We start from the raw sequence: 115343 nt of genomic DNA, 5'->3' as shown, positions 1-115343 counted from the left end.
AGCCACGCTTGACAACATCTTCAAGCAAGGTGCTGCCCAAGGTCAGGCCTTCTTCGCTGCCTCTGGCGACTCGGGCGCCTACGACTGCGATAACAACAGCCTGGCGGTAGACTCACCTGCCGATGATCCTTATGTGGTGGGCGTCGGTGGTACCCATCTGGTCACCGGCAGCGGCGGTACCTACAGCAGTGAGTCAGCCTGGTCGAACCCCAGCGATACCCAGCGTAGCCCACATGGCTCGGGCGGCGGTGGTGGTATCAGCTCCTACTTTGCCCGCCCTTCCTATCAGACCGGACCCAACTTGACAAATGCCAATCGCATGGTGCCCGATGTCTCGGCTGATGCCGACCCGGCTACCGGTTACTCGGTCTATTGTACTGTCGCTGCGTCTGGCTGCTCTAGCTCAGGCTGGCTGACTGTCGGCGGCACAAGCGCGGCAGCTCCGCTGTGGGCTGGCGTAGCGGCTGATGTCAACCAGTACCTGGCCTCGCAAGGCAAGGCTACCCTTGGCTCGGCCAGCGCTACCATCTACCGCCTCTATAATACAACTCAGACCTATAGCGCCTATCACGACATCACCAGTGGCAATAACCTCTACTACTCAGCCACCACGGGCTACGATCTGGCGACCGGCATCGGCTCGCCCGACGTCTGGAACTTCGCCCGCGACGTCGCTGGTACCTCCGGCGGCGGTGGTGGCGGCGGTGGCGGTGGCGGCGGTGGCACTACCACCCAGCTACTCAGCAATGCTGGCTTTGAGAGCGGCAGCTCCTCCTGGCAGGAATCTTCCTCTGGAGGATACGAGATCGTTGACTCCACAAACCCGCATACGGGTAGCTACAGCGCCTACCTTTGCGGCTATAACAACTGCAATGATCAGATCTGGCAAACGGTCACTCTGCCCAGCACCACGACTAAGGTCGTTCTAAGCTACTGGCTCTATATCAGCACCCAGGAGTCGGGCAGCACCTGCTACGACTACTTCTACGTGCGTATTCGTAGTTCCAGTGGCTCAACGATCACAACTGTGCAAACCAGGTGTAACGCCAATGCCTCTGGTTGGACACAGTACACCTTTGATCTGACCTCGGCGCTGAGCAGCTACTACGGGAAGCAGATTCAGGTCTACTTCCAGGGGACGACCGATTCGTCGCTGGTCACCAACTTCTTCGTGGATGACGTGGCCTTGAACGATACACACTCCTGAGCGAGCCTCCTGATCGTACTAGCTCCTCGTGGATCTGCCTCCGACAGAGTGAGGGCGGAGCAATGGCGCTCCGCCCTCACTCTGTTCTTCTGCCGTGGAAGTAGCCTCGACTGGCTCGGGCCGAACCAAGAGTTCCCACCAGGCAGGGGCTAGCTGCCCTGCCGCGTCTCTCGCTTTGGGCGAGCGCTATACTGGCTATAAAACCCGCTCACCGGATACGCCAGCGGCCTATGTTGTGTTGATATGGTGACTGCTGGCCTACCCGCGGCGGTGCGGCTACTGTAGACTTATCATTGGAGCCAGGAGACATGGCAAAGTCGTATCTGCCCCGCAGAGGCTGGCCCTGGCTGCCTCCTCTTCTCTGCGTATTATTGCTGGCGCTCTACCTCCTTGCCGGGCTGGCCTGGCTGCCAACAGCAGCGGTTCTGGCAGCGCAGCGACCTCCAGCTCAGCAGCGCCTTGCCCGATCCCTGCCAGTTGCGACCACTCCTAACCCAGGCGTCACCGGGGTTCAGGTCTTTGTTGAGCCGGAGGCCGGCGAGAGCGCCATTCTAGCGGCTATTGCCAATGCCCGGCACACGCTTGCCATAGAAATCTACCTGCTCACCGACTATCGCATCATTCAGGCTCTAGAAGAGGCGGCAAGACGGGGACTGACCGTGCGTGTGATGCTAGAGCCTCATCCCTACGGCGGCGGCTCGCCCGAGCGTACTATAGAGCAGCTCCGTAGCGCCGGCGTTCTGGCCCGTTACACGAATCCCGCTTTTCCTCTCACCCATGCCAAACTGATGATCGTGGATGATCAGCGCGCCTATATCATGACCGGTAACTTTAGCCGCGCAGCTCTCGGAGGCAACCGTAGCGGCGCCAACCGCGAGTACGGGATTATCGATCCCCGGCCCGAGGATGTGAGCAGCCTGCGCGCACTCTTCGAAGCCGACTGGCAGCGCGCGACCACTGGCCCTCTACTCAATAATGCTCACCTGGTCATTAGTCCGGGCAATGCGCGCACGGTTCTCCAGGGGCTGATCTCGGAAGCGCAGCACACCCTACTGATTGAGGAGGAGGAGATGAAAGATCACCAAATCGAAGCTGCGCTCATCGCTGCGCAAAGGCGAGGGGTCAGAGTGCAGGTCATCTTGCCCCTGCCGCGCCAGGGAGAAGATCCCAACGCGGACGGCGTTGCAGCACTACTGCAGGGTGGAGTAGCGGTACGCGAAGATGGTCAGCTCTATATGCATGCCAAAATGCTGGTGGTTGACGGGCAGGAGGCCTTTATCGGCTCAGAGAATTGCTCGCCGCCGGGCCTGGACAGCAATCGGGAAGTGGGCATCCTGGTCGCCGATACAAAGGTGCTGACGACGCTTCAGGCGACCTTTGAGACTGACTGGGAGGCCTCACAGACCGTGGCGCAAGCGATCGAGACCGATCGTCCGGCTAACCAGACAGGCAATCCCCTCGTAAGGACCGGCTCGCTGCCAGTCGGCCTCGGAATAGGTGAGATGAGGTAGACAAACAAGAACGGAGGTAGAACGGAAGCCCCAAGCCTCCGTCCTGCCTCCCTTTCGCTGCTGGGAGCAGAGCACCTGCTCCCAGGAAGAGGGCGCCTGTCTGTCTATCTACTTGCCTGCCGGCTGCGGCGCTGCGCTGCGAAGAGCACTAGAGCCGGGCGATGCCGAGGGACTCGCAGACGAGTATCGACCGTCGCCGGGAGATGAAGCGCAACCAGGCAGTAGAGAGGAAGGCAGAAAGGTCGCCCCTACCTACCTACCTGCCTGCCTGATAAAAGCTACCAGCGGCGTCCACCGCGGCGCTCGCGTCCGCGACCGTGACCACCCTCGTAGCTGCCCGAGTAGCTATAGCTCCGACTCTCATCGCGGCGCCCACCGCGGGACGAACGAACCTCCTGGTAACAATCGCTGCAGTAGACAGGGCGATCATCGCGGGGGAGGAAAGGAACGGTGGTTTGCCGTCCACAGTTAGAGCAGACGGCCTCGTACTGCTCTCGCGAAGAACGGGGCGAAGATTGACCACGGGAGCCATTGCGGCGGGCGGCGCGGCAGTCAGGGCAGCGCGCCGGGGGATTGGTTAGCCCCTTGCTGGCGAAGAAAGCCTGCTCGCCGGCAGAGAAGACAAAGTCCTGACCACAATCACGGCAGGTAAGAACGCGATCCTGATAATCCTCGTAAGACATCATGGGTAAAAAAACCTCTTCTGTACTCTGTGTTCGCTCCTCTGAACACACTGGGCTGAATGAACCGACTGTTACGGTCCGGCTGCAGTTAGTATTCGCCTGGTTCCCGCCAGAAGGTCTGCCTGTGGTGATCTCTTATGGGGAAGTCCTGAGCGGCAGGTGAGGAGCACCTGAACTGCTACTGAAGGATTGTCAGATCCCCGATCACACTGACATTATACCACGCCCATCCTAAAATACAATCAGCTAAGGCGTTAACTTTGCGTGAATTTCGCGGGCCTTTCCCGTTTACCCCCCTGCTCTACCCGGCTGGCAGGAAGCAAAACCAACACAACAGCGGACCACGCCCATCTCAGTGGCTCGTTGGCTCTCCTCTCTGCGCTCAACTCAAAAGAGGCCGCCCATGCACGCCCAGATCTGGCTAGCCCGGCCTTAGAAGAAGCTTTACACGTACAAAATACTGAGCCTTTACAGGAAATTTTTCCCTGGTACTGATTTCCTGAAGAAACCAGGAGCATGGTTAAGATTTCTTAACTCCATACCGGTACTTTTTTATTAGCTTCCAATTGGTAGATGCGCATAGATCATATCACCTGCAGTATCCTTGTATAGGGCTGGCTGAACAGGAACCAGCCTATGTCGTAGTGCTCGCTGGCGGGTCGGGGTTGGGGGCGCAGCAGAGGAGGGGCGGATGTAGAGACAGCGGGGGAGTAGCAGAGTGAGCGAGAGGCGGAGATTGTTTTCATTCTTCTTCAGGCTCTTATGCTGTTGTATTTCCATAACCAGTAGTCTGGCAAGACACTGGCGATGTCCGCTAAGGCGCGGCATCATCCTCTGAGAAGGAAAGGTAACCAGACACTATGTCCCGGAAGCACGCACCGCTATCAATGTACGACAGTTCACGGAGAGCGCGTCGCCGCTGGCCGATCCTGGTGGGGGTGAGCATTCCTTTACTGCTGCTGCTGATCGCGGCGGGGGTTGTGGTGCTGCCTCACCTGACCTCGCGAGCGGCTGACGACAATACCGATTGTTCGCTCATCGTACCACCTAACCCCCTCAGCGCCCAGGGACTGGCGACGCCCTATCAACTGGTTGCGACCAATCCGGCCAATGGGCCTTGTCATGAAGCCAATCCGGCGCAGGCGGCTTTTGTCCAGGGGGCCATACTTGATCCCCGCACAGGGCAGATCTCTATTTATAACCCGTTAGTTATTGATCAGGGCACGCAGCCAGCGATCCAGCCTACACCGCCTAAGTTGCCGCAAGGGGCTATAGTCGCGCTCTGGTTTGGCTTCAATGGCGACAATCTGACTCTGGTTGACAACAACGGCAGTCTCAGGCAGGGGCGCTGCGTGAACGGAGTCAACGGCAGTATCTTTGGTCAATTTGCCTACTGCAATGCCCCGGCCTTCTTCGCGGCGGCCAATTATGCTATCCGCAGTGGGCGGCTGAAGGTTCCCCCGATCGGTACGGCCAAAGATGGCCAGCCCTGCCCGACAACGCGCGATTTCAGCCTGGTTGACCAGGATCAGAGTGACAATGTGGTGACCGAGTATTTGGTGACCGCCGATGGGCGCATTGCTCAAATGACAGCGGCCAATGCGGCGGCTCTGCAAGGGGCCCAGGTGCAGACCAATGGCAGCGATGAGCGCCTGCTGTCGATCGGCCTCGATAGCGCCCTCGGTTGCACGCCCTGGATGGCACCCGATCTGGCTGATCCCGGTCATATGGTTGCTGCTTTGCCGCTCAACGAGCTGCAAGCGGCTCTCTATCAGAAGCAGCCTGTGGCTCTAGTACCTGCTGGCGATCCGATGGTTTTGAACAATGGCCAGCCTGATCTGCGGAAACTGAATGCCTATCGCGTGGGGGTTGATCAGGCTCCTGTGGCCTCGTTGAATCAGGCCAGCACGGCAACCTATTGTCAGAATCTGGTCAATATTGCGCCGGCCCGCCTCAAGCTCGACCAGCAGTTCACCCAGGCTAGCCCGTCGCCTGACGCGGGGGCGGCTAACTCGCTCTTTACCTTCCTGGCTCAGCGCTTTGTGACAACCTATCAGGAGTTGAACTGTCAAGCGCTGATTAATTTGCCCGATCCAATTACTGTGACGACCGATGCCAATGGTGTGGCTATTGACGCGACCATTAATGTCCCGAACGGCGGCGGTAACGGTGGGGGGAATGGTGGTCAGGGGACGACGGTGAATTGCTCGGTCAATGGGCGTGTCATTCAGGGCTGCTCCGGTACGGTGACGATCAATGGGGCGCCCTGTACGTTCACGCTGGATCAGGCCAATCATCAGGTCGTCATCCAATGTACGCGCCGGGGCACGGTTCAGCCCCAACAGGGTTGAGCCAGGGCCTGCGTGCGCTGAGCAGATTCTACGAGCCATAGCAGGCAGACCGCCTTGGGGGCGGAGACCGTTTCAGTCTGGGACTGCAGAGTGTGGCCGGGCCTGAGCTGCAGCTCTGCTCTCAAGCAGATAGTTTCATCCCTTCCCTTAACGGAATTTCCCGGCGGTCTGCCTCCCTCTCCACTGCCGGGGTAGAAGAGCGCTCACATCCCACCGTGAGCCTTCTGCCCCGGCCTTTCAAGCAGGCCTCTTTTCTCTTCTCTATCTGATCAGCTTCTCGCCGTGCATTTCTTAAGCTAGCTGCCGATCAATAGCTTACCAATATGTTTGGTTCACTTGCGCCCTGGCGCCTGAACGTGTTAAGCTTAGTTAGAACAAAAGTTAAAGGTGTTTGGACCCTCAATTCTCGCCAATGAGCAGCGAGAAGACTGATGACTATGGCTCGTGCTGAGGGTGCTGTCAGCAATCTTGAGGCGGCAACGCTCCGCTCGCAAAGGCAAGAAGATGAGTATCTTTTTGGATGGAATCCCACGCCAGGCATTGTCTCGGTCTGGGCTAATCGCAGTGGCGAGGCTGTGGTCTGGCGGCGCGAGGGGGAGCGCGTACTGTGCGTACAAGAGCGCTTTTGGCCGTGGGTGCTGACAACCTCTCTTGTGGATCTGGAGTATATGGGCAAGCGTCTGCGCCCTGTGGAGAGCTTGCCTCCTCCTCTCCCGGCTTCGCCCCCGGGGCTGATCTACTATCGCGAGTTGGATGGCCCGGAGGGGACCTATCGTTTTCTGCTGTTCTGCGATGATCTCAACCGTCTGGAGCGGGCGCTGCTCCAGGGGGCCAGGCGTCGTTTGGGGCGGCGGTTGGCCTCGCTGGCTGAGCTAGAGCATTACTATGCGGTCGGACCGGTGGAGCAGTATTTGATGCAGAGCGGTCAGGTCTATTTTCGGGGCCTGGCTTATGAGCATCTGCATCGCTTGCAGCTTGATCTGGAAACGACGGCGCTTGATCCCCATCGGGGGCGCATTTTTCTGGCCGCGGTGCGCGATAATCGTGGCCTGGCGACAACATTAGAGGCGCCCCATGAAGAGGACGAGCCGCGCCTGATTCGTGAGTTGTGTGACTTGATCTGCCAGCGCGACCCTGATGTGATTGAGAATCATAATCTGTTTGGCTTTGATCTGCCGTTTCTGGAAGAGCGGGCGCGCGTGCTCGGGGTGCCGTTAGTGCTGGGGCGCCAGGGGGCGCCGGAAGCGGCACGGCGGCTGCATCGCTATCAGGAGACGCTGGTGATCGGGCCGGAGGCGCGCCGGCGCGTGCGCTATAGTGTGGCCGGTCGTGAGCTGGTCGATACGCTTGATGCGGTACGCCGTCACGATTTTGTGGTGCGCGATATGCCGAGCTATGCGTTGAAGGATGTGGCGCGCTACTTTGGGATCGCTTCGGCGGAGCGCACCTATATTGCGGGGATGGATATAGTCGAGACCTATCGACGCGATCCTGAGCGGGTGCGTCGCTACGCCTTAGATGATGTTGAGGAGGTGGATGGGCTGTCGCGTCGCTTGCTCGGAGCCCCGTTTGCTTTGGCGAGCATGGCGCCGCGCCGCTATGAGCGCCTGGTCTCGGCAGGGCCAGCGATGGGCGTGCTGGAGCCGATTCTGGTGCGCAGCTATTTGCGCGCCGGGGCGGCCTTGCCATCTCCTTCCCGAGAGGAGGCCCAAAGCGATGGCCTGTACGAGGGGGGGGCGGTCCATCTCTTTGCCACCGGTGTGGCTGAGCATGTGGTCAAGGCGGATGTGGCTTCGCTCTACCCGTCGTTGATGCGTACTTTTGCTATCGGCCCGCGCTGTGATCGCTTGGGGGTGCTTTTGAGCATCTTGGGACGTCTGACGGATCTGCGTCTGCAGCATAAGGAGGCGGCCCGCCAGGCTCCTCCTGGCTCGATTGAGGCCAATCATCATACAGCGACTCAGGCGGCGATGAAGATTTTGATCAATGCTGCCTACGGCTATATGGGAGCGGGGAAAATGGCCCTTTTCGCCGATGCTCAGGCCGCGGCTGAGGTGACGCGCCGTGGTCGCGCGATTCTAGATCAGGTAGTGGAGGCGCTGCGCGCGCGGGGGCTGGCTTTGATTGAGGCCGATACCGATGGCGTCTATTTTGCGGTCCCACCTGAGTGGGGTGAGGAGCAGGAGCGGGCCTTAGTAGCTGAGATCGGGGCCAGCTTGCCGCCAGGCATCCGCCTGGAGTATGAGGGACGCTATCGGGCCATGTTCAGCCATGAAGTCAAAAATTATGCTTTGCTGACCTATGATGGCCGCTTGATTGTCCACGGAGTGGCCTTGCGCTCCAGCCGTGCCGAGCCGTTCGGTGAGCGCTTTTTACGCCGCGCTCTGCTGGCGACAATGTTGGGAAAGGTGGATGAGGTGCGGGCAGCGTATTTGGAGACGGTCGAGGCTTTGCGCTCGCGAGCCTTGCCGGCGGCGGATGTGGCGACCCAGGTGCGGCTGACGAAGACGCCCGAGGCCTATTTTGCTTCGCGTCAGACGCATCAGGAGCCGGCCTATGAGGCGCTGATCAGAGCTGGTCGCCGCCACTGGTTCCCCGGCGAGCGAGTGCGTTTTTATCGTACTGCCGAGAGACAGTATGTGTGGCTGCCGGATGAGCATACGGAGGAGGTGCCTGCCGGCCAGGAGTGGCTGACGCTGGCGTCTACCTCGGCTGAGGAAGAGACGCCGCTAGTGACGATGGAGCGCGCGCGCCAGAGTAGTAAGGAGCTGGCGGAGCGCCGTGACTATGATGTTGAGTACTATATTCGCTTGCTGACAAGCTCTTACGCGGCGCGCCTGCGCAAGGCCTTCGCTCCCGAGGATTTTGAGGCCTTGTTTCGGGAGGATCGTCAGCTCTCGCTCTTCGCTGAGGCGAGGCCTCTGGAGCAGATTCAGCCGCGTTGGATTCGCTGTCAACTGCCGCAGGGCGCTCAGGGAGGGGCCAGGACGCCAGACGAGTCAGAGGTAAAGGCAGACGGCCCTTAGCCCGGTTCTGGTGATCCTGGCCTCCCTGCCGGGCCTGATTGCCTGGTCGGCTCGGTGGGCTCACTGGGGAGCTTCGCTTTGGGCCTGTCGGAGAGCTTCTAGAAGCTCCTGACGAAAAGCGCGTACGCTTGCCAGGTCATTATAGCCTGCACGCTCTATTTCATGCAGCAGCTCGTAGCCTTTGGTTAAGCGGTGAGGGGATTGCCAGCCGGTGACCGCCTGCAGAAAGGCGCGCGCCTCGGCGAGGCTGGCCTCGACTTCGCGCAGGCGCAAGAGCGCCTGGGCCCGGTAGAGATGGAGACGGTAGTCAAGCCAGAGGTTTCTATCAAGGGAGATTTGGCGGCATAGCTCCTCATATCTCTCCAGGACTTTCTGCGGCTGATTCGTATAGAGGTAGCCGCGGCAGCGCAAAAGGAAGAGGCCACTGAGTTTATGAAAGACGAAGTCGCTCCCGTCTCCGTAGGCGCCTTTGAGAGGTTCAGCCAGGGCGATAGCATGCTCAATGGTGCGCTCGAAACGCAGGGCATCTCCAGCGATGGCATACATCTGGCTAAGATAGGCGCTGGTAAAGGCCGCCAGCGGTTTGCTCACCTTGAAGGCCAGCTCTCGCGCTTCTTCCAGAGCGTGGATGGCCTCGTGGTGTCGTCCAATGCGCTTTAGCTCCACTCCCAGCTTTTGGAGGGCGTGAGCGGTCAGTATTGGGTCCTCTGCCGCCCGTGCAGCGTTCAGCATCTCTTGAAAAGTGCTGCGTGCGCGATCGTAGCGGCGATGCTCATAGTGCATAAGGCCAACGAGGCTGTGATACTGGATGTGAAGCGTCTGTAGACGTCTTTCCAGGCGGAGGGGCGGAGGAAGCTCGCTGCGGCAGGCCGCCAGAAAGCTTCCCAGGCGCTCTACCTGTTGCTCTATTTCGGGAAGGGGCGCCAGGCGTCGCATGGCTAGTGTTTGCCGGAGGAGAGCCTCTGCGACCGTAAGGGTCTCTTCAAAGAGATGGTTTTTGGTAGGCTGGGGAGCCTGGGGATGAAAAGGGTCGTAAGAGGAAAGTCCGAATTCCCACGGAGGGATCTCCAATAGCTCGCAAAGGCGGCGCAGGGTGCTCGGATCAGCGATGCGCTTCTTGCCATATTCGATAGCCTGGACGTAGCGCCAGTCAACGCCTGTTCCCCCGCGCGCCCGGGGCCAGTGCTCCGCTAGTTCTTGCTGCGTCAGGCCGCGCCGCTCGCGGTACTTCCTGATGATCTTCCCATAATGATAGCCACCCGCGCTCATGGTGACCTCCTTTCTGCCGCTCGTCGAAGACACGCTATGATGGGCGTCTGCTCCCCCAGGGACGTCGTCCCGCATACTAACTAGTCTGTTTGTATGCAAAGATGCAAAGAGATTCTATGCTTTTAAATAGAAACGATCGCATGCTCCGATGAGGATTGTAGCATAGTTGGCAACGTGAGAAAAGATTACGCTTTCTGTGAGCATCTTGTGTAACAGGAGGCAGAAGCATGCATGAGAGCGAGATCGCACGGCTGAGAAAGCGCCTGGAGGACGAATATGAAGCCGCTCGCCGGGGCCTGACGGGGCTGGCCACAGGCGCAGCTCAGCATCGGTTTATTACGGCCCGTATTCGCAATATGGAGCGCTGCCATAAGCGCTTGGCCCGCCTGGTTGGCGAGGAGCGTGCGACTGCTATCGCTCTAGAGGTCTGGCGAGCCAGGTAGCCGGCTAAGGAACCCCTTTCGACAGACGCTCTTATGGTTCATTTCCCCTATTCACCTATTTCAGGATCATCGCCAGATCCAGCGACGATCGGCGCACGGAGGGGATCGCCTGTCTCCCAGGGCTCACCAGCGGAGCAGAGGCTGCGGCTGCGAGTCGGGCGCTCCTGGTGATCCCCACCTGCCCCCCTGCCTCCCTGCGCATTGTCTTCCTGCTCGCTACCTGGGAACTATCTACTGACTGGCCGTTGGCAGTTGCTCCGCCCGGCTGCCTGCTGCCGCCGAGCAGGGGTGCTGAAGTTGGGCAGAGAAGGCATCACCAGAAAATTTATTCAGACACTGTGAATTGACATAGAAGTTTTTTATGCTATCCTCTACTAAGAATAAGGAGTAGTATTATAAGCCGGGCAGACAGTCTTTCTATCGATTACTGCCAGACTGAGAGGCAAGGCGAGATGCGAGACGACAGGAGGGCCAGATAATGACAGGGCTATGGCTTGTTGTCTTCCTCGTACAATGGCTCCTCTTAATCGTGCTCTACTGCATCGTCTTTGCTATCCTGCGTTATCTTGGTGTCCTCCAGAGCCGTTTAGGTCAGGCTAGCGTTCGGGTGACCCGTTTCGAGGCTGGCGACAAAGTCAGCGATTTTACGCTGGCCGATCTGGCTGGTCAAGCGCTCTCTCTGGGGCAGCTTCTCCAACGTGGGCGCAAGGTCCTCTTGCTGCTACTCTCGGCCTCCTGCACTACCTGTCGGGCTATCGTGGCTCAGCTCGATGAGCTGGCCAGCCGTCCTGGTGGGCTATCGGCGCTGGGTTGGATGGTTATCGCTGTGATTTATGGCCAGCCGGCTGAGGTGCGACTAATGGCGGGCACGTTGCTAGAGCGCGAAGGCATAACAGTACTCGTTGATGCTCAGGCTCTGGTGGCACGGAGCTATCTGGTGGCTTCCATTCCAGTGGGCCTGGCACTGGATGAGAATGGGCACGTGCTGGATCAATCGCGCAATCCTGGACCAAACTGGCTCTACTTGACCTTGCGCGTAGCTCCACCGGATCATTCGCTGCTTCCACGGATACCTATAGCACAGATCCAGTGAGTGAAGAGAGAGGGCCAGGCGAAAGGAGGCCTCGGCATGACTGAGGAGAGGCAAGCGCACCGCACGAGTCGAAGCCTCAATGACCGTCTGATCGAGGGGCTGATGAGGCAGTCGCGGCGGGGCTTTTTGGGGGGACTGTCTCGTCTTGGGCTTGTACTCCTGGGTGCGCTTCTTGGTCTTGAGCTTGAACTGCTGCAACCGGCCTCAGCCACCGCGGCGCTGGCTTATGCTCAACCCGGAGCGGTAACGCCAGATCTCGGCTGCCCCGAATGTACAGGTACCTGTGACCCGTGCTTCTCTGCTTGTTGCTGTCCCTGCGATACGGGCTGCGTCTGCACCTGTCTGGCGGGTTGCGATGCCTGCATTCCAGTCGCTTTTCGTTCGCATCTGCTGTGGATTCTTGGCTACATTCCGAACTGTGTCTGTGAGGCCTGCTAGAAAGACAGGCTATCACGCTAGACGATCAGGAATGAAGGAGAAAAAGCCTCCGCGTTGGGAGCAACCACCCAGGTGCCGCAGGCGCACTTGCGCGGTCTGCCTGACCCTGCCGGTGCTATCACCTGGCGGGCTGCGGGCTGGTAAGGCTCACGAGCAAGCGGGATGAAAGGAGAGAGCGGTATGTCCAATCAGCAACAGCCCGAGTCGCAGGGACCACGACCAACGGCCTATCTTGCACGTGGCCACGATCTCTTTCGCGGCCTGGAAGGAAAACCGATCATCGGCAGCACTCCTAATCAGCGTTACCTGGGGCGCATTGTGCTTGAGGTTTGGGAGCCGCTCCGAGCCGGCAAGCATCCTGAGGAGATGGCCTATATCATTAGCCCGGCCCGAGGAGTCTCCAGCGATGAGCTGTTTCTGCGCGCAACGCGGGCCATGAATACAGAGCTGGAGCGCCGTCGCAAGAAGTAAGGGAACCCCTCCCAACCAACGGGCGACATGGCTGCCTGCAGCGCAGACAGCCCTGGCAAGGTGAACGGCTATGGGCCGGTCAAGGAAGAAGTCAAGGCCAGGGTGAGCATGATGCTGGCAATTGCTGAGCTGCGTCTCTTTTGGCGCCTGGTCATCGGGGTCCTGCTACTGCTGACCGGCGCCCAGAAGCTGAAAGATTTGTCTGCCTTTCGTGAAGGCCTGCGGGCCTATCGGGTGCTGCCTGCCTGGCTGGAAGCGAATGAGTGCTTGATGGGGCTACTGGCGTTGACCATCGCTCTGCTGGAATGCTGCCTTGCTCTCCTATTGCTCGCGGGCGCCTGGTGCATGCCAGCAGCCTTCTGTTCCACTGGTCTACTCCTCCTCTTTAGCCTCGCTATATCGATCAATCTCTTCCGAGGACGCCGTGATCTCAGTTGCCACTGTGGCGGTCCTCTAGGCGATGAGCCTCTTTCCTGGTTATTAATTGCACGCAATCTGTTTCTGACGTTCTTCCTTCTCTTCCTGGCGCTCACACCTGCCGATCCCTTTAGCCTGGATAGGCTGCTGACAGGCAAGGCGCTGGCAGAGGGCCAGCTCTGGAGGGACGGCGCCCTCCCCATCGCTCTCTTAGCGCTGAGCCTGGTCATCATGGGCACCCTGGTTAGCACCACGCGGACCGTGCTCAAGCGACTGCGCGGGCCTGCCTGACCGCCTGACAGGCAGCGTACCTGCGTTTGACGACACTAGCAAGCTCTCTGGTCTCACTGCCGGCCCGGCCAGCGTTGGCCGGCGGTCTTGGGCCGCGCTTCGCTCCCCCTCTAGCGCGGCAATGATGACAGCCAGGCTTGAAGCCGGTTGGCGGGAAGAGGCTATAATTTGAGCAGGCAAAGAAATACGCGGCCATGCAAAGGAGACCCCCAGATGGCTCAACCTGTGACGCAGATAGTCACGTTCCCCTCGGAAGGGAGGCAGCTCACCGCCTTTCTGGCACTGCCGACCGCAAGCGGTGAACAAAGAGAGGGAGGGAAAGGTCCCTACCCTGGCGTAGTCGTGATTCACGAGATCTATGGCCTCAACGACAACATCAAAGATATCGCGCTGCGTCTAGCTGCCGAGGGCTACGTAGCCCTGGCCGTTGACCTCTTCTCAAGCGGGAACCGTACCGTTTGCATGTTCCGTATGATGAGCGGTCTCATCTTCAACTCGCTCAATCATCGGGGCGTGCGTGACCTCCGCCATGCCCTCGATTTTCTGGCACAGCAGCCGGCGGTCGACGGTCAGCGACTCGGGGCCATTGGCTTCTGCATGGGCGGCAGCCTGGCGATCGCCTGGGCCTGCACCGACAGACGTTTACGAGCGATCGCCCCTTTCTACGGTATGAATCCGCGGCCGCTAGAGGCCGTCAGGCGCGCCTGTCCAGTGGTTGGCTCCTACCCTGAGCAAGACTTCACCGCAGCGGCAGGGCGCAAACTCGACGAAGCCCTTGACCATTACCAGGTCCCGCACGATATCAAGATCTATCCGGGAGCGAAGCACTCCTTCTTTAACGATCGTGGCCCCAACTATCACCCCGAAGCTGCGCAAGACTCCTGGGAGCGCGTGCTGTCCTTCTTCCGTGAACATGTCCTGGCGCCGCAAGCCCAGGCGCTCTAAGGGCTGATCAGATCAGAATCGAAGCACGCGCCTGCAGATGCGAGGGGTCTGCTATTAGTTGTTCCGTTCCCCGACGAAGGAGAGCAAACGATGGATTTCACCTATTCCGAGAGAGTCAATGAGCTGCGGCAGCGTCTCCTTGACTTCATGGAGCGCTATATTTATCCCAACCAGGAGACCTATCGGCGCCAGATAGAGGCCTCGGGTAATCCCCATCACCACGCTGAAATCGTTGACGAACTCAAGCAGAAAGCGAAAGCCGCAGGCCTCTGGAATCTCTTCATGACCGATCCGCGCTATGGGCCGGGCCTGAGCAACCTCGAATATGCCCCTCTGGCCGAAATCATGGGGCGCGTCAGTTGGGCCTCAGAAGTTTTCAACTGTGCGGCGCCCGACACTGGCAACATGGAGATCCTGGCGGAGTTCGGCACACCGGAGCAGAAAGAGCAATGGCTCAAACCCCTCCTTGAGGGAGAGATCCGCTCAGCCTTTGCCATGACAGAGCCAGACGTAGCCAGCTCGGACGCCACCAACATCCAATTGACCATTGAGCGTCAGGGCGACGAATATGTCCTTAATGGGCGCAAATGGTGGATCTCGGGAGCGGCGCGCCCACGCTGTAAAATCTTCATCGTCATGGGGAAGACCGATCCCCACCATCCCGACCGTCACCGTCAACAGAGCATGATCCTGGTGCCGCGCGACACCCCGGGCGTCACCATTGTGCGCAGCCTGCCAGTAATGGGCTATCTAGATAACGAAAGCCACTGTGAGATTCGCTTCGACAATGTGCGCGTGCCAGTGAGCAACCTGCTAGGGGAAGAAGGGAGCGGCTTCGCTATCGCTCAGGCACGCCTGGGACCGGGGCGCATTCATCACTGTATGCGGGCCATCGGAGCGGCCCAATATGCGCTAGAGCTGATGTGTCGTCGGGCACAAGAGCGTGTAGCCTTTGGCAAACCGTTAGCAGAGCAGGGCGTTATCCAGGAATGGATCGCCCAATCGCATCTTGAGATTGAGCAGGCGCGCCTGCTAACCCTCAAAGCCGCCTGGATGATGGACACCCTGGGCAAGAAAGCGGCGCAGAAGGAAATCGCCATGATCAAGATAGTCGCGCCTACAGTGCTCACCAACGTCGTCAACCGAGCGATTCAGGTCTTCGGCGCGGCGGGCCTCTGCGACGATTTCCCCCTGGCCTCGATGTGGGCCCACGGGCGTACCCTGCACATTGTCGACGGCCCCGATGAAGTTCATAAGCGCTCGCTAGCGCGCCTGCTCCTGCGTGAGCAGCGCCTGCCGCAGGCATAGTCAGCTACAGACGCCTGGAGCCTGCCGCCAGCTCTCCCGATATCTCTGCTCCGGCTGCTGCTGGTTGCTACCGGCGCCGCTTGCGGCCAGACTCAGCTTGCCTGGCCGCTGGGGTGGGCGGTGCTAGCGCTGGTGCTGGCGCTGACAGCGGAGACAGAGGACGAGCCGGCGGCTCCGACGCTGAGCAGGTCCTGTAGCTCATTCCAGGCATAGGCCAGAGGAGCCTGACGATAGCCAGGCTCGCCGCGTCCCACCTGGATGCTGAGGCCGCCAATAGTCGCTTTCCAGGTACGCCGTCCCGTCCGGCGCACCAGCCGCCGGCGCGCGGCGTACTTGAGGTAATAGCGGGCGAGCCGGCGCACGCTACGAGCCTTAAGCAGACGTCGGTCGACATGCCTGCCGGCACGCTTCAATTGCAGCGCCTGACGATTAATAGCTGTAACCAACTCATCCAGAGTGAAGAAAGGTCGCCCTTCCTTGCTGCGTTGGACAAGGAAGCCGCTGGCGAGCTGGGTGCAAGTAAAGTGCGCACTCAGTAACCAGGCGCGGCGAATCCGGTCGTACAGCTCGCGTTGCGGAAGCTGAGGCGCGCGCTCAATGCTCGGCGCCAGACTGACAAAGACCCGCTTGCGGCGGCGCACTGTCATGAAATCGTACATGATGGCAATGGGAACAACGCGCGTCTCTGGTGGCCCTCCGCGCAAAAGGCGGTGAGGGGCGGCAGTGAGCGGGCCGACGCGGCCATCGGGCGAGAGCTGACCCTCTGGCGCCCCCCAGAGTGAGCCACCGCGGGCGAGCCAGGCCGAAAGTGTGCTGAGCTGCTGCCTCAATTCCTCTAGCACCTGGTTCTTGACGCGCCAATATACCTCTGGCTGGAAGATCTCGGCCCCGCTGAGTCGGCGCAGAATGTTGCGATAATGCCAGGAAAGCAGACGCGATAAAGGAACGGTGGCCAAACGCTGGAGCTGTTCGCCGGTGTTGCGCGCCCATTGCTGGAGGAAAGCCGGGCTGAGAATCTCGCCCGCTGGGCGATCGCCCTCGCTCTGGAGGGCGTTACGTAGCCATAGCTCGATGGGACGCAGGTGGATGTTTTCAATTGGGCGCAGGCCAATGAAGCGCAGAAACCCCCCCAGCGATAGGAACCCGATGAGGCGTGAGAACCAGGCCGGCTCGGGGACAATGCGGCTGAGGAAGCGCGGCGCAAAGGCATCGCTGCGAATGGCAAAGAGCACGTCTCGGGTGACGGCTCGCCAGTTCCAGCGGGCCAGAATCGTGGGCACCTCGATCATGGGGTCGACGTCGCGTTTATGGGCCATCGCAAAGTAGACAGGCCCTCGCGCGGGCAGGTGCTCCAGACCGTGAAATTCGATCTTGTGAAAAAGCCGAACGCCTATCCAGAGGATACCTGCGATCAGAACCCGGCTGCAGGCGGCAAGCACTGCTGCAAGATGTCTCATGATGGCTCCTTGCTTCTCTAGCTAGCTAGCTAGCTGGCTGGCGGAGATAGATCGCTTCGTAGGGTCAGGTGCTGCTTGGATATGTTGCCTTGTGGCGGTTGGCTGCAAGGCGCCAGGCCGGGTGCCTGCGGAGATCAGGCATTTACGCGCTTTCAGGCGCTGCTTCTTTCAGGATAGCAGACCGAGACGAGCAGCGTCAACCTTGCTGGCAGGTAGGCCGGCACTGCTGCGATGATCAGGGGAAGCATAGACGGTATGCTATGCTGCGGAGAACCCCGGCATAGAGGCCTCAGCGAGCGCTCGACAGGCTGAGGTGCAGAAGCGGGTCGGGCAACGGAAAGCGGGCAGAGCCGCCGGCAAGCGGCAGATGCGCACGCCAGGTCGGTGGGCAGGCGCCATCATCGGCAAAGGCGCCTGCCTGCTGGTGACGCTGCTGAGGGTTTAAGACATGACGCCACCGCCGTCGATGTTAATAGCCTGGCCGTTAATGCCCTTGCTGCTGTCCAGTGCCAGGAAGACGGCTATCGCTGCTACCTCTTCTGGCTCGATAAGACGATTTTGCGGGCTGCTGCGCGCCAGAGCCTGACGAGCTTGCTCCTCGCTCATGCCGGTATGCGCCATAATGTTGCTGACACTGGCGTCTGTCATTGGTGTATTGACGTAGCTGGGACAAATAGCGTTAACGGTGATGTTGTAGGGGAGCAACTCGACAGCCAGGGCGCGGGTCAAACCAAGAACCCCATGCTTAGAGGCCGTGTAGGCAGCGATGTAGCGCCCACCGACGCGCGAGGCAATCGAGGCGATATTGATAATCCGCCCGTAGCGCTGCTCGACAAGCGTTGGCACGAAGGCCTTGCAGACATAGTAGACGCCTGTCAGGTTAACAGCTAGCAGCCGATGCCAGAGTTCATCGGGGTGATTCAGGAATTTATGGCTGCCGGCGATGCCTGCATTGTTGACAAGAATGTGAATGCCTCCCAGGCCGCTGCGCAATTCGTTGGCCATGCGCTCGACCTGAGCGGGATCGGTCACATCGCAGGTGGTGAAAACACAGCGCCGGCCTTTAGCTTCAATCTCAGCCGCCAGCGCTTCCAGCTCGCTGGTGCTCCGGGCACAAATGCCTACATCGGCGCCGGCCTCAGCAAGCGCCAGAGCAATGGCGCGGCCAATGCCTTTGCTGGCTCCTGTGACCACGGCTCGCTTGCCGGCCAGTGGATGCTGTTGTAGTAACTCAGTCATCGTTGGCTGATCCTCTCCTGTCCAATGAAATGCGCAATCGCTGGGATATGCCTCTGAAGAGACAATCGCCTGAGCTGACCCAAGCCAGCCCGTTTGTCCGCTCCGTTAGGGCAGTCAAGCCGAGGAAGCGTACAGGCACAGAGAAGGAAGGGATGGGAAGCCACCTGCACTGCGCCGCGGGCCTTGCAGACCGCCCGTCTGGGCTAGGGGAGAAGAGGTCGCGATCGCTTGCTGCCTCCTCGCTGGCGATGGATGCTCGCGGTTGCTCCTTCTTTGGAGTATGCCACAGGGGCCGCTGCTTTTCCAGTCGGCGTCTGGCGGCCCTGTAACCCTGTGCCGCTTGGCCTGCTCTGCGCCGATGTTTTATACTAGCCACAAAGGAAGCCGGAGCACCAGGCACGTGCCTCTCAAAGAAATTCATGCATGCCAGCAATGGTCTTGTCTTGTCGGCGATCACTGTCAGAGAGGAGGAAAGCAACGATGCCAGTTTCCCTGACTGGCGCGCGCCGCATCTATGAGGCCCTCAAGGCTTGTGATATTAAGCTGGTTTCTGCCTTACCTGAGACCTGGCTTGTGCCCTTACTCCATTTGATTGAAGCCGACCAAGAGATGCGCCTTGTGCAAGTGGCCAGAGAGGAGGAAGCGATCGGCATTGCGGCAGGGGCCTACCTGGCGGGCGTGCCCTCGGTGCACATCATGCAGAATCACGGCTTTCTGGCTGCCATCAATCCTCTCGTCTCGCTGGCCATGCTCTACAAGATCCCTGTCCTCCTGCTGATCAGCTATCGTGGCCACTGGGGTGAAAAGGACCCCTGGCAGACGCAGGGTGGGCTGCTCACAGAGCCAGTGCTGCGCGCGCTCACGATCCCCTACTACTGCTTGCGTCGGGAAGATGATGAGATCCGGCGTCTCAAGGAAGCCCAAGCGTTAGCCCTCTCGGCCCTGCATCCGGTGGCTATCCTGCTGACCCGTGAAGTGCTCTGGGAAGATGAGGAGGGCTAAGGTCATCATCTCCTTCAACCAGACCTGCATCAAGAGCCAGTTTCTTGCCAGGCAGTCGGAAGCAAAGCCTATGAATATGCATGTCAAGAGGAGCGAAAGGCATGTTACGCGCGGATGCCCTGCGTGAGGTTTATCCCGAGCTAGAACGGCGCATTGTCGTCACCATTATGGGGGCAGTTGCTGCTGAACTGTACGCGCTTGGTCACCGCCCCAACTTTTTCTATCTGGAGCATTCGATGGGATTGGCCTCGTCATTGGGCCTGGGCCTGGCCCTCTCGCTGCCGGAGCAGCAAGTGATTGTCCTTGATGGCGATGGCTCCCTGCTGATGAATCTTGGCACACTCACGACCCTGGCCCGTTATCGGCCGTCCAATTTACTCCACATTGTCTTTGACAATGGCAGCCTGGTTTCGGTAGGAGGCTTTCCGACAGCGACCGCCAGCGGCACCGACCTGGCAGCAATGGCGCGAGGGGCTGGCATACCGCTGGTGATGGAAGCGGAGACCCTGGCCCAGTTTCGGGAAGCAGTCACCCAGGCTCTAACGCGCCAGGTGATGACGACTCTGGTGGCCAGGGTCGAGGCGAGTGGCCCGGCTTCGTATCGGCTCGATCTAGACCTGCTGGAGAACCGTTTTCAATTCAAACGCTATCTCGACGCGCTCCCCCGTCCTTCCTGATCCTTTTCTCCATCAGAAACAGCTCCTATAGCCTGTTGTTGTCTGCCAGACGGCTGATAACTAAAATCCAGCTCGCACACCTGCCGTCTGGCTTCTCTGTCTCTATCTCTTTTCTCAAAAGAAGCCATGCAAGATAACGGCGGATGCTGTTATCTACCAGCCATCTTGATCGTCTCCCATAAATAGGAAGATAGACATACTTCTCTTTGAAGGACTAATCTGAGAACCATCATCAACTGAACGCCGGGAGCAAAGATGAAAAAATCAACTCTCCGTACTCTCTGCTTGACCAGTTTGGCACTGCTAATTATCGGAGTGCTGCTGTTGCTGGTGTCGCTCTTTGTCGTACTTGCCAACCCGCAGGCAAGTGGAGGAGGATTCTTGCCGCTGGGCACCCTCGCGCTGATCCTTCTGATCGCGGGAGCCATTCTCTTCCTGATCGCGTGGATTGGCGCGCTGATCCTGACGGCGCGACTTGGCCGCTGGGGATGGTTCGCCGCTATCTTCTTCTTCACTCTGATCGGCCTACTGGCCTACAGCCTTGTGGGACCGGAGACGCCGGCGTCGTCACCGCAGTCTCTCCAAAGTTAAAAGCTGGCTGGAGCAGATAGGCTAAAGTAGCGGAACGGAGGGGCTAGACTAGTCGAACTGCCCAGAGCAAGAGAGGCAAGCTCTCGGGCAGCGACCGCCAGAGTCACTGAGCACCCGTCTCACCTCTCCTGCTCGTGCTTCTGCCCGCTCACCCGCACTCTTTCCCCTTCAATTCAAGCAGAGAGCGAGGTGTAGGCGGGCTGGGAGCGGCAGCCTGCTCGCTCAACTGCGGGAGGAGCCTGCCGCCTGCAGAGCGCGCCAGATCTTTTCTGGAGTCAGCGGCATATCGATCTCCTTGATGCCGAAGGGAGCCAGAGCATCGAGAACCGCGTTGACAATAGCCGGTGGGGCGCCGATCGTGCCTGATTCGCCAATTCCCTTTGCCCCCAGTGGATTATTAGGAGAAGGCGACTCCACAAAATCGCTGGTAAAAGGAGGCACCATTGTCGCCAGCGGCAGGGCATAGTCCTGCAGGGTGCCACTGATGAGCTGGCCATGCTCATCGTAGAGCACCTGCTCATAGAGGGCCTGACCGATTCCCTGAGCCAGACCGCCGTGGAGCTGGCCCTCGGCCAACGTATGATTAAGGATGCGACCGGCATCGTCGACAGCCACGTAGCTCAAGGGGTGTACCTCGCCGGTCTCGCTGTCGACCTCAACGACGGCCATATGTGCGCCAAAGGAGAAGGTGGGGCCTGAAGCGAAATCACGGCGCGCAGCCAGCCCGACGATCGGCTGACCGCTAAGCGGGTCAGGGGGTTCTGGCTCCAGCAGAGAAGGCTCTTCCTCGGCCAGGCGAGCCAATTCCCCAAGAGTCACCGAGCGCGTTGGCGCTCCCTGGACCAAGACGCGCCCATGCTGCAAGACCAGATCATCAGGGGCGGCTTCCAGAGCATGCGCCGCCAGACGCAGGACCTTCTCGCGCACCGCCTGGGCAGCCAGTAACACAACCGAGCCGCCCATCTGGGTTACGCGACTGGCAAAGGTACCGATGCTAAAAGCGGGCAGATGGCTATCGTTCAAATGAACTTCGACGTGCTCGGGAGGAACCTGCAAGACCTCAGCCGCGATTTGCGTGAAAGCTGTCACATGGCCCTGACCGGTCGAAGAAACGCCGCTTTCGACTACTACGGTGCCGTCGCGGCGGATACGTACCGTCGCCGCCTCACGTGGCTGGGCTCCCTCATCGCCAGAGATCTCCGTAAAGGTTGCCAGTCCGATGCCAAGCAGGCGCGGATCGCCAGAAGCCCGGCGCTCGCGCTGGCGGGCCCGCCAGCCCTCGTAGTCGGCCAGTTCCAGCAGGCGGGCGAAGGCGGCCTGATAGTTACCGCTATCGTAGCGCTGACCAGTGACGGTCTCGTAGGGGAAGGATTCGGGCGGGATCATGTTGCGCCGCCGTACCTCGACAGGATCAAGGCCCAGCTCGGCGGCGATGCGGTCAATGACGCGCTCAATGATATAGGTCGCCTCGGGACGGCCTGCGCCACGGTAGGCCATCGTCGGAACCTTGTTGGTGAAGACGCCGATGACCGTGCTCTCAACGGCCTCGACCTGATAAGCGCCGCAGACCAGACGCGGCGTACGGATGGGAACGAGGGCCGTGATGCCCAGGAGAAAGGCTCCCAGATCAGCGATGTTGCGCAGACGTAGGGCCAGCAGACGCCCATCATCTTGATAGGCAGCTTCCACGTAGTTGATCTGACCGCGCCCATGCGTCTGGGCCTGGAGATTCTCGCGTCGCGTCTCGATCCATTTCACCGGACGGCCCAGGCGATAGGCGAGGGCGGCACAGACCAGCTCTTCACCGCCGAGGCGTGTCTTGGCGCCGAAGCCGCCGCCGCTCATGGCGTTGTAGACATGCACACGGCGCTGATCTAGACCCAGGGCCTCCGCCAGGACCTGATGAGCCTGATAGACGGCCTGTGACGAAAGCCAGGCGCTAAGCTGGCCTGTCTCGGGATCATAATCGAAGAGACAGGCGCGATTCTCAAGCGAAGAGGGGGCAAGGCGCTGATTCTCCAGGCGCAGACGTATGACATGGCTGGCGCGCTCAAAAGCCTCCTCAACATTACCGGCCTTCAGCGGCATCTCGAAAGCCACGTTACTGCCAAACTCGGGATACAGCAGCGGAGCATCGGGAGCCAGCGCGGCCTCGGGGTCGCTGACCGCCGGCAGTGGCTCGTAGTCGACCTCGACCAGGTCAAGGGCATCGATGGCAACGGCCAGGCTCTCAGCGACAATAACCGCTACTGGCTCGCCAACGTAGCGCACTCGCTCCCGGGCCAGAGGCCGTTTCTCCGGGCGCTTGACCCCGGGCACGGGCACGGCAAAGATGGGCGGTAGCTCCGCCAGATCAGCAGCGCTGAAAGCGGCTACCACGCCCGGCAGGCTGCGCGCTTCGTCAAGACGGATACCCTCGATGGTGGCGTGCGCGTAGGGACTGCGCACGAAAACCGCGTGCAGTATGGGCGGGCGTCCGTTCAGCCTGATGTCATCCACAAAGCGCGCGCGCCCGGTAATCAGGTCGTAGTCCTCTACGCGGCGTCGGATTTCTGCCGGCTGCTTCATGGTCGTGCTCATGCAAACAATCCTTCTGCGTGATGTTTCTCTGGCCAGAGGTGGAATCCATCCAGGGGCTGTAGTCTATTATAAGACATCGATCTGCCCTTTTCCTGGCAGCCGCGGAGCTGCTTGCCTCCTCGCTCTATTGGCTGATACGGAAGCGCTGGCTGATAAGGGCCAGGCGGGGGCATCTTGAAACGTATGATATGATCGAACTGATACACGGGAAGAACAGGAAAACTGACTGATCTCCCCGTCCTTGCCACGTGTCAACATAGGGGACGTCTTGCCGCTGTGCCGCCAGGGGGAAGGGCAAGGCGGCTGCCGTCCCGCCCGTGACCGGCCTGCGGTGTGCGGCTGAGGACTGCCGCAAAACCTGCTTGCTCACTCACTGACTGACTAACTCACTCACACTTTTCCCTATCACGTTGAAGATAAGCCAGAAAAGAAAGAAGGAGCATAGGAAGCGTGAAAGGTGCCGGATCGAGAGATAGCCTGGCCGAGCCAACAGTACTGGCCATCGATGTAGGAACCTCTTCTGTGCGAGCCATGCTGATTGATGCGCGAGGCGAAGCCGTACCAGGAACACTCACGCAGCATCGTTATCAGCTCAGCACCTCAGCCGAGGGAGAAGCCAGCATCGACGGCGACAGACTGGTTGAGCTGGTGGCGAGAACAATCGATGGTGTGTTAGAGGCGGCGGGCGCCATTGCCCACACCATCACCGCTGTAGCGACCGACACCTTCTGGCACAGCTTGATTGCAGTCGATGCCCAGGGGCAGGCTCTCCTGCCGCTGATCACCTGGGAAGATACGCGCGCTCATGCCGCAGCGCGTGAGCTGCGAGCCGCCCTTGACGAGCGAGCTATTCATCGCCGTACGGGGGCGCCATTGCAGAACAGCTACTGGCCAGCGCGGTTGCGCTGGCTGGCGCAGGTACAGCCGGCGCTCCTCAAGCAGAGTGTGCAGTGGCTTTCGTTCGGCGAGTTCCTGCACAGGCGTCTACTCGGACGGGCGGTCTGTAGTCTCTCAATGGCCTCGGGCACAGGCCTGCTGAATCTCCGTAGCCTAAACTGGGACGAAGAGCTGCTAGAGGCCCTGGCCGTTCGCCCCGAGCAGTTCCCCCCACTTGGTGACTTGCGTGACGCCCTGCAGGGATTGCGTCCTATGTATGCCCAGCGTTGGCCATTGCTGAAAGACGTGCTCTGGTTCCCCGCCGTTGGAGATGGAGCCGCGGCGAACGTCGGTTCAGGCTGTGTGGTGAGTGCGCGCTATGCGCTGACCATTGGTACCTCCAGCGCGCTGCGGGTAACGGTACCGGCGGGGAACATAGAACCGCCGCCGGGCCTCTGGCTCTACCTGCTCGATGCCCGTCGGGCTTTGCTGGGGGGCGCATTGAGCGAAGGGGGCAATCTGCTCTCCTGGCTGACAGAGCTGCTACGTCTCCCCCCGCTGGACGAAGTAGAGCCGTTGGTCTCGGCTGTGCCGCCTGATAGTCACGGTCTGACGATCCTGCCGTTTCTGGCGGGCGAGCGCAGCCCTGGCTGGCATGCCGAAGCGCGCATGACTATCTCCGGTCTGCATCTGAAGCTGCGTCCTATCGATGTGCTGCGGGCCGTCATGGAGGCCCTGGCCTATCGCCTGGCCATTGTCTACGAGCGCCTCAATACCCAACCGCAGTTACGCGAGGGAGGAACACAAATTATCGGCAGTGGAGGCGCGTTGCTGCGCTCTCCAACGCTGCAGCAGATTATTGCTGATGTCCTGGGTGAGCCACTCTATCCACTGCGCGTGCGCGAGGCTGCCGTACGAGGAGTAGCTTTGCTGGCCCTGGAATCGCTGGGACTGCTGCCCGATGTGGCTCAGATCTCTCCGCCCCTGGCCGCGCCCGTCCTGCCCGACCGCGCGCGCGGTGAGCGCTATCGTCAGGCCATTGCTCGCCAGCAGCAGCTTTATGAGCTGCTCCTGACCGAGAGCGACAGCGCATAGGCCGTCGCTAGGGCAGTGGAGCTTTGAAAGGAGAAGGCGGCGATGTCGCAGGAAAACCTGATCATTCGGCTCAAGCGTGTCTATGAAGAGCCTGCGGAAAGCGATGGCACGCGGGTACTGGTCGAGCGACTCTGGCCACGCGGCCTCTCTCGCGAGCGGGCGCATATCGATCTCTGGCTCAAAGATGTTGCTCCCAGCGATGCGCTGCGCCGCTGGTTCGCCCATGATCCCCAAAAATTCGCCGAATTTCGCCGGCGCTATGAGCAGGAACTGCGCGGTCAAGCAGCAGCTCGGGCAGCTCTGACCCGCCTCCGGGAGCTGGCCCAGCAGGGACCGCTCACCCTGGTCTACTCGGCGCGCGATAGCGAGCATAATAATGCGGTTGTCTTACGCGATATCCTGGAGCGCGACGCGTCTGCTGAGGGCTAGACGTGGGAAGAGGACGGACCAGGGCCGCGCCGGTCTGATCCTCTGAGGCCTGATCTTTCTCGGCCCGAGCGCTAGACTGCTCTGTCTTCCTGCTGGCCTGGCCCGTCTGCCGCCGGCCCGGCTCATTGCGGCTCTCCGCGATCGCTTTCTTCCCGCTATCTCGGTCACTCTGCCAAGGCCCTGCCTCTTGCGCATCCTCTCATGCGGGCGGCGCTACCCTTTCCTCCGTCGGTCTCCTATCAGTTCGCTGGTAGCAGCGTCCTTCTCAAAGGGGAGTAGTACTGTTCTCCCTCTGACCGGTCAAATGTTGGATTCTGGAAATTCTCTCGGTAGACTCACGAGTGGCGCCAGAGAGAATGTGGTTGATGCACTGGTGAAGCTACAGAACGAAAGGGAGAAAAATATGAAGATCCAGCAATTCAAGTACCTCCACTGCTCAGAGGATCATGAAGAAGGCATTATTCTAGTTGATCCAGAGACCGAGTCGATTCCGGTCACTGATGAGCGTGGGAACGTACTCTATTATTGCATGGGAGGTCAGCACGTATTTTCTTCCGACATGAATGGCCTGATCATGCAGAGCCTGCTGGATGATGAGTGAGTAGTAGATAGTCTACCTGGCCGTAGTGTAAGGGCGGAAAAGGCCCATCTCTCACCTATCACAGGCGCCACACCACACCCACTTCTGGCCACACAGCCGACGCGCAAGACTGAGCGCCCAGTCTTGCGCGTCTCTTCTTTTCGATGGCGTCTATGGAGCACCGAGGCGCTAGTGGGCAGTCAACGACGTATAGCGTGCGGACTAAGTAGACGGTGGTGCTGAGCGAGCACGAACGCTGGCTAGTCAATGCTCAGTAGCCAGCGGAGGCGCTCGCGATTACGGCGCAGGCGGTCAATCAAGTTATGGTTGAGGCGGTAGATTTCCTTGATATCGTTGAACTCGTCGGCGCAGCGCAGCACGATCTCGCGGGGCTTAAGGCCACAATAGTACAGCAAGTAAGCAAGGCGCCGTTCGCGCTCATGGGGCAGCAGACTCAAGATCGATTCCCAGGTATAGTTAGTTTCCTCGTCGTCAAAGGCCTCCTCTCCAGTGTGGAGCAGAGAAGTCTCCGGTTGGGGGAGGGTAATCTCCTGGCGACGTTGATAGCTGCGCAGTACGTCTATGATGACGCCGTTCAGGGTGGCGTGCAGATAGCTTAGTACGGCTTTCAGGCTTGGGAATTCGGGGGGATGTTCCTGGACTGCCTGCCAGAAGCGGCTGAAGGTTAGAGCAATGTAGTTTTCTTCTGAATCATGTTGGAGGGCCTGGCTGGTGCCAGGATGAGTGCGCAGCCAGAGGCGAACGGTCTCGCTCAGGCATTGCTGTAGGAGCGTCCAGGCCTGATCAGTTTGTTGCTCAATGGCGCGGCGAAATAGCTCCAGACAGTAGCCGGCGTCTGCTGACTCGTGCCGGCGCGCGCGCTGCAGTTCGAGGGTGCAGTAGCTGGCCAGTACTGTCAGGTTGAGTTCACTGAGTAGTTCTTCCATTTTGCTGTCCCCGCTGTTCTCGCTCAGCGGCCCTCCAGTGCAATACGCTTCCGCAGCCAGCCGTCCCTGCCTGGCCTGTTGAGTATGAGGACCTGGGCATACAACAACAATACAAAGATGTTTATCTATAGATCTATGGCTGTAGAAGACCCATTCGGGGACGACGACTTATGAGTTGCGGGCATAATGGCGCTCACCCCAGGTTTGGAGAAAGATGATATGAGATGCCGATTCCGACCCGGCTCTTCTCTTCTTCTGCCAGTCAGAAACAGAGCTTTCTTCGAGAATAACTGAATGCGCAAGAGCTTGTCAAGCACGAGTCTGTCACTCCAAATGCTACTTTTGCCCTCATTGCCTCTCCTGAGAGAGCGAATCTGGCGAAGATATTGTACTTTAGCAGTATTTTGTGAGAAAATTGTATTAGGTTGGAAGTGAGAGACGCTCTCAAGGCCAGGGCCAGGGAGCGTCGAGGCTATCTGAGTCTAAGGAAGGAAGGATGGATGAATGGATGGAAAGAGTGATGCGACGGTGGAGCGTCTATCTTTTCCTACTTTATGGAGTGGTGGCTCTTGTCCTCTTATTAAGTGGTTGTGGTGGTACAGGGCTGTCGGCTGAGCGGGGATCTGGGGGAGGAAATGCTCCGGCGGGTTCGGGGGTGAGGCCAAAGGTTGTGGCCTCGGCGCCCGCGGGAGGAGAGACGGCCACAGCGACTGCGGCCCCTGTTTCTGCTCCTCTGGCCTCGCCGACGGTTACGGTGGTGCCGACCAGGCCGGCGCAGGCTGCGATTATTGGGGTGGCGCTGAGCTTCTATAGCGCTGTTCAGGCTCAAAACTATACCCGGGCTTATGGTTATCTGGCGAATGATGTGACCATTAATCCCACGGGGGATCGTCCTCGGCCTTTGACCCGCGATCTTTTTGTCCAGACGGCTCGCTCTCTTGACGAGACGATGGGCAAGGTCACGGCTTTTTCCGCTGAAGTCGATGCCAACAGCCCGATGGTCATCATCATGACGATTTCGCGCAGCAATCTAGCGGCCTATCACTCGCATTTAGTATTCAAGGACCTGGGGGGGAGCTGGAAGATTGCCTCACTTGATAGAATCTAAGCCGGGATAGCGCCGCTGGTGATGTCCAGGCTGTACCGGTCCGGTCGGGGGAATAGCCTGCGTGAAGCTTGCTGACTGGGCTGACTGGGCTAGCTGGTTGGTTAGTAGTGCGCTAACCCGGATTCTAGCAGGGAAAGGAGCCAGCAGGTCTTGTTTCGACCGGTTTTAGCAACGCTCGGCTATATTCTATCGCCGGATCGCCAGCGGGTGCTGATGATCCAGCGCAACAAGCGTCCTGATGATCTCCACTTTGGCAAGTACAATGGCCTTGGCGGGCGGCTGGAGCCGCATGAAGATGTAGTTACTGGTATGCGGCGGGAGATCCGCGAGGAGTCTGGTCTAGAGGCGGAGGAGCTGGTCTTGCGGGGGACCATTTCCTGGCCGGGCTTTGGGAAGAATGGTGAGGATTGGTTTGGCTTTATTTTCCGCGTTGAGCGCTGGTCTGGGGAACCGCATGCTGGCAACCATGAAGGGACGCTGGTGTGGGTCCCGTTGGCCGAGCTAGAGAGGCTGCCGCTCTGGCCTGGTGATCGCTACTTTCTGCCACTCGTCTTCGACGATGATCCGCGCCCTTTTCACGGCTGTATGCCTTATCGCCAAGGTCAGCCCCAGGGGTGGTCATACGTGCGTGTTTAGCTAGCTAGTTAGCAAGGGGCGGCAGGCCTGGGCCGGGTTGGCCCAGCCTGGAGGCAAGTGCGGCCTGCGGCCCGTGGAGGTGGAAGCTGAGGGGCAAGACGAACAGAAGGCTGCTCACCTTCCCCATCGGTTCGGCGGGGGGCCGAACGCGAGGTGAGCAGCCTTCTGCCTCGGGTCGTCGGGGGAGAAGGGAGAAGTATCTGCTAGCTAAGAGGGTGGCGGCGCAGTGCTGCCTGCCGTCCTCTTCTCTCCCCGCGGACCAGCGGCTCTGGCCTCTGGCTGGCTTTCAGGCAACCGTACTTGAAGCCGGTGCCGGGGCCGCTTTGAGAATATAGCCAGTCTCCAGGATAGAGACGATGTTAATGCCGAAGATGCGCAGCTTGATCCGCACACGCGAAAGCACATTGCGGATAGGGCGCGTGGCCTGCTCCCAGGTGCCGTCTTCGAGAGCTTTGAGCAGGCTGGTGCGGCAGCGCTCGATGGTGCGCTCGGTGACTTCTCCGTGGTAGAAGTGGGCGAAGAGCACCTCGTAAGGACAGTAGTAGGGATAGGAGTCCAGCAGGGGGCGAAGGACGTTCATCTCGTTGTTCGTAAACTGCTGCTGGAGCACCAGCGCTGGTTGCTTGTCGAGATAAGTAAGACAGGAGAGGGTGCCGAAGGTCGTATTGAGGGCCAGTACATACCCTTCTGGGAGCACGCCATGCAGCGTATAATGTGTAATGTGCTCGCGATCGTGGACAAGTTTGCGTGCGACGCGGGCTTCTTCTCGGCAGGCGATCATTTGCATGGCGATTCTCCTTGTTTGTTGCTTCATATACGGCGACGATACTCCCTGACCGGTCGACGCGTGGGTCGTGGCGTTGCATCGCTGGAGCCGCGACGGCGATCCCTCGCGCTGGTGACTGACCGAACGCTGATTGGGCCACGGCTGGTGGCCATGATGCTAAAGCGATGCGTTTCGTTTCCAGCTCTGCTGGCCGGCTAGCGAGCTGGTGCGCTACGCTATAATCGAGCTAATAAGTAAGCCAGCATACGGGCAGGAAAGAAAAGAAGAGCACGCAGGGGGCGAGGTCAATGGTAGGGTCCCTGGGGTGAGACGCGCCGTGGTCCTGCGGCGGGTGGCATTGGCCTCACCTGGCGGCGGGCGCCCCGTCCCTGAAAGGGCGTCCACCGTTTCCCTACGTGTTCTTTACTTTATTATGCCGAGTGACCATGTACATCAGAAAGTACTTATGTTATCATTTTCCTAGACATCTTTATCATTTCGAGGGGTTCTCTTCTTTTGGGCGTCGGGGGAGGCCTGCCCATGAGCAGCAACCGATCGGTCGAAGAGCCACTGCGGCCCCGTGTACGTCTTGTGGAAGCTCGCATGAGCCGTGGCTGGTCGCAGCAGGAGGTGGCTGAGCGACTGGGCACGACGCATGTCAATGTGAGCCGTTGGGAACGTGGGGTGACGAAGCCTAATCCGTATTTTCGGCGCAAGTTGTGTCGGCTGTTTGGGTTGACAGAGGAGGAGCTGGATCTTGCGCCCGTCGTGTCTGAGATGCCGGAGCGACGGGGGCAAGAGGGTGAGGGGATAGAGGTAGGGGCAGGAGGCGGTGAGCAGGAGCAGGGGGAGCGGGAGTTGCGGCGCGGTCATGGCTCCGGTCCGCTTGTGCTGGAGGAGACGGCGACTGGGCGTGCGGCTGAGGCGATTATTGATCCGATGATTCCTCTGCCGCCGCCGGTGCGTCTGGTTGGGCGTGATGCTGAGCTACGGCGTATTAAGGGGCGTCTCTTTGCTGGTGAGGCCGTGGCGCTGAGTGCCTTGAATGGCTTGCCAGGGGTTGGCAAGACTTCGCTGGCGGTGGCGCTGGCGCATGATCCCGAGGTGCGGGCGTATTTCAAGGATGGTATTTTGTGGGCGGCCCTGGGGCCGCGCCCGAATATGACGGGGTTGTTGAGTCGTTGGGGGGCATTGTTAGGCTTGCCGGCGACGGAGGTGGCCGGGCTGACGAGTCTGGAGGCCTGGGCCAGGGCTTTGCGTACGGCGATTGGGCCGCGGCGGATGCTGCTGGTGATCGATGACGCCTGGCGCATTGAGGAGGCGCTGGCGCTGAAGGTGGGAGGGGCTCAGTGTGCTCATCTGTTGACGACGCGCTTTGCGCATGTGGCGACAGAGTTTGCGGTGGAGGGGGCGGCGGCCATCTCGGAGTTGGGTGAGGAAGATAGTTTGACGTTGTTGCGCTTGTTGGCGCCGGTGGCGGTAGAGCAGGAGCCGGAGCAGGTGCGAGCTTTAGTACGTGCGGTGGGTGGGTTGCCGCTGGCGTTGACGTTGTTGGGGAATTATTTGCGCAAGGAGAGCTATACGGGGCAGGTGCGACGCATTCGGGCGGCGCTCCAGCGGCTGAGTGATGCGCGGGTGCGCCTGGGGTTGACGGAGTCGCGGGGGCCGGTGGAGGTGCATTCGAGCCTCCCGGGGGAGCCTGCGCTGTCGTTGCAGTCGGTGATTGCGGTTTCGGATGAGCAGTTGAGTGCGACGGCGCGGGCTGCGTTGTATGCGCTCTCGGTTTTTCCTCCGAAGCCGGCGAGTTTTTCGGAGGAGGCAGCGCTGGCAGTGGCGGCCTGCTCGACGGATGAGTTGGATGCGCTGGTGGATGCGGGCTTGCTGGAGAGCAATGGGGGCGATCGCTATTTGTTGCATCAGGTGATTGCGGATTATGCGCGGACGCGTTTGGAGGCTCAGGGCCGGGAGGTAGTGCAGGCCCCTTTCGCGCGCTTGATGGAGTATGCCATCGATTATGCTGAGGAGCATCGCACGGACTATGAGCTGTTGGAGCGGGAGAGTGCGGTGATTCTGGCGGGTCTGGAGGCGGCCTATATGCTGGGGCGCCAGGCGGAGCTGGTGCGTGGGGTGGTGACGTTCGCGCCCTTCTTGCTGGTGCGGGCCTCGTATGGGGTGGCTGAGCAGTGGCTGCAGCGCGCCCAGGCGGCGGCTCGGGCGCTGGGTGATCAGCGTGGGCTGACAGGAGTGCTGCTCTATCGGGGACAGGTGGCGCTGCATCAGGGAGAAACAGAGAGAGCGGAGAATTACTATCAAGAGGGATTAAAACTAGCTCGGGTGCTGGGAGATCCAGAGCGCATTAGTGCGCTGCTGGCAGATTTGGGAACGGTTTCCTGGAAACGAGGGGAGTATGAGCGAGCAGAGGCGTATTTGCAGGAAGGCCTGCGCCTGGCGCATCAGATTGGTAATAAAGAGCGCCTCTGCGAGCTATTCGAAACGCTGGGGGGATTAGCTGCTCGCCAGGGATATTATGCTCAGGCCGATGCCTATCTACAAGAAGGTCTGAGGCTGGCTTATGCACTCGGTGATCGCGAGAGAATATGTACAATTTTAATTAATTTAGGTGCTTTGGCTGGAGAAAGAGGGGATAATATACTTTTGAAGAAATACTCTGAAGAAGGATTAGATTTGGCACGTCAGATTCACCACTTGGAAGGTATGGGACTGCTACTTATTAATCTTGCTGAAGCAGAAACTGAGCTGGGTAATTATTCCCAAGCTAAAAGCTATCTAGATGAGGCTCTTGAATTAGCTGATAAAATAGGTCATAAAGAGTGGATCTGCGTGATCTTAATAAATCTCGCTACCATAATGCGTAAGCAGGGCTTCTTTATAGAGGCAAAGGGGTATTTGGATAGAGGATTAGAGCTCTCTCGTGACCTTGGTATACCTTATTTTATTTGTAATATACTGTATGAGTATGGAAATCTATATTTGGAACAAAATGATATAGACTCTTCAAGAATCGCATTTGAAGATATGCTAAGGATGGTGCCTCCAGGAGGAAAAGATCTGCTGGCACTAGCTGAGTATGGTCTAGCTCGCATAGCAGCTGCGAGAGGTGATCTCTTTCTAGCTCTTGATCTAGGTAAGAAGAGCTTGACTTCTCTTGAAGAAATAGGTAATAGAAATGTGAAAGAAGTTATAAAATGGATAAATGGTATCAAAAGCAAAATAGGGGAAACCAAAGAGTGAGGAACGCCTTGGGACTCTTTGATCCCCCTATTTTGTGAAAGTCCTTGCTTTAGGAAAGGGTGGATTAAGATATCCACCAATAGATTCCATTCGGATTTGCCGCATGTGTAGCCAGCGGCGTCAATGTCAGAGCCAGAGCGACAACGGCCAGCAGCACAACCAGCGGAACGATCCAGCGCAGATTCTTCTTCAGCATCGTAAAACCTCCCAAATCGATTAAATAGTATAGCTTCAGCGATCTAATCCGTCGACCCTCGTAAGAAAGCAGGGCTAGTCTTAGGGCCTACCTTACTGTCGATCCTAACCACCCCTGCCTTTGCCCGCACTCGAATACGCGGACAGGGCCAGGCAAGGCGTAGGTAGCAGTACGGCAAAGAGATACTCACACTGGCCCCGACCGGGCCGGCGGCGGTGGCGCGCGGCTAGCCCTCCTCGCAGCGTGGCGATCAGCCCACCTGCTTTATCTTGCCCACCTGCCAGGCTCCCTGGCCAACAGCGTAGCCTAACCTGAGCCCCGAGACCGCGCCTCACACTGTCAGGCAGTACGCTGCTATCTTCACCCCTGCAGGTCAGTGAACCTAACCTTCGGCTTACTCCGTGGCAATGATGCACTGGCTTAAGACTGGTTCAGGCGACTCGATCGACCGACCGACTAACTGACAGCACTGCCTCTGGTTAAGTTATGGCCTGACAAGGTCAGTTGCAGTCCCAAGCCAAGCGTTGCCTGGCCTGCCTGCTGACGCCGCTCGGCTGGCTAGCTTCTTCCTCTGAACCTGGGCCTGATCCGCCGCCAGGCGAACCAACTGAGACCGCCCCCCTGCGAGGAGAGCTAGCCGCCGCGCCACCGACGACCGACCTGCAAACTGAGCCACAGCGATGCAATCGGCTGATCTTGTTCAAGGTACCCTGGTCTGGACCGGCTAACCATCCCGAGCGGGTGGGGCAGCTCAAAGACTGCACCCTGGATGGCTAGCTCTGACTGACCAGCACGAGCGGTCCTTGTCTTCCCCACCGCTAGACCCGGGCCGCTCAGTCCTTCCTAGCAACCTGGCGTATCGTTTTCCCGATACGCACATCTCTCACACTCGGGAAGATTACTCGAAGATTTTCCAACCTTCAGGATCTCCCCCAAAGAATCCATCGAAAGTACTATGTCCATCACGAGGAGTCTCGAGTAAGATCACCGGCCTCTTCTTAACCCCACTCTCCCCCTTGCAAAGCATTCTGCCTCAGAGAGATGGCAGACAAAGAGAACCACTGAGCGTCAAAGGAGTCAGCCTCTATCTACCTACCTCGCTTTTCTCCAGTCCGGTAGATGAGCTGTGAACAGAAAGATATTGCCGCCGTGAACCACCTCATAGTCCCTTGCCTCTAAAGCTGCTAAGTGAAAGAAGAGTACAGCACAGCGCTGGCTCTGGGCGGTTCTCCGAAGAGTGAAGGTCCACTGCAGAGGTGAAATCATGAGCATCATCGCACGGAGCATAATAACCAGGTCACTCATTGGACTCCTGGTCTTCCTCTGTCTGATACTGACGGCCTGCAATCCCTCTATAAACATCTATAGCGGCGGCCCAGGCTTCCGCCAGGCGACAGCTACTCCCACGTCACGAGGGCAGCATCTGGCTTCCCCCACGCCTACCCCGCGGCGGAGCGTGCCCATGCCAGTCACTCAGACCTCTTGCCCCAGCGTCTCGCCTGGCAACCCCTTTGGCACGCGCCCGGCTATTATGCGCCCGCTGGCTCTGGGGAGCCATCAGAACCTTGTCTACATCTATAACGAGGGGCAGCCTCAGACCTCGTCTGCCCACGGCCATCTTGTGCGCTATGACGTCGCCACCGGCCGTCGGATCACCATCGCCACCAGCGGCCTGAGCATCATAGAGGCCCAGATCTCTGCTGATGGGCAATGGGTGATGTTCCTCAGCTTACCCGATCCTCACAGTGATCGCGATCATGTGGCGATGTTGCAGATGGTGCGCGTAGATGGGCAGGGGCTACAGACCCTCTACTGCTTCCCTAAGCTACCCTATACACCAAAAGGACCTACCCTCAGCGCCTTCGAGGGGCGAGGCATTCTTAGCTACGGCTATCCCCCGCTCCGCTTTGTCTGGTCACCTGACGAACGCCGCGTGCTGCTGTCTGCCGATCTACAGGGCCAAACGAGCCTGATGACGCTCTTCGACATCAAGACTGGAGGCTTACGGCAGCTCCTGCTCTATTCGCAATACTGCTCCATTGCCATTCCTTTTACCTGGCTTGACAGCAACCAGGTCTATATCGTCACCGAAGGCCGGGCCATCTGCGGCTCACCGCCTCCGCCAATGGATCTCTACCTGCTTAACGTTGACAAAAGCACAAATCCGATCCAGCCAATCTGGAAGAGTATTCTGTCAGAGAATGTGCGTTTCAGTGATGTATCAGTAGATATAAGTCCTGATAGTTCACATCTTTTTGACTCCACCTGTGAAATGACTGGGCCTTTTGTCACCACCATCATCAGCGAGCCAACCAGGGGCGGGCCCCAGACAACCATCTACCATCAACTAGCCCCCGCGCAAAATCCAGAGAGCTGCGTAGAGAGCATACGGGCCACTGCGAAGAACGCATTACTGATGCTCATCCGTAGCGGGCTCTCGTCCTTTCAGTGTGGTGAGAACTTTCAAGACACTTTTCAGCTTGCCACGCTGGGTGCGGATGGTCATGGCCAGCCGCATGTCCTGGCGAATCTGGAGCCTGGAAACAGCTATAGCCTGGACCAGGATGTCCCTACGCTCTGGTCGCTGGTCTCCCGTGACGGCCATCTCTATGCCATGACTGCCTACAAGCTGCTTGGGAACTGCTCTAATCCGACTGAGGAAACGACGATCCTCTATGGTCGCTTCAGTGGAGAGGCGCCTGTGATCGTGACGAAGACCAGCGCTGGCAAGGTTGAAGTTGTGGGCTGGACAGCGCTCTAAGAGGGGCGTTTGCATCGGATTCTGGTCTCACGCTGCTTGAGTCGATCCATAAAGCAAACCAGGAGAGGACCAGCTCCAGCGGAGCTGGTCCTCTCCTCTACATGTCCGGTCGCTCAAGGCTTCTGGCCGTAAGCCACCGTGAAATAGCAGCACGAGTGGAGCTCATCCCATTCCTGGCAGGCCCGGTCAATGAGCTGAAGAATTTCGGACTCCGGGATCTGGAAGCGAGCCGCCAGAGGCGCGCTGATCGCTTTCCAAACCTCGCGGAAGTCCAGGGCGAGAAGGGCGCCGATGCGTCCGCCCCATTCACCCAGGGGGACCTTGATAGGATGGCGTTGGACGTTGACGAGGCCGGCCTGTTCCAGATAGCGATCGAGGGAGCGCATGACGATGCCTTCGCTATCCAGACCGCGTAGAGCGGCGAGCTGGCCCGTGAGCGAGGCTAGCTGCTGATTAGCCGGTCCGGAGGGGATAAGGTTGCTAATATGGGTGCTTAGCTCAACGAGTTCGATCCAGCCGCCGGGGGAGGTGACGCGGGCGAGTTCCTGGACGACGCCGGGCCAGGCGGCCAGAGGGATGGCGCCTACTAGCAGGCGCTGATGGACGAAGTCGAAGGAGTTGTTCTCGAAGGGGAGGCCCTTGAGAACGTCTCCCTGGATGAAACGATAATTCGGAGGAGGCTGCGTTGCCTTGACCTGTTCGAGGTCGAGGCCGATGACTTCGGCGTGGGGGAACTGGCGGGCGAGTTCGAAGGCCCACTGGCCGGTGCCGCAGCCGACGTCGAGGATGCGGCGCGGCTGCTCAATAGGGGCCAGGTAGTTGCCACGGAGGATGGCGCGCAAGACATAATGTTGGAAGTCGAGGCGGTTGACCTCGCCGAGATCCTTGGGGAGGAGATAGGGCTGTTCCTGCAGATAGCGGCGAGAGCCGTGCAGGCGTGGCAGGGCGACCTCGCCCAGGTGCCAGCCGCTGGAAGAGGGCTGGGCAGGAGCCGGAGCACCAGAGGTGCTGCGAGTGCGTCGACGGAAGGGCCACCAGGGCATAGACAAGACCTCCTTTCTGGTCATGACGGAGCTGCTACTGATCGGCTGAACGCTGGGAGCAGGCAGCGTCAGCGAGGTAAAGGTTTCTGTCCATAAGCAACGGCGAAGTGCCAGGAGGTCTGGAACTCGTTCCATTCGCGGCTGGCTTGCTCGATGAGGGCAAGGACCTCCTGCTCGGACTTGCCGAAGCGGGCGGCAATGGGAGCGCTTATGGCCTTGCAGGCCTCGCGCAGGTCCAGGGCCATCAGGGAGCCGAGGCGTCCGCCCCATTCGCCCAGAGGGACAGCGAAGGGCTGATAGTGGATATTGGTCAGGCCGGCCTCTTCCAGATAGCGGCCTAGGGAACGCAGGACAACGCTTTCGGTATCGAGGCCGCGCAGAGCGGCGAGCTGGGCTCCCAGCCTGTTGATCTCTTGGGTAGCGGGGCCAGAAGGCAGATAGTCTTGCAGAGCAGTGCCGACCTCGACGAGTTCGATCCAGCCGCCGGGGGAGGTGACGCGGGCGAGTTCCTGGACGACGCCGGGCCAGGCGGCCAGGGGAATGGCGCCCACCAGGAGACGCTGATGGACGAAATCGAAGGAGTTGTTGTCGAAGGGGAGGCCCTGCAAGAGATCTCCCTGGACGAAGCGGTAGTTAGGGGGAGGAATGGAGGCCTTGACCTGTTCGAGGTCGAGGCCGATGACTTCGGCGTGGGGGAACTGGCGGGCGAGTTCGAAGGCCCACTGGCCGGTGCCGCAGCCGACGTCGAGGATGCGGCGCGGCTGTTCGATGGGGGCCAGATAGTTGCCGCGCAGGGCGGCGCGCAAGGCGTAATGTTGGAAGTCGAGGCGGTTGACCTCGCCGAGATCCTTGGGGAGCAGGTAGGGCTGTTCCTGCAGGTAGCGGCGAGGGCCGTGCAGGCGTGGCAGGGCGACCTCGCCCAGGTGCCAGCCGCTAGAAGAGGACTGGGCAGGAGCGGGAGCACCAGAGGTGGTGCGAGTGCGTCGGCGGAAGGGCCACCAGGGCATAGACAAGACCTCCTTGTGAGCGAATCTTGTATGCTAGTATGCTATTCTCTAGCTGTGAATGCAGGCATACAGATGGTCAGGGAGCTGTATGCCGTTCCAAGGCAAGGTTCACTTTCGGGTAGGTTTCTGGCCGTAGGCTACGGCAAAACGAAAGTGAGTTTTGTACTGGTTCCACTCCTGCTCGGCTTGCTGGATAAGCTCGAAAATTTGCTTCTCTGGAATCCCAAAGCGAGCAGCGATAGGCGCACTCATGGCCTTGCCAATTTCACGCAGATCGAGAGCCAACAGAGAACCGACGCGCCCTCCCCATGCGCCTAAAGGTGCCTCAATCAGTTGATAGCGAATGTTGCTAAGACCTGCTTGCTCTAAATAGTTCCCCAAGGAGCGCATCACAAGCCCATTGCTGTCGAGACCGCGTAGAGCGACAAGCTGCCCTCCAAGGCGCCACAGCTCTTGTGTAGCAGGTCCGGAGGGCAGGAAATCCTCCATGCCGGTACTCGACTCGACGAGTTCGACCCAGCCGCCGGGGGAGGTAACGCGGGCGAGTTCCTGGACGGCGCCCGGCCAGGCGGCCAGGGGGATGGCGAGCACGAGCAGGCGCTGATGGACGAAGTCGAAGGAGTCGTTGTCGAAGGGGAGGCCCTGCAGGATGTCCCCCTGGACGAAACGGAAATTGGGAGGCGCGTTCGTAGCCTTGACCTGTTCGAGGTCGAGGCCGATGACTTCGGCGTGGGGGAACTGGTGGGCGAGTTCGAAGGCCCACTGGCCGGTGCCGCAGCCGACGTCGAGGATGCGGCGCGGCTGTTCGATGGGGGCCAGGTAGTTGCCGCGCAGGATGGCGCGCAGGACGTAATGCTGGAAGTCGAGGCGGTTGACCTCGCCCAGGTCCTTGGGAAGCGCGTAGGGCTGCTCCTGCAGATAGCGGCGAGAGCCGTGCAGGCGTGGCAGGGCGACCTCGCCCAGGTGCCAGCCGCTGGAGGGCTGGGCAGGAGCAGCGGTGCGAGCGGTGTTGCGAGCACGGCGGCGGAAGAGCCACCAGGGCATAGACAAGACCTCCTTTCTGGTCATGGTTGAGCTGTCCCGAGCAGCTGAGCTGAGCGCTGGGAGCAGGTAACGTCAGCGGGCCAAGGGCTTCTGGCCATAGGCGACGGCGAAATGCCATTCGGTGCGGAACTCATTCCATTCGCGGCTGGCTTGCTCGATGAGGGCAAGGACCTCCTGCTCGGACTTGCCAAAGCGGGCGGCAATGGGAGCGCTGATGGCCTTCCAACCCTCGCGGCAGTCCAGGGCGAGAAGGGCGCCGAGGCGTCCGCCCCATTCGCCCAGAGGGACAGCGAAGGGCTGGTAGCATATCTTGACGAGACCAGCTTCCTCTAGATAGCGAGCTAAGGAGTGTAAGACCTTGTCAGTATCTATTCCTCTAAGGGCAGCCAACTGGGCCGCAAGCCTCAAGAATTCCTGGGTGGCTGGGCCACAGGGGAGCCAATCCTCCAGGGCGGTCCCTGTTTCGACGAGCTCGATCCAGCCGCCGGGGGAGGTGACGCGGGCGAGTTCCTGGACGGCGCCGGGCCAGGCGGCCAGGGGAATGGCCAGGAACAGCAAGCGCTGATGGACGAAGTCGAAGGAGTTGTTGTCGAAGGGGAGGCCTTGTAGCAAGTCAGCTTGGACAAAACGATAGTTGGGGGGAGGGGTCGTAGCTTTGACCTGTTCGAGGTCGAGGCCGATGACTTCGGCGTGGGGGAACTGGTGGGCGAGTTCGAAGGCCCACTGGCCGGTGCCGCAGCCGACGTCGAGGATGCGGCGCGGCTGCCCGATGGGGGCCAGGTAGTTGCCGCGCAGCACAGAGCGCAAGACATAATGCTGGAAGTCGAGGCGGTTGACCTCGCCGAGATCCTTGGGGAGCAGGTAGGGCTGCTCCTGCAGATAGCGGCGAGAGCCGTGCAGGCGGGGCAGGGCAACCTTGCCGAGCTGCCAGCCGCTGGAGGGCTGGGCAGGAGCCGGAGCACCAGAGGTGCTGCGAGGAGCACGTCGACGGAAGGGCCACCAGGGCATCAGTTCTGCCTCCTTTGCAGATCAAGTTAAGAGTTGCACAATGGACGCTTAACCTCTGCTTGGCTTCTGACCATATGCTACAGCAAAGCGGTAGCGTGTCTGAAATCTGTTAAACTCAAGTTGCATTTGTTCAATGAGTGAGAGTATTTCCTGTTCAGATTTACCAAACCGATGGGCGAGAGGAGAACTCATTGCCTGAGCTGCCTCCCGAATGTCCAGGGCGAGAAGGGCGCCGATGCGTCCGCCCCATTCACCCAAGGGGACTTCGAGCGTATGACGTTGGACGCGGATCAGGCCTGCTTCCGCTAAGAAGCGGTCAAGGGAGTGCATTACAACGCCCTCGCTATCGACGCCGCGCAGAGCCGCTAGCTGACCGGCTAAGCTGAGAAGTTCCTGAGTTGCTGGGCCGGTAGGGCTATAGTCCTGCAGCCCCATGCTACCTTCGACGAGTTCGATCCAGCCGCCGGGGGAGGTGACGCGGGCGAGTTCCTGGACGACGCCGGGCCAGGCGGCCAGGGGAATGGCCAGGAATAGCAAGCGCTGATGGACGAAGTCGAAGGAGTTGTTGTCGAAGGGGAGGCCCTGCAAGAGATCTCCCTGGACGAAGCGGTAGTTGGGGGGAGGAGTGGAGGCCTTGACCTGTTCGAGGTCGAGGCCGATGACTTCGGCGTGGGGGAACTGGTGAGCGAGTTCGAAGGCCCACTGGCCGGTGCCGCAGCCGACGTCGAGGATGCGGCGCGGCTGTCCGATGGGGGCCAGATAGTTGCCGCGCAGGGCGGCGCGCAAGACATAATGTTGGAAGTCGAGGCGGTTGACCTCGCCGAGATCCTTGGGGAGCAGGTAGGGCTGTTCCTGCAGATAGCGGCGAGAGCCGTGCAGGTGGGGCAGGGCGACCTCGCCCAGGTGCCAGCCGCTAGAAGAGGGCTGGGCAGGAGCCGATGCACCAGAGGTGGTGCGAGCACGTCGGCGGAAGAGCCACCAGGGCATAGACAAGACCTCCTTTCTGGTCATGACGGAGCTGTCCCGAGCAGCTGAGCTGGGAGTAAGCAGCGTCAGCGGGGCAAGGGTTTTTGGCCGTAAGCCACCGTGAAGTAGCAGCGGGAGTGAAGCTCATTCCATTCCTGACAGGCCCGGTCAATGAGCTGAAGAATTTCGGACTCCGGGATCTGGAAGCGAGCCGCCAGAGGCGCGCTGATCGCTTTCCAGCCCTCACGGAAGTCGAGAGCGAGAAGGGCGCCGATGCGTCCGCCCCATTCACCCAGGGGGGCCTCGATGGAATGGCGTTGGACGTTGACGAGGCCAGCCTGCTCCAGATAGCGATCGAGGGAGCGTATGGCGATGCCTTCGCTATCCAGGCCGCGTAGAGCGATGAGCTGGCCCGTGAGCGAGGCTAGTTGCTGGTTAGTCGGTCCGGCGGGAATAAGGTTGCTGATATGCATGCTTAGCTCAACGAGTTCGATCCAGCCGCCGGGGGAGGTGACGCGGGCGAGTTCCTGGACGACGCCGGGCCAGGCGGCCAGGGGGATGGCTAGCACGAGGAAACGCTGATGGACGAAGTCAAAGGAGTTGTTGTCGAAGGGGAGGCCCTGCAAGAGATCTCCCTGGACGAAGCGGTAGTTAGGGGGAGGAGTGGAGGCCTTGACCTGTTCGAGGTCGAGGCCGATGACCTCGGCGTGGGGGAACTGGTGGGCGAGTTCGAAGGCCCACTGGCCGGTGCCGCAGCCGACGTCGAGGATGCGGCGCGGCTGCTCGATGGGGGCCAGGTAGTTGCCACGGAGGATGGCGCGCAAGACATAATGTTGGAAGTCGAGGCGGTTGACCTCGCCGAGATCCTTGGGGAGGAGATAGGGCTGTTCCTGCAGATAGCGGCGAGAGCCGTGCAGGCGTGGCAGGGCGACCTCGCCCAGACGCCAGCCGCTAGAAGAGGGCTGGGCAGGAGCGGGAGCACCAGAGGTGGTGCGAGTGCGTCGACGGAAGAGCCACCAGGGCATAGACAAGACCTCCTTTCTGGTCATGACGGAGCTGTCCCGAGCAGCTGAGCTGAGAGCAAGCAGCGTCAGCGGGGCAAGGGCTTCTGCCCATAGGCGACAGCGAAGTGAAGTTGTGTGCAGAACTGGTTCCATTCCTGAAAGGCTTGCTCAATGAGCTGTAGGACGGCTGACTCAGAGCGCCCGAAGCGGGCGGCAATGGGAGCACTAATAGCTTTCCACCCTTCGTAGACATTCAGTGCCATCAGGGAGCCGAGGCGTCCGCCCCATTCGCCCAGAGGGACAGCGAAGGGCTGATAGTGGACATTGATCAGGCCGGCCTCTTCCAGATAACGGCCTAGAGAGCGCATAACAAGGCCTTCGGCGTCAAGACCTCGCAAGGCACCGAGTTGGGCCGAGAGGGTGTAGATCTCTTGAGTAGCAGGGCCGGAGGGGAGCCAATCCTCCAGGGCGGTCCCTGTTTCGACGAGTTCGATCCAGCCGCCGGGGGAGGTGACGCGGGCGAGTTCCTGAACGGCGCCCGGCCAAGCAGGCTGAGGAATAGCGGCTACCAGCAAGCGCTGATGGACGAAGTCGAAGGAGTTGTTGTCGAAGGGGAGGCCCTGCAAGAGATCTCCCTGGACGAAGCGGTAGTTAGGGGGAGGAGTGGAGGCCTTGACCTGTTCGAGGTCGAGGCCGATGACTTCGGCGTGGGGGAACTGGTGGGCGAGTTCGAAGGCCCACTGGCCGGTGCCGCAGCCGACGTCGAGGATGCGGCGCGGCTGTTCGATGGGGGCCAGGTAGTTGCCACGGAGGATAGCGCGCAAGACATAATGTTGGAAGTCGAGGCGGTTGACCTCGCCGAGATCCTTGGGGAGGAGATAGGGCTGTTCCTGCAGATAGCGGCGAGAGCCGTGCAGGCGGGGCAGGGCGACCTCGCCCAGACGCCAGCCGCTAGAAGAGGACTGGGCAGGAGCGGGAGCACCAGAGGTGGTGCGAGTGCGTCGACGGAAGAGCCACCAGGGCATAGACAAGACCTCCTTTCTGGTCATGGTTGAGCTGTCCCGAGCAGCTGAGCTGGGAGTAAGCAGCGTCAGCGGGGCAAGGGCTTCTGCCCATAGGCGACAGCGAAGTGCCAGGAAGTCTGGAACTCGTTCCATTCGCGATTGGCTTGCTCGATGAGGGCAAGGACCTCCTGCTCGGACCTGCCAAAGCGGGCGGCAATGGGCGCACTGACAGCCTTCCAAGCCTCGCGCACATCCAGAGCCATCAGAGAGCCGAGGCGTCCGCCCCATTCGCCCAAAGGAATAGCGAGAGACTGGTAGTGGACGTTGACGAGGCCGGCCTCTTCCAGGTAGCGGGCTAAGGAACGCATAACGGTACCTTCGGTATCGAGGCCGCGCAGAGCGGCGAGCTGGGCTCCCAGCCTGTAGAGTTCTTGAGTAGCGGGGCCGGAGGGGAGCCAATCCTCCAGGGCGGTCCCTGTTTCAACGAGTTCGATCCAGCCGCCGGGGGAGGTGACGCGGGCGAGTTCCTGAACGGCGCCCGGCCAAGCAGGCTGAGGAATAGCGGCTACCAGCAAGCGCTGATGGACGAAGTCGAAGGAGTTGCTGTCGAAGGGGAGGCCCTGCAAGAGATCTCCCTGGACGAAGCGGTAGTTGGGGGGAGGAGTGGAGGCCTTGACCTGTTCGAGGTCGAGGCCGATGACCTCGGCGTGGGGGAACTGGTGGGCGAGTTCGAAGGCCCACTGGCCGGTACCACAGCCGACGTCGAGGATGCGGCGCGGCTGTTCGATGGGGGCCAGATAGTTGCCGCGCAGAGCGGCGCGCAAGACATAATGTTGGAAGTCGAGGCGGTTGACCTCGCCGAGATCCTTGGGGAGCAGGTAGGGCTGTTCCTGCAGGTAGCGGCGAGAGCCGTGCAGGCGGGGCAGGGCGACCTCGCCCAGACGCCAGCCGCTAGAAGAGGACTGGGCCGGGGTCGCCGTGGGAGAGGTGGTGCGAGCACGTCGGCGGAAGAGCCACCAGGGCATATGCAAAACCTCCTCTGTAGATACGAATGACCTTTGCTGCATAATGTATATGACGAAAAATGTTCCTTTTTCCTATTTTTTCTAAAATTGCAAAAATAGTGGGAAGATGCTTGTAAAAGCCAGCACTTCTCGGCCTGGCCTATCGCATAAAGGGTTTCTGTCCATAAGCGACGATATAGCTGTAATTTGTCCGGTAGGTGTTAAATTCCTGCAGCATGACCTCGATCTGATCATTGACCTCCTGCTCAGACTTGCCGAAGCGAGCTGCGATAGGGGCGCTGAGTGCTTTTGCACCTTCGCGGAAGTTCAGAGCCATTAAGGAGCCTATACGTCCGCCCCACTCTCCGACAGCCACTTCGATCCGGTGGCGCTCGATGTTGACAAGGCCGGCCCCTAAAAGATAGCGATCGAGCGAGCGAGCAACAATGCCCTCGCTATCAATGCCGCGTAAAGCGGCTAATTGCCCTCCTAGAGAAAAGAGTTGCTGAGTGACAGGCCCTGAAGGAGTGAGATCTTTTGGTGCGATACTGGCCTCGACGAGTTCGATCCAGCCGCCGGGGGAGGTGACGCGGGCGAGTTCCTGGACGACGCCGGGCCAGGCGGCCAGGGGAATGGCCAGGAACAGCAAGCGCTGATGGACGAAGTCGAAGGAGTTGTTGTCGAAGGGGAGGCCCTGCAAGAGATCTCCCTGGACGAAGCGGTAGTTGGGGGGAGGAGTGGAGGCCTTGACCTGTTCGAGGTCGAGGCCGATGACTTCGGCGTGGGGGAACTGGTGAGCGAGTTCGAAGGCCCACTGGCCGGTGCCGCAGCCGACGTCGAGGATGCGGCGCGGCTGCTCGATGGGGGCCAGATAGTTGCCGCGCAGAGCGGCGCGCAAGACATAATGTTGGAAGTCGAGGCGGTTGATCTCGCCCAGATCCTTGGGGAGCAGGTAGGGCTGTTCCTGCAGATAGCGGCGAGAGCCGTGCAGGCGTGGCAGGACGACCTCGCCCGGGCGCCAGCCGCTGGAAGAGGGCTGGGCCGGGGTCGCCGTGGGAGAGGTGCTGCGAGTGCGTCGACGGAAGAGCCACCAGGGCATAGACAAGACCTCCTTGCCGTTCTGGCTTAGTATGTGTAGGATAGACGAAAACGGCGCCGACTTAGCTCTGTAAAAGTTGAGCTTAGATGCTTGCTGGCTTCCTTCCATAAGCAACAGCTAGCCGGTAGCAAGTACGATACTCATTAAATTCATCGGCTGCCGCCTTGATCAAGTCAATTACCTCCTGTTGAGGCATGTGAAAATTTGCAGCTATAACCTGGCTAAGACCCTTGGAACTTTCGCGGAAGTCGAGGGCTAGTAAGGAGCCGATACGACCTCCCCACTGCCCTAGCGGTACCTCAAAGATCTGGTAGTGCACATCAAGCAGGCCTGCACTCTCTAAATAGCGACCAAGAGAACGCGTGATCACTCCCTCTGCATCGAGACCGCGTAAGGCTGCCAATTGCCCTGCGAGCGCCAGATATCGCTGTGTAGCAGGACCACTGGGAGTAAAATCTGCGGTGCTTGTGCCGAACTCCACGAGTTCGATCCAGCCGCCGGGGGAGGTGACGCGGGCGAGTTCCTGGACGGCGCCCGGCCAGGCGGCCAGGGGAATGGCTAGCCATAGGAAGCGCTGATGGACGAAGTCGAAGGAGTTGTTCTCGAAGGGGAGGCCCTGCAGGATGTCCCCCTGGACGAAACGGAAATTGGGAGGCGCGTTCGTAGCCTTGACCTGTTCGAGGTCGAGACCGATGACTTCGGCGTGGGGGAACTGGTGGGCGAGTTCGAAGGCCCACTGGCCGGTGCCGCAGCCGACGTCGAGGATGCGGCGCGGCTGCTCGATGGGGGCCAGGTAGTTGCCACGGAGGATAGCGCGCAAGACATAATGTTGGAAGTCGAGGCGGTTGACCTCGCCGAGATCCTTGGGGAGGAGATAGGGCTGTTCCTGTAGATAGCGGCGGGAGCCGTGCAGGCGGGGCAGGACGACCTCGCCCAGACGCCAGCCGCTAGAAGAGGACTGGGCAGGAGCGGGAGCACCAGAGGTGCTGCGAGTGCGTCGACGGAAGAGCCACCAGGGCATAGACAAGATCTCCTTTCTGGTCATGACTGAGCTATCCCGAGCAGCTGAGCTGGGTGCTGAGAGCAAGCAGCGTCAGCGGGGCAAGGGCTTCTGCCCATAGGCGACAGCGAAGTGGCAAGAAGTCTGGAACTCGTTCCATTCGCGATTGGCTTGCTCGATGAGGGCAAGGACCTCCTGCTCGGACTTGCCAAAGCGGGCGGCAATGGGCGCACTGATGGCCTTCCAAACCTCGCGCACATCCAGAGCCATCAGAGAGCCGAGGCGTCCGCCCCATTCGCCCAAAGGAATAGCGAGAGACTGGTAATGGACGTTGACGAGGCCGGCCTCTTCCAGGTAGTGGGCTAAGGAACGCATAACGGCACCCTCGGTATCGAGGCCGCGCAGAGCGGCGAGCTGGGCTCCCAGCCTGTAGAATTCTTGAGTAGCGGGGCCAGAAGGCAGATAATCCTGCAGAGCGGTGCCCGTCTCAAGGAGTTCGACCCAGCCGCCGGGGGAGGTAACGCGGGCGAGTTCCTGGACGACGCCGGGCCAGGCGGCCAGGGGAATAGCTAGCACGAGGAGGCGTTGGTGGACGAAGTCGAAGGAGTTGTTGTCGAAGGGGAGGCCCTGCAAGAGATCTCCCTGGACGAAGCGGTAGTTAGGGGGAGGAGTGGAGGCCTTGACCTGTTCGAGGTCGAGGCCGATGACCTCGGCGTGGGGGAACTGGTGGGCGAGTTCGAAGGCCCACTGGCCGGTACCACAGCCGACGTCGAGGATGCGGCGTGGCTGTTCGATGGGGGCCAGATAGTTGCCGCGCAGAGCGGCGCGCAAGACATAATGTTGGAAGTCGAGGCGGTTGACCTCGCCGAGATCCTTGGGGAGGAGATAGGGCTGTTCTTGCAGATAGCGGCGAGAGCCGTGCAGGCGTGGCAGGGCGACCTCGCCCAGACGCCAGCCGCTGGAAGAAGAAGGCTGGGCCGGGGTCGCCGTGGGGGAGGTGGTGCGAGCACGGCGACGGAAGAGCCACCAGGGCATAGACAAGATCTCCTTTCTGGTCATGACGGAGCTGCTACTGATCGGCTGAACGCTAAGAGCCTGCCTGGGCTTCAGCTCTAGACAGGCTTCTGACCGTAGGCGACAGCGAAGTGAAACTGTGTCTGGAATTGGTTCCACTCTTGAAAGGCTTGCTCAATGAGTTGTAGAATTGCCTGCTCAGAGCGGCCGAAACGGGCGGCGACAGGAGCACTCACAGATTTCCAGGCTTCGCGCAGGTCCAGGGCCATCAGGGAGCCGATGCGTCCGCCCCATTCGCCCAGGGGAACATCAAAGGGCTGATAGTGGACATTGATCAGGCCGGCCTCTTCCAGATAACGGCCTAGGGAGCGCATCACAAGTCCCTCAACATCAAGTCCCCGCAGGGCGGCGAGCTGGGCTGAGAAGGAGTAGAATTCTTGAGTGGCGGGCCCAGAAGGGAGGAAATCCTGCCGAGCGGTACCAGCTTCGACGAGTTCGACCCAGCCGCCGGGGGAGGTGACGCGGACCAGCTCCTGGACAACGCCCGGCCAAGCAGGTTGGGGGATAGCTAGAACAAGGAAACGTTGGTGGACGAAGTCGAAGGAGTTGTTGTCGAAGGGGAGGCCCTTGAGAACGTCTCCCTGGATGAAACGATAATTCGGAGGAGGAGTGGAGGCCTTGACCTGTTCGAGGTCGAGGCCGATGACTTCGGCGTGGGGGAACTGGCGGGCGAGTTCGAAGGCCCACTGGCCGGTGCCGCAGCCGACGTCGAGGATGCGGCGCGGCTGTTCGATGGGGGCCAGATAGTTGCCGCGCAGGGCGGCGCGCAAGGCGTAATGTTGGAAGTCGAGGCGGTTGACCTCGCCGAGATCCTTGGGGAGGAGATAGGGCTGTTCCTGCAGATAGCGGCGAGAGCCGTGCAGGCGGGGCAGGGCGACCTCGCCCGGGCGCCAGCCGCTGGAAGAAGAGGGCTGGGCAGGAGCCGGAGCACCAGAGGTGCTGCGAGCACGGCGGCGGAAGAGCCACCAGGGCATAGACAAGACCTCCTTTCTGGTCATGGTTGAGCTGTCCCGAGCAGCTGAGCTGGGTGCTGAGAGCAAGCAAGTGTCAGCGGGGCAAGGGTTTTTGGCCGTAAGCCACCGTGAAATAGCAGCACGAGTGGAGCTCATCCCATTCCTGGCAGGCCCGGTCAATGAGCTGAAGAATTTCGGACTCCGGGATCTGGAAACGAGCCGCCAGAGGCCCGCTGATCGCTTTCCAAGCCTCGCGGAAGTCCAGGGCGAGAAGGGCGCCGATGTGTCCGCCCCATTCACCCAGGGGGACCTTGATGGGATGGCGTTGGACGTTGACGAGGCCAGCCTGTTCCAGGTAGCGATCGAGGGAGCGCATGACGATGCCTTCGCTATCCAAGCCGCGTAGAGCCGCTAGCTGACAGGCGAGGGAGACAAAGTGCTCATTGGCAGGCCCGGCCGGGATGATGTTGCTGGTGTGAATGCTCACCTCGACGAGTTCGATCCAGCCGCCGGGGGAGGTGACGCGGGCGAGTTCCTGGACGGCGCCCGGCCAGGCGGCCAGGGGAATAGCTAGCACGAGGAGACGTTGATGGACGAAGTCGAAGGAGTTGTTGTCGAAGGGGAGGCCTTTGAGAACGTCCCCCTGGACGAAGCGGTAGTTGGGGGGAGGCTGCGTAGCCTTGACCTGTTCGAGGTCGAGGCCGATGACTTCGGCGTGGGGGAACTGGCGGGCGAGTTCGAAGGCCCACTGGCCGGTGCCGCAGCCGACGTCGAGGATGCGGCGCGGCTGCTCGATGGGGGCCAGATAGTTGCCGCGCAGAGCGGCGCGCAAGGCGTAATGTTGGAAGTCGAGGCGGTTGGCCTCGCCGAGATCCTTGGGGAGGAGATAGGGCTGTTCCTGCAGATAGCGGCGAGAGCCGTGCAGGCGGGGCAGGGCGACCTCGCCCAGACGCCAGCCGCTGGAAGAAGAGGGCTGGGCAGGAGCCGGAGCACCAGAGGTGCTGCGAGCACGGCGGCGGAAGAGCCACCAGGGCATAGACAAGACCTCCTTTCTGGTCATGGTTGAGCTGTCCCGAGCAGCTGAGCTGGGTGCTGAGAGCAAGCAGCGTCAGCGGGGCAAAGGTTTTTGGCCATAGGCGACAGCCAAATGCAATTCGGTATGGAACTCGTTCCATTCGCGGCTGGCTTGCTCGATGAGGGCAAGGACCTCCTGCTCGGACCTGCCAAAGCGGGCGGCAATGGGCGCGCTCATGGCCTTCCAACCCTCGCGGCAGTCAAGAGCGAATAGAGAGCCGAGGCGTCCGCCCCATTCGCCCAGGGGAACATCGAGGGGCTGGTAGTGGACGTTGACGAGGCCGGCCTCTTCCAGGTAGCGGGCTAAGGAACGCATAACGGCACCCTCGGTATCGAGGCCGCGCAGAGCGGCGAGCTGGGCTCCCAGCCTGTAGAATTCTTGAGTAGCGGGGCCAGAAGGCAGAACGTCCTGCAGAGCGGTGCCGGCTTCAAGGAGTTCGACCCAGCCGCCGGGGGAGGTGACGCGAGCGAGTTCCTGGACGACGCCGGGCCAGGCGGCCAGGGGAATGGCCAGGAACAGCAAGCGCTGATGGACGAAGTCGAAGGAGTTGTTCTCGAAAGGGAGGCCCTTGAGAACGTCCCCCTGGACGAAGCGGTAGTTGGGGGGAGGAGTGGAGGCCTTGACCTGTTCGAGGTCGAGACCGATGACTTCGGCATGGGGGAACTGGTGGGCGAGTTCGAAGGCCCACTGGCCGGTGCCGCAGCCGACGTCGAGGATGCGGCGCGGCTGCTCGATGGGGGCCAGATAGTTGCCGCGCAGGGCGGCGCGCAAGGCGTAATGCTGGAAATCGAGGCGATTGATCTCGCCCAGATCCTTGGGGAGCAGGTAGGGCTGTTCCTGCAGATAGCGGCGAGAGCCGTGCAGGCGTGGCAGGGCGACCTCGCCCGGGCGCCAGCCGCTAGAAGAGGGCTGGGCAGGAGCCGGAGCACCAGAGGTGGTGCGAGCACGGCGACGGAAGAGCCACCAGGGCATAGACAAGACCTCCTTTCTGGTCATGGTTGAGCTGTCCCGAGCAGCTGAGCTGGGTGCTGAGAGCAAGCAGCGTCAGCGGGGCAAAGGTTTTTGGCCATAGGCGACGGCAAAACGCCATTTTGTTCGGAACTCATTCCACTCTTGAGAAGCCTGGTCGATTAGCTTGAGCAGGTCTTGTTCAGAGCGGCCGAAGCGAGCGGCAATAGGCGCGCTGATAGCCTTACAGGCTTCGCGTAGGTCCAGGGCCATCAGGGAGCCGATGCGCCCACCCCACTCACCCAGAGGAATATCGAAAGGCTGGTAGCATATCTTGACGAGACCGGCTTCCTCTAGATAGCGAGCTAAGGAGTGTAAGACCTTGTCAGTATCTATTCCTCTAAGGGCAGCCAACTGGGCCGCAAGCCTCCAGAATTCCTGGGTGGCTGGGCCACAGGGGAGCCAATCCTCCAGGGCGGTCCCTGTTTCGACGAGTTCGACCCAGCCGCCGGGGGAGGTGACGCGAGCGAGTTCCTGGACGACGCCGGGCCAGGCGGCCAGGGGAATGGCCAGGAACAGCAAGCGCTGATGGACGAAGTCGAAGGAGTTGTTCTCGAAAGGGAGGCCCTTGAGAACGTCCCCCTGGACGAAGCGGTAGTTGGGGGGAGGAGTGGAGGCCTTGACCTGTTCGAGGTCGAGGCCGATGACTTCGGCGTGGGGGAACTGGCGGGCGAGTTCGAAGGCCCACTGGCCGGTACCACAGCCGACGTCGAGGATGCGGCGCGGCTGCCCGATGGGGGCCAGATAGTTGCCGCGCAGGGCGGCGCGCAAGGCGTAATGTTGGAAGTCGAGGCGGTTGACCTCGCCGAGATCCTTGGGGAGGAGATAGGGCTGTTCTTGCAGATAGCGGCGAGAGCCGTGCAGGCGGGGCAGGGCGACCTCGCCCGGGCGCCAGCCGCTAGAAGAGGGCTGGGCAGGAGCCGGAGCACCAGAGGTGGTGCGAGCACGGCGACGGAAGAGCCACCAGGGCATAGACAAGATCTCCTTTCTGGTCATGACTGAGCTGTCCCGAGCAGCTGAGCTGGGTGCTGAGAGCAAGCAGCGTCAGCGGGGCAAGGGCTTCTGCCCATAGGCGACAGCGAAGTGGCAAGAAGTCTGGAACTCGTTCCATTCGCGATTGGCTTGCTCGATGAGGGCAAGGACCTCCTGCTCGGACCTGCCAAAGCGGGCGGCAATGGGCGCACTAACAGCCTTGGAGGCTTCGCGTACATTTAGTGCCATCAGAGAGCCGAGGCGTCCGCCCCATTCCCCCAAGGGAACAGCGAAGGGCTGGTAGTAAATATTGACGAGGCCGGCCTCTTCCAGGTAGTGAGCTAAGGAACGCATAACGGCACCCTCGGTATCGAGACCGCGCAGAGCGGCGAGCTGGGCAGTGAGCCTGGTCAGCTCTTGGGTAGCGGGGCCAGAAGGCAGATAATCCTGCAAAGCGGTGCCCGTCTCAAGGAGTTCGACCCAGCCGCCGGGGGAGGTGACGCGGGCGAGTTCCTGGACGACGCCGGGCCAGGCGGCCAGGGGAATGGCCAGGAACAGCAAGCGCTGATGGACGAAGTCGAAGGAGTTGTTCTCGAAAGGGAGGCCCTTGAGAACGTCCCCCTGGACGAAGCGGTAGTTAGGAGGAGGAGTGGAGGCCTTGACCTGTTCGAGGTCGAGGCCGATGACTTCGGCGTGGGGGAACTGGCGGGCGAGTTCGAAGGCCCACTGGCCGGTGCCGCAGCCGACGTCGAGGATGCGGCGTGGCTGTTCGATGGGGGCCAGATAGTTGCCGCGCAGGGCGGCGCGCAAGGCGTAATGCTGGAAATCGAGGCGATTGATCTCGCCCAGATCCTTGGGAAGGAGATAGGGCTGCTCCTGCAAATAACGGCGTGAACTCTGCAAGCCGGACTGAGAAACCTCACCCGGCTGCTCGCTGGCTAAGCCGGACTGAGGAACACGCGCCGCTCCGGCAGAAGGGGCTTGGGAACGGCGTCGGAAGAACCACCAGGGCATGAAAGTGGACTCCTTTCTCTCTAACCACTTCTCTCTGCTATCTATCGATCCTGTAAGAGCAGCAGGCGCCATGTCTCATAGTAAGGGCAAAACGTTCTCAGCGTACTCCCTTGATCTACTGCGCTCTTTCCTCGGTTGTGGGCGTACTCACGAGTCGCGCCAGGAAACACAGAGAAGCCAGGCTCTGCCATCCGCGGGGATGCTGTCCCTAAGCCCGCATATAGCTTGATGCCTGGCTTAAGTGATATATGAGAATGCGCTATTCTAGCACCAGAGGCCATAGCCTCCCCATAGAAACGGCCTGCACTCCCAGCAGAGCCAGAGCTAGATAGTGCCTTGCTCTGTCCAATCCCATAGGGCCTCGGTCGAGGCTACTGCTCCTCTTAGAGTTTAGAAAAGATGAACGTCATCTGTCAACTTGAATATAAAGAAGATGATGGCCTCGCTCTATTTTAATGGATTTTTAATGCACGGTCGCCTGAGGCGAAAAACCAGAGAGCTGGCCATCTCAAGCGAAACAGCCAGGCGACGAAAAGACGGCAATGGAAAACGGGGAAAGAAGGAAGAAAGGGCCTCCACCTCAGCACCGTCGCTGTAGCACATACTCATCTTACTCTGATTGAGCAGTCACAGCGGCTGTAATGCGGCGCGCGATGTCTGTAAGGGCCAACTGCTGCGCAGGCTTAGACAGAAGCGCCAGTGGCTTGCGGGGGTCATTAGCAGGCTCAAAGCCATGCAGCTCACTTTCCTCAAAGAGGCAAGGGCTGACGACAATAGGAATAATGAGAGTACCGGCAAGGCGGGCGCGATCCAAAAGCTTCGGCAACTGCCTGGTCATAATGAAATCAGATGCCAGAAGCTTGGCACTGACCAGGACAACGGCCACGCCCGCGCGCGCGATGGCATCCTCCAATTTCTCCTCCCAACGGCTGCCAGCACTGATCAGCGTGTCGTCCCAGACATCAAACGTTCCCTGGCGTTCGATAGGGGCCAGGTGGGTGCGCAGGCGCTCAAGCCACTCCCTGTCTTCGCGGGTATAGCAGATAAAGACCCGCTGCCGGCTGGGCACGGGGCGCTTACCGACCTCGCGAGCCAGCAGATCAAAACGACAATGGCGAAGATAGAAAATAAGAGTTGGGTCCTCCGCCAACAGCACGCCTACTGACGGATCGCAGAAGAGATGATCTTGTACCTCGGGGTGAGAAGTCCTCAGCTGAGGCCAACTCAGATTAAGAAAGCGCTTCAGATCCTCGGCGCGACCTGGCTCCTCCTGCCGCAGGAGCGACAGCCAGAGCACTCCCTCACGGTTCTGGCTCAGCTCTTCAAGCAGGTAGAGGCTGGTCTGATCGTAAGGCCCGCCCGCAGCAGCGAAATGCCTGATGGCCTGACCAAACTTCATTTCCAGCGTCCCCATCATATCTTGAATAGCCTCAGTGAGTCGGCTTCGAATAGCCACGGGGAATGGCTGTGTCTGAATAACCTTACTGTAAGAACATAGGAGGTAACAGATAAATTGCGCTAAAACAAAGCTACCATCAACTAAGCGAATGATATCATCCTTGCTCTCGAAAGTTACATTGAGCGCCTGCTCCCCCTGTTCAATCAGCTGCAATATCTCCCTATCGCTGACGCGGCCCATCTTAAAATGATCGAAGCGTGTGGCCGTATCGAAAGCGATAGCGCTGATAAAGCTCTGCCCGGTGCCGGGGATACCGATGATCACCAGCTTGCGATCTTCAGGCTGGGTATCTGCCAACAGCTTCAAGTAATCGATCAGCTCCTGACGCAGGCTGGGTTCCAGACGATGAAAGTCATCGATGATCACGACACCGTGGTGCCACTCTGGCAGGGTACGTAGCTGCTCGCGATCAGCGGGAGCGCGGGCACTCAAGAGCTTGATGGCCTGCTGCTGTTCGCTTCCCAGCTCCCACTCGCCAAGCTCATTGATGGCCTCGCGTACTGCCGTGGTCTTGCCAATACCCGACGGTCCCTCGATAACTACCCCGCGCCCTGGCTCAATAAGAGCCAGCTTCAGGCGCTCAAAATTGGGCGGCGGTACAAAGGTCACGGTAGGCAGACCAGCGCGCTTGAAAACCTCATCCAGGCGGTAATTTATGCGGGACGAACTCGACTCTGTCAGCCGCCGTGGCCTGCTCTCATTGGGTGATGACTGGGGGGCGCGGCGCTGCCTCCCCAGTTCCTCACAGACCCGATGGATCTCGCGTACGATCTCATGGAAGCTCTCATCCCTATCCATTTGCTGGCTCAGTGGCCGCCCAGCGCGTGGGAGCATTTGTAGAGCAGCGAGCGGGGTTTCCTCAAGTGCCGTTGAGCGGACCAGAATGGGGATTAGCCGCATCTCACCCTGCCGTGCGCGCTCTATGGCTCGCGGGATAGCAGCCTCATAGGCTTGTGAGGCCAACAGATCCGGGCTGACCAGGAGCACAAGCACATCAGCGTCCTCAATATGACTGCTTAACCATGACCATGATCCCAGCGACGGCGGGAGAAATCTGAAGTCCTCGGGCGACCTGAGCTTGACCAATGACTGAAGCGCTGATAAGTGGCGCTCCAGTCGAGAAAAGTAGCGATGGTCGGCGGGAGCATACAGCGCAGAGAGCGTGAGCTTCTCCTCCGGATTCTGAAAAGGACTTCCATCCATAGAAAGCGGCTCCCTCTTGCTTCCCCTGACTGCCGGTCCTCATCCAGACGCCTGTAACTATGGTTCACCAGGATTATATATTATCGAGCTGCGTAATTTTCCACTCGTCGCTGATCTTTGTCAACTGCAGATGAACGTCGTACGCAATGCCGCTCGAACGGGTAACATGCACAGTTACCGTAGCCTCATCCCCGTTTGTACTGCTGCTGGTAATTGAATAGCTGGTCACGGTGCCGGCCTGTCGGTCGACGGCTGCGGCAACCAACGCAAAGCCGCTCTCGCTCGCGCCCATGTCCTCTCCCTGGACAGTCAGCGTATCGATTGCCAGATAGGAGTAGGCCCGGTTGTAATCTTGCTGTTGAATAGCTGAGTAATAGCTATTCACGGTCGAATCTGGGTTGGACGTAAGAAAGGCAACGAAACCTAGCAGAGCACAGCCGCCACAAGCAAGCACCATTACGCTGGCGACAATCGCCAGGGTGATCCAGAGCCAGCGTAAGGAGCGGCGCGGAGATGGCGGGGGTTGGAGTGGCTGCCCATACGACACCCCGTACTGACCAGGGCCGGGTACCGCCGGGGCTCTCCCATAGGCTGATGGTGGTGGCGGAGGCGTACCATAGGGTGAACCGTACTGGGTAGGGCCGGCGTACTGCGTCGGCTCATAACCTCCTGGCGGAGGCGGTGGAGGTGGCGTCTCTTCATCTCTGCGCTCGGGCCCATAGCTGCTATAGGGCTGGTGCGGATCATAGCTCATTGCTGTTCAAGCTCCTGAGAATAGCATCGCCTGGGGTGCTGAGGCCAGCTCTCTGCTCCTTCCCTCCCCCAAATCCTAATGAGCGATGTACTGGATTCTCTGGGGTCCTTAAGCTAGCCTCTCTAATCTAACTAAAAAGAACGCAGCGGCAGGCGAAAATTCGCTCTCCGGTGTCTGGACTGTCTGACCGAGCCGACCAGACAGCCTGCTCCTCGCGGGGAGGCTAGTTCAAGTCCAGCTCCGCCGAGCCTTCTTGGCGGCTGACTGCTTCTCTTCCCGCCTCACTTACAGCGAGAAAGCGCCAATGACGTTCAGGACTGCTGAGGCAATGACGCTGGTATAAGCTAATGGCTGCGTTCTACGATGTAATCCGAGCGCGGCTAGCAACAGGGCGCAGGGCAAAAAATCCAGACAGAAGCGCCAGCCAAACTGCCACCAGCCAGTATTGAAGTAGAGCAAGAGTGGAACCAGCGTCAAAAGACAGGGTAGCAGGAGCGCCAGCGCTAGCGGCCGATTACCGCGCTCGCAGAAAGCACAGAAACTAAGGAGAAGAAATGGCATTGTAAAGAAGATACCTGTTCCTTTGGGATTGAAGGTAACAAAAGGAAATTTTAATTGCAGATGAAATGGCTCGAACAGCATATAATGTAGATTTCTGCCGAGGTAGTGAAGGCTGAACTGTCCATAAGTATGGAGGTCTCTAGCTAAAGCTGCATTAACGCTCATATTTGTGTAGCCGAAGTCTAGAAACGAATCGAAGCGTAGCTTATTGTAAATGAGCATACCCAAAACACAAAGCAGGGGAGGCAGCGCAAATGCTAGCCAGCGTGCCAGCAGCGTCCTGGCGGGGCGTTCTCGACCTCGTTCCAGCAGTTCCAGGAGCAGAAAGAGAGGACAAAGCAAAAGAGCCGTTGCACGGGCCAGAAAAGCCAGGCCTAGCCAAAACCCGCTCAACAGCGCTCGTCGCCGCCCCAGACATTCGCCAACATAGAGCAGGATAAAAGTCGTCGCCACGACATGGGCCATGAACCAGACGCTGCCTTGCAGGCTGACGTAGAGATATTCTGATCCCAGGGCAAAGAAGAAGAGCAGAAGCAACAGACTGGCCGGCCTCGAAATCTGGCTCCTGTAGCGTGCAAAGTGCTTCAAAACCCAGAATAGCAGGATAATATTGATTAGGCTTAGAAAAATGGAGAAAGCATAGTTATACAATGGTGCGTGATGCTCATGAAAAAGCGCAACAAGTGGAAGTAAAAGCACGGCTGGGAGAGGAGGGAAAGCGACATACCAATGCCCGCGGTAGAAGGTATAGTCCTGATAGGGACCTGGAGAACCAGCCACGTAGAGATGGCCCTGTAGCCATCCCTCGGCAAGCAGAACAAAATGCAGACCGCCGTGAGGAGGTTTCACGTGCCAATGGATCAAGGCCAGCAGCAGATACCCCACTCCAATGGCTGCCAGTCCGATCAGCCGCCAAGGCTTCTGCCTGTCTCCTCTCGCATCGACTAAAACGCTGCCAGTATGCCGAAGCGCCGAAAAAGTCTGATCGATTAAATTGTTTGGAATTGCTTGCTTTACATCAACCATACCACCACGCTCCTCACTATTTTTATTCTAAAGATAATAGAGAATTACATGTATTCAATTCATATCGTCAAGAAGGATAGAGAAGATCTGTAGAGGCAAAGCGTGAGCAGCTCTCAGAGGAGAAGATAAACGAGCGCAGCCGGATGGGCGCTAGCCGGGCGAGGGGTGGCTGAGAGAACGAACCAGTCTCTTGACCAGGACCGACGGGCAAGTTATGCTCATAGACATGGAGCGACGTTCCTTTGGCCTTCGAAGAAAGGACTTCAGGCATGGTCGACAAGCAGAGTGCTCCCGAACTCTTTCGCCCACCGTTGGGCTATCCCGAGGTCCCCTATGACGCCCTGGTCCGGGCTGTAGCAGAGCGGCAACCCGAACGGCCAGCCATCATCTACCACAACCTCAGCCTGACCTATCGCGAAATCATCGCCATGACCAACAGCCTGGCTAACGGACTACGTGCTCTTGGCCTGGGCAAAGGTGACATCATCTGCCTCTTCACCTTTAACCGCCCTGAATACACCATCACATTCCTGGCGGCCTCTTCGATCGGAGCTGTCATCAGCCCCATGAATCCCTCCTACAAGGAGCGAGAAATCACCTATCAGCTTGAAAACAGCGAAGCGCGCGCCATTCTCGTCCAGCGTGAGCTAGTGCCCACACTGAGAAGCGCCCTGGAGGGGCACAGCTTTCCGGCCCTTCGCCACATCATTGTCACCGGAGCCCAGGCGCCAGAAGCGCTGCCCCAAGCCATTCCCTTTGCCCGGCTGCTGCGAGAAGCCTCACCGCGGCGTCCCGAGCCTGCTCCCATTGACCCCAATGACCTGCTGGCCCTGCCCTACTCATCAGGTACCACGGGCCTGCCGCGAGGTGTCATGCTCTCACACCGCAATCTGGTCTGCAACCATCTGCAGGTTGTGACCGCGGCCAACCTTTCACCTGCCGATGCAACCCTGATCTTCCTGCCGCTCTACCACATCTACGGTGTCCTCCTGACCGGCACCTTCCTCATCGCTGGCGGCCGGCAGATCCTGATGGAACGCTTCGACCTCAACACAGCGCTGACCCTCTGCGAGCAGCAGGCTGTCACCTGGTTCTTCGCCGTTCCGCCGATCGTTCAAACACTCCTCAACGCCAGCGACGAACAGCTCGCCAAGCTGAGAACTGTCAAATACCTGATGTCTGCCGCTGCCCCCCTGGCGCCCGAGCTGGCCATCAGGTTGCGAGAGCGCACCGGCATCAACGTCATCCAGGCCTATGGCCTGACCGAAACCTCTCCCGATACGCATTTTTCCCCGCTTGATCCCGCGCGCATCCGTCCCGCCAGCGGTGGTCTGCCCGTCTACGATACCGAGCAGAAAATCGTCGACATCGAGACTGGCGAGCACGAGCTACCGGTTGGAGAAGACGGCGAAATCGTAGTGCGCGGTCCCCAGGTCATGCTGGGGTACTGGAAAGACCCGGCTGAGACGGCACGTGTGCTACGCAACGGCTGGCTTTACACCGGCGATATCGGACACATCGATGCTGACGGCTACCTCTACATTGTTGATCGCAAGAAGGAGATGATCAAGTACAAAGCCTTCAGTATTGCCCCCGCCGAGATTGAAGCCGTACTGCTGGAGCATCCCGCCGTTCTCGACGCTGCCGTCATTGGCGTCGAGGACCCAGAAGCCGGCGAGGTCCCCAAGGCTTTTGTAGTCCTGCGTTCCGGCCACACAGCCACGCCAGAGGAACTGATGGCCTTTGTCAACAGCAAGCTCGCAGGTTACAAAAAGCTGCATTTCGTGGAGTTCATCGAGGCTATTCCACGCGTGCCCTCTGGCAAGATCCTGCGCCGCCAGCTCAAAGAGCGTGAACGCGCGCGCCGCCTTGCCAACACTGAAGGGCCGCTCACCTAGCCCGGCACCGCTTCCTGTATTTCGTCTTCGTCATCTCTGCCTACGGGCTTTCAACGGCACCCAGCGCCAGCAGGGCCTGTTTCTCTAAAGTACTCAGGCCCTGCACTCCCTGAATGTTCATCCCTTCGTAGGGACGCGGCAGGCTCAAGATGCGCTCCAGGCGTCCGGCTTCGACCTCCCAGAGACGGATCTCTCCCTCATTTCCGCCGCTGGCGAGCAGCTGACCAGCCTCGGACGGCGCGAAGCCGAGCGCACGCACCATATGCTCATGACCGCTCTGCAAGACCTGGCGTAGCCTGCCATCGCGCTGCCAGAGGCAAAGCCGCAGATCATCGCCGCTGCTCGCCAGTAGCTGCCCATCGCCGCTAAAGGCCAGACAGCGCACGCGCCCATGATGGCCCCGTAGATACTGCGGCGGCTCTTCGCTCTCAAGATCCCAGAGCAGTACCTGACTATCCTCGGCCCCGCTGGCCAGGAGTCGGCCATCAGGACTGAACGCCAACGCTCGGACCGGTCGATTGTGGCCCGTTAGAGAACGCACACAGGTGCCGCTCCTGAGATCCCAGAGACGCAAGAGCGAATCATCGCCCCCACTGACCAACAGACAACGGCTCGCTTCTCCCCCCGGTCTGAAAGCCAAAGCACGAATCCAGCAGCCGGCCCTCAGCTCGTGTACCATCTGGCCGGTGGTTAGATCCCACAGGCGCACAATCTCATCTTCACTGCCGCTGGCCAGCCAGCGCCCATCGGGGCTAAAGGCCAGACTGTGCACCCAATCACGATGACCCACAAATTGCCGTTGTATTCTCCCCTCTGGCATCGACCAGAGCCAGATCACCTCATCTTGTCCCCCACTGGCCAGCCAGCGCCCATCGGGACTAAAGGCCAGGCTCAGTGGCTCATGCCGCGACCTGTGAAGCAACTGCACCAGGTGCCCACTCGTCCAGTCCCAAACCGCAATACCCTCGCCCTCATAGGCCGCTGCTAACCAGCGACCGGCAGGACTAAAAGCGAGAGAGCGAATCCGCCGCGTATAGCCGTGTAGACGTGCTAACAAATGCCCTGTCGCGTAATCCCAAAGGCAGATTGTCTGATCATCGCCACCACTCACCAGCCAGTGCCGCCGACTCTCGGGGTGAAAGCTCACCGTGCGCACACCATGAGTGTGACCAAGCAAAACGCTGATCGGTTCGCCCGTCTGCACACGCCAGAGATGGACAGTTGTGTCTTCGCTGCCACTGGCCAGCCACTGCCCATCAGGGCTAAAAGCCACCGACCAAACGCGATTTTTATGACCTCGGAAAACACCGCGCTCCTCCCCACTGGCCACCTCCCACAAACGCACCGTACCGTCGTCGCTGCCACTGACCAGCAGCTCCCCATCGGCTCGAAAGGCCAACGAGCGCACCTGATCGCCGTGCCCTTGCAACACATGGAGAGGCCGCTCCCAGGTCGGTAGACGCCAGAGGCGTAGCGTGCCCGTGCCATCGCCGCTAGCCAGCCACTGCCCATCGGGACTTAACGCCACAGCCCACACCCGCCCCTGATGGCCTTCCAGGGTACGCAGCCACTGACCCGACTCCAGATCCCACAGGCGCAATGTCTGATCGTCGCTGCCGCTGATCAGCAAGCGATCATCAGGACTCAGCGCCAGCGCTCGCACTCGATTGGTATGCCCTTCCAATATGCCCAGGCAGCGGCCTGACTCCAGATCCCACAGCCGCAGTGTCCTGTCATCGCTGCCGCTCACCAGGCGCCGCCCATCGTGGGTAAAAGCCAGGGCCCAGACCCCATCGTTGTGCCCGTCCAGCTTCTGAAGCAGGTGCTCGCAATCGCTGCCATACAGACGAATTTCGCCGCTTGCTGTTCCCACCGCTAAGCGCTGCCCGTCGGGACTGAAGGCGCTGGCCAGCACATTGGTCAAGGTGCTCTGAAAGATCGTCGCCACAAAGTGCGCGTAGGAAAAATTCACTCCTTGCAGGCGCGCCTTTTGTAGATAAGCCTGACGAATGGTCAATCCTGAGAAATCAAATTCGCGCAGATCCCACTGCAAATGAAGCAGGAGCTGGAGCACATTGCCGGCCAGATAGCCGCCATGAGGATAGCGCGCCTGCCGCTGCCGCTCCAAGGCCCGCTGCAGCCGCTCCTTGAGGGCCGGCTGACTCAACTCACTGCACAGCAGCTCGGCCAGAGGGGCCAGCAGCATGCGTACCTGGCTCTCACGCACATAGGTGCGCGCTTGAGCCTTCACAAAAGCGAACTGTTCCCAGGTGAGAAACGTCTCCCGCAGACAGTCCTGACAGGCACAGCGCACCAACTCATCTTGAATATACTCCATAATCACCGGCTGCAAGGTAAACTGCCCCTGCTCCTGAACCTCAAGCAGCGAGCGACGGCGCAGCGAATCCAGCGTCTCAAGCAGCTCCCGCTGAGCCTCCGGGCGCAGCAGATCAGCGCGCAACTCTTCCAGGGTGACTGCCTCCTGCTCAATCGCTAACCAGGAAAGAACCTCACGTTCCCGCGGAGCCAGGCGCTGGAGCTGCTCCTCCAGCACCTCGCGAATATCGCCGAAAGCCGCCTGATTCTCTGCAAGAAAAGCCCCAATCTTACCCGCAAACAGCTCCCTGATGGTCTCCGCCACCAGGCGCAGCGCCAGCGGATTGCCCCCATAACGACGGAGCAAACTGGCCACTTCATCGGCGCTGCCAAAGAGGCCTTTTTCTTCGAGTATCGCTCGTCCAGCCTCAGCACTCAACCCCTGTAAAGTCAGCGAGCGCACAGGGCTACTCTTCCCCTTCAGACGTTCAACCTCGCGCAGCTTCTCGCGGCTTGTCACCAAAACCACACTCTGGTGCTCCTCACTGCCCAGGCGCTCTAATAGGCGACCATAGACCTCATAGTCGGGACGATAGGCGCCAGCTCGCTGCCCACCCTGGAGCAGCGCATCGAAATTATCAAGCACCAATAAGCACCGTCGCTGGCGCAGCAGCTCCATGAAAAGCGAAAGCTGCTCCTCTGCCGAAGAAGGCGGAGTACTCAACTGCTGATTAGAGAAGAACAGTAACCACTCCTTAAGCACTTGGCTGAACGGTGGAGCGCTGCGCAGCGAACACCAGTAGCCATATTCGATCTCGGCCTCGACATCCTCGATCAGACGAGCCACAAGCGTCGTCTTCCCGATCCCTCCCAGACCGCAGATGGCAATCAAACGGCACTCGGCGAACCATTGCCGCAGTGTGCGCAACTCCTGCGTGCGGCCAAAGAAATGGGAAGTCGCCGGTTTGGCTCCCCAGTTTATACGAGACTGCTCGACTAAGCCTAGCTCTTCAGGACTCTTCTCCAGCACCTCGCAGAGTTTACGCAGGAGAGAGGGACGGGGCAGACCATCGCCAGTCTCCCAACGCTGCACCGTCTTCTTATCCGAGCCAATACGCTCAGCAAGATCCTCCTGCGACCAGCCGCGGCGCAGTCGCTCACGTTTGAGCTGCTGATGAAATGCAATTCGGAGCATGGCAATTTCCTCTCCCCTCGAAGCGCGCCAACATTCGTGGCTGGCTCTGTCGCTCTAACTGCCTCCCTCTGTCCGACAAATAGCCCCAAAAAGGGACCGAAATGTCGCCGATCTTTGGTTTCTCTGCCGGGTTTCCTCAACTATCTTTTACCTCAGCACAGAGATTATTACCCATTACTCTAAATGATTTGAAACATTCATGTTACTTGATTTGCAAATATAGGAGACGCAAGCAGGACCTGCCTGACTTGCGAGGAGAAGGGACAATGGAAGCCACCCGTCTGCTGGTCTTGCTGAACTGGGAAGAGATCTATGTCCGGCTGCGTCGTCTGGTGCGACGACTGGTTGCGCATTACAGTGTCGCGGCCTGGCGAGGGCAAGAAGAAGACCTGGTTGAAGACATTGTACAAGAGAGCATCAGGCGCTTCATCGAACGCCAGCCACGGGTTGAACGTGGGGAGGTCGAGCCGGCTCGTGCGCCAGAGCAGATGCTGTTCACCATCGCCTACAACTACTGTCGGGACCTCTACCGACGTGAGCGGCGCCTCATCCATACTGGCGGGGAAAGCCTGCCTGAGCCGCGAGCCGGCGGAGGGAGAGAGCCGGCGGAGCATGCCCTGGAAGGGGTCTGCCAGCAAGAGCTGTTTGACCTGGTGGCCCGTGAGGTAGACCACTTCCCCCGCGGGCAGCGACATGCCCTGCTCGTTGACCTCGCAGAATTGATGAACTTTGACGAGGAGCCAACAGCCCTCCAGCGCGCCTTTCTGGCGCAAGGAATTGATCTCAGCCATTATCGTGACTGGCCTGAAGATCGGCGGCAACATGAACAGCGCGTTGCCCTGCGTAACCATGCCTATCGACGTCTGGCGCGATTGCCCAGCGTCCGCGCCTATATAGCAGGCCATGACTCCTAGCGGCGCGGCTTATGGCCCCAGACCGTCAAAAAGAACTGCAGACCACAGAAGCTCTCGTCCGCCGCCTCAGCTCTTGCCTGCTCATAGAGGCGATTGAAAGCCTCACGGCTCAAACCGACTACTTTCAGATAAAACGGCTCCAAGAGCTTCAGGGAGACGAGGCCATTTTGATACCAGTCCTCATAGCGCGGCGTGCCGGCGGAGATGCTCTCAGCGCAGGCACGCATCTGGATCGAGACGCAGCCAGCCTCGCGCAGCAAGCGTTCCAACATGGGCAAAACATCCAGATGCCGCCGGGCCTCCGAGAAGGTGTAACCGGCGCGTGTTAGACCGAGAGCCAGGAGCAGAGACAGCTCCTCGCAGGCTGGCTTATTACAGATCGGCAGATCGGCCTCTGTCAGACGAATGATGCCGCCGGGGCGACAGATGCGCATACACTCCTGCAGAAAAGCAGGCCAGCAACGGGCCGGCATAAACGTTGAAATGAAGCGGGCATTGATCAAATCAAAGCTCTCATCCTTAAAAGCCAGAGGTTTTAAGGCGTCCATGACCTGGAAAGAAACATTCGTCAACTGCTGAGTCGCAGCCAGCGTCCGGGCAAACTCGATCATCCGCTGGCTGATATCGATACCGACGACACGCATATGGCGATATGTTTCAGCCAGCTCCAAGGCCCAGCCGCCGGGGCCGCAGGCCACATCAAGCACATCCTGCAAGCCCGAGACATCCGTGAGTTCTGGTAGCAGGCCGCCCATCGCCTGCGTAGCCAACTGGCCATGATGCAGCAGGCGAGCCAGCTCAGCCGTATTCTCCGCATCAATAATATAGGTGCCACTTTCATGAGAGAGCGTCTCAACCTGCTGGAGATCGATCAACATGACCCCAATGATCCTTTCTTCCTTGAAGCAGCGCAAGCATGCATGCGCTGAGCTAGCTTTGCTCCGGGAGCTGCTCCGGCTGTTCCGATGATGGCTGCTGCAGAGGGGCGGCCAAAAACGCCGCTATCACCTGCTCCTCAGCCTCCCGGCGCGTGAGCGGCTGGCCCCGCCGTTCAGCCTGGCTCAGCAGTTCATTCACACGCTGATTGAACGTTGCCATATAGGCATTCTGAATCGATTCGGAGGGCATCAAGCGCAGTTCAATATCTTTTACATCATAGAACTCGTCATCACGAAAAGCCAGACTCAGCAGATAGGCGTAGTTTTGGATCAGCGCCTGACGTCCGTGCAGGAAGTAGTCGCGCTGTGTACTGATAATCAGCAGAGCGCCAGCCACCTGCCCGGCGCGCTGGAGAGGATAAGCGGCGGCGCTGCGGGCCTCGCTGACCAGTGCTTGGGGGATGACAAAGTCGGAAGCCTCCTGCAGATTCTGCACCACCACCGGGCGGCACTGCGTCACAGCATAGCCTACCAGTGACTCGGCCCCCAGAAAGTAGCCTCGGCGTGCCACACTCGTCAGTGCCTGGCTCTTCTCCAGGAAGACCTCACGGAGGCAGGTCACCTTCTGTTGAGGAGGCAACGGACGCTGACACTGAGCGATGCTGGCGGCGATGCCTGTGTGTTGCGGATCAAGCTGGCGAATCAACTGCTGCATCACCAGGTTCATGATGGTCCAGGCGCGGAGGCTCTCCACGACCGTGGCATGGGCTTCAAGGATGCGTGCGTACAGCACTGGGGGCACATCCTTCACTACCGGGTCGATGAAGACCGAACCGGGGTCATCCTCCAGGGCATCTGGAAATTCCTGGCGGATCAGCTGAATCAGTTGCTCGCGATGAGGCGGTAGGGCCTCAACCAGGCGATTAAGCAGCGAGCGTGGCCGCGGCGACGATTCGTGCGTTGCCCAGCGCGTAAGCGTCACGGGGTCAACGCCCATTTCGTTGGCTATGCGCTGTTTCTCTTTGGTATCCCGAATCACAGCAGCGAGGAGCTCGCGCCAGGTTCTGGGTTCTTGCATGGCTTCTGCCCCATTTCAGAGAGACTGCCATCCAATTATAGCCTACTCTCCCCTGCCTTGTCGATCCTGTCCACTCTCCCCGGGTGAATTATGTGACTTCTGTACAGAATTTTCTCCCTACAGACTATGCAATTGGTATTGACAATTGTAAATGGGGAATGGTATATTCAGCAAAGCAGGAAGTGCCTGCAAGAGTAGCACCCCTGCCGATACCAGAAGAGGGGTACGCTGTGCCCGAGGGGGTAAGGGGGAGAGAGACTCTCGGGCACCCGGCACGACATTCTAGAAAGAAAGGACAGATCATGGAGGAACTACTGACCATTAGCGAGGTTGCCAGAGTCTTGCGCGTTGATGCGACTACCGTGCGCCGTTGGGTAAAACACGGTGTTCTTGACGCCGTGTTGCTGCCCCACAAGGGTCGTCGCCATTGCTATCGCATTAAGCGCACCACGCTCAATAAGGTCATGAACTCGACCAACGTCTAGCGCAAGCTCGGCCTCCCCGCCGCCGCTGCACACGCAGCGGCTCCGCTCTCTCGCCCTCTCCATCCACCAGGGCTGAGGCTGAGCCGGTGCCAAGGCGGCAGCAGTGAGCACGTGATCAGAGCTTCTCGCTCACCATTGGTGAGCGTACTATCAGGGTGAGGCCAGTGGTCGGCCAGCCTCCCTGTGCAGGCGCCGGCTGATCGCTGGTTATCGCCCTGGCTAATTTTTATAGTGAAATCTCCCTGCGTATCACTGCAGCATAATCCTACTGTAAAACCCCTCGCCTGCAGCTCCAGGGCACTAGTCTGGCCCTCTCTCTGTGGAGGTTCGCCCCTCTGAGTGATATGATGTTGCTAGTCAGGCGACCAGGAGCCAGAGGGGCAGACCGCTCCGGCTTCCCTCACCTGGACCTGCCGTCGCTGGACCTTCCTTCACTCTGGCGTCGAGCCTGCTGGCATCAGGAGTCACAAGAGCAATGGAGCCTTGGATCTGCGTGACCTGCGGTACTCAATTTGCTCCCAGCGAGGAGCCGCCCCCTGCCTGTCCTATCTGTCTTGATCAGCGGCAGTACGTGGGCTACGAGGGCCAGCGCTGGACAACACTCGCCGAGCTGCGGGCCAGCGGCCTGCACAACATCTTTAAGGAACATGAACCCCACCTGATCGGCATCGGGAGCGAGCCGACTTTTGCTATCGGTCAGCGGGCCCTGCTGGTGCAGAGTGCCGAAGGCAATCTGCTCTGGGACTGCATTTCCTTTCTCGATGAGGAAACGGTTGAACGGGTCACGGCTCTCGGCGGTCTGCGGGCTATTGCGATCTCCCATCCCCACTACTATAGCAGTATGGTGGAGTGGGCTGAGCGCTTCTCAGTGCCTGTCTACCTTCATGAGGCTGATCGCCGGTGGGTGATGCGTCCCTCTGAGCATCTGATCTTCTGGTCAGGGGAGAGGTTGGAGCTATTCGCGGGCTTAACGCTCCTATGTCTGGGAGGCCACTTCCCGGGCGGGACCGTCCTCTACTGGCCTGACGGGGCTGAAGGGCGCGGCGCCCTGCTGAGCGGCGATATTATCCAGGTGGTAGCCGACCGTCGCTGGGTGAGCTTCATGTACAGCTATCCCAATCTGATCCCACTTCCCGCCTCCGAAGTCGCGCGTATCCGATCGGCTATTGCTCCCTATCGTTTCGATCGCCTCTACGGAGCCTGGTTTGAGCGAGTAGTCTTCTCCGATGCTTATGCCGCCGTTATGCGCTCAGCCGAACGCTATATGCAGGCCCTGGCGGGCCAGTTGCCAGCGTGAAACGAAGCGCGTGGGCGCCTTTTCTCTGCCAGGCGCGCGCTCGCGCCTGCGCCGCTGTGAAGAACGCACCATTGTCGTTGACAATTGTTGTTTCTGTCGACGGGAGCCAGTGAGACGAAAGGAGTCTGTGCCATGCAGTATGAACTGGTTGAGGTACGCTATGAGGGCGACTATGCGACTATCACGCTGAATCATCCTCAGCGGCGTAATGCTCTCTCGCTCAAGATGATGGAGGAGCTGACAGCGGCCTTTACCGAGGTGGGGGACAGTTCCGTACTAGGAGTGATTCTGGCTGCCAATGGCCCGGCTTTCAGTGCCGGCCATGACTTCGCCGACATGGTCGGCCAGGATCTGGTTGCGATGCGCCGCCTCTTGCAGGTTTGTACAACGCTGATGAATACCATTCAGGCTATTCCTCAGCCGGTACTGGCGCGTGTCCATGCTATCGCGACTGCCGCGGGCTGTCAGCTCGTGGCAACCTGTGATCTGGCCGTGGCCTCCACGGAAGCAAAGTTCGCTACCCCGGGAGGTAAAGGTGGCTGGTTCTGTACTACACCAATGGTGGCGGTCAGCCGCAATATTGGACGTAAACGCGCACTGGAGATGCTGCTCACCGGCGAGCCGATCGATGCCCAGACTGCCTATGAGTGGGGGCTTGTCAATCGGGTGGTGCCGCCCGAGCGCCTGGTAGAGGAAGCGCAGCGTTTGCTAGAGGCGGCGACACGCGGCAGCTTTATCTCTAAGGGGCTTGGAAAGCAGGCCTTCTATGCGCAAATCGATCTGCCGCAACCCCAGGCCTACGCCTATGCGCTGGAGGTGATGGCGGCCAGCTCGCAGCTACCCGACGCTCAGGAAGGCATGCGCGCCTTTCTGGAGAAGCGCTCGCCTCGCTTTCTCCGTCCTGGCGAGCGTCCAGAGCGCTCCCCCGTCTGAGAGGGTACTTGTGATCCCCCGCGGTAGGCGGCTGGCTCTCTGGCTAAGCTCGCCTCCGTCGGCAGGGCTAAGAGCACGGCAACGCTCAAAGGAGCGAGAAAGCGCGGCTTCAGGTCCTCGCTCCTGCGGCGGTGAAACGCCAGCGCGAGACTGAAGCCGCGCCCCGTCGATGCTGTCCTTACTCTCCTGCCTGGCGAGCCTCTCTTGCCCGATCTGGCTCGCTCCATGCTAGTGCTAGTGGTTCAACTAACTGTCTGTCTGGAAGGGTGGGAAAGGTTAGCTCATGCGCATGCGCTGCCAGCTTGCCTGGCTGCTCGCGTAGAGGCTGCCGATAAGGGCGGCGATGAGGACAATGCTCATCAGGCCGATGACGCTATATTGCCAATGGGCATTGTCAAGCTGCTGGGGAATCCAGGAGACCAGCAGGGAGGAAATGACCGAGACCAGGGATGTGAGCGGACCGACTACGATGGCTACCCAGAGCAGCCAGCTCGGCATAATCAGCCGGGAGCGCACTTCCGCCCAGCGCTTCTGCAGCAACAAAGCCAGATCAATATAGATGAAAATCATGATGGTCTGCCATACCGTCCCCACTGAGGCAACGCTGACATTATAGAAGATCACCGAGAGATTCCTCGCATCGGCGAAGAAGAGAATATAAGGGATGGCGATGAAGATGAGCAGGGCCAGTAGCACGGCAAGCGTCGTCTGCAGCCCGATAGCGCTCGCTGGCACGCGCTCACGATTGAGCCGCCCGAGGCGCCCTGGTAGACGCTGATCAATACTCCCCACAAGGAGAATGCGAGCAAATGAGTAATTGTACGCTGTAGCGGCCATTAAGTAGCTGAAGAGCAAAGCCACCACGGTTATATTGCCAGCCAGCTTCCCCAGAACAGTATCGACCACTGTGATCAGCACGAAAGGATTGGCGTTTGTGGCAGGCCCCTGGACAAGCAAGAGAGTGAGCGTCGTGGCCAGATAGCTGAAGAGAATGACCAGACTGCTCCAGCGCAGATAGCCCGGAATAGCCTCGTGAGGGTAGATCTCCCCACCCATGTTCAGCGGAATAGCAACCCCGCCGTAGGCGCCGCAGATCAAGCCGAAGAGGCTCAGATGTGGCAAACTTGGCAGCCAGTCGGAGAGGGTACGGAAACCAGTGGCCGGCGGATGTCCTTGCAGCAGCCAGATGGCCCCGGCGCCGCTAATGAGCATAAGGCTGAGCAGGCTAGCGCAGAAGCCGACATTCACCAGGTTTTGGGCGATACGCAAGCGGCGACTCGCAAGAATGCCTGACAGAACGATCAGGGCGATGATCGCCAGGCCCTGTTGCCAGGGTTCAATGAGCCAGCTACGGTTCAGTCCCTGGAGATAGCTGATCATGGTAGCGGCCGAGGTCACAATAAGGAGCGGACCCGGCAGCCACCAGCAGAAGCCGATGAGAAAGCTCCAGTAGCGACCAAGGGAGTGGTGTGTCCAGTTATAGAGGCTGCCATCGTGAGGGAAAAGCACGCCAAGCTGAGCAGAGACGATCACGGACGGCAGAAAGTACAGCACGCCTCCCAGCAACCAGAGAAGCAGAGTCGCTGCACCACCGCTGGCGGCGGTGGTTGCATTCGTCAGATACAGCATGCCCAAAACGCAGACGGCTGTTAAGTCGAAGGTTCCCAGCATGGCCGGCATAGCCTTGGGGATGTAGCTTTCCGAGGGAAGCTCCTCGACTGCTTCTCCCGCCGACTCAGGCGTGACGGTTGATGGATTCATTGGTTCTCCTTTGTGCCTTGAAGACCTGATAGTGAGGGCCAATCAGAACACGCGCGGCATCCGACAAAGCTCGCGTGACTGGCTCTGTAGCAGCTTGCTTCTGCTCTCCCTGCCCTGGCCGCCCCGGCGCTGACCAGCTTGCTCATGCCAGCCCTGGTACGGAGACCCATTTTTCTAGACAGATCATGCCAAGCGCGCTCCTGAAGACAGGAGCAATTGGGTCAGCTCGGCAAGATACAACGCAACCAGGATACTGCCAGGGCATCTCTCCCTCTTGGCATCTCTCTCCTGGCTTAAAGCTTGATAGGATGGCCCGAGATGTACAGGAAGCGAGATTCCTCTCAAAGCATAACACAGGTGGCTTGCTGGCTACCAGGGGAGAATAGAAGATAGCCTTATTGGGGGAAACTCTGGCGTAAGAGTAGCTATTTGGAGATTGTAGCCAGACTAGGTGTTATCCGATAAGCGTTGCTTCAAGCGTGCAATAGCGCGCTCAGTGACCTCCAGGCCAGCCCGTAGAACCGCCTCTTTATACTCACGAACCAGCATCTGATACTCTAGAAGACGAGGGCGGCGTGTCGGGCGGTTAGCATATTGCTGACGTGCCCATTCCATATGCTGTAGTTGTCGTAGCAAGCTCTCACGATGCTGGAGGAGATGCTGAAGGGCCGTAGTGTCGGAGGTCTCGCCACAGAAAAAGAGCTTCGTCAGAAACTCATCCTTAGTAAAGCGCTCAGGAATCGGTTCGCTGAGCCAGCGATCTAGTTCAGCCTGGCCACGTGGTGTCAGGCGATAGAGCTTGCGATTGGGACGGCTCTTTTGCTCAATGACCTCGACCTCGACCAATCCTTCATGTCTCAGGCTTTTGAGAGTGGTATAGATCTGACTGCTACCCGCGTTCCAATAGCTGGCGATGGCCCGGTCAAAGGCCTGTTTAATGTCATAGCCCGTCATGGGGCGTGTGCCGAGCAGTCCCAAGATGATATAGCGGAGCGTATTGCGTGAAGCGAGGGAGCTGGGGGAGGCCTCCTCTTCCCCTTCCTCCTCGTACGGCGAGTGGGATAGTCCTTCAACCATAGGGCCTCTTCTCTCACGAACCTGCTTGCTGGTATTGAGCGAGAGCACTCATGCGCGGTGCTCTGGCAGGCAACGGCTGGTGACACGCGGCCACGGGTTAGAGGGCCGTTGCATTTCTCTATTATAGCATTGGATGCCGAGCCGGGCAGGAGAAGAAGAGCACAAGCGTCGCTCTTCCTCTGCTCTCTGGCTTACCGATCCAGCTCAACCAGAATGTGGCCAAAACTTTTAACCTCTCTTTCTTCAAGTCGTATATCTCTACGAAGCAAGACTTCTAAGTGAGGCAGGGAAAGCGCCGGGGTGAGAGCAAGCAGATCCGTTGTATGTGGGGGCCTCGTCCTGAAAAGTGACTAGGCTAAGCTAAACATCATAGGCAAAAGAGCAGAACAGGAGAGCACATGAGTACTCGCTTCTACAATACCCGGGACATCGATCTAGAGCGTCTGGCTCATGATCTGGAAAGCATCCTGCGAGCGCAGGGCTACCAGACGCAGCAATTTGGCAGCGGCGATCAGAAAGTGGTACAGTTGAGAAAGGGAGGCGATTTTGAGCGGCTCCTTGGTTTACAGGCGGCGCTGGCTGTGGTGATCCAGCGAACGTCTGGGGGGATCTCGGTCACCACAGGACAGCAGCAATGGGCTGAAAAGGCGGTAGTGGGGGTAGCCGGCATGGCCATCCCGCCGCTGTGGCCCTTGCTCTTTACGGCGGGGATTGGCGCTGTGCGCCAGGCGACGCTAGGCAACGAAGTGCTCTGGCTGGTCGATGGTCTGATCCGGCAGCAGCAGCCGGGAGTACAGAGCTGGCCACCTGCGCCCGGCTTTGGCTTTCCCGGCTGGCAGCCGCCGCAGCCCCCGTCTCCGCCGTCGGGACCGCAGTCGTCTCCTCCACCCGCTGAGCCGTCGCCCGCTCAGTAGGCTTGGCGGAACAGGTCTCACTCCTGGTTACCTGTCTGAGTGTTTCATCTGCTAGGATGACGAGGCCGCGCCGTTACTACTGCCGGTGGGGTACGGCGCGGCCCTACCTTGCTCTCTTTGGGTGAGCTTGGGGGCCTACCTCGGGAAGATTGTCCGGTTCCTTGCCTGCCTGCGATCTGTCATGAGTAGGAGAGAAAAGCGGTTGTTGCTGGGCCGGCAGATTAAGTAAGAAGTGCCTGGCTATGGCCTGAGAGGAGAGATCAATGGATGCCCGATTCTATACCTCGCAAGACATTGATATACCGCGTCTGGCTACTGATCTGGAAAATGTTTATCGTGCCAGGGGCTATCAAACACAACAATTTAGTAATCCAGACCAGGCACTGGTACAGTTAAAGAAAGGAGGCGACTTCGAGGCCGTTCTCGGCATGCAAGCCGCCCTCTCGCTGACGCTCCAGCGTGTCTCCGGGGGCGTGCTGGCCATGATTGGTCAGCAGCGCTGGCTGGATAAAGCAGCGGTGGGGACGATTGGCGCCGTGGGAGCGATGGTCATACCGGTGCTGCTGCCCCTGGCGATCACTGCCGGCGTGGGGGCGGTGCGTCAGGCCAGCCTGGCCAACGAGGTGCTGAATATTGTCGATGGCCTGGTCCGCCAACAGCGCCCTGATGTGCAGATCGGCCCGATTCCACCTGCGCTGCTTCCGCAGATTCAACAGCAGTGGGGGACACCAGCCATATCCAGCGGCCCCTATGGGACAGTGCCGACACCGACGCCGGGTTCACCATCGTATGTGCCGCCCTATGTGCCATCCACTCAGGTTCCCGCTGGGCCAGCACCGGCAGCACCCAGGGCCAGCCTGCGCTGTCCCCAGTGCAATACGCCCTACGAGCCGGGCGATACCTTCTGCTCGGGCTGCGGGCGGGCGCTCAAGCTGCTCTGCCCAAATTGCAAGACGGAGCTGAAGCCCAATGCGGCTTTCTGCCCGAAGTGTGGAGCTTCAACCTTCCAGACCCAGCGTTCTGGGGCGCCTGCTCAGGCTGCGCCCGCCCAGCCGGCACCTGCTCCAGCGCCACCGGTAAAGCCACCGCCGACTCCTACCCCTGAGCCGCCGCGCCCTTCGGTCGAGCCATATGCCACCCAGGTGCCAGCCAGGCCGCCGGTGATTCCAAAGCCAACAGTGACCTTTATTCCGGCTCCAGGAACTCAGGGACAGCAGGCGGAGTCAGGCTCGGGAGCCAATGCGGAGGCAACGCTCGCGGCCCCTACCTTGCCGACCGGGCAAGCGCCGGCCTCTCGACCTCCGTTGGCCTCTGCTCCTCCATCGCCACCACCGCCCGGACCGCCGCAGCCCATCAAGGCCCGTCCGGCCAGTGAACCGCGTCCCGATCCTAATGCCCCGTGGGGGCGGCTGATCTTCAGCGATGGACGCGAAATCATCCTGGCAGGTGAACGTCTGGTTGTCGGTCGCTACGATCACGATCTGGGCGGCTTAAAGCCCGATATCGATCTTGGCCCGATGGAGCATGCTGACACGGTCTCACGCGTTCACGCCTTGCTTGAACACATCGGCAGTACCTTTACACTGACCGATTTGAACAGTACAAATGCAACGCGCATCAATGGCCGGCGTCTGGAGCCGGATAAAGCTACTCCGCTGAACGATGGTGACTCCCTCCACTTTGGTAAGGTCAGTTGCACGTTTCGGAAGCTCTAAAGATGCCCAAGGGTGCTTCTCCCCGGTTGGATCTGCCCGGCTGCAGACGTACCGGGGAGAGCCGTGCGGCCCCAGACGCCGGCTTCTTTTTCCTTCTCCGGCTCTTGCTATTCCCTTTCGCTTCCCCCTCTTTCTTCTGAGAAACTGAAATCTTCTCCATTGTGACCGTTCTTCTCACTTTAAGAGTAGTTTCTCTGTTAGGGAATGCTTCAGACTGGCACGCCTACCCCGCCTTCCTTTCTCAGCAATGAGAGTCATTCCGCTGAGCATCGCAGGTATCCCTTACCCCACTGTATGCAAGAAAAACCTCTTGCAAAGAATGCGTTTCTGTCTATAATAGATATACACTGATAAATTTAACGAAGAGGCAAAGAAGAAGACAATGCAGCAGAAAGCATGGAAAGGCAATGACTGGGGAGAGCGGTGGATTCCGGCTTTTGAGCGCTATAGCTATCGGGCCAAGAAGGCACTGGTAGAGGCCTGCCGGATCGCCTTGCAAGCCGGGCGCTACTGGCTGGCAGGGCCTGACCTGCTGGCCGGAGTGCTGGCCAACCCGCAAGAAGAAGAGCGGACCTATCTGGCCCAATTGGGGATAGACCTCGAGACGCTGAAGCAGCGCCTGAGACAACTCGTCCGCTATGAGGTGACCGGTCAAGAAGCTACCAGCATCGAAGGCGGTATCAGCCCGGCCGCACGACAGGCTCTCTCGGCCGCCGCTTTGGAAGCTGGCGCGCTCGGCCATGAGCGCATCGAACCGCTGCATCTGCTCCTAGGACTGATTGTCTGCCAGCTCCCCCCACTCTCGGACTACCTGGCGGGTCCTGAATGCATTGAAAATGCGCGTCAGATAGCGCAGCAGCATGAGCCAACCCTCAACGGGCCAGAGACTGAGCCAGAGGTGGTGCTCATCGACATGGCTCGTCAGCAAGTGATCGCCACTCGACAACACTTCTCCCCGCGCAAATGGCTGCCTCTGCTCTTGGCCATGTTCTTCCTCGAAATCATAGTCGGCTATTGGTTCGTAGGTCGGGTCCTGAGCATGCCATTAATCTTGTTCCTGAACGATCTGAACATCTCGCTAGACTATCATCTGCTGATATTATCATTCTCTCTCATCTTCTATTTAATCCTCTTTTTAAGCGTTTGGATGATGGCCAGCCTTACAATCTTACTCCCGATTGTCCTGCTGGTGTTCCGCGAGGCAAAAGCATTAGGCCTCGTAACTACTACAGCCGGGCAGTGGCTCCGCTTGCAATTTGGTCACTGGCTGGGAGTGACGCTGGCGCTGAGCCTCTTCATCGGCCTGCTCTTCGGCTTGCGTAGCCTGAGCCAGACCTGGTGGTGGTTGCCGATCTGGCTGCTGCTTATAGTCTGGCGTTGCTACTCGATCGGCTGGAGAAGCCACCCGCGGGTCCTCTTGCCTGGCGTTCGCCGCCCGCTTCCGGCGGGAGAAATCCAGCAACGCTGTGCGAGCCTTCTCCAGCGCCTGAATCTCACCCTAGAGGGGATTTACGTCTACGATGCCAAGGGAAGGCTGGCTGTCTCCAATGCCTATGCTACTGGTCTTGGAGCAAGGCGCCGCATCTGGCTGACGGATAGCCTGCTCAAGCGCTTTCGGCCCGACGAGATCGAAGTGATCTGCGCTCATGAAATCGCTCATCATGTCTACCACGATCTGAGAAAACGCCTTATCTGGGCCATCTTCTCGGATATGATCACTATACTATCTTTTTATCTGCTAATACATTTAGCATCAGATATAGCGTTAGACGGAACTATCATTTTGCTCGTCCTAATAGTTCCTTTAGTCTGGCTGGGTACCAGAATCTTTCTCTCTCGTTTCATTTATCGTCAGGAGGTACGTGCGGACAGCTTTGCCCTCCAGCAGACCGGCAAAGTGCAAGCCTACCGGAACGCCATGATTCGCCTGACGAATCACAGCGCCTCTCTGGCCTGGAATCGTCGAGAGCGGCGGCCTGGAGGCTCTACGTATCCTTCCTTAGTGAGCCGTCTGGCCCTGGCCGATCTTTTCCAGCAGCAGCAGCAAGAACAGATGCCCAGCAGCAACTTGCCATGATAACAACTCGTGCGTTAAGATAAAACCACCTGGGTTGAAACCAAACCAGCGGTCCCGGGCACTGCTGTTGACGATCGTATGGAGGAAGGTGGCTTTTATGCAACAAGAGCGCTATGAGCGAGCAGAGCAACTAAAAGAGGATCAGAGTCGAGAAGAAAGGCCGGCAGCGACAGCCCAGCTTGATCCTCAACGCCAGCAGCAAGCGCGCCAATACGCGCGTATTCGCCGGCGTCTCTGGCTCGTGGGACTGGCAATAGCAGCCGCTGGCCTTGTGATCCTCTTTCTCTTCCGGCTTGATCTCTGGCTGCGCGACCTCCTGCAACCGTTGGCCTGGCAACCGCTGGCGGGCTGGTATCCGCTGCAAGTGGCCGGCTACTTCCTGATTCTGCTCCTGGCCTATGAAGTGGTCAGCGCACCGCTGACTGTCTATCGGGGCTACCTACTGCCGCGGCGCTACGGCCTCTCCGTACAGACGCTTGGGGCCTGGTTCGGAGATCTCTGCAAAGGCCTGCTGCTGAGCCTTATCCTGGAGCTAGCGGTCCTGGAGCTTATCTATCTCCTGCTAGCGACGCAGCCACTGACCTGGTGGCTCTGGGTTGCACTCGTCATGCTCTTCTTCTCGGTAGTGCTAGCCAACCTGGCGCCAGTCCTGATCTTGCCGCTTTTCTATCGCTTCACGCCTCTGCCCGATGGGGAACTGAAAACGCGCCTGCTGGCCCTGGCCGAGCGGGCCCGCACGCGCGTACGCGGCGTCTTTACCATGCACATGAGCAGCAAGACCACCGCTGCCAATGCGGCGCTGATGGGGCTGGGCAATACGCGCCGCATCGTCATTGGCGACACGCTGCTCAATCAGTACACACCCGATGAGATCGAGGTCGTGCTAGCGCATGAGCTAGGCCACCATGTCCACGGCGACATCTGGAAGCTGATCGCCAGCCAATCGCTCTTGACCCTGCTGGCCCTCTATCTGATCAACATCACGCTGCACTGGCTGACCACGCCCCAGCTCGGCTATCACGGTCTCTCCGATCCAGCCACCCTGCCCCTGATCGCCCTGGTGAGCGCCATCGTCGGGCTAATCTGCATGCCGCTGGGCAATGCCTTCAGCCGCTACCTGGAGTACCAGGCTGACGAGTATGCCCTCCTGACCACGGGCAAAAGCGAGGCATTTCGCAGCATGATGACGCGTCTGGCCAATCAGAATCTGGCCGAAGCCGAACCCTCGCCCCTGGTCGAGATTCTCTTTCACGATCATCCCTCCATCAAAAAGCGCCTGGAGCATGCCGAAGCCTTCGCTCGGCGCCAGAGCCGCAGCGATCTCGGTCTGGCCAGCCGCTAGCCAGACAATCAGCAGCGCCAGGCCAGGGACATAGCGGAAAGACAGGACAAGTCTTATGTCCGTGGCCTGGGCCTCCCCTGCTGATTGGCGGAGCGTTCAGGAGCGCAGCGCTTCCATCAGGGCGCTCAGCAGTTGCCCGGCCTCATCCACCGAGCCACCTGGCATGTTCAGCAATGGTTGATCCACACCGCGCTCCGCCCACAGATCCAGCTTGGCCACAATCTCGCGCGGTGTTCCCACGATCGTGACAGCATCGAGCATCTCTGGATCGATGGCCTCAATCGCGCTCTTCATGCCCTGTTTCCAGCCCTCGATCACTGCCTGCACTTGGGCCCCATAGCCGTGGCGGGTCAGCATCTCGGCGTAGTAGACCCCCATTTTCCCAATGTAGTAGGCCAGAGGAGCTGCGGCCTGATAACGAGCCGCCTGACGCATCTGCTCGTCCGCGTTCTCAGGCAAAATCACGCTCGTGATATACGGGGCGATCAGCGCACTATGGGGGGGACGACCAGCGCGTTGAGCCCCCTCATCAAGCTGCTGGCGCAGCTCGTGCCACTTGTGACCAGGCCAGTAGACTGGCAGCACGCCGTCGGCGATCTCCCCAGTTTGAATCACATTCTTGGGCCCCATCGCCGCAATGTAGATCGGCACATCCGCGCGCAGCGGCGTAAAGCGCAGTTTAAAGCCGCGCTCCAGTTTAAAGAACTGGCCATGATAGATCAGCTTCTCATGGCGCAGAATCATCCTGATGATCTCGACATATTCGCGTGTGCGCTGCAGAGGCTTTTCGAAGGGCACTCCGTGCCAGTGCTCGATGACGTTGGCCCCCGAGGGGCCGAGGCCGAGGATCATGCGCCCCCCGGATCGCTCGTCTAAAGTGGCCACCGTGCTGGCAATCAACGCCGGGGTACGTGAGTAGATATTGGCAATGCCGGCCCCGAGCTTGATACGCCTGGTCGCGCGCGCCAGATCAGCCAACGAGGTGAACAGTTCGTACCCCCAGGACTCGCCCAGCCAGACGGAATCAAAGCCCAGCTCATCGGCAATCTTGACCTTCTCAATGATCTCGTTCCAGGCGCCGGGGAATTGTGGCGAATCTGCTACCAGCCCTACACGGCTGCGATAAGCCTTCATCGCTGCAGGCGCGGAATCAGCGCTCATGCCTGCATACCTCCATTGGTGGAATTTGCTCCTATGCTGAAATTATAGCGCACGTCCGCTCTCAGTCTGCCGGGTCTCAGGGGCTGGCCGCTCGACCCGCCTGCCTGCTTGCCGGCTGGCCTCTCTGCCAGGTGGCTGCCTCTCCCAGTGGGGGGTAGAGAGCCTGCTGCCTGCCCAGGCCCGGGCCTCTGGAGACCAGGGCAACTCTCTCGTTTACTCCCCCTACGACAACTAGAGCAACAGCACAGGCCAGACTCACCGGTCCTCACTCGCTGTACTGGCCTGCCCTTCAGGCTTTGAGTGTCCTCTTGCGCCGCTGCCATTGATCCAGCGAGCGGACGACAAAGCGCGGCTGGCCATGCAGATAAATGGCCAGATAATAGTAGTCAGGTTGCCCCACCTCGGACAAGATGCGCACCTCCACCTGGGGCGCTTCCTGTTGAATGAGCATCTGTAGCTGCTGTGCCTCTTGGTATGTGAGCATAGACTAAACCTCGGCTCTTCAGAGCCGGTCTGTGATCGTTTTACCCGCAGTAACGGAGAAGACCGGTTAAGCATTGCAGCGATAAACGAAAAGGCTAGCGGAGGAAGCCTTTAGAGAGAAAGCAGGCGACTGGCTCTGAAGAGTCCACACGGCAGTCTTCAGCGCCTGTCTAGCACTGGTGCCAGAAAGGAGCGACCAGGAAGAGGCGCCCGCGATCGGTAGTTGACCGCGAGCGCCTGGGTCCAGACAAAGGAGGAGGGGAAAAAGCGTCTTTTTCAGACCAGAGTGCAGCTCTGGCCGTTCAAAGCGAAGGCAGTCGGCGCAGGATTACTGCTTGTCCAGGTGCCATTGAAGCCCAAGCTTGTCGAGGCCCCGGGACTGAGAACAGCATTATAGCTCAGGCTACTGGCGCTCACCTGGCTTCCCTGCTGGCTGAACGTAGCGTTCCAGCCCTGAGTAATCGTCTGACCGGCGCTGAAAGCAAAGGTCAGCGTCCAGCCATTGATCGTAGTACTGCCACTATTCGTCAAGGTAATGCTGGCCGTGAAGCCTCCGGGCCACTGGCTGGTAACGCTATAACTGACGCGGCAGGCGCTCCCGGTCGCAATAGTCGGCGTCGGGGTAGGGGTAGGGGTGCGCGTGGCCACTGGTGTCGGGGTAGGGGTCGCCGTAGCACTGCCTCCGCCGGTCACCTGCGGTCCCACTTCCAGCTTGATCGTATCGTACATAGCCCCGCCGCCGCTGCTGACCGCCGTCATGGCAAAGGCCACCGTATTGCTGCCGACCTTGAGCAAAGAAGCCGGGAAAGTAAAGACCATCAGATGGTAGTAGCCGCTTTGATTAGCGCTGCGGTAAATCGCCGCATCATTCGTGTAGGCGGGATAGCTACCGATGGCCGTCCCGTTCACACGCACTGTCACAGAAGCGGTGCGCGTCATACCAGCCAGCGCCACCGTCAGATGAGCATCGCCGCTATAGCTTTGATTCACAGAAAAGTTCACATTCCAGGTGCCAACTGCCGTCTGGGCGTAATACCAGTTGTTGGCCGGAGTACTGGAGCCGATGGTATAAGTCAGATTGGCGGGAACCTGGTTCCACAGGCCATACTGGCGCGGCAAATTGCCCAGGCGAAACTCTGCGGCCTTACGGTCTGCAGTGCCGATCTGCCAGAGAAGGGTACTGTAGCGCACCGGCGTCCAGGTCAGCGTCCCCAGGTTGGTGCTTGTCCCGCTGACGTTCACATTATCCAGTTCATACTGATCCGTGATATCGCCGATGCTGCCACCGTTAGCCCAGGCATAGAGGCTATAACTGCCCGGACGCACCTGACGAATAGTGAAATTGCCGGCACTATCGGCCACCGTCGTAAAGATATAGCCAGCGCCCTGAGCGTAGACATCGCCGCCCGGTTGAGCAAGCGTAACCTGGGCCCCGGCGGCGGGGCGCCCGTCGGCCAGGCGTAGCGTGCCAGTCACTGTGGCCCGTGTGAGCGGATAAGCGGCATTGGAGAGCCAGCTATAGGGCCACTGTTGTTGCTGGAGCGCGGCCTGTGCTTGAGCATCGCTAATGCTGCCATTATTAAAGTAGACAAACCAGGGACCGAAGAGTTTCCCGTTGGGGATCGTCACTTCCGGCGTTCCAAAGTGCGCGCTGATGAGCATGTTCAGGACGACAGCGTCGCCGGTGCTGCTGTCGACATGGACGGTCAGATCTTGTTTCAGCGGACCGCCGTTATTATATTCATGGCTGGGCGAGATCAGCCAAACGCCGTAGCCGTTGCCATAGACACCGTGTAGCAGGTCCTGGCTCATCAGATAAGTAGCCGCATCGTATTTCGTATAGATCGTGCCATCGCTCAATTGATAGGTCGAATCCTGAAGCTCAGTAGCCGACTGGATCTGGCTCAGCGTAGGGAAGGCGATGGCAGTCTCGACGCCATTATAGCCCGTGCGGAAAATCGAGCCATCGACGCGATAGAGCGTGCGGAACTCGCCGACCGTGCCGATGCCGGTGGCCAGAAAGTAAGAATAGAGGCCGCTGACGCCGCTACGAACCACATAATGCAGCTCGCCCCAACTACTGATGTAGGCGATATCGACCATGCTGGAGGTATTGGTTACGACAGTCAGCTGCGTCGGACTAAAGCCCGTACCGCCATTGATCGAGCTGTAGAACCCCTTCGCTGGACCGATCAGCTCTTTACCCTGCCAGACCAGCGAATAGCCAGTTCCAGAACTGTTAAATTTAATGGTAAAGATGCCATTGCTGATCGTGGCAGTCATGCCGGAAACGCTGAGAGTCACCGGAGAAGCGGCGCGGGCTGGCTCTCCACGCAGCGCGGGCATAGCCAGGCCCAAACCTAGGCCGCAGATGGCAAGCGTGAGGATCAATAAACTGGAGAGCGCTCCCGGGAGGAGCATGGAGCGAAGCTTGTCTCTCGACATCTTGCGATTCCTTTCTGAGGATATGCTGCTTTCATCCTGGAAAGCAGAAGAATTGATGGCTCGCGGTACCGAAAAGCTCCTGGCAATGGGGAAAGCGGTTCAGGTTAAACCGCTTCTATGCTTACTGGCCTCCCCATACATAGAAAAGTATACATCAAAAGGAAGACAGCCAGGAGCAGGGGAGAAGGCTGGCAGGCCAGAGAAGGCTAGACAAGTGACAGAATCAGGAAGAAGAAGGCCAGCTTGACGCAGTCTGAGCTTGAAAGATATACTGCCCTGCAATGTGAGCCGTGATCAGACTGGTTGCCATAGAGACGAGCTGCGGCAGGAACGAAGGGAACTGATTGACATATGAAGCAGACAGAAGAGCGGCCTATTGATTATGTCAAACTGAGCCGAACAGTCGCACACGCGCTGCGCCATCAGCCGGCCCTTTACGGGCTTGAGCTGGATGAAGAGGGCTGGGTCCCCGTTACAGACCTGCTGCGAGCCTTACGCCGGCATCATCCAGACTGGCGTAAGGTGCAGCAAGAAGATCTGGAGATCATGATGGCCAGGGCCGATAAGCAGCGCTACGAGCTACGCGATGGCAAGATACGGGCCCTCTACGGCCACTCGCTGCCGCGCCGCCTGGCAAAAGAAGAGGCCGTCCCGCCCCCAATCCTCTATCACGGAACCTCGCCGGCGGCGCTCCCTGCCATCAGACGCGAGGGACTCAGGCCGATGCGTCGCCAGTATGTGCATCTTTCCACCGACATCGCCACGGCCAGGCAAGTGGGTGGACGTCGCACGCGTCAGCCTGTCGTACTCGTAGTACGTGCCCGTGAAGCCAGCGAGCATGGCATTCACTTCTATCGCGGCAATGAACAAGTCTGGCTGGCCGATGCTATTCCACCAGCCTTCCTCTGCTTCCCCTCTCTCTGAGCAGGCTGCTCAGTAGCCGGCCCGGCGCTACCCAGGCGAGCAAAGATCAGCTTTGGATTCACCCGCTCGCTCGCCCACTCCCGCACCAAGAGAGTAGCCCTGGCCGAGCCTCTCGGCTGTCTCCCACCGCGCGCCTGCTGCGTGTATCACAGTGAACGGATGCATTATCACCTCTGCCGTTGTTATTCTTAGTGGGATGGAGCGGAAGGATCGGCACCAGTTGCCTGGTGGATAGAATGCAGAGCAGCGCTGTGATCTGGTGAGGAGAAAGGAGTATGCTTGACATGATGACCGATTATCAGATCTCACGACATGCCTGGTGGATTCTGGCTGTGCGCGGAGTGGCGGCTATCCTCTTCGGCGTGGCAGCCCTGATCTGGCCTCATCTCACTCTCCTGATACTGATTTACCTCTTTGGGGCCTATGCCCTCGTTGATGGTATTGTGGCCGTGGCGGTGGCCCTCCAAGAGCGCCACGTTGTTGGTCACTGGTGGATTCTCCTGATTGAGGGACTGGCCGGTATCCTGGCTGGCCTGGTGGCCTTCTTCTGGCCGGGGATTACCGCCCTGGTGCTGCTAGCGGTCATAGCCGCTTGGGCCATCCTCACCGGCGTGATTGAAATCGGAGCGGCTCTCAGCTTCCGGCGCACCCTGGGGCTGGAGTGGACGCTCATGCTGGGCGGAATCGTCTCAATTCTGCTGGGGATTATCCTGGCTCTGAGTCCTGCGGCAGGCTTACTGGCCCTGGTCTGGCTGATCGGCCTCTACGCTATTGTCTTTGGCGTCCTCCTACTCATCCGCGCCTGGCAGTTCCGCGCCGCCCTCTCCTCCTGGTGAGGGAGGGCGGGCCCGGCAATTGCCAGGCGCCGCTAGCCAACACCAGCCCCTTCCCCCACAAGTCCTATGTCCTTTGTCGGCCCTGACACACTCTGATATAATGCCCCTATCCCACACCACATTCTCCTGATGCAAAGCAGGCAAGGGGCAAGAAAAGAGGCAATGGCTAAAAAAATCATGGTGCTGTTGCTGGCAATCAGTGGGCTGGCAGGTCTGGGGCTGGGCTATGTCTGGGGTGGCCTGCAGAGCTATGCTCGCTATCAACAGGCGAGCCTGGCGGATCGCCAGCACTGTGGTGGTCGGCTCCCGGTGCGCATTTGTGTGCATGCCCCCCAAGAGCTATTTGCCGCCTTTTATCCCTCTTACCTGCATACAGGAAGCTCCGTTGTGGAGGTGCTCTTTAGCAGTGCGGCTGGTCCGCAAGCGCTGCGGATCAGCGTTGCAATAGCAGGCTTTTCGCAGACGGAGACGCGGACGGTGACCGCCATCGACAAGACGCAGAGCGCGGGTTTTGTCCCTCCAGTGCTGGACGGGGTGCTGCGCACTCTGACCAGTGATCGCCAGACTCAGCTACGGGTGACGGTTGTCGACTCACACGGCGCGCCCTATTATAGCAATAGTATCCCGCTGCGCCTCTATTCGCGCCATGCGATGGCCTGGTCAGCCGCCAATCGGCTGCGCATTGCGGCCTGGGTCACACCGAACGCTCCCGCCGTTGAGACGCTGGTGGCGCGCGCCGTGGCCTATCTCCCTCAGCAGCCGCCGCCGGCTCCTCTGGCAATGACTGGCTATACGGGCACGATTCTGCGCCAGGTGCTTGACCAGGTTGATGCTCTCTTCGATGCTCTCCGCCTCGACTATGGCTTGCGCTGCCAGCGGCAAGGCGTCCCCTATGCGGGCCCAGAGAGTTCGACCTCGGCTGTCCAGGCGATCCGCCTCCCTTCTGAGGTGCTTCAGCAGGGAAGTGGCTCTGATATCGAGGTGACCCTGTTGCTGGCTTCAGCCGTGGAAAGTATCGGCCTCCATGCGGTCATTGTGGTGCTGCCCGATCGAACATTGCTTGGGGTGGCGCTCTCCCCCGATGGTCAGGGCTTTGGGTATTGGGATGCCACTGAGTTGAGCGCGACTCTGACAGGCGATGCCGTGAATATTGCCAGCGATGCGCTCTATGCGAAGGAGGAGAAACAGGGTGCTGTCATTGACAGAATTCTGATCTCCGACGCTCGTCGCGCTGGCGTTGAGCCGATGCTCTAGCGATGACTCACGTGTGAGGAGGGAGTGCTACGAGTAGCATTGCTTTCCCTGACTGGTTTAGCTTCGGCTGCTACGGTGGCCTCCTCTGTTGCTTGCTGACAATGGCCGGAGAGGTCATGTATACAGCGCTCAGCCGCCGCGGATCAAAACGCCAGCTCGCCGGTGCCCTGCTGGTCGAGGGACTTTCTGCTCTCTTGATCGCCCCTGCTCTTATCTGGCTCTATCTGCGCTTTATCCCTTTACAGCCTGTGCTTCCTCAGCCCGAAGTGGCTGCCATGCTGGCCTATGTGGCCCTCTGTGGCTGGTGCCTACCACTGAGCGCGGGCCTGGGGTATGGGCTGTTCGCCTCACCGGCTTCCGCCGCGCCTGGCGGAACGCGCGCTTTGACACCTGCTTCGAGTACTCCTCAAGGAGCTTCCCGCTCTCTTGCCCATCTCCCCCATCCGCCGGGGGTAACGGCTCCTTTCGTCTTCAACGCCGATACACCTTGGGGGTGGCTGGAGCATCGGAATGGCCGTCTGCAGGGCCAGCGCCTGGCTCTGACACGCGCCTTTGTGCGCCTGGGGCGCGGTGAGGAAAACGATATCTGGCTGGATGATGATCTGGCCTCCCGCTATCATGCTGAACTGATCTGGGACAATGGCCAGGTCTATGTGACTGACTGCAACAGCCTGAATGGTGTTTTTGTCAACGGACAGCGCGTCTCCGGCTCGGCCCCTTTGCACTCAGGGGATATGCTAGAGATCGGCTCGCTGCGTTTCCTCTTTGAACTGGCGACGCCGACGCGCGCAGCGGCACCTGTCGAAGATGATCCTTTGCTGCGTCATCCGCACCCGCTGCGCCCCGTGCGCCTACGCAAGAGCGAGACGGCTCCGCCGGTGACCCCCCCTCCTCTCAGTTCCGCCTGGGAGCTGCCATCGGAGGTCAGGCCCAGGGCGGAGCCGGAGGGCATGGCTGGCGTAACACCGCTGCCGCAAGGGCCAGCGACGATCACTGCTCCCTCGGAGGCCCTGCCGGCGGTGCCGGCGGTAACTCATCTGCTCCTGATCTGCAACGGCGCGCTGGTAGGCCGTAGCTTCGTCTGTAACGGGCCGGCTTTAATGATCGGCTGTGATCCAGCCTGCGAGGTCTCTATTCCCGATCCTTCGCTGGCGCCACGCCATGCTCTCTTGCTGGCGCGCACTGATAGCCTCTACGTGCAAGACTTGACAGACGGTGCGACGCTGGTCAATGGAGAGCCACTACGCGAGCCACGGCGGCTGGAAAGTGGCGATCTGCTGCAGCTAGGGGCTGTTCTCCTTCAATATAGGCCATTGGTCGCCTCGCAGAGGCCAGGTGCGCCTCCGGCAGCCTCTCCATCGGCAGCAGATGGCTCGCTCTTTTCTGCGGCCCAAGCGCCGCTACAGCCGCAGGCGCAGCCATTCTGGCCCCAGAGACATTGAGCCTTGCTGTCGACCTCAAGAGCGGGTCCCGCTCGGAGGGCTTCTTAGCGACGAGTCCTTGTCAGCCCGGCTGGCAGCCCTCCCTACCAGTCTAGGCGGATCTGCGCAGCGGCATTGTGGGCGAGCAAGGGCTTACCCTGGCCAGGGTAGAGATAATAGACCTGGAGATCGCGCAGCACGCGCAGGGTTTCCTGTTGTGCGCGCGGGTCGCCGCTAGCATGAAGGAGGGGTGTTCCTCCCTCGGTAGTGCTAATGGCGGCGCCGCCGATTAGTTCCCAAGAGAAGGGGTTATAGAGACAAAAATGACCATGCGTTGCGCCGCTGGTGGCGATCACACGCCAGTCTTCATGGCGCGGCAGACCACCTACATCTTGCAGCCAGATGTTCACCTGGCGCAAGTGAGAACTGGCGAGGGAGAACAAGACGTCAAAAGGGAACCGTTCCCCGGCGCGACCTTTGTCACCCGCAGCGGAGGCGCGCCCTCGCGTCTTGGAGAACGCGGCGACTGGCGCCGCACAGCGCTGGCGCAGCGTCTCGATGCCCCCGCTTTGGTTGGTCTCCAGGCTGGTCAGCACAATGAGATCGATATCACCAGGCGAGCGCTTCAGAAAGCGCTCAAGGTAGTGTAGGATCAACTGCCCGTTTAAAGAGGAGCGAGGGTCGACAACCACCAGGCCGCCATCGTCGATCAGATAAGTGTTGACCATGCCGAAGCGGTCGGTGATCGTGTGCACCTGGCGAAGCTTCTGGGCGGTCCGGGTTGGGGCCTCCTGCCCGGGCGAAATAGCTGTCATCTGTCTCTCTCCTCTGTTAGCGCGATAGCTGCCGGTTCTATCCTATCACTCAGGTCAAGCGGAGGCAGCGAGTGAGTGAGTGAGTGTGCGGGAGGGAATCGTGCTCGCTGCCCCAGCGTCGTCTAAAACGGCTGTCGCGAGAGGCTGGCACCGACGACGGGAGCGACCACAATATGGTATACTTGGAATAATCGGTCTTATGCCTGATCATGGAACCTCATTGAGGAGTTCATCAAGCAATGACATCCTTCCCTACCGATGGATCATGGCCACACTATACCTACATTGTGCCTGAGATCTACACCCGTGCTAGAATACGCCTGATCGGCCTGGGAACCTATGCACCTGCTGGAATCATCACCAATGATTTTTTTGCCTATATTTCGACACGCCTGGGCGATCCGCGTAAGGCCGAGGATCTAGAGCGGGTGACGGGTCTCATTACGCGCCATGTACGCGCGAGCACGCTGGAACTCTGCCGCAGGATGGCCGGCGAGGAGGCGCCCGGTCTCATCGATAGTCCTGAGGCCCCTCGCGATGAGACTTTGGTCGATATGGCCGTGGTGGCGGCACAGCGCGCGCTCGAAAGCGCCGGACGCTCGGCCTCCGAGATCGATATGATCATTGGGGCCTCCTCTTCTGATAATGATGCTTTTCCCACGATCGCCGGCCAGGTACAGCATCGCCTTGGCCTCAAGCCCATCCGCGCTACGATGTTACGAGGCGCCTGCGCTTCTCAGACAGAAGCCTTTCAGGTCTGTGCTGAGGCGCTCTCCTGTAGCACGGCGCGCCTGGCCTTGCTCGTGACAGCCGAAGGCCTGCTGCCTAATATTATGCACATTCTGGACTGGAAGACCAGTTCGCTTTTCGGTGAAGGAGCCGCAGCTTTCCTGCTGGAGCGTGGCGAGGAAGGAGATGAGACCTACGCCATCAGTGGTTATGATGCCAGTCAGGCACCGGCTCTGTTCTATCAGACGCCGCTACGCAAGGACTCTATCGAGATGGCTGAGGTCGATATGAAGATTCTTCAGCTCTATCGCGAGGGAAAAGGCAAGGAGCTGACGCAACTGCTCTCCCAGAATCTGGTGGGCTACACTAAGATGAACGGTAAGGAGGTCTTCCGGGAAGCGCCGCGCGCAATGGCGGAGGCGGTTGATGCCTGCGTGCGCCACGCCGGCCTCAGCCATGACGAGGTCGCCTATATTATCCCCCATCAGGCAAACTCGCGTATCACACGCCGCCTTGGCGAACTCCTGATCCATGACTACGGCTGGCCAGCTTCGACCATGGAGAAGCTGGTGGATAATTTCCGTTATTACGGGAACCTTTCGAACGCGAGCATTGCGACAGCGATGGCTGAGCTGATCTATCATGACCAGATAAAAGATGGTCAGTGGCTGGCCTTGCCGGCAGTAGGTGGCGGTATGCACTATGGCTGCTGGTTGCTGCGCTATCGCTCTCTGAAGAATCCTCGCGCAGTCATGAAGCCGCTGCAGCATTAGCTGGCTAAATCTTAAGGAAGAATATCGGAGATGAAAAGATGGGACGACGGAGCGGGCAGCGGCTGGCAGTCGTCTATCTCTGGCCCAGCGCTGGCCGATTGCTCTGCCGTCCCTCTTTCTTGCCTTGGCGCGAAGGGGCCTGATGTGTCTTGCCGGCGGCTCTGATGATGTGCCGGATCTGCGTTCCCTCTGCTGAAGCGCAGGCCGCTCGCGGCCTTATTTCGCCGACTGGTTGATGGAATGGTGGTAGCTGGGAGAAGGCCAGCGGTCTACTCTGAGCTGTGGGCGAGCAAGTGGCTTGTGGGCTAACGCCGGACCCTGGGCTGAGCGGCTGAGCTAGCGCGGTCAGCTCAAGATGCGTTCGAAAGTGATGTAAGGATTGTCGGCGGCCTGATATTCGGCGCCTGCGAAGGTATCGCGGACCATCAGTAAGTCAGGAACGTGAGCGCGCACTGCTTCTAGATTGCGCTGGGCTGCCAGGTGGCGCAGAACATAGGCTAGTTGGCCGATGGTGTCGGCGTTTGTGCCGTCGATATAGCCGATGAACAGATACTTACCGTGGCGCCCCTCACGCTGCTCAAGCAACATCAACCCATCGAGGCGTTCCCAGCGTCGCAAGAGATAGATCTCACCTGCCTCTATCTTGGCCTTCAGCAGGCGATCGCTGATGCTATAGGCGATGAAACCCGAGTAGTAGAGGCCGCCAGTCAAGGGGAAGATATTAGAGACATTCAGATAATCGATGATCTCCTCCAGATCCTCCGTACGCGCCGGCTCCGGCCTGGGAAGGGAGGTCAGGCGCCGCGGCAATTCTGGCAGCGGTGGGGCCTGATACGGGATAAAGCTCCCCACCTCGTGCATGCGGCTTTTTCTGGCTACAGCAATGGCGGCGCTGTTACCGGCCTCGGTGAGCAGACGCACAGTTCTCGCCCCCAGGCGCATCGCCTCTGTCATTGCTACCTGATGCAAGGCGGCAGCAGCGCCCTGACGGCGATAAGCCGGATCAACGCGCAGCCCCTCTAGCCAGGCCTCATGCTCATTGAGCATACGCAGATGAAGCAAACCAACGGCTCGCCCGTCGCTGGTAGCCACCCAGAGCCGCCCCTGCTGATCTGCTAACCAGCCGTCCCAGGCCTCGGCGATATAATCCCCCCACTCCCAGGTGTGAGCGCAAAAAGCAAGCACCGTCTCACGGTCCTCGGGACGCGCCGGACGCACCTCGAATGTCGCCATCGTGCTGCTGCTCTCCTTCCCTCTCTTCCTGCCAGAGCAAAGCTCTCCATGTCAGCGTTGTCAGCTCCCATCAGATATAATACAACAAGAATGCGCTTGTCCGTGTTTCCGGCAATCTCAGCCAGAAGGAGGAGCAGCTAGATAAGGATGGCGGACCGCTCTCCTTGCAGCAGGCAACCAGAGGAAGAAAAGCCGGCTATCAGGAACGGCGATCAGGGGCAGCCTTTAGAGGAAATGCAGCAAGAGATTCAAACAAGACGCCTTCCCTGGTATCGGACAGTCTACCGCGGTAAGGTCTTGCTGGCCCTCTATGCGCTGCTCCTCAGCGTGTTTGCCCTGCTGGCCTGGTGGGTCCACGGGCATCCTGTGCTGGCCATTGATGTTGTGATCACGCACGAGTTCCAGGAAGAGCAAAGCCCCTGGCTGCGCGCTCTGATGCTAGCCATCAGCTTCATTGGCAGTGCGCCATTGCTGGCGGCTGGGCTGGTACTGATTACGGCCCTGCTCCTCTGGCTGGTTCGCCTGCGTCTGGAGGCTCTCGTGCTGCTTGGCAACTGCCTGAGCAGCGAATTGCTCAATCGGACCGTGAAGGTCGTGGTAGCGCGTCCGCGTCCTTTGCCTACACTGGTTGAAGTATTACAGGCGGCTCACGGAGCCAGCTTCCCGAGCGGTCACGTTATGGCCTACGTGGCCTACTGGGGCTTGCTCTTTTCCTACGCTCTTATTCTCTTCGAGGGCCGGAGCTGGTGGCGTATCCTTCTCTTGCTCGTCGCTGGTTTTTTCATTGTCATGGTGGGCCCATCGCGCATCTATCTCGGCGACCATTGGGCCAGCGATGTCCTCGGAGGCTACCTCCTTGGCGGCCTCTGGCTTAGCCTCTGGCTGCTCCTCTATCTTCGCCTGCGCGCCCGTGGCCTGCTAGCGAGTCGAAGGCGCCCCCCAGTCTCCCACTCAGGATCAGACGTCAAGCGCGCTGCCCTTCCTACTTCCTCGCGCAGCCGAAGGCTATCCTGAAGGATAAGTATGGCTGGCCCTGATCCAGGCTGCGACTGAGCTTACTGTCAGCCGTCACGACTGATAGCCTGCTTGCCCCCGCTTGTCGGGCTGTGATACACTCAGCCCAAGCCGGTCGAAGAGCATTGAGAGGGAACAAGGCGATCTCCTGGCGTGCATCTCTTGAGCTTCTCTTCCTGGGCGCTGGGGGAGCTGAGCCGCACTCGTTTCAGGCTCTACCGGCGGAATTCTCCACGGAAGGACGCCCTCTACTCGTGCTATGAAGCTCAACGACGATACTGATTATCAGCGCTGTTTTGTCTGTGGCAAGCGCAATCCCTACGGGCTACAGCTAGTATTTCGTCGCGAAGGGCAGAGCATCGTCACCGATTTTCAGCCCCGTGAAGAGCACCAGGGCTTTCCTGGCGTCATTCACGGAGGTATAGTAGCTGCCGTGCTAGATGAGACTTTGGGGCGAGCCTCGCTTTTGGCTCAACAGCCTCAGTGGACAATGACAGGCAAGCTGGAAGTACGTTACCGGCGCTATGTACCCTATGGGCCACTGCTGCGAGTGCGAGCCTGGCTGGTCAAAGAGCGACGCAGCATGTTACAGGCTCAGGGAGTGCTAACGCTGGCCAGCGATGAAAGCACGCCACTGGCCGAGGCGCAGGGCATCTTTTTGCCTCTGCCGGAAACCTTCGTCGATACGCTGATGCGCGACTATCCAGGACTGCGCCAGTTCTTCACTGGGGAGCTGGAAGAATGAATACCAGCTCCAGATGAGGCAAAGAGCATGGTCCGATGGATAGTCAGTCAAGCCGACTCACACAGGGGAAGAGCGTCCACTCTGACGACGTTATCGGGGCAGCCAGCGGGCTTGAATAATGACCAGCCGGAAAAAGAAGAGCCTGGCCCGCTGTGCTGCCCGTCTCTATTCGCGAGTACTCGCCGGCCGAAGTCCGCGGACAAGCATCGACTATAGAGGCTGCTTGGCGCAGCTCATAACCTCAGATGCAAGGGAGGCAAAAGGTAACAAGCGCTCTCTCACGAAGGGAGAGCGCCGTTTCCGGGCGCAGTGGCGGGCGGCTCTGACTCGTTGCGACTGGCGCCAACCTCTGGAGGAGCCGGCGCTGAGGTCGGCTCCGGTGGCGCGATCACCTGGGGCGTGCCCAGAGGTGCCGGCTGATCGGGGGCCGGTGTCGCGCCGGTCTCGGCGAGAATAGCGCGTAGCTGCTCACTATCAAGCGTCTCATGGCGGCGCAGCTCCTCAGCGATGCGATCGAGCGTGCGGCGATGCTTTGTCAGAAGATCGATGGCCTGCTGATAGCAAGAGCGGACGATCCGCTCAACCTCCTCATCGATCAGCTCCGCCGTCTCTTCGCTGTAGTCGTAGGGCTGGCCGACCTCCATCTCAGAGACGCCCGAGAAGGGACTAGGCCGCTCACTGTAGGAAATGGTCCCGAGGCGTTCACTCATGCCCCAACGTGTGACCATCTGGCGAGCGAGTGAAGTCGCCTTCATCAGATCGCTCTGCGCGCCAGTAGTAATCGTGCCGAAGACGACCCGCTCCGCGGCCTGGCCGCCAAGCGCATAGGTGATCTGAGCTAGCAGATATTCCTTTGGATAGTTATAGCGATCATCGAGTGGCGTTGACATAGTCACACCCAGCGCTTGACCGCGCGGCACAATCGTCACCTTAGTGACCGGGTCGGAGTGCGGTGTAAGCAGTCCCACCAGCGCATGACCGCCCTCGTGATAAGCCGTCACACGCAGGTCCTCTTCGCTCAGCACCAGCGGACGTTCGGCGCCCAGCAGGATCTTATCAAGGGCGTCCTCGAAGCAGCGGCGATCGATCTGATCCAGGTTGCGGCGAGCCGCCAGCAGGGCAGCCTCATTAGCCAGGTTGGCCAGATCGGCGCCGACCATGCCCGGCGTGGCCCGCGCGATCGCCTCCAGGTCCACATCCGGGGCCAGCGGCAAATTGCGCGTGTGGATGCGCAAGATCGCCAGACGCCCACTCCAGTCGGGACGGTCCACCGTCACACGGCGATCGAAGCGGCCCGGGCGCAGCAAAGCTTGATCCAGACCGTCGGGCCGGTTGGTCGCCGCCAGCACGACTACCGCCTGGTGCGACTCGAAGCCATCCATTTCGACCAGCAACTGATTGAGCGTCTGCTCACGCTCCTCATTGGTATTGATGCTGGCTCCACGCTGGCGCCCGACGGCGTCGATCTCGTCGATAAAGATGATGCTGGGCGCGGCCTTTTTGGCCTGATCGAAGAGATCGCGCACGCGGCTGGCCCCGACGCCAACAAGCACCTCGACGAACTCGGAGCCGGACATCGAGAAGAAGGGGACCCCGGCCTCGCCGGCAACGGCGCGCGCCAGCAGGGTTTTGCCGGTACCTGGTGGCCCAACCAGAAGAATCCCACGCGGGATCTTGCCGCCCAGGCGCTGGAACTTTTGAGGCGTCTTCAGGAACTCGACGACCTCCTGCAGCTCGTACTTGGCCTCATCAACGCCGGCGACATCGGCGAAGGTCGTGCTGGGCCGATCTTCAAGGATCAGCCGTGCGCGGCTCCGGCCAAAGTTAAAAATGCCCTGTTGCCCCTGGGTTGCCCGTCGGGTAATGAAGAAGAATAGCCCTAACAGGAAAGCCCAAGGTAAAACTGCGACCAGCAGATTGATCCAAAAGCTGTTGTCTGGCGGCGCCTGGCTGATGACGGTAACCCCTTTGGACAGGAGCAGCGGGATCAGCTGCGGATCGGTCTGCGGCTGCGGCAGTTGGTACACATGGTACTGCGAGTAACCCTGTACCGGCTCGCGGAAGTCGCCGACGATGTCCGTCTGGCCGATAAAGGTGGCCGTCTTAATGTTATCCGCGTTGATTTCCTGGTAGAACTCGGTATATGTCAACTCCTTCCGTTGAGGAGAGGAACTACTATTCGAGTTACTAATATAACTATATAAGTACAAGCCCAGTACCAGCAACACTACGAGCAGCAGCCAGAAATTCAGGTTCGAGGATCGCGGCGGCTGCCCCGAGGGACCGCGCGACTGGTTGGGTGATGACTGCTGTCGCTGCGACTGGCGCGGTGGCACTGGTAGCAGCGGAGGTGGCGGCGTATTATTATTTTGATGATTGCTTTGTTGTTGTGCTTGGTACAGACCAGATAATGGCTCTTTTCCCATTGCAAGACGTTCCTGCTTTCTGGTTGCGCCGTCTTTGGCTGAGAGCGGCAGGCACACCGCTCCCTGGCACTGGCGTGACGCTTTCAGATGCTCCCTATAGCTACCCTATTATATCCCACATAAGGCTAAATTGCACACCGACAAGAAAGGGCAGGACCAGCGAGTGCAAAAGTCCCTCCGTGTGCCAGACAGCAGACAAGTTGTCGGCCTGGCTGCCTACCGGCAAGTGGGCCTCTGCTTTCATCAGCAAGTATTACGAACGAGACTTGTCAGAGGTGCAAAGTGGAGGGGCCTTTCTCAGCGCTTTGCTCTCCATCCCTGGCCAGGGACTGGCCTGGCGACCTGCAAACCGTCTGATCCGGGAGGGGGTCGAAAGGCTGATACTCACGCTCAGAGAAGACTGGCAAACAGGCACACAGGCCGACCCTGGTCGGGAAGCGGGAGATGCGAGTGGAATCACGAAGCCTACAGTCAGCAAGGGAGGCTTGCTCATTGCTATGACAGCGTTGCGTATCGCGCCGGTTGAGCACGATCAGCAGGCAGCTATGCGCCACCTCCTGGAAGAGAACCGGCTACCGCTAGCCGGCCTAGAGTGTGACCTGTGGCGCGCCTGGCTGGCCTGGAAGGATGAAACGCCGATTGCTTGCGCCGGCCTGGAGCGCTATGGAGAGCGGGCCTTGTTGCGCTCGGTAGCGGTCGCTGCCGCCTGGCATCGGCGAGGCATTGGAAGCCAGCTTGTTCGGGCAGTATTACAGCAAGCGCAGGCGCTGGGCCTCAAAGAGATCTACCTCTTGACCGAGGGAGCTGAGCCATTCTTTGAGCGCTTAGGCTTTCGGCAGATTGCTCGTGAGGACGTGCCGGAGGCTCTCCATGCCTCAGAGGAGTGGAACGGCGCCTGTCCGCAGACAGCCACCGTCATGCGGCTGAACTTCGGCTGACCGCCGGACTCTTCCCGTTTGCTCTGCCTTGTCCTCTAAGCCTCTCCGACAAAGCTGCAGAGAGCGATGTAAAAGAGCCAGTCAGATCAAGGGAACCCGGCTGAGTCGGACGACAGGCTGCGTCCTGGGGAGCGGACTGACGTCTTGTAAAAAAAAGGTCTATGCACAAGGAGATCTCTGCCATGTCCTGCCTTACTGAACAGGCCTGGGTGGCCCTCCATGAGCCATTGCGTCGCTTTCTGCAGCGCCGGCTGCCTGATGAAGAAAGCGTAGACGACCTCTTACAAGAGATCTTTCTGCGTATTCACCAGCACCGCCAGGCATTGCGTTCTCCAGCGAAGCTGGAGCGCTGGGCCTATCGTATTGCTCAGCGCCTGGTTTGCGATTACTACCGTCGGCGTCGCAGTCTGCTCTCGCTGGAGCGCCAAGCGGCTGTGAGCACGGCCATACCAGGCGCTGAGGACGAGCAAGAAAGCGAGGCGGCGCGAGAGGCCATCAAGCGATCCTTACAGGAGCTGATCCACTGTTTACCCGCGCCCTATCGCGACGCCCTGATGCTCACCGAATACGAGGGCCTATCACAGCGCGAGCTGGCCCAGCGCCTGGGCCTCTCCTTCTCTGGGGCCAAATCGCGCGTCCAGCGGGCACGTACACGTCTCCATCAAAGCCTGCTGGCCTGCTGTCAATTTGAATTTGACCGTCTGGGCCGAGTGATCGGCTATCAGCCCCTGGCCCCGTGCTGTCTGGGACCCGAGGAAAGTAAGCGCTGTCCCCCCGCCTGTGTCTGTGACTGATATGGTCCCCTGCTTCACCGCCGACTGCCAACCGCTGGGGGACCCGCCTCACTTGACCAGTGCACCGGCTGCGTCCTTTTCGCGGGAAGCGCGTCTTTGCTTTCAGAACAAGAAACCGCTGGCATGAGCAGGGTCGTCGCTGGAGGCAGCCCGCGCAGAAGGTTCCACCGACCTCAGCGACGACCGCTCTTAGATTGCCTGTTGCCAGCACGGGCCAGAATCAGCCAGAAGGAGAAGACTACCATGTCAGATCTGCCTTTCTCTGCGGAAGAGGCGCTGCGATCAGCTATTAAGAGCTATTATCAAGAGAAACTCCTCAGCTCTGAAGAGTCCTGTTACTGCAGCACTAAAAGCCAACAATCTGCTAGCGATCGATGCTCCTGCTACGAAGGCGAGCAGCTGAGCGAGCTGCCGCCGGACCTACTGGCCAGCTCCTGCTGTTGTGGCAATCCGCTTAAACGGGCTGAGTTAAGGCCGGGCGAGACCGTCCTTGATCTGGGCTGTGGCACTGGCCTTGACGTTCTGCTAGCGGCCCGGCGTGTCCTTCCTGGGGGCCGTGTCTATGGCCTTGACATGAACGAAGTCGCTCTAGAGCGAGCCGAACACTACCGGCGACTGCTCGGGCTGGAAAACGTTCACTTTCTCAAAGGACTCATGGAAGCAGTACCCTTACCCGCCGAAAGCGTCGACCTCATCATTTCCAACTGTGCGCTCAACCTGGCGCCTGACAAAGAGCAAGTCCTGCGCGAAGCCTACCGCCTCCTCAAGCCGGGTGGCAGGCTTAGCCTGGCTGATACCCTGCTCGAAGGCGCCCTACCCGCCAGCCTTCAGCATGAGCCGCGGGCCTGGGCAGCCTGCCTGGCCGGTGCCATCAGCCTGGCGACCTATCGTGAGCTGCTAGCCGGCGTTGGTTTCCGAGACGTGCTGATCGAGTCGGTCCCAGGAGAGTGGTGCTGGCCATCCTTCATTGGTCAAGAAGAACGCCAGCATCTGGAAGGCCGCTGGCTCAGCGCTTCCATTTGCGCGCGCAAGCCCACGGCCTGAACCTCAGCCTTCTGAACGAGACAGCGCGCTTGACCAGGCGAAGCAGGCCATGAACCTGATCAAGCGCGCACCTGAGCCCGCAACTGCAGCACAATCGAGGCCGTTGTCCCCGGAGCGATCTCCAAACGATCGCCGGGCCGATTCAGCGCATCCTCGCTACCGACCGTCGGCTCAAAGCAAACAAAAGCATGGTCCGGGCGCGTTGGCAGCTCCGTCCACACCTGCATATTATGCAGCGCAAAGCGACCCTCCTGGGGCAACTCGGCGATCGTCAAGCTGCCCCGGCCAGGAAAAAAGATCGTTACCTCGCCGGCAAAAGGATAGGCAGTATCTGGCGGCTGCCGCTCCCAATCGATGGTCGCCGCCTCAAAGCCGGGCAAGCCCTGCACCTGCAAGCGCGGCTTATCGGCTTGAGCGACGGCAAAATACGGATGGAACCCTGGCGCAATCGGCATCATCTCTGCACTCCGGTTCTCCATCGTCAAAGTATAAGTCAGCGTCGCGGGGCTCACCGCCACCGTCACCCTGAAAGTAAACTCATACGGATAGCAGGCGCGCGTCGTTTCATTGCTGCGCAGCTCCAACTCTACCCGTTGCTCATCCGCCGCCAGCAAACTCCAGGGGAGCAAGCGACCGAAACCGTGGATAGGCAAAGACGTCCCTTTCTCCACAAACACCCCATTGCGCAGGCGCGAAAAATTCGGAATCATCAACGGCAGGCCCCAGCGGCGAACATTGCCCGTCGTCACAGGGCGATAGAGCACCTCCCAGTTTCCGACCTGGAAATGTGAAACCAGGCAAAGATCGGGGATGACCCCTACCAGAGTCTCGGCAGCGCGTAACACACGCTCACGTTCTGTCGGAAAACGCAAAAAATCACTGGAAAGCGGAGAAGAACTCATTGGCCAGACATCTCCCAAAAGGAGTCTCTAGCCGCTATTGTAAAAGACCAGGGGGACCAAAGCAAGCTCAGGGGCAACAGCGACGAGCCCTTCTCTAAACAAAAAGAAGGCGGCCCATCTTCAGGACCGCCCCTTATTGTCCAGCAGATCGAAGAACGGCTATGCTCTACTCAGCCTCCACATAGACCTTGCTGCTGGACTTTAGCACCTCGGGAGCGAGGAAGCGGAGGACAAGCGCGATAATAATGCCGATCACCAACCAGGCCGTCGCCAGCGGGAAAGCCCAGCTTACCGGGGGTGTATACTGCTGCGTGGCCTGGAACCAAAGCACGATCAGCAGCACCACCGCCGGAATCAGCGGCAGCAGGATATGGCGGAAGAGATTGAATTCAGAGCGATGCTCGCGCAGATAAAAGACTGGCACCGCTACACACGTTGCCAGATAGACCACGATAAAGGGCAGAGCAATGATCGTGCCGATGAAAGCAAAAGCGTTTGACAAACCGAAGGCCAGGCCAAGCGCCACTGTTAGCACAAGGCCGACCACCATAGTAAAGATGATGGCCACATCAGGCGAGGCAAAGCGGTTCAAGTGAGCCAGTACTCCAGGCAGAGCGCGCACGCGCCCCATCGCGTAGAGCACGCGCGACACAGCGTTCACCCCAGCGTTCGAGTTGGCCAGAGCGCTATTAAGAATCGCCAGATCCACAATAATACTGAAGCCGCCCCACACTCTCTTAGCCATCTCACCCCAGGGATTCGGATTACTAGCGTAAGACGACATCCGATCCGGTCCCCAACCGACCACAGCGGCATAGGAGCAAAGGACATAGAAGAGACCAATCAAGAGGGCCGCCAGGACAATAGCCAGGGGCACTATCCGGCGCGGATTGCGCGTCTCCTCTGCCAAAGGTGCCGCTGACTCATAGCCACCGAAAGCCAGCACCGCGAAGATCATGCCCAGCATCACGCCCTGCCAGCCGCTGAAGCCTGACAGCATGCTAGAAGCCGGATTGAAGGCTGCCAGCGTATTGCGGCTCCCCGCGTCAGCGATCAGCCACAGGGCCAACAGCAGAAAGACCCCGATCTCGATGCAGCCCAGCACCACGCCCACATCGGCAGAGACCTTAATGCCGAAATAAGTCAGCAGGAAAATCACCACGGCGAAGATCACCGCCCAGATGACCCACGACCAGCTACTGTCACCCAGCGGCAGCAGCGAATTGGCTACCTGTACCAGAACCAGCAACTGCAGCGGCACAATCAGCAGATAAGCCAGATCGAAGATCCAGCCGGTCACCCAGCCAGCCACAGAACCGAGCGAGCGACTGATATACGTAAAGAAGCCGCCAGCGGAAGGCAGATGGCGAGCCAGCTCCCCAATGTTCAAAGCGATCAACACGCTGACCACCAGCGTAATCGCTACTGCCAGCGGCAGAGCAGCCCCGGCATACGGCACAGCGGGGATCAAGCTAAAAGAAACCGCAGAAGCCGGCGCCATTGTCGTAATCGACTGGAAGAGCACCCCGGGCAGCCCGATCGTCCCAGATCGCAGATTGCTCTGCTCCTCAGTTGGTGCGCTAGACTTAAGCGTCATAGCAATTCACTCCTTATACAACAAAAATAGGCAAGGGGAAAAGCAGCGCATAGCTGTGCTGCTCAGCGCACAAACGGCTGTGGCCCCACCGGGACGGGGCAACAGCGCGGAATCGCCATGCGCAGGAGACACAGTCAGAACATGCCAGTTTGGCCAGTTGACATGTTAGACCTTGCTCCCACACTTTGCTCACAGCAAGCCCAAGGAAGATCATCGCTCCGGCACCCTGGAGCTGAAAAGAGCAAGCTTGCTTAAGCTTCGAAGCTCTGATCCTGCCAGGCGGCCTGGCTGATAGCAAACATACTGGCGATGCCGCAAACTACCAGGCAAATCGCCGTCAAGCCGCCTACAATGTACCACCATTGACCATTGCTGATCTGCTGAGGAATCGGCGAGTACAATAATGTTACAATCATTGCCGTCAGACAGGCAAGGGGCGCGATGATAATGCAGAGCCACAGCACTGGGAGCGGCACCACCAGCAGGCGCAGGAAGCGCTCACGATCACGGAAATAGAAGACTGCCAGATCGACGAAGATAAAGATCGAAGAGAAAGCCCAAACCAGCGTGAGCACCGAGAGCGTCACCTGAAAAACCACCAAAGCCAGGTCGGTAGGCTGCCCCAGAGGTAGCAAATAAGGCAACAGAAAAATGAGGGCAGCACACAGGCTAGCCACTACCGTCTGAAAAACAATCGCATTAGAGGGCTGGCGATTGCGGTTCAAGCGGCTCAGACCCACCGGTAAGAAACGGTCGATACTGGCCACCATCAGCAGGCGAGCGAAAGCAACATTCAGCAGCGTAGTGAAGACCGGGAAATAGGCGATGACGCAGACCGCGGCTAAATTGCCCACAAACTTCCCGAACACGTGATCGATCACACTGATCACAGCGATAGCTTGCAGGTTGGCAGCCTGAGGGCCAAGAACGACCAGGAGAGCAAACGTAATCACCAGGTAGCTCACGATCACAAAGAAGCCACCCCAGGAAACATGACGGGCAGCAATGCGTTCACTGGCCATTTCTGCGCCGAAAATCATCGAGACATCGGCACCGAGATAAGCCAGCACCACACTACCGTAGAGCGCGAAGTTAGAGGGGGTAATGCTCCAGGAATGGAGATCAGTGAAGGGCGTTGCCGTCTGATGTCCGGTTGCCAGCCAGAGCAGGGCGGCGCCCCCGAGCAAGACAATCACGCCATAGGTCAAGAGCGTGATCACATTCACAACCAGGCGCACCGTGCTCATCGGCCTGAGCGCTAGCACGGAGGACACAATCAGCAGCCCAATGCAGAGCAGACCCTGCTGCCAGGGCTGAGTTAACCAGGAGGGATTGAGGCCCTGGATAAAGGTGATGCCAATACTCAGACTTGCGACCATCGCCAGCAAGCCAGGCATCCAGAAAATTAAGCTGGCAAAGAAGCCCCAGAAATTCCCTAGCGCCCGATGGGTCCAGAGGTAGGTAGAGCCTTCTTGGGGATAAAGAGCGCCCAACTGGGCCACGCCAATAACGCAAGGGATAAAAAAGACCACTGCTCCCAACAACCAATAAGTAAAAGCCGCAGGGCCCGCGGATATAGTACTGACCGGGTTGTTGATAAAGAGCATGATCATCATAAAGATCATGGTCATATCGAACATCCCGAGCACCTGTGGCATAGTTCGTGGAACATAGCTTTGTGAGGGAAGATCGCCCTTCTGCTGATCCAGACGCTGCAAAGCTTCTAAGGCCATTTGTGCACTCCTGGATTTTCAGAGTATGAGTAGCTGGAACCCTAAACGAAACCCGAGACAGCGATGCGGAAAGATCTGCCATCCTGGCTAAGCATACTGGGAAGAGTAGGACCCATACCTGCAATTGGCAAGAACGCCTGACCTGCCTAGAAATTTCGAGTCTCTTCCCCCCATCTTGGGCGCCTGAGTGAGCAGGGACAAAGAAGATAGAATGCTTACCTTAAAATAATAGATGAGCTGAAGGCTGCCGTCCAGTCGCGGGCGGGAGATAGGAATGAAGTAATATTCCCATTTAAGAATGATGAATGAATTGGCTTGAACTGAGTATCGAGAAAACGTCGAGTAAGAAGAAGAAAGTAGGTGCTATCGCCTGAACTAAAGAGAAACACCGGCCTGCAAAGCGAGGCAGAGAAGCTGCTCCTATTGCGTTTTGTTGCCCTGGCGTTTATACTGTAACCTGGTAGCGTCACAAGGTGGTTCTTTGGGGCAGATGGCCCGTTCGACTGCGGGCGGCGATCCTTGAAAGGATACAACGTTAAAAGATGTAAAAGAGTAGCGCCGGTAAGAGAGACTAAACTCCTGCTTGAATGAGAAGGGAAGAAGCTGAGATAAAAAGAGCAGCGAAGGAAATGAATGCGCAGGATTCTGCCGAGCATGCGCCCTCTGGAGCGCACGACCGGCTGAGAAAGACGGGGGAAGGCCCGTCCTGGTTCGTAGCAGGTGAGGCGGAGCGGCGAGAAGAGAAGCCGCCTGCGCAGGGGCACATTGCAATCAAGGGGACGCGCCACGGCCTGCTCTTGACGTTGGAGCCGGATACGCCCTTTGGTGAGCTGCTACAGGCTCTTGCTGAGCGGCTGGCAGAGGCCCCTGATTTTTTTCGTGGGGCCACCCTGACAGTCGATACCCGGCAGCGAGTACTGCACGCCAGCGAGCGAGTGCAGCTTGAAAATTTGCTGGCACATTATCGCATGTCAATCACTCCATTAGAGCAGGCTGCCGGCATGCGCATGGGAGGATTGGGGGAAGGGAACAGACTGGGTCTCAACGGCGGGCCTGCCTATGCTGCTGCCTCACCATTTGCTGCATACTCGCCCTATGAAAGGACAGGAGCAGGGGCTGTGACTGTGGACCTCGGGCTGACAACGGGTCAGCGTGATCCGCGTGAGTCGGATGATACACTCTTTTTACGCCGGACGGTACGCTCTGGCCAGGCCATTCACCATCATAGCAATATTGTGGTCCTGGGCGATGTCAATCCTGGCGCGGAGGTAGTGGCGGGCGGCGATGTGATCGTCTGGGGTGTCTTGCGCGGTATGGTCCACGCCGGCTATCCCGATAACGAGCAGGCGCTAGTCTGTGCACTCCTGCTCGCGCCCGTCCAATTGCGCATCGCCCATCTGCTGTCTCGCCCGCCGGAAGGGCTGGAGGTGCAGCCGCGTCCCGAGGTGGCCTCGATTCGCCAGGGCCAGATCGTAGTAGAAACCTGGCTCAATGGTCGCCCACCGCGTAGTAGATAGTGCCAGCCAGGGCGCGGCGTGGTGCAAAAGAGCAGGGTCTGCGCGCTCCGCTATGGCCGGAGCAGGCCACAACCGCCAGCCTCCTCACGGAGCGTGGGGGAAGGCGCGCCAGTCAGTCTTTAGCGAGATGAGCAGAGAGCATTGACAGGCAGGCGGCAGGCAGCGAGTAGCGTATCGTGCTGAGTTAGTGGGCCTCGCGCTGGCTCTCCAGCAAGGCGCGCCTCTCTGCCGAAAACCTCGCGCTGGGCTGATCGCTGTCGGCTGCGTGCGAAAGGGCGTCTCCCTGATCTGCCTGGAATCCGTGAGGGAAGTAGGAGAGGAAGCCCAGCAGTAGCTAAGCAATGGAACCAGTGGGCAGGTGCAGAGTGCCCACACGGCTACTGTCGCCCAACTCTGGCTGGCTGGCTTGCTCATTGGCTGACTGGCTGGCTGGCGATATCTCGATGCTGGAACCTTTTGCGAGTGTGCGAAAAAAACAGTGTTTGCCGAATCGACAGGGAGCATGCGCATGGATAGCCGGGTGATCACGATTACTTCGGGAAAAGGCGGCGTTGGCAAAACGACGACCACGGCCAACCTGGGCACGGCCCTGGCTATGCAGGGTAAGAAGGTGGTGGTAGTAGACTCGGATATTGGGCTGCGCAACCTCGATGCTGTCCTTGGTCTGGAGAACCGCATCGTCTACGATCTAGTCGATGTTGTCGAAGGGCAGTGTCGCCTGCGCCAGGCGCTCATTAAAGATAAGCGGTTGCCTGAACTCTATCTGTTGCCTGCTGCTCAGACGCGCGATAAGAATGCCATTAATAGTGTGCAAATGGTGCAGCTTTGCCAGCAGTTGCGCCAGGAATTCGAGTTTGTGCTGATTGACTCGCCTGCGGGGATCGAGCAGGGTTTTCGGAATGCCATTGTGGGGGCCGATGAGATCATTATTGTGACCAATCCTGAGATGGCCTCGGTACGCGATGCCGATCGCATCATCGGGCTGGTCGAGGCGGCCGGCAAGCCGGAGCCGCGCTTGATTCTCAACCGCTTGCGTCCCGATATGGTGAGACGCGGCGATATGATGGATGTGGCGGATGTGTTGGAAGTGCTTGGGATCGATCTGCTGGGGATTGTCCCCGAGGATGAGCTGATTATTGTGGCCACCAATAAGGGTGAGCCGGTGGTGTATGATAAGCGCTCGCGTGCCGGTCAGGCATTTATGAATGCTGCGCTGCGTATTTTGGGTGAGGAGATTCCCCTTGAGGAGCTGGTGGAGGCGCCAACGCTGATGGAGCGCTTGCGCCGCCTGGTGGGTTTTGGCCCCGCGATGATCGGAAAGCGCACACGGTCCTGGCCGTCCTGATAAAGGAGGCGATGGTGCATGAGTATGCTTGATTTTATGGCCAGTCGCAAGCGGCCCAGGCCCGGCGAGCTGGCGAAGGAACGCCTGAAGGTGGTCCTGGTCCAGGACCGGGTGAAGGTAAACCCGGAGCTGCTGGAGCAGATCAAGGCTGATCTGCTGCGGGTGATCTCCGAACGCCTGGAGGTCGATGAGCAGCACGTGGAGATTACGATGACCCGTGAAGATCGCTGGGATAAGTTACAGGCCGCTGTGCCGATCAAACGTCAGAAGATTACGTTTGAGTGGGACCCGCCCTACTATGGACCGTCTGCTGAGGAGCTACAGGGGCCGCTCCAGGTGGAGGTAGAACGCGAGCAGTCTTCGTCAGAGTAGATCTCGGAGATGCCTTTCTATGGCGGCCTGCTATCGGCGCTGACTGGAGGGTGCTGGCTTCGCTTTGGCTGCGTTTGGCTGCGACAATGGCCAACGTCGCCTTGGGCTATTGGTCCGGCAGTGCGGTACAGTGGGAAGCTGGCCTGACGACCACCGCCTCTGCTCTCTCCGTGAGCAGGCGAACGACACGAGTTGTCTTCTGGTACGCTCCCGCTTGAGATCGTTCTATGCTGTTGCCTGTCGCTCTAAGCCGAGGCTGGAGCTGCTCTTTTTCTTCTTGCTGCCCTTGGCAGTGGGCCTTGGCTCTGCCCCGAGCTAAAGCAATTGTCGGTCGCTGTCTCTATCTGCTTCCGCCCTCCTTGATCCTTGGGTGGAGAATACGGTGAGTTGACGAGGGTCTTTCCTCTACAGTAGAGGCAAGGCCCTTCTGCCGAAGAAGCCGGAACGGGCTCGCTGTCAGCGCTCGCTCGCTCTCCTCTACCCCGGGAAACGTGAATAGTTGTTATCTCCATCTCCTTCTTTGCTCCTCTTATCGTACAAGTCTTTTTTATTCTGTAACGCTGATTCCTATCGATAGCACTCTGGATGATCTGCTAAAAATATCATTTTATCCCTATTTTATAAAATACGATAATTCTATTTAAAAGTTAAGGAATCTGCAATACACATTTTTGTTTCTTAACTCAAATTTCATCTCATCGTAACCGTCAAAGAAGCAGAGAGAGGTACAATAAAAGCGTGATCTCGGATCGGAGCTTGTTTGAGGCTGAAGAAGCGGGGGTGGTGTATAAGAAAGAAGGAGCGTGCTCCTTCTGAGGAACGTACTGCGGTGCAGGTATCACGCGAGCGTGTTCCTGTCGCGGTAGTGAAGTGCCGATGCGCGGGCACGAGCAGACGCGGAGAGGCCTGGAGGTGGAACACGCCTGCCTGGTGGGGGCTAGCTGGCGCTGTGACTAGCCCCTGAGTGCTGGGTGTGTTCTGGCCTCTCGGTGGTGGCGTGTCGCAGGCGGTGCGTGAGGTGCGGGCGAGCTGACGGACGAGCGAGCCGATGAGCGCGCGGACCAAAGCGCACCGCCGCGGCGCTGCTATAGACGGTGTCGTCGGGCTGCGGCTATGGCGCGGACGGTGCGGGAATAGCGTGGTTCGACTCGGGGCGGGTTGCCTTCGCCTGTCGGGTGCGTACAGTGGCAGGCAGGCCGGCAGGAGGTAGCTATGTGGTGGTGGGGTGACGATGCCGCCCGCCTCGGGGAGGGTCAGGCTCAAGGCCGCCCGTAAGGGGGCTCCCGCGGTGGTGGGGTTGTTGGTGGTTGTGGTCGATGGTTCTCTCTCGTACAGTACTGGTACGAGAATATCCGTCCAGCCAGTATCTCCTTTTGGTGCCCGGCGTATCATCGTATATAGCAAGGGATGATGTGTGGTGTGGTTGTGCGTGCCTCTGCCCCATGCGCGTCCCTCGCTGAGGCACTGGGGTGTCACCGGCTTCCTGCCGGCACTTCAGTATCGCGACAGGAAACCCTGGCTGTCATCTCTCTGGGGGACTGGGTGGTGGCCCTGTTCTTTGCACAGGGGTGGATGTGTGATGAGTGAAGACAGCAAGAGCGACAAGAAGATCTATATTCTGGTCGAGCGCGCGAGCAGCCTTTCACGCGGGGTAAGTCGCGCGCTCTGGCCTGCCACAGCGCGACGGCTCGTAGAGACCAGCCGGGCTGCTCAGCGACGCCGGGCGCGCATGATGCGACGTCGTTCGTCGCTGCCGCCAAAGCCGCGTAATGCTGCTCTGCCGCAATGGCTGCCGCGCCTGTTTCTAGCCGCGCTTGTGGCTTCCTCGATGCTGAGCGGAGGCACACTGGTGCTGGCTGTCCTCTGGCATCTCTGGTTTTTGCCGTTGTGTGCCGCCTTCGCTCTGGCGCTTTCCCTGCTGGCTCTCAGGCCACGCTGGCCCGCTAACCTGCCTTCTGTGCCCCTCTCGCAGCCAATAGTCATGGATTCCTCTCTTCCGGCTTCCTCTTCTGCCGGATTGCCCTGGAAGAGCCTGCCCGGTCAGCCAGGGGCCCCTGAAACGCCGATGCCAGATCCGCCCTCTCTCGTGCGGGTATTGGAAACCTTTGACCTCTCGCGTGGCGAGCTGGAGCCGGCCCTGACCGAGGCTCCCTGGCCGTCTGCGCCGCCTTCTGCCTCCGGCCTGCGCTGCGAGTGGGGAGAGCGTCAGCCCTTCTTCAAGCCCACTCAGGTGGCCCCTTTACCGGACGAGTTGCCCTGCTCCTCCGCCGATACCCTGGCTGGATGGGGGAGCGCTCCGCCTCTGGAGGCTCCCGGTGGCAACCTGAACCATGCCGGGCCTGGTGCCTGGGCTGAACCTCGGGAGCGCGACTTGCAAGCTCCGCCTCTGCGACCCACCGGCACCGTCGGACGTCCGGCAGAGCTTCCGGCTGCTCAGCCCCGTAATAGCGCTGAGGCCGATGATACGACGGCTGCGGCTCGCTCGCCTTCTGTCGCTGCGGAGGATGAGGATCAGCAGGGTAACGGCAAAAAGCTATGACCTTTGGGGGAGATCTGTTGACCTGGCTCGCTCATTCTGGGTATGATTCCCCAGAAAATGAGAACATTGAACGGCTGGCTGATATCCTTCCACTCGCCCGATCAGCAAGCAAGCATTCAAGCAGCGGTCGGCAGCAGTTCCCTTCCCTGGAGGCAGCAGTGAGCGAGCAGCAGATTCAAAAGGTAAAAGTCAGGCGCTTAGCGCATGTGGGCCTCTGGTCCAGTGACGTGGCAATGCAGGCCCGCTTCTATCGCCAGGTGGTGGGCCTCGATCTGCGCTCAAGCGAGGTGCGGACAGTAGGGCAAGAAATGGAGGTTGAGGCGGCTAGTGCCTTCCTTGCTTTGGGCGATGAGCATCATTGCCTGGCTCTCTTCGCCGATACGCGCGATTCTCGCCCCAGCAAGACAGATAGTCGCTTTGTGCTGCCTCAGAGCCGGCTGCATCATATAGCCTTCGAGGTGGATACAGAGGCTGAATTGGCCGCTCTGGCCGCTCGCTTGAATATGTTGGGGGTGGAGCTGGCTTTCGAGCCTCGCGACGGCGATACTGAGCGCGGTGATACGCTCTGGTTCCGCGATCCCGATGGTAATCGCATCGAGATCGCCGTGTCGTCCGATGAGGCCTTTACCCAGTACGCCGCTGCCAGCGGACGTCGGCAGGCGCGTTTGCGCCCTCTCGCGCTCCAGCATGTGGCGCTCCAGACGCCACATTTGGAGGCAATGGTCGAATTCTATACCGAGGCTCTCGGTTTCGACATCTCCGATTGGTTGCTGCGTGAATGGGCCTGGCTCCGTTGCAATACTGATCATCATACCCTGGTACTGATCCAGGGGCGGCCCGATGTCGATCACATCGGTTTCCGCATCGATAGCGGCCTGGACTTGCTGGCCTGGGGCGATTATCTTAGTCGTCAAGAGACGCCTATTCTCTGGGGGCCAGGACGGCACGGCGCCGGGCATGATCTCTTTCTGCGCTTCGCTGATCCTGAAGGCTGTCATATTGAGCTGTCCGCGGAGCTAGAGCAATACTACGATCAGGATGTGACGACGCCGCCGCGCCTATGGCACGCCCGTCCTCGGGCACTGAATCTGTGGGGAGCGCTTCCGCCCTGGATCAAAGAAGAGGTCTCGGTCTGATCCCCCTCTCCGCCGTGGCTCGCTTCTGCCGCTGGTCTGATCCAACGGCCCTGACTAAGGAGCGGAAGGAAGGGGAAGGTCGCGGGTGAGATAGCACAGAGGATGAGCTGCCCGCTTGTTGTGGTTCCCAGCTCGCTCGCTGGCTGACAGGATGAATTGGGCAAGCAGGATAGATAGCCCTCTCCCTGGCCGGACGAGGTGACGGATTCTGAGACAATCCGTCGCCTCGTCGTTTTTGGAGGGCGCTCTGCTTCGCCCAGGACAGGCCTGAGAAATAGTGCAAAGAGAGCGCTCGCTGCTCAGGCTCCTTAGCGCGTCTCTTCCACGCCAACGATGCGGTTCCTCATCACGCCGATCTCGACGATCTCGGTCTCCATGATGTCGCCAGGGCGCAGGAACTCAGGCGGCGTGCGGGCAAAGCCCACCCCGCTCGGGGTACCCGTCGCGATGATATCACCTGGCTCCAGCGTCATACCGTTGGAGAGCACGGCGATGATACGGGGAATAGAGAAGATCATCTGATCTGTGCTGGCCTCTTGCTTGGTAACACCGTTGACGCGCAGGCGCAAGGTGAGCCGCTGGGGATCAGGGATCTCATCAGCGGTAACAATCCAGGGACCCATCGGACAGTAACCATCGATGCTTTTGCCGCGAAAGTACTGCTGATGCTGGGCCTGCAGGTCGCGGGCTGAGATGTCATTGAGCACTGTGTAGCCGAAGACGTAGCTGAGGGCCTCGTCCTCGCGGATATGTTTGCCGCCCTTCCCCAAGATGACAGCTAGCTCAACTTCCCAGTCGATCTGAGTTGAGACGGCGGGATCGATAACTACGTCGCCATAAGGCCCGTTGACGGTGGTAGGAGCCTTGGTGAAAATAACAGGATACTGGGGGAGCTCGGCCTGACGTCCACGGGCCGCAGCGGATTCACGGGCGTGTTCGGCGTAGTTCAGTCCCAGACACATGATGTTTTTGCGCGGACGAGGGATCGGGGCCGCAAGCTGTACAGCAGAGAGTGGCTGTACGAGGCCACTTCCCTGCAGCGCGGGAATCGCGCTCAGGCGCCCATTGGCTTGCTGTGCCTGCTCCAGCAGGGCGCGGAGGCCGCGCTCCGCCTGGCCATATTGCTCGATGAGGGCTTGCATTTGATCAGGGACAGCGAAGCCGAGGGCCCGCGCTCCCTGGGCGGCATCGACAATCTCGTCGTTGAGCACCAGGCCCACGCGCACGCGCGGGTTATCAGGTGTGGAAAAGCTTGCCAGTCTCAATGATGGTTCCTCCCTTGTTCTGGCTGGTGATCCCTCTTGCATAATAGTATGCCCCCCACCGGAAAAAGGCAAGTTACTGAGCGAATTCATGCCCGGCAGCGCGCCGCCAAACAGCGCCAGCTAGCCGCAAGAGAGACGAGACGGTGGGGGTGAGCAGAAAAAAAGCGAAGCGGGACTGCACATAAGGCCGGTGCGAAGCGCCCGAGCCTGCGCTACTCAGCGGCGAGAGCGGCGCGCATGACTTCCAGCGGCGCGGGCTGGCCCGTCCAGAGGGTGAAGGCTAGTGCCCCTTGATGGAGCAGCATCGGGAGGCCGTTGGAGGCGCGCATGCCCAGTGTGCGCGCCTGGCAGAGCAGCTTGGTCTCCGCTGGATTGTAGATCATATCGAAGACGAAGGTTTCATTTCCGAAACGGGCCAGGACCTCACCGGGCAGCGGGCTCAGGTCCTCGTGCATGCCAACTGGCGTGGCATTGATAATGAGCGAGAGAGGATGAGGGATGAGAAACTCAGGGTCGCTGAGGCTAAAGACCTGGGGGACACTCAGCTCCTGACGCTGAGCGGCAAGAAAGTCGCCAACCTCCGCCGCCAGGTGCTGGGCGCGCTCTAAATGGCGGTTGACGATGATCAGGCGTTCAACGCCAGTGCTGGCCAGGGCGAAAGCCGCCGCACGGGCTGCCCCGCCTGCTCCCAGAATGATGGCTGTATAGCCCGTGAGCGAGATCGTGGTGCTCTCGTTTGGCTTGCCTACTCCCAGCTCGCGTAGAGCATGCAGGAGACCGGGTGCATCGGTATTATAGCCATGCAGATAGCCGTCGCGTGGCACAATCGTATTGACCGCGCCGATGCGCGCCGCCAGCGGATCAACGATGTCGAGCAAAGGGAGAACAGCCTGCTTATGCGGAATAGTTACATTGGCTCCCAGATAGAGCGGGTCGAGCAAGAGAGCGACGCGCGAGGCCAGCTCATCGGCGGGTGTTTGCCACAGCTCGTAGACCGCATCGATCCCCAGGGCATCGAGGGCCGCTTGTTGCATGCGCGGTGAGAGCGAATGGGCCACCGGATCGCCGATCAGGCCCAGGCGCCGCCGTCCCTGCCGGCTCCGCGACTGTATCATCAGTGGTGCATCAGCATCCATAGCTACTTTTTCGGCTCGGCTTTGCTTTCGATCGAGAGCTGAGAGATCCTACTCTGCCGGGTGTATCCTGCGTATCTCTGTCACAAAGAGCATGAACACGTTCAGCGTACCACAGGCCGTGGCTTCCGTAAAGGGGGCGAACCACGCCTACAGGGTTGCTACGCATATGGTACTATAACAGTATCACGTCCAGGTTACAGTACCTTTCCTCAAAGGAGATGGAGAGAGAACCTATGGCAGTTGTGCCCCGCCCGGCCTCAGCGGTGATGCTGTTGAGAAACGGATGCGCTGGAAGCGGAATGGAGGTCTTTATGGTCCGGCGCGTCGTCCAAAGCGAGTTTATGCCCGATGTCTATGTCTTTCCCGGCGGCTCGATTAAAGCCGATGATCGGGCTGCCGAGGAGAGCGCGCAGCTCTGCGCCCCTGTTCCGGCCCGCGAGCAAGTGGCTGATCCCGAGGGTCGGACGGCCCTGGGTACAGGAGCACGTGCAGCGGCCATTCGTGAGCTATTTGAAGAAGCGGGAGTCTTGCTGGCCTATCGCAATGGCTCGCTGCTGGCCTTAACAGAGGATGAGGCCGGGAAGGCGCGCTTCGCCGACTATCGCCGCGCCTTTCATGAGCGGCGCGGCTCGCTGGTCGAGCTGGCCCAGCGCGAAGGGCTGCAGTTGGCGACCGATCAGCTCCACTACTTTGCCCACTGGGTGACCCCCGAGGGGATGCCGCGCCGCTTCGATACCCATTTCTTTTTGGCTCTGGCGCCCGCGGCCCAGCAAGCCGCTTATGATCATCTGGAGACCAGTGATGGCCTCTGGATCAGACCCGCCGAGGCCCTCGCCCGCTACCAGGAGGGCCGCTTTCCCCTGGTCTTTGCGACCCTGCGCCAGCTCGAAGAGCTGGCAACCTTCACCCGGGCTGAAGAGGCTCTGGCCTTTGCTGCCTCGCATTATGTCACTCTCAAGCAGCCGCGCTTGGTCCAGGAAGGGGAGAGCTATCGCATCTATCTGCCCGGCGATGAACGAGGGTGGGAAGTACCACCCCATATGACTCAGAGCTGAGTCAAGGTGTCTGCACACTGCGACAGTCTTTTGGTCGACTGAAGAAGCGAGCAATAAATATATGGAACAAGAGCAGAATAAACAGCAGGAGGAGCAAACATATACAATCGTCCTGGCCCCTAATCCCTCGGTGATGACGGGGCCAGGTACCAATACCATTATCGTTGGCAGCGAGACGACGGGAGCGCTTGTCATTGATCCAGCGGTTGAGGAGGAAGACTATCTAGAGCAGATTATCGCTGCGGGAAAGGCGCGCGGTGGCATTCGGCGCATTTTGATCACGCATGGCCATCCCGACCACTGCGGCGGCGCAGCGGCTCTGCGGGCGCGGCTGGGGGTGCCGGTGCTGGCCTTTAGTCGCGAAGGGGTAGCCCTGGCCGACGAAGAATTGAGAGATGGGGCGCGCCTGCCGGTTGGCGACGATAGCCTGCTCGCCATGCACACACCGGGGCATCGCTTTGACCATCTCTGCTTTCTCCTGGAGCGGGCCGGCATTCTGTTCGCCGGTGATCTGCTCGCCGGTGTAGGCACGGTGGTGATTGCCCCACCGGAAGGCGATATGGGGGCTTATCTGAACTCGCTGCGGCGGTTGCAGCGCCTGGAGCTGCGCAGCATCGTGCCCGGCCACGGCCCCGTCATCACCGACCCTGCTAGCAAGCTCGCCGAGTATATTGATCATCGCCTGCTACGTGAGCAGCAAGTCATCACCGCCCTCGCTCAATTCCCGGAAGGAGCGACCGTTAGCGCCCTGGTGCCGCATGTCTATGCCGATGTCTCACCTACCCTTCACGCCCTGGCGGCTCAGTCGCTGACGGCTCACCTGCTCAAGCTAGAACAAGAAGGACGTGTTCGCCGCCAGAATGGCGAGCGCTGGCAGCTTCTAAGCTAGAGAGAGGGCAGCCGCCAGGAAGGGCAAAGTTGACCCAGAGAGCAGCGCTGCGCTCTCTCTCCCTTCCCGGCGGCTGTCGGGGTCCGGGGAGCGGCCTGAAAGCGCGCTTTCAGCGACGAACGGCACTAGCGACGCAAGAGCAGGCCCAGCACAGCCACAGCCGCCAGACCGAGGCAGAACCAGCCAGCGATTAACAGATGGACGTCGGTGAGCAAATAGGCACCGGCGGCCAGCGCGGCCAGACTCACAAGGGTCAGCGAGAACGTACCGCCACCGCCCTCTCTACCGATGGCGCTGCGTCCGCTACCGGAGCGAGCGCGGCGGCCCCGACCATTAGGCCCACTATTCGCCAGACGAATCTCGATCTGGCCGCTCTCGAAGCGAGCAATGATGCGCTCCAGAGCGCGGGGTAAAGTCAGCATTGCGCGACCATTCTCCAGCATCTGGCGCAGCAGCTCCTGCAGATTCTCGCCCAGCCGATCACCGCTTAGCCCGAGAAACTTGCGAGCATAAGGCGTGGCTACGTCAATCAAGTTAAACTCTGGCGCCAGGCCGGTGGCCACGCCGGCCAGAACGCTGATGGCGCGTCCCGTGAAAGCAAACTGAGCCGGAATCTGGAACGGCTGCCCATAGAGGAGCTGCTCAATTTCCTGGGCTACATCCGACAAATCCAGCTCACGAGCCTCCCCCAGCGTCATCCCATAGTACTGATTGAGCATCAGCTCTAGTCCGCGCTCAATGGCGGGCAGATTGGCATGTTCTCCCAAGAAGCCGAGGCGTCCCAGCGCATTGACCAGGGCCTGCGAATCGCGAGCCACAAAGGCCAGAAAGAGATCGCGCATGGCCTTTTTCATGCTCTTCGTCAGAGAGCCGACCATGCCGAAGTCGACAAAGGCGATCACCGGGTCCTCTGGGGGCGAGCCGGCTTTGACGAAGATATTGCCAGGGTGAGGATCAGCATGAAAGAAACCAGCCTCGAAGAACTGGAAGAAATAGGCCTCAACCGTACGCCGCGCAATCTCTAGCCGATGATAGCCGGCGGCCTCCAGAGCAGCGTAATCGTTAATCTTAATGCCATCGATCCACTCCAGCACCAGCACCCGCTTCGAACTATATTCCTCGTAGACGCGCGGAATATAGATCTGCGGTTGATCGCGGAACAGCTCGCGGAAACGGCGCGCGTTGGCGGCCTCAGTCAGATAGTCGATCTCTTCATAAACCGTGCGGCGGAACTCGCGATAGACAGCCTTCAGATCGATGAACTCGCTTGTGTCGACGAAGCGCGAGATCACCCAGATGACAAAGCGAATCGTGCTCAGATCGGTATTGACCAGCTCCTCAATATGCGGTCGCTGCACTTTGACCGCTACTGTCTCGCCGCTGCTGGCAAGGACCGCGCGATGCACCTGTCCAAGGGAGGCGGCGGCGGTCGCCTTGCGCTCCAGCACGCTAAAGACCTGCTCTACCGGCTTGCCCAGTTCGCTTTCGATCACCGCAACGACATGGCTGAAGGGCGCTGGCGGAACCTCATCCTGCAGGCTGCCCAGCACCTGCAGCGCCTGCTCCGGTAGCAGGTCAGCGCGCGCGCTCAGAAACTGCCCCAGCTTGATCATCAGGACGCCAAGCTTGATGGCCGTCTCACGGAAAGCCGTCAGAACTTTGATCAAGACTTCTATATCAGGCTGAACCTCGTAGTGACCGCGCTCATGGGCCCGGATCACGCGCCGACGCTCACGATAAATCACCCAGATAGTCCACAGCAATAGGCGAGCGACGCGCAGGAAACGCGCCACCTGGGCTAGTCTATTGATCCGTGCAGGTTTGTGACGCATACTACCAGTGAAAACCTCTCTCCAGGTACAATAACATAGATATCTACGCCGTGCCCAGGGAAGCAGTTGAAGAGAGGAGCCAGGCTGAGCCGAGCCGGCGAGGACGAGAAAAGCAGGCCTGGCGGCTCGGCTCGGCTTGTCCTGCGGGCGGCCTTCCTGCTCTGGCTCTGGGCGAGGGTAAGCCAGTGCGACGAACCGGGTGCCAACCCTCTTCCTCATTCGTCCCTCAGGTGCGGGCGAACGGCTGGCCGGCTAACCGCTTAGTCAGACTGCTATATCACGGCGAGCAAGGAAAGACTTATCTGGCAGGCTCCCTGGCTCATCTGCTACGCCCGGCCTCTCTGGCGCCAACTATCTCTTTCGTCTCGGTAACTACCTAGTAGTAGGGTATTAAACTGAAAATTGAGAAGAGGAGGTTTTCCGCATTGAGGAGCTACTCTAGCTCTGCTTATACGACAGATGACTGTGAGGGGGGGAGCGTGCTAGGAGAGATGCGCAGCAGCCTGGGGGAGCTGGCGGCGCCGCCACCCAAGGCGCGCGCCTTCGAGCTACCTGGCGACAGCATTCATTATGCTCCTGATCGCCCGGCCGATATCACCCATGTCAGGCTAGAGATCAGCCTTGACTTTGAGCGTGAAACGGTCCGAGGCACAGCCTGGACCACCTTCACGGCTCTCTACGACGAAGTACGCACCGTGGCCTTTGACGCTGTCGACCTGCATATCGAGCAAGTTGAGCTTGACAACGGCACGAACCTGAGCTACAGCCTTGAGCCGGAGCGTCTCGTCATCACTCTTGACCGTCCCTACCGCTATGGCGAGACCTTCACCATCGGCGTACGCTACTGGGCGCAGCCGCGCATTGGCCTCAACTTCAACAAGCCTACGCCCGATGACCCGACGCGACCTGTCCAGGCCTGGACCTTCAGCCAGACCTGGTACCATCGCCACTGGTTCCCCTGCCACTGGGCGCCGAACGACCGTGCCACCAGCGAGATCATCGTGACGGTACCGGCGCAGTTCGTCACCCTTTCCAACGGTCAGCTACTCAGCGTCCGGGACAACGGCGATGGCACTAAGACCCATCACTGGCGCCACGATGTGCCCCATCCCGCCTACCTGATCTCGCTGGTCGTCGGGGATTTCGCCATCATCGAAGATCATTACGGCGAGCTGCCCGTTACCTACTATGTGCGGCCCGAACGCCGCGATGACGCCCGCCTGCTGATGGGTAAGACGCCGGCCATGATCGACTTTTTCAGCCGGTACCTCGACTATCCCTATCCCTACAGCAAATATGCCCAGAGCGTCATCGAAGTCTATCGGGGAGCAATGGAGCACACAACAGCCACGACCCACAGCTTCATGTTGCTCTTCGACCAGAAAGCGGCCCTTGATGTCGGCGAAGATGGCCCCGTCGCCACGGTCGCCCATGAACTGGCTCATCAATGGTTCGGCGATCTGCTCACCTGCCGAGACTGGTCCGAGGGCTGGCTCAATGAAGGCTTTGCCACCTACTTAGAACATCTCTGGATTGAGCACGACCGCGGCGGCGATGTCTTCAAACTGATGATGCGCGAGGAGACCCGGCTCTACTTTGAGGAAGACAAGCACTATCGCCGTCCGGTGGTCTACCGGGGCTACTATCGCGACGGCTTCGAGCTGTTTGACCGCCATCTCTACAGCAAAGGGGCTTGGGTGCTACATATGCTCCGCCACCAGCTAGGCGAAGCAGCCTTTCGACGGGGCCTGCATGCCTATTTGGAGCGCCACCGAGGACGCGAAGTCATCACCGCCGACCTGGAACGCACCTTAGAGGAGGTCACCGGGCGTAGCCTGGCGCGCTTCTTCCAGCAGTGGCTTTACCAGGCCGGCTATCCCGCCTTTGCCGTCAGCTATGCCTGGGATAGCCAGCGCCGTCTAGCCCGGCTCACGATCAAGCAGACCCAGACCATCGATGATCTGACGCCCTGCTTTGTAACGCCCGTTGACCTGGCCTTCAGCGTACCCCTGGCCGATGGGAGCAGCGAGACGCGCACAGTTAGCCTGCAAGTGGTCGTCGGCGAGCATGGGGAGACTACCCAGACCTTCTTTGTTCCGCTGGAGCGTGAGCCTGTGATGGTGCGCTTTGATCCCGACGGCTGGCTCCTGAAGACTCTTGAATTCGAGAGGCCCGCCGCTATGCTGC

The 115343-nt window shown here is 59.6% G+C and carries 93 protein-coding genes (2 of these 93 cut by a window edge); 49 read left to right on the top strand and 44 right to left on the bottom strand.

What is annotated here, in order from left to right:
- Together AC6H1L_RS09455 and AC6H1L_RS09450 are read left to right on the top strand one after the other, a co-directional pair.
- A protein-coding gene (locus tag AC6H1L_RS09455; RefSeq protein ID WP_497601246.1) for a S53 family peptidase crosses the window boundary here: on the top strand, positions 1-1207 show its 3' portion. The gene continues 1073 nt to the left of window position 1, outside the view; the window shows 1207 of its 2280 coding nt (coding positions 1074-2280); its start codon lies off the left edge, out of view; its stop codon occupies positions 1205-1207.
- Between the two features lie 308 nt (positions 1208-1515).
- Positions 1516-2718: a phospholipase D-like domain-containing protein gene (locus AC6H1L_RS09450; RefSeq protein ID WP_497601245.1), complete on the top strand. Its 1203-nt coding sequence runs from the start codon at positions 1516-1518 to the stop codon at positions 2716-2718.
- Between the two features lie 278 nt (positions 2719-2996).
- Here the strand turns inward: AC6H1L_RS09450 and AC6H1L_RS09445 are convergent, their stop codons facing one another.
- Positions 2997-3404, bottom strand: coding sequence for a zinc-ribbon domain containing protein (locus tag AC6H1L_RS09445; protein WP_497601244.1), 408 nt, complete (start codon positions 3402-3404; stop codon positions 2997-2999).
- An 884-nt stretch (positions 3405-4288) separates the two neighbouring features.
- Here AC6H1L_RS09445 and AC6H1L_RS09440 point away from each other — a divergent pair.
- Together AC6H1L_RS09440 and AC6H1L_RS09435 are read left to right on the top strand one after the other, a co-directional pair.
- The gene (locus AC6H1L_RS09440) at positions 4289-5752 is read left to right on the top strand and encodes a hypothetical protein (RefSeq protein ID WP_497601243.1); all 1464 of its coding nucleotides are present in this window, start codon (positions 4289-4291) and stop codon (positions 5750-5752) included.
- 437 nt (positions 5753-6189) lie between these two features.
- Complete coding sequence (locus tag AC6H1L_RS09435; protein WP_497601242.1) at positions 6190-8778, top strand: DNA polymerase domain-containing protein; 2589 nt, start codon at positions 6190-6192, stop codon at positions 8776-8778.
- Positions 8779-8838: 60 nt separating this feature from the next.
- Here AC6H1L_RS09435 and AC6H1L_RS09430 read toward each other — a convergent pair whose 3' ends face one another.
- A complete protein-coding gene (locus AC6H1L_RS09430) occupies positions 8839-10047 on the bottom strand; it encodes a helix-turn-helix domain-containing protein (RefSeq protein WP_497601241.1) in 1209 nt (402 codons plus the stop codon).
- A 227-nt stretch (positions 10048-10274) separates the two neighbouring features.
- Here AC6H1L_RS09430 and AC6H1L_RS09425 point away from each other — a divergent pair, with 227 nt between their 5' ends.
- The 6 genes from AC6H1L_RS09425 to AC6H1L_RS09400 all read left to right on the top strand — a co-directional run bounded on the left by AC6H1L_RS09425 (position 10275) and on the right by AC6H1L_RS09400 (position 15453).
- Entirely contained in the window at positions 10275-10490 is a 216-nt protein-coding gene (locus AC6H1L_RS09425; RefSeq protein WP_497601240.1) for a hypothetical protein, read from the top strand.
- A 478-nt stretch (positions 10491-10968) separates the two neighbouring features.
- A complete protein-coding gene (locus AC6H1L_RS09420) occupies positions 10969-11583 on the top strand; it encodes a TlpA family protein disulfide reductase (protein WP_497601239.1) in 615 nt (204 codons plus the stop codon).
- Positions 11584-12201: 618 nt separating this feature from the next.
- Entirely contained in the window at positions 12202-12492 is a 291-nt protein-coding gene (locus AC6H1L_RS09415) for a hypothetical protein (RefSeq protein WP_497601238.1), read from the top strand.
- Between the two features lie 27 nt (positions 12493-12519).
- Complete coding sequence (locus AC6H1L_RS09410; protein ID WP_497601237.1) at positions 12520-13200, top strand: MauE/DoxX family redox-associated membrane protein; 681 nt, start codon at positions 12520-12522, stop codon at positions 13198-13200.
- A gap of 213 nt (positions 13201-13413) precedes the next feature.
- Positions 13414-14145 (top strand): dienelactone hydrolase family protein, encoded by a 732-nt coding sequence (locus AC6H1L_RS09405; RefSeq protein ID WP_497601236.1) that lies wholly within the window; start codon positions 13414-13416, stop codon positions 14143-14145.
- Positions 14146-14235: 90 nt separating this feature from the next.
- On the top strand, positions 14236-15453 hold the full coding sequence (locus AC6H1L_RS09400; protein ID WP_497601235.1) for an acyl-CoA dehydrogenase family protein: 1218 nt from the start codon (positions 14236-14238) through the stop codon (positions 15451-15453).
- A gap of 92 nt (positions 15454-15545) precedes the next feature.
- Here the strand turns inward: AC6H1L_RS09400 and AC6H1L_RS09395 are convergent, their stop codons facing one another.
- Together AC6H1L_RS09395 and AC6H1L_RS09390 are read right to left on the bottom strand one after the other, a co-directional pair.
- Positions 15546-16910, bottom strand: coding sequence for a hypothetical protein (locus AC6H1L_RS09395; protein ID WP_497601234.1), 1365 nt, complete (start codon positions 16908-16910; stop codon positions 15546-15548).
- 441 nt (positions 16911-17351) lie between these two features.
- Positions 17352-18149 carry an SDR family NAD(P)-dependent oxidoreductase gene (locus tag AC6H1L_RS09390; RefSeq protein WP_497601233.1) on the bottom strand — a complete coding sequence of 266 codons (798 nt, stop codon included), beginning with the start codon at positions 18147-18149 and terminating at the stop codon, positions 17352-17354.
- A gap of 480 nt (positions 18150-18629) precedes the next feature.
- Here AC6H1L_RS09390 and AC6H1L_RS09385 point away from each other — a divergent pair, with 480 nt between their 5' ends.
- The 3 genes from AC6H1L_RS09385 to AC6H1L_RS09375 all read left to right on the top strand — a co-directional run bounded on the left by AC6H1L_RS09385 (position 18630) and on the right by AC6H1L_RS09375 (position 20419).
- Positions 18630-19151 (top strand): thiamine pyrophosphate-binding protein, encoded by a 522-nt coding sequence (locus AC6H1L_RS09385; RefSeq protein ID WP_497601232.1) that lies wholly within the window; start codon positions 18630-18632, stop codon positions 19149-19151.
- A gap of 101 nt (positions 19152-19252) precedes the next feature.
- Positions 19253-19828: a thiamine pyrophosphate-dependent enzyme gene (locus tag AC6H1L_RS09380; RefSeq protein ID WP_497601231.1), complete on the top strand. Its 576-nt coding sequence runs from the start codon at positions 19253-19255 to the stop codon at positions 19826-19828.
- A gap of 255 nt (positions 19829-20083) precedes the next feature.
- Entirely contained in the window at positions 20084-20419 is a 336-nt protein-coding gene (locus AC6H1L_RS09375) for a hypothetical protein (protein WP_497601230.1), read from the top strand.
- Between the two features lie 222 nt (positions 20420-20641).
- On the opposite strand, the gene AC6H1L_RS09370 is transcribed toward AC6H1L_RS09375, so the two are convergent.
- Entirely contained in the window at positions 20642-22999 is a 2358-nt protein-coding gene (locus AC6H1L_RS09370; RefSeq protein ID WP_497601229.1) for a xanthine dehydrogenase family protein molybdopterin-binding subunit, read from the bottom strand.
- Positions 23000-23449: 450 nt separating this feature from the next.
- Here AC6H1L_RS09370 and AC6H1L_RS09365 point away from each other — a divergent pair, with 450 nt between their 5' ends.
- The 3 genes from AC6H1L_RS09365 (at position 23450) to AC6H1L_RS09355 (ending at position 26000) form a co-directional block, all read left to right on the top strand.
- Positions 23450-24970, top strand: a complete 1521-nt coding sequence (locus tag AC6H1L_RS09365) for a gluconokinase (RefSeq protein WP_497601228.1) — start codon at positions 23450-23452, stop codon at positions 24968-24970.
- Between the two features lie 42 nt (positions 24971-25012).
- Entirely contained in the window at positions 25013-25399 is a 387-nt protein-coding gene (locus AC6H1L_RS09360; protein ID WP_497601227.1) for a DUF488 domain-containing protein, read from the top strand.
- 403 nt (positions 25400-25802) lie between these two features.
- The gene (locus tag AC6H1L_RS09355; RefSeq protein ID WP_052890818.1) at positions 25803-26000 is read left to right on the top strand and encodes a hypothetical protein; all 198 of its coding nucleotides are present in this window, start codon (positions 25803-25805) and stop codon (positions 25998-26000) included.
- A gap of 239 nt (positions 26001-26239) precedes the next feature.
- Here the strand turns inward: AC6H1L_RS09355 and AC6H1L_RS09350 are convergent, their stop codons facing one another.
- Positions 26240-26926, bottom strand: a complete 687-nt coding sequence (locus AC6H1L_RS09350; RefSeq protein WP_497601226.1) for a sigma-70 RNA polymerase sigma factor region 4 domain-containing protein — start codon at positions 26924-26926, stop codon at positions 26240-26242.
- A gap of 508 nt (positions 26927-27434) precedes the next feature.
- On the opposite strand from AC6H1L_RS09350, the gene AC6H1L_RS09345 reads away from it, so the two are divergent.
- Both AC6H1L_RS09345 and AC6H1L_RS09340 read left to right on the top strand, forming a co-directional pair.
- Positions 27435-28034, top strand: a complete 600-nt coding sequence (locus AC6H1L_RS09345; protein WP_497601225.1) for a hypothetical protein — start codon at positions 27435-27437, stop codon at positions 28032-28034.
- Between the two features lie 150 nt (positions 28035-28184).
- On the top strand, positions 28185-28670 hold the full coding sequence (locus AC6H1L_RS09340) for an NUDIX hydrolase (protein ID WP_497601224.1): 486 nt from the start codon (positions 28185-28187) through the stop codon (positions 28668-28670).
- 286 nt (positions 28671-28956) lie between these two features.
- Here the strand turns inward: AC6H1L_RS09340 and AC6H1L_RS09335 are convergent, their stop codons facing one another.
- A complete protein-coding gene (locus tag AC6H1L_RS09335; protein WP_497601223.1) occupies positions 28957-29457 on the bottom strand; it encodes a hypothetical protein in 501 nt (166 codons plus the stop codon).
- A 519-nt stretch (positions 29458-29976) separates the two neighbouring features.
- On the opposite strand from AC6H1L_RS09335, the gene AC6H1L_RS09330 reads away from it, so the two are divergent.
- A complete protein-coding gene (locus tag AC6H1L_RS09330; protein ID WP_497601222.1) occupies positions 29977-32688 on the top strand; it encodes an NB-ARC domain-containing protein in 2712 nt (903 codons plus the stop codon).
- Positions 32689-32752: 64 nt separating this feature from the next.
- Here AC6H1L_RS09330 and AC6H1L_RS09325 read toward each other — a convergent pair whose 3' ends face one another.
- Positions 32753-32884: a hypothetical protein gene (locus AC6H1L_RS09325; RefSeq protein ID WP_497601221.1), complete on the bottom strand. Its 132-nt coding sequence runs from the start codon at positions 32882-32884 to the stop codon at positions 32753-32755.
- Positions 32885-33388: 504 nt separating this feature from the next.
- Between AC6H1L_RS09325 and AC6H1L_RS09320 the strand changes: the two genes are divergently transcribed.
- Together AC6H1L_RS09320 and AC6H1L_RS09315 are read left to right on the top strand one after the other, a co-directional pair.
- Positions 33389-33661 (top strand): hypothetical protein, encoded by a 273-nt coding sequence (locus AC6H1L_RS09320; protein WP_497601220.1) that lies wholly within the window; start codon positions 33389-33391, stop codon positions 33659-33661.
- 487 nt (positions 33662-34148) lie between these two features.
- Positions 34149-35645: a TolB family protein gene (locus AC6H1L_RS09315; RefSeq protein ID WP_497601219.1), complete on the top strand. Its 1497-nt coding sequence runs from the start codon at positions 34149-34151 to the stop codon at positions 35643-35645.
- A 113-nt stretch (positions 35646-35758) separates the two neighbouring features.
- Here AC6H1L_RS09315 and AC6H1L_RS09310 read toward each other — a convergent pair whose 3' ends face one another.
- The 19 genes from AC6H1L_RS09310 to AC6H1L_RS09220 all read right to left on the bottom strand — a co-directional run bounded on the left by AC6H1L_RS09310 (position 35759) and on the right by AC6H1L_RS09220 (position 56923).
- A complete protein-coding gene (locus AC6H1L_RS09310; protein WP_497601218.1) occupies positions 35759-36688 on the bottom strand; it encodes a class I SAM-dependent methyltransferase in 930 nt (309 codons plus the stop codon).
- Positions 36689-36756: 68 nt separating this feature from the next.
- Complete coding sequence (locus AC6H1L_RS09305; RefSeq protein ID WP_497601217.1) at positions 36757-37695, bottom strand: class I SAM-dependent methyltransferase; 939 nt, start codon at positions 37693-37695, stop codon at positions 36757-36759.
- A gap of 108 nt (positions 37696-37803) precedes the next feature.
- A complete protein-coding gene (locus tag AC6H1L_RS09300) occupies positions 37804-38739 on the bottom strand; it encodes a class I SAM-dependent methyltransferase (RefSeq protein ID WP_497601216.1) in 936 nt (311 codons plus the stop codon).
- A 72-nt stretch (positions 38740-38811) separates the two neighbouring features.
- Positions 38812-39747, bottom strand: a complete 936-nt coding sequence (locus tag AC6H1L_RS09295) for a class I SAM-dependent methyltransferase (RefSeq protein WP_497601215.1) — start codon at positions 39745-39747, stop codon at positions 38812-38814.
- A gap of 48 nt (positions 39748-39795) precedes the next feature.
- Entirely contained in the window at positions 39796-40734 is a 939-nt protein-coding gene (locus tag AC6H1L_RS09290) for a class I SAM-dependent methyltransferase (RefSeq protein ID WP_497601214.1), read from the bottom strand.
- A 65-nt stretch (positions 40735-40799) separates the two neighbouring features.
- Positions 40800-41738: a class I SAM-dependent methyltransferase gene (locus tag AC6H1L_RS09285; RefSeq protein WP_497601213.1), complete on the bottom strand. Its 939-nt coding sequence runs from the start codon at positions 41736-41738 to the stop codon at positions 40800-40802.
- A gap of 65 nt (positions 41739-41803) precedes the next feature.
- Complete coding sequence (locus AC6H1L_RS09280; protein WP_497601212.1) at positions 41804-42742, bottom strand: class I SAM-dependent methyltransferase; 939 nt, start codon at positions 42740-42742, stop codon at positions 41804-41806.
- Between the two features lie 65 nt (positions 42743-42807).
- Positions 42808-43746, bottom strand: coding sequence for a class I SAM-dependent methyltransferase (locus tag AC6H1L_RS09275; RefSeq protein ID WP_497601211.1), 939 nt, complete (start codon positions 43744-43746; stop codon positions 42808-42810).
- A 139-nt stretch (positions 43747-43885) separates the two neighbouring features.
- Positions 43886-44824, bottom strand: a complete 939-nt coding sequence (locus tag AC6H1L_RS09270) for a class I SAM-dependent methyltransferase (RefSeq protein WP_497601210.1) — start codon at positions 44822-44824, stop codon at positions 43886-43888.
- 82 nt (positions 44825-44906) lie between these two features.
- The gene (locus AC6H1L_RS09265) at positions 44907-45845 is read right to left on the bottom strand and encodes a class I SAM-dependent methyltransferase (RefSeq protein ID WP_497601209.1); all 939 of its coding nucleotides are present in this window, start codon (positions 45843-45845) and stop codon (positions 44907-44909) included.
- 72 nt (positions 45846-45917) lie between these two features.
- Positions 45918-46859, bottom strand: a complete 942-nt coding sequence (locus AC6H1L_RS09260; protein ID WP_497601208.1) for a class I SAM-dependent methyltransferase — start codon at positions 46857-46859, stop codon at positions 45918-45920.
- A gap of 77 nt (positions 46860-46936) precedes the next feature.
- Positions 46937-47872, bottom strand: a complete 936-nt coding sequence (locus AC6H1L_RS09255) for a class I SAM-dependent methyltransferase (protein WP_497601207.1) — start codon at positions 47870-47872, stop codon at positions 46937-46939.
- Positions 47873-47945: 73 nt separating this feature from the next.
- Positions 47946-48887 (bottom strand): class I SAM-dependent methyltransferase, encoded by a 942-nt coding sequence (locus AC6H1L_RS09250; protein WP_497601206.1) that lies wholly within the window; start codon positions 48885-48887, stop codon positions 47946-47948.
- Between the two features lie 72 nt (positions 48888-48959).
- Positions 48960-49898 (bottom strand): class I SAM-dependent methyltransferase, encoded by a 939-nt coding sequence (locus tag AC6H1L_RS09245; RefSeq protein WP_497601205.1) that lies wholly within the window; start codon positions 49896-49898, stop codon positions 48960-48962.
- A gap of 72 nt (positions 49899-49970) precedes the next feature.
- Positions 49971-50906 (bottom strand): class I SAM-dependent methyltransferase, encoded by a 936-nt coding sequence (locus AC6H1L_RS09240; RefSeq protein WP_497601204.1) that lies wholly within the window; start codon positions 50904-50906, stop codon positions 49971-49973.
- A 72-nt stretch (positions 50907-50978) separates the two neighbouring features.
- Complete coding sequence (locus AC6H1L_RS09235; protein ID WP_497601203.1) at positions 50979-51920, bottom strand: class I SAM-dependent methyltransferase; 942 nt, start codon at positions 51918-51920, stop codon at positions 50979-50981.
- Positions 51921-52530: 610 nt separating this feature from the next.
- Positions 52531-54582: a TIR domain-containing protein gene (locus tag AC6H1L_RS09230; protein ID WP_497601202.1), complete on the bottom strand. Its 2052-nt coding sequence runs from the start codon at positions 54580-54582 to the stop codon at positions 52531-52533.
- 73 nt (positions 54583-54655) lie between these two features.
- Positions 54656-55336 carry an Rv0361 family membrane protein gene (locus AC6H1L_RS09225; RefSeq protein WP_497601201.1) on the bottom strand — a complete coding sequence of 227 codons (681 nt, stop codon included), beginning with the start codon at positions 55334-55336 and terminating at the stop codon, positions 54656-54658.
- A gap of 285 nt (positions 55337-55621) precedes the next feature.
- Positions 55622-56923, bottom strand: a complete 1302-nt coding sequence (locus AC6H1L_RS09220; protein ID WP_497601200.1) for a hypothetical protein — start codon at positions 56921-56923, stop codon at positions 55622-55624.
- Between the two features lie 269 nt (positions 56924-57192).
- On the opposite strand from AC6H1L_RS09220, the gene AC6H1L_RS09215 reads away from it, so the two are divergent.
- A complete protein-coding gene (locus AC6H1L_RS09215; protein ID WP_497601199.1) occupies positions 57193-58821 on the top strand; it encodes a class I adenylate-forming enzyme family protein in 1629 nt (542 codons plus the stop codon).
- A 40-nt stretch (positions 58822-58861) separates the two neighbouring features.
- Here the strand turns inward: AC6H1L_RS09215 and AC6H1L_RS09210 are convergent, their stop codons facing one another.
- Positions 58862-62332 carry a WD40 domain-containing protein gene (locus AC6H1L_RS09210; RefSeq protein ID WP_497601198.1) on the bottom strand — a complete coding sequence of 1157 codons (3471 nt, stop codon included), beginning with the start codon at positions 62330-62332 and terminating at the stop codon, positions 58862-58864.
- A 266-nt stretch (positions 62333-62598) separates the two neighbouring features.
- Between AC6H1L_RS09210 and AC6H1L_RS09205 the strand changes: the two genes are divergently transcribed.
- Positions 62599-63246 carry an RNA polymerase sigma factor gene (locus AC6H1L_RS09205; RefSeq protein ID WP_497601197.1) on the top strand — a complete coding sequence of 216 codons (648 nt, stop codon included), beginning with the start codon at positions 62599-62601 and terminating at the stop codon, positions 63244-63246.
- Here the strand turns inward: AC6H1L_RS09205 and AC6H1L_RS09200 are convergent.
- Entirely contained in the window at positions 63243-64124 is an 882-nt protein-coding gene (locus AC6H1L_RS09200; protein ID WP_497601196.1) for a class I SAM-dependent methyltransferase, read from the bottom strand. The two genes, AC6H1L_RS09205 and AC6H1L_RS09200, sit on opposite strands and share 4 nt — an antisense overlap.
- Positions 64125-64176: 52 nt before the next feature.
- Positions 64177-65202, bottom strand: coding sequence for a GAF domain-containing protein (locus AC6H1L_RS09195; protein ID WP_497601195.1), 1026 nt, complete (start codon positions 65200-65202; stop codon positions 64177-64179).
- 302 nt (positions 65203-65504) lie between these two features.
- On the opposite strand from AC6H1L_RS09195, the gene AC6H1L_RS09190 reads away from it, so the two are divergent.
- The 3 genes from AC6H1L_RS09190 to AC6H1L_RS09180 all read left to right on the top strand — a co-directional run bounded on the left by AC6H1L_RS09190 (position 65505) and on the right by AC6H1L_RS09180 (position 67917).
- On the top strand, positions 65505-65687 hold the full coding sequence (locus AC6H1L_RS09190; protein WP_052890794.1) for a helix-turn-helix domain-containing protein: 183 nt from the start codon (positions 65505-65507) through the stop codon (positions 65685-65687).
- A gap of 475 nt (positions 65688-66162) precedes the next feature.
- Positions 66163-66984: an MBL fold metallo-hydrolase gene (locus AC6H1L_RS09185; RefSeq protein ID WP_497601194.1), complete on the top strand. Its 822-nt coding sequence runs from the start codon at positions 66163-66165 to the stop codon at positions 66982-66984.
- Positions 66985-67116: 132 nt separating this feature from the next.
- Positions 67117-67917: an enoyl-CoA hydratase-related protein gene (locus AC6H1L_RS09180; RefSeq protein WP_497601193.1), complete on the top strand. Its 801-nt coding sequence runs from the start codon at positions 67117-67119 to the stop codon at positions 67915-67917.
- A gap of 276 nt (positions 67918-68193) precedes the next feature.
- On the opposite strand, the gene AC6H1L_RS09175 is transcribed toward AC6H1L_RS09180, so the two are convergent.
- Complete coding sequence (locus AC6H1L_RS09175) at positions 68194-69678, bottom strand: APC family permease (RefSeq protein ID WP_497601192.1); 1485 nt, start codon at positions 69676-69678, stop codon at positions 68194-68196.
- Positions 69679-70125: 447 nt separating this feature from the next.
- On the bottom strand, positions 70126-70755 hold the full coding sequence (locus AC6H1L_RS09170; protein ID WP_497601191.1) for a PadR family transcriptional regulator: 630 nt from the start codon (positions 70753-70755) through the stop codon (positions 70126-70128).
- 398 nt (positions 70756-71153) lie between these two features.
- Here AC6H1L_RS09170 and AC6H1L_RS09165 point away from each other — a divergent pair, with 398 nt between their 5' ends.
- The 4 genes from AC6H1L_RS09165 (at position 71154) to AC6H1L_RS09150 (ending at position 76803) form a co-directional block, all read left to right on the top strand.
- Positions 71154-71669 (top strand): hypothetical protein, encoded by a 516-nt coding sequence (locus tag AC6H1L_RS09165; protein WP_497601190.1) that lies wholly within the window; start codon positions 71154-71156, stop codon positions 71667-71669.
- A 263-nt stretch (positions 71670-71932) separates the two neighbouring features.
- Complete coding sequence (locus AC6H1L_RS09160) at positions 71933-73384, top strand: double zinc ribbon and FHA domain-containing protein (RefSeq protein WP_497601189.1); 1452 nt, start codon at positions 71933-71935, stop codon at positions 73382-73384.
- Between the two features lie 382 nt (positions 73385-73766).
- Positions 73767-75461 carry a M48 family metalloprotease gene (locus tag AC6H1L_RS09155; RefSeq protein WP_497601188.1) on the top strand — a complete coding sequence of 565 codons (1695 nt, stop codon included), beginning with the start codon at positions 73767-73769 and terminating at the stop codon, positions 75459-75461.
- 97 nt (positions 75462-75558) lie between these two features.
- The gene (locus tag AC6H1L_RS09150) at positions 75559-76803 is read left to right on the top strand and encodes a M48 family metallopeptidase (RefSeq protein WP_497601187.1); all 1245 of its coding nucleotides are present in this window, start codon (positions 75559-75561) and stop codon (positions 76801-76803) included.
- A gap of 96 nt (positions 76804-76899) precedes the next feature.
- Here the strand turns inward: AC6H1L_RS09150 and AC6H1L_RS09145 are convergent, their stop codons facing one another.
- The 3 genes from AC6H1L_RS09145 to AC6H1L_RS09135 form a co-directional block, all read right to left on the bottom strand.
- On the bottom strand, positions 76900-77964 hold the full coding sequence (locus tag AC6H1L_RS09145; RefSeq protein WP_497601186.1) for an LLM class flavin-dependent oxidoreductase: 1065 nt from the start codon (positions 77962-77964) through the stop codon (positions 76900-76902).
- A gap of 289 nt (positions 77965-78253) precedes the next feature.
- Complete coding sequence (locus AC6H1L_RS09140) at positions 78254-78448, bottom strand: hypothetical protein (RefSeq protein WP_497601185.1); 195 nt, start codon at positions 78446-78448, stop codon at positions 78254-78256.
- A 275-nt stretch (positions 78449-78723) separates the two neighbouring features.
- Complete coding sequence (locus tag AC6H1L_RS09135; RefSeq protein ID WP_497601184.1) at positions 78724-80892, bottom strand: polysaccharide lyase family protein; 2169 nt, start codon at positions 80890-80892, stop codon at positions 78724-78726.
- On the opposite strand from AC6H1L_RS09135, the gene AC6H1L_RS09130 reads away from it, so the two are divergent.
- From AC6H1L_RS09130 to AC6H1L_RS09110, 5 genes are all read left to right on the top strand, one after another.
- The gene (locus tag AC6H1L_RS09130; protein ID WP_497601183.1) at positions 80879-81139 is read left to right on the top strand and encodes a hypothetical protein; all 261 of its coding nucleotides are present in this window, start codon (positions 80879-80881) and stop codon (positions 81137-81139) included. The genes AC6H1L_RS09135 and AC6H1L_RS09130 overlap by 14 nt on opposite strands.
- 104 nt (positions 81140-81243) lie before the next feature.
- Positions 81244-81816 carry an RNA 2'-phosphotransferase gene (locus tag AC6H1L_RS09125; RefSeq protein WP_497601182.1) on the top strand — a complete coding sequence of 191 codons (573 nt, stop codon included), beginning with the start codon at positions 81244-81246 and terminating at the stop codon, positions 81814-81816.
- Positions 81817-82091: 275 nt separating this feature from the next.
- Complete coding sequence (locus AC6H1L_RS09120) at positions 82092-82652, top strand: HdeD family acid-resistance protein (protein ID WP_497601181.1); 561 nt, start codon at positions 82092-82094, stop codon at positions 82650-82652.
- Positions 82653-82814: 162 nt separating this feature from the next.
- On the top strand, positions 82815-83906 hold the full coding sequence (locus AC6H1L_RS09115) for a hypothetical protein (protein WP_497601180.1): 1092 nt from the start codon (positions 82815-82817) through the stop codon (positions 83904-83906).
- Positions 83907-84022: 116 nt separating this feature from the next.
- Positions 84023-85348, top strand: coding sequence for an FHA domain-containing protein (locus tag AC6H1L_RS09110; protein ID WP_497601179.1), 1326 nt, complete (start codon positions 84023-84025; stop codon positions 85346-85348).
- An 83-nt stretch (positions 85349-85431) separates the two neighbouring features.
- Here AC6H1L_RS09110 and AC6H1L_RS09105 read toward each other — a convergent pair whose 3' ends face one another.
- Positions 85432-86142 carry an MBL fold metallo-hydrolase gene (locus AC6H1L_RS09105; protein WP_497601178.1) on the bottom strand — a complete coding sequence of 237 codons (711 nt, stop codon included), beginning with the start codon at positions 86140-86142 and terminating at the stop codon, positions 85432-85434.
- A gap of 239 nt (positions 86143-86381) precedes the next feature.
- Between AC6H1L_RS09105 and AC6H1L_RS09100 the strand changes: the two genes are divergently transcribed.
- Entirely contained in the window at positions 86382-87644 is a 1263-nt protein-coding gene (locus AC6H1L_RS09100; protein ID WP_497601177.1) for a 3-oxoacyl-ACP synthase III family protein, read from the top strand.
- 345 nt (positions 87645-87989) lie between these two features.
- Here AC6H1L_RS09100 and AC6H1L_RS09095 read toward each other — a convergent pair whose 3' ends face one another.
- Entirely contained in the window at positions 87990-88877 is an 888-nt protein-coding gene (locus AC6H1L_RS09095) for a GNAT family N-acetyltransferase (protein ID WP_497601176.1), read from the bottom strand.
- A gap of 147 nt (positions 88878-89024) precedes the next feature.
- Between AC6H1L_RS09095 and AC6H1L_RS09090 the strand changes: the two genes are divergently transcribed.
- Together AC6H1L_RS09090 and AC6H1L_RS09085 are read left to right on the top strand one after the other, a co-directional pair.
- Complete coding sequence (locus AC6H1L_RS09090) at positions 89025-89891, top strand: phosphatase PAP2 family protein (protein WP_497601175.1); 867 nt, start codon at positions 89025-89027, stop codon at positions 89889-89891.
- A gap of 259 nt (positions 89892-90150) precedes the next feature.
- Positions 90151-90636 carry a PaaI family thioesterase gene (locus tag AC6H1L_RS09085; protein ID WP_497601174.1) on the top strand — a complete coding sequence of 162 codons (486 nt, stop codon included), beginning with the start codon at positions 90151-90153 and terminating at the stop codon, positions 90634-90636.
- 278 nt (positions 90637-90914) lie between these two features.
- On the opposite strand, the gene ftsH is transcribed toward AC6H1L_RS09085, so the two are convergent.
- A complete protein-coding gene (gene ftsH, locus AC6H1L_RS09080; RefSeq protein WP_497601173.1) occupies positions 90915-93062 on the bottom strand; it encodes an ATP-dependent zinc metalloprotease FtsH in 2148 nt (715 codons plus the stop codon).
- 497 nt (positions 93063-93559) lie between these two features.
- Here ftsH and arsN2 point away from each other — a divergent pair, with 497 nt between their 5' ends.
- The 3 genes from arsN2 (at position 93560) to AC6H1L_RS09065 (ending at position 95838) form a co-directional block, all read left to right on the top strand.
- Positions 93560-94000, top strand: a complete 441-nt coding sequence (gene arsN2 / locus AC6H1L_RS09075; protein ID WP_497601172.1) for an arsenic resistance N-acetyltransferase ArsN2 — start codon at positions 93560-93562, stop codon at positions 93998-94000.
- 182 nt (positions 94001-94182) lie between these two features.
- Positions 94183-94794, top strand: coding sequence for an RNA polymerase sigma factor SigZ (sigZ, locus tag AC6H1L_RS09070; RefSeq protein WP_497601171.1), 612 nt, complete (start codon positions 94183-94185; stop codon positions 94792-94794).
- Positions 94795-95037: 243 nt separating this feature from the next.
- Complete coding sequence (locus AC6H1L_RS09065; protein WP_497601170.1) at positions 95038-95838, top strand: methyltransferase domain-containing protein; 801 nt, start codon at positions 95038-95040, stop codon at positions 95836-95838.
- 59 nt (positions 95839-95897) lie between these two features.
- Here AC6H1L_RS09065 and AC6H1L_RS09060 read toward each other — a convergent pair whose 3' ends face one another.
- The 3 genes from AC6H1L_RS09060 to AC6H1L_RS09050 form a co-directional block, all read right to left on the bottom strand.
- Positions 95898-96740: an aldose epimerase family protein gene (locus AC6H1L_RS09060; protein ID WP_497601169.1), complete on the bottom strand. Its 843-nt coding sequence runs from the start codon at positions 96738-96740 to the stop codon at positions 95898-95900.
- Positions 96741-96906: 166 nt separating this feature from the next.
- A complete protein-coding gene (locus AC6H1L_RS09055) occupies positions 96907-98337 on the bottom strand; it encodes an APC family permease (RefSeq protein WP_497601168.1) in 1431 nt (476 codons plus the stop codon).
- 251 nt (positions 98338-98588) lie between these two features.
- Positions 98589-100070, bottom strand: coding sequence for an APC family permease (locus AC6H1L_RS09050; protein WP_497601167.1), 1482 nt, complete (start codon positions 100068-100070; stop codon positions 98589-98591).
- A gap of 629 nt (positions 100071-100699) precedes the next feature.
- On the opposite strand from AC6H1L_RS09050, the gene minC reads away from it, so the two are divergent.
- The 5 genes from minC (at position 100700) to AC6H1L_RS09025 (ending at position 106979) form a co-directional block, all read left to right on the top strand.
- Positions 100700-101587 (top strand): septum site-determining protein MinC, encoded by an 888-nt coding sequence (gene minC / locus AC6H1L_RS09045; RefSeq protein WP_497601166.1) that lies wholly within the window; start codon positions 100700-100702, stop codon positions 101585-101587.
- A 508-nt stretch (positions 101588-102095) separates the two neighbouring features.
- Positions 102096-102932 (top strand): septum site-determining protein MinD, encoded by an 837-nt coding sequence (minD, locus tag AC6H1L_RS09040; RefSeq protein WP_416224277.1) that lies wholly within the window; start codon positions 102096-102098, stop codon positions 102930-102932.
- A gap of 18 nt (positions 102933-102950) precedes the next feature.
- Positions 102951-103304, top strand: a complete 354-nt coding sequence (gene minE, locus AC6H1L_RS09035) for a cell division topological specificity factor MinE (protein WP_497601165.1) — start codon at positions 102951-102953, stop codon at positions 103302-103304.
- Between the two features lie 1579 nt (positions 103305-104883).
- A complete protein-coding gene (locus AC6H1L_RS09030; RefSeq protein ID WP_497601164.1) occupies positions 104884-105843 on the top strand; it encodes a hypothetical protein in 960 nt (319 codons plus the stop codon).
- 158 nt (positions 105844-106001) lie between these two features.
- Positions 106002-106979 (top strand): VOC family protein, encoded by a 978-nt coding sequence (locus tag AC6H1L_RS09025; protein WP_497601163.1) that lies wholly within the window; start codon positions 106002-106004, stop codon positions 106977-106979.
- Between the two features lie 308 nt (positions 106980-107287).
- Here AC6H1L_RS09025 and AC6H1L_RS09020 read toward each other — a convergent pair whose 3' ends face one another.
- Both AC6H1L_RS09020 and aroE read right to left on the bottom strand, forming a co-directional pair.
- Complete coding sequence (locus AC6H1L_RS09020; RefSeq protein WP_497601162.1) at positions 107288-108244, bottom strand: fumarylacetoacetate hydrolase family protein; 957 nt, start codon at positions 108242-108244, stop codon at positions 107288-107290.
- Positions 108245-108456: 212 nt separating this feature from the next.
- Positions 108457-109359 (bottom strand): shikimate dehydrogenase, encoded by a 903-nt coding sequence (gene aroE / locus AC6H1L_RS09015; RefSeq protein WP_497601161.1) that lies wholly within the window; start codon positions 109357-109359, stop codon positions 108457-108459.
- 254 nt (positions 109360-109613) lie between these two features.
- Between aroE and AC6H1L_RS09010 the strand changes: the two genes are divergently transcribed.
- Both AC6H1L_RS09010 and AC6H1L_RS09005 read left to right on the top strand, forming a co-directional pair.
- Entirely contained in the window at positions 109614-110435 is an 822-nt protein-coding gene (locus tag AC6H1L_RS09010; RefSeq protein ID WP_497601160.1) for an NUDIX hydrolase, read from the top strand.
- Positions 110436-110496: 61 nt separating this feature from the next.
- Positions 110497-111324 (top strand): MBL fold metallo-hydrolase, encoded by an 828-nt coding sequence (locus AC6H1L_RS09005; protein ID WP_497601159.1) that lies wholly within the window; start codon positions 110497-110499, stop codon positions 111322-111324.
- 125 nt (positions 111325-111449) lie between these two features.
- Here AC6H1L_RS09005 and AC6H1L_RS09000 read toward each other — a convergent pair whose 3' ends face one another.
- Positions 111450-113156, bottom strand: coding sequence for an ABC1 kinase family protein (locus AC6H1L_RS09000; protein WP_497601158.1), 1707 nt, complete (start codon positions 113154-113156; stop codon positions 111450-111452).
- 479 nt (positions 113157-113635) lie between these two features.
- On the opposite strand from AC6H1L_RS09000, the gene AC6H1L_RS08995 reads away from it, so the two are divergent.
- Positions 113636-115343, top strand: the 5' portion of a protein-coding gene (locus tag AC6H1L_RS08995; protein ID WP_497601157.1) for a M1 family aminopeptidase. It continues 947 nt past the right edge of the window; the window shows 1708 of its 2655 coding nt (coding positions 1-1708); its start codon is at positions 113636-113638; its stop codon lies beyond the right edge, outside the window.

The organism is Thermogemmatispora argillosa (assembly GCF_059696725.1).
Note: the sequence above shows the minus strand (reverse complement) of the source record. Positions and strands in the feature narration are given on the sequence as shown.

Coding starts and splice junctions, on each gene's coding strand:
- AC6H1L_RS09195 (WP_497601195.1), bottom strand. CDS start 65,202: ATGCAAGAACCCAGAACCTGGCGCGAGCTCCTCGCTGCTGTGATTCGG.
- AC6H1L_RS09390 (WP_497601233.1), bottom strand. CDS start 18,149: ATGACTGAGTTACTACAACAGCATCCACTGGCCGGCAAGCGAGCCGTG.
- AC6H1L_RS09440 (WP_497601243.1), top strand. CDS start 4,289: ATGTACGACAGTTCACGGAGAGCGCGTCGCCGCTGGCCGATCCTGGTG.
- AC6H1L_RS09270 (WP_497601210.1), bottom strand. CDS start 44,824: ATGCCCTGGTGGCTCTTCCGTCGACGCACTCGCAGCACCTCTCCCACG.
- AC6H1L_RS09205 (WP_497601197.1), top strand. CDS start 62,599: ATGGAAGCCACCCGTCTGCTGGTCTTGCTGAACTGGGAAGAGATCTAT.
- AC6H1L_RS09425 (WP_497601240.1), top strand. CDS start 10,275: ATGCATGAGAGCGAGATCGCACGGCTGAGAAAGCGCCTGGAGGACGAA.
- AC6H1L_RS09325 (WP_497601221.1), bottom strand. CDS start 32,884: ATGCTGAAGAAGAATCTGCGCTGGATCGTTCCGCTGGTTGTGCTGCTG.
- AC6H1L_RS09170 (WP_497601191.1), bottom strand. CDS start 70,755: ATGGTTGAAGGACTATCCCACTCGCCGTACGAGGAGGAAGGGGAAGAG.
- AC6H1L_RS09200 (WP_497601196.1), bottom strand. CDS start 64,124: ATGTTGATCGATCTCCAGCAGGTTGAGACGCTCTCTCATGAAAGTGGC.
- AC6H1L_RS09180 (WP_497601193.1), top strand. CDS start 67,117: ATGCAGTATGAACTGGTTGAGGTACGCTATGAGGGCGACTATGCGACT.
- AC6H1L_RS09110 (WP_497601179.1), top strand. CDS start 84,023: ATGTATACAGCGCTCAGCCGCCGCGGATCAAAACGCCAGCTCGCCGGT.
- AC6H1L_RS09275 (WP_497601211.1), bottom strand. CDS start 43,746: ATGCCCTGGTGGCTCTTCCGCCGACGTGCTCGCACCACCTCTCCCACG.
- AC6H1L_RS09265 (WP_497601209.1), bottom strand. CDS start 45,845: ATGCCCTGGTGGCTCTTCCGTCGACGCACTCGCAGCACCTCTGGTGCT.
- AC6H1L_RS09300 (WP_497601216.1), bottom strand. CDS start 38,739: ATGCCCTGGTGGCTCTTCCGCCGCCGTGCTCGCAACACCGCTCGCACC.
- AC6H1L_RS09350 (WP_497601226.1), bottom strand. CDS start 26,926: ATGGAAGAACTACTCAGTGAACTCAACCTGACAGTACTGGCCAGCTAC.
- AC6H1L_RS09405 (WP_497601236.1), top strand. CDS start 13,414: ATGGCTCAACCTGTGACGCAGATAGTCACGTTCCCCTCGGAAGGGAGG.
- AC6H1L_RS09055 (WP_497601168.1), bottom strand. CDS start 98,337: ATGACGCTTAAGTCTAGCGCACCAACTGAGGAGCAGAGCAATCTGCGA.
- AC6H1L_RS09220 (WP_497601200.1), bottom strand. CDS start 56,923: ATGGTTGATGTAAAGCAAGCAATTCCAAACAATTTAATCGATCAGACT.
- AC6H1L_RS09240 (WP_497601204.1), bottom strand. CDS start 50,906: ATGCCCTGGTGGCTCTTCCGTCGCCGTGCTCGCACCACCTCTGGTGCT.
- AC6H1L_RS09445 (WP_497601244.1), bottom strand. CDS start 3,404: ATGATGTCTTACGAGGATTATCAGGATCGCGTTCTTACCTGCCGTGAT.
- AC6H1L_RS09415 (WP_497601238.1), top strand. CDS start 12,202: ATGTCCAATCAGCAACAGCCCGAGTCGCAGGGACCACGACCAACGGCC.
- AC6H1L_RS09380 (WP_497601231.1), top strand. CDS start 19,253: ATGTTACGCGCGGATGCCCTGCGTGAGGTTTATCCCGAGCTAGAACGG.
- AC6H1L_RS09260 (WP_497601208.1), bottom strand. CDS start 46,859: ATGCCCTGGTGGCTCTTCCGTCGCCGTGCTCGCACCACCTCCCCCACG.
- AC6H1L_RS09060 (WP_497601169.1), bottom strand. CDS start 96,740: ATGAGTTCTTCTCCGCTTTCCAGTGATTTTTTGCGTTTTCCGACAGAA.
- AC6H1L_RS09360 (WP_497601227.1), top strand. CDS start 25,013: ATGTCGCAGGAAAACCTGATCATTCGGCTCAAGCGTGTCTATGAAGAG.
- sigZ (WP_497601171.1), top strand. CDS start 94,183: ATGTCCTGCCTTACTGAACAGGCCTGGGTGGCCCTCCATGAGCCATTG.
- AC6H1L_RS09190 (WP_052890794.1), top strand. CDS start 65,505: ATGGAGGAACTACTGACCATTAGCGAGGTTGCCAGAGTCTTGCGCGTT.
- AC6H1L_RS09375 (WP_497601230.1), top strand. CDS start 20,084: ATGAAAAAATCAACTCTCCGTACTCTCTGCTTGACCAGTTTGGCACTG.
- AC6H1L_RS09430 (WP_497601241.1), bottom strand. CDS start 10,047: ATGAGCGCGGGTGGCTATCATTATGGGAAGATCATCAGGAAGTACCGC.
- AC6H1L_RS09335 (WP_497601223.1), bottom strand. CDS start 29,457: ATGCAAATGATCGCCTGCCGAGAAGAAGCCCGCGTCGCACGCAAACTT.
- AC6H1L_RS09030 (WP_497601164.1), top strand. CDS start 104,884: ATGAGTGAAGACAGCAAGAGCGACAAGAAGATCTATATTCTGGTCGAG.
- AC6H1L_RS09185 (WP_497601194.1), top strand. CDS start 66,163: ATGGAGCCTTGGATCTGCGTGACCTGCGGTACTCAATTTGCTCCCAGC.
- minC (WP_497601166.1), top strand. CDS start 100,700: ATGAATGCGCAGGATTCTGCCGAGCATGCGCCCTCTGGAGCGCACGAC.
- AC6H1L_RS09420 (WP_497601239.1), top strand. CDS start 10,969: ATGACAGGGCTATGGCTTGTTGTCTTCCTCGTACAATGGCTCCTCTTA.
- AC6H1L_RS09135 (WP_497601184.1), bottom strand. CDS start 80,892: ATGTCGAGAGACAAGCTTCGCTCCATGCTCCTCCCGGGAGCGCTCTCC.
- AC6H1L_RS09345 (WP_497601225.1), top strand. CDS start 27,435: ATGGAAAGAGTGATGCGACGGTGGAGCGTCTATCTTTTCCTACTTTAT.
- aroE (WP_497601161.1), bottom strand. CDS start 109,359: ATGATACAGTCGCGGAGCCGGCAGGGACGGCGGCGCCTGGGCCTGATC.
- AC6H1L_RS09225 (WP_497601201.1), bottom strand. CDS start 55,336: ATGAGCTATGATCCGCACCAGCCCTATAGCAGCTATGGGCCCGAGCGC.
- AC6H1L_RS09230 (WP_497601202.1), bottom strand. CDS start 54,582: ATGGATGGAAGTCCTTTTCAGAATCCGGAGGAGAAGCTCACGCTCTCT.
- AC6H1L_RS09150 (WP_497601187.1), top strand. CDS start 75,559: ATGCAACAAGAGCGCTATGAGCGAGCAGAGCAACTAAAAGAGGATCAG.
- AC6H1L_RS09395 (WP_497601234.1), bottom strand. CDS start 16,910: ATGAGACATCTTGCAGCAGTGCTTGCCGCCTGCAGCCGGGTTCTGATC.
- AC6H1L_RS09245 (WP_497601205.1), bottom strand. CDS start 49,898: ATGCCCTGGTGGCTCTTCCGTCGCCGTGCTCGCACCACCTCTGGTGCT.
- AC6H1L_RS09100 (WP_497601177.1), top strand. CDS start 86,382: ATGACATCCTTCCCTACCGATGGATCATGGCCACACTATACCTACATT.
- AC6H1L_RS09435 (WP_497601242.1), top strand. CDS start 6,190: ATGGCTCGTGCTGAGGGTGCTGTCAGCAATCTTGAGGCGGCAACGCTC.
- AC6H1L_RS09305 (WP_497601217.1), bottom strand. CDS start 37,695: ATGCCCTGGTGGCCCTTCCGCCGACGCACTCGCACCACCTCTGGTGCT.
- AC6H1L_RS09285 (WP_497601213.1), bottom strand. CDS start 41,738: ATGCCCTGGTGGCTCTTCCGTCGACGCACTCGCACCACCTCTGGTGCT.
- AC6H1L_RS09250 (WP_497601206.1), bottom strand. CDS start 48,887: ATGCCCTGGTGGCTCTTCCGCCGCCGTGCTCGCAGCACCTCTGGTGCT.
- minD (WP_416224277.1), top strand. CDS start 102,096: ATGGATAGCCGGGTGATCACGATTACTTCGGGAAAAGGCGGCGTTGGC.
- AC6H1L_RS09355 (WP_052890818.1), top strand. CDS start 25,803: ATGAAGATCCAGCAATTCAAGTACCTCCACTGCTCAGAGGATCATGAA.
- AC6H1L_RS09255 (WP_497601207.1), bottom strand. CDS start 47,872: ATGCCCTGGTGGCTCTTCCGCCGCCGTGCTCGCAGCACCTCTGGTGCT.
- AC6H1L_RS09290 (WP_497601214.1), bottom strand. CDS start 40,734: ATGCCCTGGTGGCTCTTCCGCCGACGTGCTCGCACCACCTCTGGTGCA.
- AC6H1L_RS09295 (WP_497601215.1), bottom strand. CDS start 39,747: ATGCCCTGGTGGCCCTTCCGTCGACGTGCTCCTCGCAGCACCTCTGGT.
- AC6H1L_RS09085 (WP_497601174.1), top strand. CDS start 90,151: ATGAAGCTCAACGACGATACTGATTATCAGCGCTGTTTTGTCTGTGGC.
- AC6H1L_RS09065 (WP_497601170.1), top strand. CDS start 95,038: ATGTCAGATCTGCCTTTCTCTGCGGAAGAGGCGCTGCGATCAGCTATT.
- AC6H1L_RS09175 (WP_497601192.1), bottom strand. CDS start 69,678: ATGAATCCATCAACCGTCACGCCTGAGTCGGCGGGAGAAGCAGTCGAG.
- AC6H1L_RS09165 (WP_497601190.1), top strand. CDS start 71,154: ATGAGTACTCGCTTCTACAATACCCGGGACATCGATCTAGAGCGTCTG.
- AC6H1L_RS09280 (WP_497601212.1), bottom strand. CDS start 42,742: ATGCCCTGGTGGCTCTTCCGTCGACGCACTCGCACCACCTCTGGTGCT.
- AC6H1L_RS09315 (WP_497601219.1), top strand. CDS start 34,149: ATGAGCATCATCGCACGGAGCATAATAACCAGGTCACTCATTGGACTC.
- AC6H1L_RS09050 (WP_497601167.1), bottom strand. CDS start 100,070: ATGGCCTTAGAAGCTTTGCAGCGTCTGGATCAGCAGAAGGGCGATCTT.
- AC6H1L_RS09310 (WP_497601218.1), bottom strand. CDS start 36,688: ATGCCCTGGTGGCCCTTCCGTCGACGCACTCGCAGCACCTCTGGTGCT.
- AC6H1L_RS09095 (WP_497601176.1), bottom strand. CDS start 88,877: ATGGCGACATTCGAGGTGCGTCCGGCGCGTCCCGAGGACCGTGAGACG.
- AC6H1L_RS09400 (WP_497601235.1), top strand. CDS start 14,236: ATGGATTTCACCTATTCCGAGAGAGTCAATGAGCTGCGGCAGCGTCTC.
- AC6H1L_RS09450 (WP_497601245.1), top strand. CDS start 1,516: ATGGCAAAGTCGTATCTGCCCCGCAGAGGCTGGCCCTGGCTGCCTCCT.
- AC6H1L_RS09010 (WP_497601160.1), top strand. CDS start 109,614: ATGGCAGTTGTGCCCCGCCCGGCCTCAGCGGTGATGCTGTTGAGAAAC.
- AC6H1L_RS09155 (WP_497601188.1), top strand. CDS start 73,767: ATGCAGCAGAAAGCATGGAAAGGCAATGACTGGGGAGAGCGGTGGATT.
- AC6H1L_RS09330 (WP_497601222.1), top strand. CDS start 29,977: ATGAGCAGCAACCGATCGGTCGAAGAGCCACTGCGGCCCCGTGTACGT.
- AC6H1L_RS09410 (WP_497601237.1), top strand. CDS start 12,520: ATGGCTGCCTGCAGCGCAGACAGCCCTGGCAAGGTGAACGGCTATGGG.
- AC6H1L_RS09370 (WP_497601229.1), bottom strand. CDS start 22,999: ATGAGCACGACCATGAAGCAGCCGGCAGAAATCCGACGCCGCGTAGAG.
- arsN2 (WP_497601172.1), top strand. CDS start 93,560: ATGACAGCGTTGCGTATCGCGCCGGTTGAGCACGATCAGCAGGCAGCT.
- AC6H1L_RS09005 (WP_497601159.1), top strand. CDS start 110,497: ATGGAACAAGAGCAGAATAAACAGCAGGAGGAGCAAACATATACAATC.
- AC6H1L_RS09115 (WP_497601180.1), top strand. CDS start 82,815: ATGGCTAAAAAAATCATGGTGCTGTTGCTGGCAATCAGTGGGCTGGCA.
- AC6H1L_RS09160 (WP_497601189.1), top strand. CDS start 71,933: ATGGATGCCCGATTCTATACCTCGCAAGACATTGATATACCGCGTCTG.
- AC6H1L_RS09125 (WP_497601182.1), top strand. CDS start 81,244: ATGAAGCAGACAGAAGAGCGGCCTATTGATTATGTCAAACTGAGCCGA.
- ftsH (WP_497601173.1), bottom strand. CDS start 93,062: ATGGGAAAAGAGCCATTATCTGGTCTGTACCAAGCACAACAACAAAGC.
- minE (WP_497601165.1), top strand. CDS start 102,951: ATGAGTATGCTTGATTTTATGGCCAGTCGCAAGCGGCCCAGGCCCGGC.
- AC6H1L_RS09090 (WP_497601175.1), top strand. CDS start 89,025: ATGGCGGACCGCTCTCCTTGCAGCAGGCAACCAGAGGAAGAAAAGCCG.
- AC6H1L_RS09215 (WP_497601199.1), top strand. CDS start 57,193: ATGGTCGACAAGCAGAGTGCTCCCGAACTCTTTCGCCCACCGTTGGGC.
- AC6H1L_RS09000 (WP_497601158.1), bottom strand. CDS start 113,156: ATGCGTCACAAACCTGCACGGATCAATAGACTAGCCCAGGTGGCGCGT.
- AC6H1L_RS09210 (WP_497601198.1), bottom strand. CDS start 62,332: ATGCTCCGAATTGCATTTCATCAGCAGCTCAAACGTGAGCGACTGCGC.
- AC6H1L_RS09120 (WP_497601181.1), top strand. CDS start 82,092: ATGCTTGACATGATGACCGATTATCAGATCTCACGACATGCCTGGTGG.
- AC6H1L_RS09385 (WP_497601232.1), top strand. CDS start 18,630: ATGCCAGTTTCCCTGACTGGCGCGCGCCGCATCTATGAGGCCCTCAAG.
- AC6H1L_RS09140 (WP_497601185.1), bottom strand. CDS start 78,448: ATGCTCACATACCAAGAGGCACAGCAGCTACAGATGCTCATTCAACAG.
- AC6H1L_RS09105 (WP_497601178.1), bottom strand. CDS start 86,142: ATGACAGCTATTTCGCCCGGGCAGGAGGCCCCAACCCGGACCGCCCAG.
- AC6H1L_RS09235 (WP_497601203.1), bottom strand. CDS start 51,920: ATGCCCTGGTGGTTCTTCCGACGCCGTTCCCAAGCCCCTTCTGCCGGA.
- AC6H1L_RS09145 (WP_497601186.1), bottom strand. CDS start 77,964: ATGAGCGCTGATTCCGCGCCTGCAGCGATGAAGGCTTATCGCAGCCGT.